Genomic DNA, 115,343 nt, shown 5'->3' with positions numbered 1-115,343 from the left:
GCCTGGCGCGGGATCGCGCGATACCGGCTCGACCCCGAGCTGGCCGGGCAGACGCTGGGGGCGGGCACCGAGGTGGGTCACGTCCCGCTGGGCTCCGACCACACCTATTGGTTCGCCACCGAGCGCACGCCGCACGGCGGATCGGCGCCGGGGCGCGAACTCGACTACCTGAAACGCAAGTACGCCGAGTGGGCGGCGCCGGTGCCCGCGCTGCTGGACGCGACGGACGCCTCGGCCGTCCTGCGCAACGACATCTACGACCGTCGCCAGGCCCGAGTGTGGTCGACAGGACCGATCACGCTGGTCGGTGATGCCGCCCATCCGATGCGCCCACATCTGGGGCAGGGTGGCTGCCAGGGCATCGAGGATGCGGCCGTGTTGGCCCGCTTCGTCGCGGGGTCCCCCGACATTCCGACGGCCTTCGCGCACTACGCCGCGTTTCGCCGCAAGCGCGTGCGAGCCCTGGTCCGCGAGTCCGAGCTGATCGGGCGCGTGGTGAACCTCCGGCCGGCCGTTCTCGGCGCGCTGGCCGGCCGGGCGACGATACTGATTCCCGAGGCCCTGGTCGGCCGGCATCTCGGCGCCATCGCCGCCCGATCGGCGTTCGTGACGCCGGAGGCGGTGTGATCCGGCTCGGCCCGCTGCTGGTAGACGCGATCGACCCGGCACGGCTCGACGCGTTCTGGTCGGCGGCCATCGGCGCCGCCGCCCGCGGGCGACTGCTGAGCTTCCGGCCGCAGGTCGCGCCCAAATCGGTGAAGAACCGGACCCACTTCGATATGCACGTCGACGAGGCCGGCGGCGTCGAGCAGCTGCTGGAGCTCGGCGCCCGGGTGGTCGCCGACCACTCGCCGGGGTGGGTGACGATGGCTGATGTCGAGGGCAACGAGTTCTGCGCCTTCCCTGCCACCGCCGTGAGCGGCGCCGCGCCGGCCCGGCCGTTCGCGGTGTGCACCGACAGTGACCGCCCCGAGGAGCTCGCCGCGTGGTGGGCCGAGCGGGTGGGTGCGCGGATTGGACCCGGTCCGGATCAGACGCCGCGCTGGCTGCAGAACAGCCGGGGCTGGGAAGAGCTGATCTGGAAGTTCGTCCGCGTCGACGATCCCCGCAGCGTTCCGAACCGCTGGCGGTGTTCGGTGACGGGGCCGGTCGACGAACTGATGGCTGCCGGCGCGAGACCGCTGGGCGACGGTGAGTTCGCCGATCCGCAGGGCAACGAGTTCAGCGCTGCAGACCCGCACCGGTCAGCGGGCTGAGCACCGCGGAGCAGAACTGCTTCAGATCGACGAGGCCGAGCACGCTGCCGGGCCGGACTGCGGCGCATCCGGTGGCCGCCGGTCGGACCGGCGCAGCGGCCGGAGCCTGGACCCGGGCGGGGGCCTGGGCCGGGTTGGCCCAGATCGCGGCGCTGGCGGGCGCGACGCCCTTCGGACCGCACTTCGGCCACGCCTTGATGCCCTGCTTGGCGAGGACTCGCTCGGCGACCATGATCTGCTCGCCGCGCGACGCGGCAGCGGGGTTGCCGCGACCGCCGTGCGCGGTCCAGGTGGCCGGCTTGAACTGCAGTCCGCCGTAGAAGCCGTTGCCGGTGTTGGTCGCCCAGTTACCGCCCGACTCGCACTGCGCAACGGCGTCCCAGTTCAGGCTGTCGGCGTTGGCGGTGGCGGTGGACAACAACGTCGGCACGACGGCCAGCGCCGCGCCGATCACGGTGAGCCAAAAGCCTCGGAGCACTGCTTTACGGATGTTGATCATTGCGGTCCTTCCCCGACCGTTTGACACCAGGACCGCTGGAATTTCGAGTGCTCATCCCGGGCGGCTACTCGGTCTGTCGGGTGACCTGCATCACGCGTTATCCACGAGACGAAAGTTTTAGTAGTTACTTATCTGACGTAAGAGGCCGGTGAGAGCGAAGAGGCGGTGCGGGGCTCTCGCCCTGCACCGCCTCTTTCGACGCGCTCGGTCGGTCAGCCGTGGCTGCCGCAGACCGGCCACGCCCCGATGCCCTGCGACTGCAGGACGTTCTCGGCCACGCGGATCTGCTCCTCGCGAGAGGCGTTGTGGGCCGAGCCCGAACCGCCGTTGGAGGACCAGGTGCTCTGGGTGAACTGCAGGCCGCCGTAGTAACCGTTGCCGGTGTTGATCGACCAGTTGCCACCGGACTCACAGGCGGCGACGGCGTCCCAGTTGACGCCGCTGTCCGCATTCGCGGTACCGGCGCCCAACGCCATGGGGGCCACAGCGAAGGCCCCGGCGAGTGCTGCCAGCCCGAACGTCTTGCGGATGCTCTTCAAACTTCTGTCCTTTCGCCAAGCGCGCGCCACCGACGCCCGCTGGTGCGGGCGTGCTCCCTCATCGATGGGAGAACATGGGTGCCGCACCGTCTCGGTCAGGTACGGCAGCAGGGAGCGAAATCGCTCCGCCAGGACGTGTCGCCCGGTCTCCGCCCGGCACTCAAGCCGGTCTGCGGACTGCTCACGCGCAGGTTCTCGGTTGTGGAATTATTTGCTCCTGTTGTGGAGCCGTTTGGGACGCTACAAAGCGAATTCACGGAAGTCATATCGGCGATCGACGGCCTCCCAGCAGATCACGCCAAGATCACGACGGCTTAATCACCATCGAATTACCAGGTCAGGACGAAATTCACGGTGACGGCCGGGGGCGGCGACGCGTCGGCAATACGTGAGCCAACTCACCGCCATTTTGTGGCGTGGACCACTCCGCGGGACGTTTGAAGGTGCCCGATACGGGTCAGAGCAGGGCCGATGCGCCCCACGACGGCATCCTCAGCTTGTCTGCCGTATGCGGTTCGCTGCCGCGCCGGACACCGGCGCGCACCCTGCATCGTCGCGAAACATGCTGTCACACAGGCTTTTCCGCTTGCCGGCGGATCGCTCAGTTTGGCCAGGCGTCCAAACGGAGGTGCCGCGTCGACCCCGTGAGCAGCACTTTCCGGTTCTCGGGAGCCCCCGCGCACGTCAGCCGATCCCCGTCGTCGCGCACCGCGGAATGGACGGCGACACAGTCAACCCAGACGAACGGAATGGCGCAGCTCAGGGCGGAATTCACGGCCGCCTCCCAGGGGGGACGTATATAAGCCGACTTACCTGAAATGTCCGCTGCGCAAGGTGGTTTCGGCGCAGCGTCGGTCGGAGCGGCGCGGAAAAGTGCGGGTTGGGGGCTGTTTCAGTGGTCGCGCGAGAATGTCGTCAATTCGATCGAATTCGACGCCTGATTATCCGCAATTCGCCGCATCACGACCAATATCGCGACGGAAAACAATTTGCTGAGAACGTACCCGTGCGTCAGGTGAGATCGGCGAGAGTGTTGACGTTGGTGAGCGCACGCTGCGGCGGTAGCACGATCCTTTGGGTGTCGACGGTGTCGACGAGGGCACGCATACTGCGTTGGCCGGCCGCCACCAGAGCGGATACCCGCTCGGAAAGATCAGTGCGGTACACGCCCGCGAGGTAGTGGCTGCGGCCGTCCCACGGCAGCACGGCGTCGACGCCGAGGCGCTGGGCGGGGTTGGCCAGTTCGTCGATGAGGTCGGCCGTCAGATAGGGCATGTCGACCGCGCACACGAACGCCCACTCGTGGCCGGCCTCCGCGGCGGCACGCAGTCCACGTCCGGTGGCCAGCAGCGGTCCGACGCCCCGCACCTCGTCCCGCAGCACCTCGGCGGGAAGATCGGGCAGCGGTTGGCCGGGTGCGGCGATGACGAACACCGGCGAGCATCGGGAACCGACGGTGGCGACCGCCTGCTCGACGAGCGTGGAGCCGTTGACGACCAGAGTCGCTTTGTCGCGGCCCATCCGCCGCGACGCCCCGCCCGCCAGCACGACGGCGGCCAGCGGTACGGGGGACGTCACGGACGTGACGTTAGCGCACCTAGTCGACTGTCCAGGTGTCCTTGCCGCGAAGCAGGGACTGCAGGGCGGCCGTGTCGTGCGCCTTGGCCTCACGCGCCGACCGCACCTGGTCGCGGGCCAGGTCGTCGTAGGTGGGCCGGTTCACCTGCCGGAAGATGCCCATGACCATGTGGTCGAGGTTCTGCTCACTCAACCGCGACAGCGCGAAGGCGTAGGCCGGGTCGTCGATCCGGGCGTCGTGAACGATGATCTCGTCGGCCGAGACGTCGGCGGTTTTGGCGACCTCGAGGCCGTACCCGGACTTGACGACGCAGTACTCGCCGTCGGCGCCGAAGGTGATCGGCTCCCCGTGGGTGACGTTGATCAGGCGCTCTTCGGCGCCCTCCTTGCGCAGGGCGTCGAACGAGCCGTCGTTGAAGATCGGGCAGTCCTGCAGGATCTCGACCAGCGCGGCGCCGCGATGCTGGGCCGCGGCCCGCAGCACCTCGGACAGACCCTTACGGTCGGAGTCCAGCGCCCGGCCCACGAATGTGGCCTCCGAGCCCAGCGCGAGCGACACCGGATTGAACGGGTAGTCCAGCGAGCCCATCGGCGTCGACTTGGTGACCTTGCCGACCTCAGAGGTCGGCGAGTACTGCCCCTTGGTCAGGCCGTAGATCCGGTTGTTGAACAGAAGGATCGTGATGTTGACGTTGCGGCGCAGCGCGTGGATCAGGTGGTTGCCGCCGATCGACAGCGAGTCGCCGTCACCGGTGACCACCCAGACCGACAGATCGGGCCGGGCCAGCGCAAGACCGGTCGCGATGGTCGGCGCGCGGCCGTGGATCGAGTGGAAGCCGTAGGTCTCCAGGTAGTACGGGAACCGGCTGGAGCAGCCGATACCGCTGACGAACGCGATGTTCTCGCGGCGCAGACCGAGCTCCGGCAGGAAGTTGCGGATGGTGTTGAGGATGACGTAGTCACCGCACCCCGGGCACCAGCGGACCTCCTGGTCGCTGGTGAAGTCCTTGCCCTTCTGCGGCTGGTCGGTCGTGGGCACACCCGCCGTCTTCGACAGCGGCGTCAGACCCAGGTCGGTCCCGATCACGTCAGTCATGCGTCAACTCCCACCCCAGTCGACACGGTGGCCGCTGCCAACCGCGCGAACGTGGCCTTCTCGTTTTCCTTGTCTGCCAGTGTGCCGTCCAGCGCGGAGTCGATGATGCCCTCCACCTCGTCGGCCAGAAACGCCATGCCCTCGACCTTGGTCACCGACTGCACGTCCACCAGGAAACGCGCCCGCAGCAGCAGTGCCAGCTGGCCCATGTTCATCTCGGGGGCGACCACCTTCGGATACCGCGCGAGCACCTCACCGAGGTTCGCCGGGAAGGGGTTGAGGTGACGCAAATGCGCGTGGGCGACCTTGATGCCCTTGCGGCGGGCACGCCGGCACGCCTCGCCGATCGGACCGTACGAACTCCCCCAGCCGACGAACAGCAGTTCGGCCTCGCCGCTCGGGTCGTCGACCTCGAGGTCGGGCACGTCCACGCCGTCGACCTTGGCCTGGCGCAGCCGCACCATCAGGTCATGGTTCTTGGGCTCGTAGCTGATGTTGCCCGAACCGTTCGCCTTCTCCAGGCCACCGATGCGGTGTTCGAGTCCCGGGGTACCCGGCACGGCGAACTGCCGGGCCAGCGTCTCGGGATCGCGCGCGTACGGCGCGAAGTCCTCGCCAGGCTGGGTGAACGTGTGGTCGATGGCGGGGTAGCTCGCCACGTCCGGGATGCGCCAGGGCTCCGAGCCGTTGGCGATCGCGCCGTCGGACAGGATCATCACCGGGGTGCGGTAAGTCAGCGCGATGCGCGCCGCGTCGACCGCGATGTCGAAGCAGTCCGAGGGCGACCGCGGCGCGAGCACCACGACCGGTGACTCGCCGTTGCGGCCGAACAGCGCCTGCAGCAGGTCGGCCTGCTCGGTCTTGGTAGGCAGGCCCGTGGACGGACCGCCGCGCTGGACGTCGATGACGACGAGCGGCAGTTCGGTGATGACGGCCAGGCCGATGGCCTCGGACTTGAGCGCCACGCCGGGACCGGAGGTGCTGGTGACACCCAGCGCGCCGCCGTAGGAGGCGCCGATGGCCGCGCCGATGCCCGCGATCTCGTCCTCGGCCTGGAAGGTCAGCACGTTGAAGTTCTTGTGCTTGGACAGTTCGTGGAGGATGTCCGACGCGGGGGTGATCGGGTAGGTGCCCAGGACCAGCTGCGTATCGGCCAGCACGCCGGCCGCGACCAGACCGTAGGCCAGGGCGGTGTTCCCCGACACCTGCCGGTATTCACCACTCTTGAGCTTCGCCGGCGACACCTCGTAGGTGGTGGCGAACGCCTCGGTGGTCTCACCGAAGTTCCAGCCGGCCTTCAGCGCCAGCACGTTGGCCTCGGCGACATCGGGCTTGCGGCCGAACTTCTCGCGGATGAACGCCTCGCTCTGGTGCAGCTCGCGGCCGTACATCCACGACAGCAGCCCGAGGGCGAACATGTTCTTCGCGCGCTGGCCGTCCTTCTTGCTTGCGCCGATGGATTCGACGGCACCCAGCGTCAGCGTGGTCATCGGCACGGCCTGCACGACGTAGTCGGACAGCTCGTCGTTCTCCAGCGGGTTGGCCTCGTAGCCGACCTTGGCCAGGTTGCGCTTGGTGAACTCGTCGGAGTTGGCGATGACGAGGCCGCCACGCGGCAGGTCCTTCACGTTGGCCTTCAGCGCGGCGGGGTTCATCGCGACGAGCACGTCGGGGCGGTCACCGGCGGTGAGGATGTCGTAGTCGGCGATCTGGATCTGGAATGACGAGACCCCGGGCAGCGTGCCCTGAGGTGCCCGGATCTCGGCCGGGTAGTTCGGCTGGGTGGCCAGATCGTTGCCGAACAGGGCCGCCTCGGAGGTGAACCTGTCGCCGGTCAGCTGCATACCGTCGCCGGAGTCACCGGCGAAGCGGATGACGACCTTTTCGAGCTTCTGGCGTGGTGCGGCACCGTTGCCCTCGAGACCCATCCGCCTACCTTTCACGTCTGTCTGCGGGCCCACTGAGTCGCGGTCTGTGCGACGCGCCGTCGGGTGGGTTTCACCGCGCAGGTTCCCCGATGAAAATTGATGTCACTCTCAGTACCGATTATTGCACTTCTCTTAGGCGGACCCCTACCACACGTGTTCGGCCACCGCAGTCTGGGGTTCGGGATATGCGCTGCTCAGCGACGTGAAGACGAGGCATTTTGGGCGCGGATGTGGTCTTCGTCACCTTTAGAGAACGGCATTCTCCTAAGAGAATGGTTACCGGCCGGTAGCTAGCTGCTAGCACTCTCCGGTCGGGTCGACCGGCGGTCATGCCACCGGAAGCGCAGCATCAGGATCTGTCGATGCGCGCGCCAGCCCACGGACAGCGGGTCACGCCAGGCGGTGTGCCGCAGCGGTGTGTGCGCGTTCATCCCTCCATTGTGACGAGCTCCGGCCGCGGCGCACCCCGGCGCGCGCCGCGAATGGATGTCGATCCGGTGAACGGCGGGTCGCAGATCAGATCTTGAACCGTCCGGCGAACCCCCGCAGCGGAAGGTCCGCACTGGTCAACAGACCCGGCGGGGCCGCAACCACGGATTTGATCGCGTTGAGCGCGGGCAGTCCTGTGACGGTCATCCCGATCGAGGCGAACGACGCCGGATCCGACAGGTCGACGCCGGGCTTCGGGAAGATCATGTGCTTGTTGTAGATGTGCGGGTCGCCGGTGATCTGCGTGATGTAGCAGCCCTTGATGTCCCAGCTGGGATCGGTGTGCGGCGTCATCTGCCACTCCAGATGCGTCTCGATGCGGGGCACGCCGTCGACCATGCCCTGGTACTTCAGGTAGTTCCCGCCCAGCGAACCCTTGGGCAACCGGTACCAGCCGAGGTCGACGTCCTTGGTGCACGCGCCGAGTTCGTACGAGAAGGTGACCTCGTCGAGTTGCACGTCGAAGCAGTCGGCCATCATCAGCACGCTGTCGGCGAACACCCGCGTGTACTTCTCGAGCTTGCCCGGGATGGACGGGTCGTCGACCGGGAGGCCGTAACCGACCTCGATCCAGGTGTCGCGGCTGTGGTGGCACGACACGTCGACCGATTCGATGGTGGTGACGTTCTCGATCTCGGCGACGTCGGCCGAACACACCACACCCAGGATCTGGTTGACGCCCGGGTTCATCCCGGTCCCGTAGAACGTCGATCCACCCTTCTCACACGCCTCGGCCAGCAGTCGGCTCACCGGCTTTCCGGAGTGGTGCGGATGGTTGTGGTCGCGGTGCCAGCCGGTGATCCAGTCGGCGGTGGTGACGATGTCGATCCCGGCCTCGAGCACCTGCACGTAGAGGTCCTCGTCGGGGAAGACGCCGTGGAATGTCATCACGTCGGGGCGCGCGGCGATGATCTCGTCCACCGATCCGGTGGCCGTCACGCCGATCGGCGGCAGCCCGACGATCTCGCCGGCGTCGCGGCCCACCTTCTCCGGGGTGTAGCAGTGCAGACCGATCAGTTCGAGGTCGGGATGGGCGCTGATGCGCTTGATCATCTCGGTACCGACGTTTCCGGTCGCGACCTGGAATACGCGGATGGGAGCGGGCATGGTTCAGCCTTTCTGCAGGGCGGCGTAGACCTCGGCAGCGCTACCGCCGATTCCGTCCGGGTAGAACTGTCGGGCCCAGTTGCGGATCGCGGTGAAGCCCTCGAACTCGGTGCTGGACAGGGCGGGGGGATCCGAATAGCGCTGGTGACTCCAGATGTGGATGTCCTGGGTGAACTGTCGGATGACCTCCTGGCCGAACATCGCGGCCTTGTCGTGGGCGCGCTGGTCGTCGCGGCCGGGCGTGCGGCCGATGTAGACCATGAACCGCACGTCGGAGGTGGAGTCGTCGACCGGGGTGATCGCCGAGATCGTCCGGTTGTCGACCATGCCCCAGCTCTTGGTCACCGCGATGCCGAGCCCGCCGTTGATCGCCTCGACGCCGCTGCCGACGTCTTCGATCTTCTGTTGATCGTCTCCCTCGAAGGTGATGGTGAAGTCGACGTAGGACACGGGTGCGGCGAAGTCGTGGCGGGTGAACACCGGGACGATCGGGGTCTGGTGGACGAACTTGAAGTGGGCGAAGTCGACACCGTTTTCCAGCACGTACTGCGGGTGCAGTTCGAGGCCTTCGCGGAACAGCCGCTGCTGCGGGTAGTACTGCTCGGCGGTGGCCCCGCCCTCTCCGTCGTCGAACGAGGAAAAGACGTCGGGCGCCTCGAAGTAGGGCTCGCGGCCGTCGACGTCGTGCCAGATGTAGACCGACTCGTTGCGTTCGGTGACGGGATAGGTGCGCATCCGCCGGCCACGATTGGGCCTCGGCTCGTAGGGGATGCAGACGTTGCGGCCCTCGTGGTTCCACTGCCAGCCGTGGAACGGGCACTGGATGACCTCGCCCTCGACGTGACCGCCGTGACCGAGGTGCGCGCCGAGGTGCTCGCAGTAGGCGTCCATCACCGTCAGGCGGCCGGACTCGGCCCGCCACGCCACCATCTCCCGGCCGAAATACTTCATCCGGTGCACATCGCCCACGCCGATCTCGTCGGACCACGCGACCTGGAACCAGCCTGTCGGCTTCATCGATAGCGGCGGCTTCGCCATTGGACGAGAATCACAGAAGCCTCTACGATTCGTCAAGTGGCAGAAACGGCGAGGCGTACGAACCGCCGCGGACAGGCGACCCGCGACGGGATGCTGGACGCCGCGTTGCGCGCCTTGGCCACCGGGGACGTCGCCGCCGCGTCGGCCAACCGCATCGCCAAGGACGCCGGCGCCACCTGGGGTGCGGTGAAGTACCAGTTCGGCGACATCGACGGCCTCTGGGCCGCCGTGCTCGCCCGCACCGCCGAGCGCCGCGGCCAGCTGCCGTCCATGGCGACACCGGAAGCACCCCTGAGGGAACGTGTTTCGGCGATTATCGACCTGCTTTTCGACGGTCTCTCGGCGCCCGACTCGCGGGCCATCGAGACGCTGCGCGCCGCTCTCCCCCGCGACGGCGCCGAGTTGGAACGGCTGTATCCCCAGACCGCCGCGGAACTGCAGTCGTGGGGCCGCAACTGGATCGCCGACTGCCAGACGGCCTTCGCCGACGTAGACGTCGACCCGGAACGGGTGCGCGAGGTCGCCTCGTTCATCCCCGGCGCCATGCGCGGGCTGGTCTCCGAACGCCAACTCGGGTCGTACTACGACCTCGACCTCGCGCGGCGCGGCCTCACGAACGCGATCGTGACGTATCTGCAGCCGTCCGCTCCAAGAATGCGCCAACCATCCGTGGAGGGTGACGACTGAGTCTCATGGTCGAACCGCCACACCGGCGCCGACCAGGAGGACACCATGCGCAGACTCGTCAACATGGCCCGCGCGGCCGTCGTCGCCACCATGATCGGTGCGGCTGCCTTCGGAACGGCCGCCACCGCCGCGGCCAGCGAATCCGGCACTCTGTACGGCGATCCGGCCGGGGCTGCCCAGTACTGGGCGCAGCAGACCGAAGGCGACTGCGTGCTGATGGCCACCGCCGACGTGATCGGGCAGGTCACCGGTGACCTGCCCTCCGAGCAGGACATCATCGCCACCGCCTCCCGGACGCCCAGCGAGTCGCACCCGGGGCCCATCTACACCCCGGACGACCCATCCGACCCCGACGGCGGAGCCGGCACCAACGGCGCCGACGTGCCCGCGCTGCTGCGCGCCTACGGCATCGAATCGGACTACACCGATGCCGACCGGGGCGGCAGGGACGGCAACATCGACGCCGGGATCGACGCGCTCGAGCAGTACCTCGGCCAGGGCCGCAAGGTGATCGCGATCGTCGACGCCTGGAAGATCTGGAATCAGGAGGACGACTCCGACGGGTCAGCGCACGGTCTGGTCGTCACCGGCGTGGACACCGGTACGGGGATGGTCCACCTCAATGACAGCGGTGTCGAGAACGGCGCCGACGAACAGGTGTCCATCGACACGTTCGTTGCGGCGTGGCAAATCTATGACCAGACGATGATCGTCACCCGCACCTGACGCGGTGCCGGGCCACCTCGGCGCTGCGGGAGGATGCAGCCATGACTGACATGACGCGATACGGACCGTGGGCGATCATCGCGGGCGGATCGGAAGGGGTGGGCGCCGAGTTCGCGCGCCAACTGGCCGACGCCGGACTGAATCTGATGCTGGTGGCGCGCAAGCCCGGACCGCTGGATCAGACGGCTGCGGACTGCCGGGCGCGCGGCGTCGAGGTGCGCACCCTCGCGGTGGATCTCGTGGCCCCCGACGCTGTGCCGCGGGTGATCGACACCGTCGCCGACGTCGAGGTCGGGCTGCTGATCTACAACGCGGGCGCCAACACCTGCAGCGAGGACTTCCTCGACGGTGAGCTCGCCGAGTTCCAGCAGGTGCTCGACCTGAACATCACGACCATGCTGGCTTTGGTACAGCATTTCGGCAGGCCCATGCGCGAGCGCAGGCGCGGCGGAATTCTCATGGTCGGATCCATGGCCGGTTATCTCGGATCGGTCCGCCACACCGTCTACGGCGGGGTCAAGGCGTTCGGGCGCATCTTTGCCGAGAGCCTGTGGCTGGAACTGCGCGACCACGACGTCCACGTCTTGGAGTTGGTGCTCGGTGTCACGCGCACCCCCGCGATGGAGCGCGTAGGCCTCAACTTCGACCTGCCGGGCCTGCGGGTCGCCGAACCGGCCGACGTCGCGCGTGAGGGGCTGGCGCATCTGGCCGACGGACCGGTGTACGTGGCCGGCGGCAACGCCGACGACGTGGCCCGCCGCAACGACCCGGACCGGCGCAAGCTGGTGCTGGGCACCCACGAGTTCATGCAGCGGCTCATCGGCGCCGGCGACCCCGGGAAGGCGAACACATGAACGACGACGCGCTGGCACGGCTGGAACGCCGGGTCCAACGCATGGAGGACGAACGCGCCGTCGAGCGGCTGATCGCGTCGTACGGGCCCCTGGTGGACGCCGGGGAGTCCGACGCCGCGGCCGCACTGTGGGCCGCCGACGGCGTCTACGACGTCGAGGGGTGGCAGATGCGCAGCAGCGACGAGGTGGCGGCCATGGTGCGCTCCGACGGCCACCGGGGCCTGATCGCCCGTGGGTGCTGCCACTTCCTCGGGCCTGCCGTCGTGACGGTCGACGGCGACTCCGCGGTCGCGGTGTGCGAATCGATCGTGGTGACCCGGCGCGCGGAGGGTTTCGCGGTGTGGCGCGCCGCGGCGAACCACTTCCGGCTGCGCCGCATCGACGGGCGGTGGCGGATCGCGGTGCGCACCACCCGCGCGCTCGACGGTGGTCCCGAGGCGCCCGCGCTGCTCGCCGACGGCGTGGCCGGCCGCTGAGCGTGCGGGGCGCCGTCTGATCGGCCGCCTATAGGCTTGAGTCATGGGCCGGGTCACTGCGCGCAGGCGCGCGCATCACGTCACCGCGGTCGACAGCGTCGCGCGCCCGGAGACCCTGGTGGTCGAGGAACCCCTCGAGATTCGGCTCAGCGGTGAACCGTTGACGGTCACCATGCGCACACCGGGCGCGGATGTTGAACTCGCCCAAGGCTTCCTGCTCACCGAAGGGGTCATCGGCCACCGCGACGACGTGCTGACCGTGCGCTATTGCCGCGGCGCTGATTCGGACGGGGTCAACTCCTACAACGTCCTCGACGTCGCCCTCGCGCCGCACGTGCCGCCGCCGAGCACCGACATGCGCCGCAACTTCTACACCACCTCGTCCTGCGGAGTGTGCGGAAAGGCGTCCCTGGAGGCGGTGCGTCTGACCAGCAGGCACTGCCCCGGTGACGAGCCGTCGCGGGTGTCGGCCGCCGCGCTGTCGGCGATGCCGGGCCGGCTGCGCAAGTCGCAGAAGGTGTTCGCCAGCACGGGGGGACTTCATGCCGCCGCGCTGTTCACCACCGACGGGGAGATGCTGGTGGTGCGCGAGGACATCGGCAGGCACAACGCCGTCGACAAGGTGATCGGCTGGGCCCTCGAGGCCGGCCGAATCCCGCTGAACGGCACTGTGTTACTGGTCAGCGGCCGGGCATCCTTCGAGCTGACGCAAAAGGCGGTCATGGCGGGTATCCCGATCATGGCCGCGGTGTCCGCGCCGTCGTCACTGGCGGTCGATCTGGCCGCCCAGTCCGGGCTGACCCTGGTCGCGTTTCTGCGCGGCGAGTCGATGAACGTCTACACCCGTCCCGACCGGATCACCCGCTGACGTTCGCCTGATCTCCACCGGATCTCCACAAAACCTCCAAGCTCCACCTACACCGTCTGGCTGACCATCGAATTCCGATGAAACGTCCAGACGGGAGCAGTCCATGCCGCAGATCCTGATCACCTCGATGTCGCCGATCGGCCACATCGGACCCCTGCTCAACCTCGCCCGCGGACTGGTCGACCGCGGTGACCACGTCACCGTGCTGACCGCCGCCGCGCACGCAGCGAAAGTCAGCGCCGCCGGCGCCCGGCACCGGGCTCTGCCACCGCAGACCGACCTCGACGAGGCCCGACTCGACGAGCAGTTCCCCGGCCGCTCCTCGACGACCGGTATCCACCGGGTGGATTTCGACATCACCAACATCTTTGTCAAGCCGATGCCCCATCAGAGCGCTGCGCTCGCAGACCTGTTCTCCCACAACCGATTCGACGCGGTCATCTCCGACGCAATGTTCTTCGGCATCCTGCCGTTCCTGCTCGGTGACCCAGCCGCGCGCCCACCGATCCTGACCTACTCCACCACTCCGCTGTTCATCAGCAGCCGTGACACCGGACCGACTGGCCTCGGGCTGCACCCGTCGTCGTCCCCGTTCGGTCGCCTCCGCAACCGGGCGCTGACGGCACTGACCCAGCGGGTGCTGCTGCGCGGATCGCACGCCGCGGCCAACCACCTGCTCGACCGCCTGAATGCACCCCGCCTGCCGGTGTTCGTCACCGATTCCGGACTGCTCGCAGACCGCTGTATCGCCCCGACCGTCCCAGAATTCGACTATCCACGTTCCGATCTGCCGTCCAACGTGCGCTACGTCGGCGCAGTCCACCCCGCGCCGACGATCGGCTTCCGGCCGCCCTCGTGGTGGCACGTCCTCGACGGCGACAGGCCGGTAGTCCACGTCACCCAGGGCACGATCGACAACGCCGACCTCACCCGCCTGCTGGCCCCGACCATCGAGGCGCTCGCCGACACGGAGGTGACGGTCGTGGCCACCACCGGCGGCAGGCCGGTGTCCGCGCTCGGCGACCGGTTACCTGCCAATGCCTATGTCTCCGAATACCTTCCGCACGACGTACTGCTACCCAAGGTGGACGTCATGGTCACCAACGGCGGCTACGGCGCCGTGCAGCGCGCGCTGGCGGCCGGTGTCCCGATGGTCGTAGCGGGCGACACCGAGGACAAACCCGAGGTCGCCGCCCGCGTCGCCTGGAGCGGTGCGGGGGTGAACCTGAAGACGGGGACGCCGTCGCCGCATGCCGTGCGCGCCGCGGTGCGCACCGTCCTGGATCGCCGGAGCTACCGGGACAACGCGTGCCGCCTGCAGGCGGCGCTGGCCCGCCGGGACGGGGTGGCGGAGATCGCCGCTCTCATCGACGAGGTGATCGCCGAGCGCGGCGCGCGGGTGCGCTGATGTCCCACCGCTCGTGCGCCGACCCGTTCTGCCTACCCCCGATCACAGACCACCGACCGATGAGGAATGACGTCCATGACGCACCGCAGCCCGCTCATCACGCTGGGCGCCGTCGCCGCCGCCGGAGCGGCGGTCTGGCTCGCCAATGGCTCGCACGAGTCCGCACCCGTGCAATCCCCCGCCCTGGCCCCGGTCACCGCAACGGTCCCGGCACCGCCGGTGACACCGCGGCAGGCCCGCTACCGGGCGGAGATCCGCACCGCCGAATCGCCCCTGGTCGTCGACGTCGACATCGACGGTGACCGCGCCCGCGCATACGCCTGCGACAACCGGGGTATCGCAAAATGGTTGCAGGGCCGCACCTCCGCGGCCTCCCTCGACCTCACCGACCCGGGAGGCAGCGGTCGCCTCATCGGCCGGATCACGCCGGCCGGCATCACCGGCACCCTCACCGTCGAGGGCGACAGCTGGAGCTTCTACGCCCGCCCGGTGAGGCCCACCGATGACTGAGGCGACCCAGCCGATCTCGACGACGCACAGAGGCTGGCCGGCGGCTGCCGCCGTCGCCGCCGGGGCGCTGACCGCCGTCGCCCTGGGTGCATTCGCAGTGACGCACGAACCCCGGTTCTTCTCGGTCAACCTGGCCGGCTTCTCGAGCGGCACGGCGGTCAAGTCATGGCTCGCCACTCTCGCCGTCGTTCTCGCCCTGTTTCAGCTGCTGTCGGCGTTCGCGATGTACCGGCTGCTGCCGCGTGCAGGCACCCCGCGCTGGATCGGGCGTGCGCATGTGTGGTCGGGGCGGCTGGCCGTTCTCGCCACCGCTCCGGTTGCCGTGCACTGCCTGTATGCGCTCGGGTTCTCCTCCGCCGACAACCGGGTGCTGTTTCACTCGCTGTTCGGGTGCTTCTTCTACGGGGCGTTCGTGTCGAAAATGCTGTTGTTGACCCATCGCCGGCTGACGCCGTGGATCATCCCTGTCATCGGCGGCCTCGTGTTCTTCAGCCTGGTCTACGTGTGGCTGACCTCGGCCCTGTGGTTCTTCCGCACCAGCGGACTCACGTTCTAGAGAGAGGAGCACTACATGCGGATCCATTCCGTCGGTGCACCCCGCCGCCACGTCGTGCTCGGCGCCGGACTGGGATTGGTCACCGCGGTCCTGGCCGCCTGCACGGCCTACGGCAGGAAGCCGGACGAATCGTCCACTGGAGACGGCGACGCCCCTGCCCCGAACCGGCCACTCACCGCGACCGCAGACGTGCCGGTCGGCTCAGGGGTGATCGTCGACGACATCGTGGTGACCCAACCGACGCCGGGCACCTTCACTGGTCTGTCGTCGACGTGTCCGCTCGCCGGGTGCAAGGTCGCCGCGGTGGAAGAGGCCGAGATCGTGTGCCGCTGTCACGGCAGCCGCTTCCGCTTGGACGGTTCGGTGATACAGGGTCCGGCGGTCCAGCCGCTCGCGTCGCGTCCGGTGACCGTCAGAGACGGTGAGATCTTCGCGGGCTGAGGGTGCGGCGGTCACCGCGTAAGGTGGGCACAGGAGCCGGTCCAGCCTGGATGGTCTTCAGCGTGCGGTGACGTTCGCAACCATCCCACCCGACCCGAGGACCCACTGTGGCAATCAGGCAGGTCGCTGCTTTCGCGCACCTCAGCGAAACCGATCTCGAGGCGCTGACCGTCGAATTGGACGCGATCCGCGCCGACGTCGAGAGCTCGCTCGGCGCGCGCGACACCGCCTACATCCGGCGGACCATCCGTGTCCAACGTCTGCTCGATCTGGCGGCCCGCGTCGTCATCCACCGCAGCCGGTCCCGGCGCGGCTGGTTGCTCGGCACGGTCGCCCTGGCGGCCGCAAAGAGCATCGAGAACATGGAGATCGGCCACAACGTCGGCCACGGTCAATGGGACTGGATGAACGATCCGGAGATTCACTCCAACACCTGGGAGTGGGATATGGCCGGTCTCTCGTCGCAGTGGCGGTACTCCCACAACTACACCCACCACGTCTACAACAACGTCATCGGCGTCGACGACGACCTGGGTTTCGGCGTGCTGCGGGTCTCCCCCGATCAGGAGTGGAAACCGGACTATCTGGCGGCGCCGATACGAAACGTGCTGCTGGCCGCCATCTTCGAGTGGGGTATCGCGCTACACGGCCTGCACGCTGCCCGTGACCGGGCGCTGGAGATCGGCGGATCCAAGGGCGGCCACGAACTGGCGGCCAAAGCCGGGCGCCAGATCGCCAAGGACTACATCGCCATCCCGGCGCTCAGCGGTCGTCGCTGGCGGCGCACACTGGCGGCCAACGCCGCGGCCAATGTGCTGCGGAATCTGTGGGCGTACATGGTGATCTTCTGCGGGCACTTCCCCGACGGCGCCGAGAAATTCGATCCCGAGGTACTCGAGAACGAGACGCGGGGCGAGTGGTATCTGCGGCAGATGCTCGGCAGCGCCAACTTCAACGCCGGGCCCGCGCTGGCGTTCATGAGCGGCAACCTCTGCTACCAGATCGAGCACCACCTGTTTCCGGACCTGCCGAGCAACCGGCTGGCTCAGATCGCGCGACGCGTGCGGGCACTGTGCGAGAAGTACGACCTGCCGTACACCACCGGCCCGCTGCCGCGGCAGTACTGGCAGACGTTCCGCACCATCCACCGGTACGCACTGCCCGACCGCTTTATCCGCTGAGCTCGGCACACCTCCGCCGAGAATGACGTCAGGGCTGTGAATCGCGCGGATTCACAGCCCTGACTGCAGTCTCGACGAGCTACGCGGTCTTTTCGCGGCGCTCGTTGCGCGGCGGCTTACGCGGCACGATCGTCGGAAGGACGTTGTCCTGCACGGTCTCCCGGGTCACGACCACCTTCGCGACGTCGTCGCGGCTGGGGATGTCGTACATCACCGGCAGCAGGACCTCTTCCATGATGGCGCGCAGGCCGCGGGCGCCGGTGCCGCGATGGATGGCCTGGTCGGCGATGGCATCGAGTGCGTCCTCGTTGAACTCCAGCTCGACGCCGTCCATCTCGAACAGCCGGGTGTACTGCTTGACCAGCGCGTTCTTCGGCTCGGACAGGATCTTCACCAACGATTCCTTGTCCAGGTTGGTCACCGACGCGACGACCGGCAACCGGCCGATGAACTCGGGGATCAAACCGAACTTGATCAGGTCCTCGGGCATGACCTCGGCGAAGTGGTCCTGGGTGTCGATCTCGGCCTTGGATCGAACCTCGGCACCGAAGCCCAGACCGCGCTTGCCGACCCGGTCGGAGACGATCCGCTCCAGCCCGGCGAAGGCGCCGGCGACGATGAACAGCACGTTGGTGGTGTCGATCTGGATGAATTCCTGGTGCGGGTGCTTGCGTCCGCCCTGCGGGGGCACCGAGGCCTGCGTGCCCTCGAGGATCTTCAGCAGCGCCTGCTGCACACCCTCGCCGGACACGTCACGGGTGATCGACGGGTTCTCGCTCTTGCGGGCGATCTTGTCGACCTCGTCGATGTAGATGATGCCGGTCTCGGCGCGCTTGACGTCGTAGTCGGCGGCTTGGATGAGCTTGAGCAGGATGTTCTCGACGTCCTCGCCGACGTAGCCGGCTTCGGTCAGCGCGGTGGCGTCCGCGATGGCGAACGGGACGTTGAGCATCTTGGCCAGGGTCTGCGCCAGGTAGGTCTTACCGCAGCCGGTGGGGCCGAGCATCAGGATGTTCGACTTGGTCAGCTCGACCGGCTCGTTGCGCGAATCGCGACTCTTCTCGCCGGCCTGGATGCGCTTGTAGTGGTTGTAGACCGCGACGGCCAGCGTGCGCTTGGCGGTGTCCTGGCCGATGACGTAGCTCTCGAGGAACTCGCGGATCTCGGCGGGCTTGGGCAGCTCGTCGAGTTTGACGTCGTCGGCGTCGGCCAGCTCCTCTTCGATGATCTCGTTGCAGAGGTCGATGCACTCGTCGCAGATGTACACGCCGGGGCCGGCGATGAGCTTCTTCACCTGCTTCTGGCTCTTGCCACAGAACGAGCACTTCAGCAGGTCACCGCCGTCTCCGATACGCGCCATGGTGGTGGGGTCCTACTTCCTGTTCGACGTCCGACTGTCGGATGCGGTGGGTCCCATCGCAGATCCGAGGAATGCCTTGGCTCTCGACGCTACCCGTTATCTCCGGTGCGGTGCGACCGATGATCGAATCGCCCCGGTGGTTTTCAGCTGTTGTCGCGCCAACATAACGCCTGCAAACGCTGCGGCCCCTCCGAACGCGCCGCCGTGTCTCTGGCGTGTCGCAGGCGTTACCCGACCGAGAGTACCCACGCCCGCGCAGAACCTCAGCCGGGCGGCGTCACACCGGCCCGGCTGAGGTCGTGATGCGGTATCGGAGGCTTTCAGTGAGGTCCGTATCCGATCGGTCCCGGCCCCGCAGGGCCCGGTCCGACGGGTCCCGGACCGGCCGGCCCGACGACGCCCCCGACGCCCGCCGGTCCCACCGGACCGATGACCGGATTGGGCGGGTTGACGACCACGGTGACCGGCTCGCACTGCGCCATGGCGGCGTCCCAGTACGTCCCTGCCGGACACGTTTGCGCCGACGCCACCAGAGGCGCCAGCGCCTGCGACAACACTCCGGCGGCCACCGCCGCCGCCGCGATTCCCGCGCCGCCCCGTATGCCCACCGTCGTCACCTCTCGTGCGCCGCCTGACCAGCCATTCCGCTAATTGTCAGAATGGCACGCGGCTCCGAGCTCCGGGCCCGGTTCGGCGGAAGTTCGGGACCCGATCAAGACTTCTGTGCGGAGAGCTTCCGGTATTCGAGGACGGTGTCGACGATGCCGTACTCCTTGGCCTCGGCCGCCGTGAGGATCTTGTCGCGGTCGGTGTCCTTGCGGATGACGCTCGGATCCTTGCCGGTGTGCCGCGCGAGGGTCTCCTCCATCAGCGTGCGCATCCGCTCGATCTCCTTGGCCTGGATCTCGAGGTCGGAGAACTGGCCCTGGATCACACCGGCCAGCGCGGGCTGGTGGATGAGGATGCGCGCGTTGGGCAGCGCGAGGCGCTTACCCGGCGTCCCTGCGGCCAGCAGCACCGCTGCTGCCGACGCGGCCTGACCGAGGCACACGGTCTGGATGTCGGCCCGCACGTACTGCATCGTGTCGTAGATCGCCATCAGCGAGGTGAAGGAGCCACCGGGCGAGTTGATGTACATCGTGATATCGCGATCGGGATCGAGCGACTCGAGGACCAGCAGCTGGGCCATCACGTCGTTGGCGGAGGTGTCGTCGACCTGCACGCCGAGGAAGATGATGCGCTCCTCGAACAGCTTGGCGTAGGGGTTCGATTCCTTGACGCCGAAGCTCGAGTGCTCGATGAACGACGGCAGGATGTAGCGGGCCTGGGGCTGCAGCCGGGGGTCCGCCGCGGAGTTCACGTAGTCGCTCATTTGTCTAGTCCTGCTCCTGGTCCTTCGCCGTTGACGCTGGCGCTGGTGATGATGTGGTCGACGAACCCGTATTCGAGGGCCTCCTGAGCGGTGAACCAGCGGTCCCGGTCGGAATCGGCCTCGATGCGCTCGAGGGTCTGTCCGGTGAACTCGGCGTTCAGCCGGAACATCTCCTTCTTGATGACCGCGAACTGCTCGGCCTGAATCGCGATGTCGGCCGCGCCGCCGGTGATGCCGCCGAGCGGCTGGTGCATCAGGATCCGGGCGTGGGGCAGCGCGTACCGCTTGCCCTTGGTGCCCGCGGCGAGCAGGAACTCACCCATCGAGGCGGCCATCCCCATCGCGTAGGTGGCGACGTCGCACGGCGCGAGCACCATGGTGTCGTAGATCGCCATGCCGGCGCTGATCGAGCCGCCGGGCGAGTTGATGTAGAGGTGGATGTCCTTGGTGGGATCCTCCGCACTCAGCAGCAGGATCTGCGCGCACAGCCGGTTGGCGATGTCGTCGTCCACCTGCGAACCCAGGAAGATGATGCGTTCTGCGAGCAACCGCTCGTAGACCGAGTCCTGGAGCGTGAAACCGCTCGCCCCGCCACGCATGTCCGTCACGACTGAGTACCTGCTTTCTTTACGTCTTGGTCGCCAGTGCGTCGTCGCTGCCGGGGCGGCTCGTCGCCGAGGTCGCCGCCGGCGCGGCTTCGCGATGTCGCTGTCTTGCGTCGGTCTGTCACCGACACTAACCAACCTCGGGCGGCGTGCACTCCCTGACAGCCGCGAGTTCGCTCAGAGCGTGGCCCCGCGTCGCTGCGCTCCTGCCCGCCGGATGCGTCACTAGGACTGTGCGCTCTCCTCCGCGGCATCCTCGTCGGCCGCATCCTCGTCGGCTGCGCCGGCTTCTGCCGCAGCGCCACCGGAGGGGCCGAAGAACTCCGCGGTGTCGATCTCGGTGCCGTCGGTGTCCTTGACGGTGGCTCCGTGCACGACGGCCGCGATGGTCAGCCCGCGACGCACGTCGGCAAAGATCGAGGGCAGCTGGTTGTTCTGCTGGAGCACCTGCAGCAGCTGCTGGGGCTCGATGCCGTACTGGCGCGACATCAGCACCAGCCGCTCGGTGATGTCGTTCTGACCGACCTGGATCTCGAGCTTGTCGGCGACGGCATCCATCAGCAGCTGGGTCTTGACGGCCTTCTCGGCGTTGCTGCGGTTCTCGGCGTCGAACTCCTCGCGGCTGCTGCCCTGCTCGGCGAGCTGCTCGGCGAACTTGTCCTCGTCGTGGTCGAGGGCGTGGATCGCGTTGTGCAGGGTGTCGTCGACCTGGGACTGCACGACCTTCTCGGGCAGGTCGACCTGGGTCTCCTCGAGCAGGAGTTCGAGGGCCTTGTCACGGATCTGCTCGGCCTGCTGCACCCGCTTGGCGCGGCGCACCTGCTCGACGAGGCTCTCGCGCAGCTCGTCCATGGTGTCGAACTCACTGGCCAGCTGGGCGAACTCGTCGTCCGCCTCGGGCAGCTCGCGCTCCTTGATGGACTGGACGGTGACGGTGACCTCGGCCTCCTGGCCGGCGTACTCGCCGGCGACCAGGGTGGTGGTGAACGTCGCGGTCTCGCCTTCGGACAGTCCGATGATCGCGGCGTCGAGGCCGTCGATCAGCTGGCCGGAGCCGATCTCGTGGGACAGCCCCTCGGTCTTGGCCTCCGGGACGTCCTTGCCGTCGACGGTGGCCGACAGGTCGATGGAGACGAAGTCGCCGTCCTGCGCGGGACGCTCGACGCCGGTGAGGGTGCCGAAGCGGGCCCGCAGCGTCTGCAGCTCCGCGTCGACGTCCTCGTCCTCGACGACGATCGGGTCGACGACGATCTCCAGGTCACCCAGGTCGGGCAGGTCGATCTCGGGACGCACGTCGACCTCGGCGGTGAACACGAGGTCCGCGCCGTACTCCTTCTGGGTGATCTCGATCTGCGGCTGACCGATCGGCTGGACGTCCTGCGACGTGATGGCCTCGGTATAGCGGATCGGCACGGCCTCGCCGACGACCTGATCGAGCATGGCCTCACGGCCGACGCGGGCCTCCAGCAGCTTGCGCGGCGCCTTGCCCGGCCGGAAGCCGGGGAGGCGGACCTGCTGGGCCAGCTGCTTGAACGCGCGGTCGAACTCGGGCTCGAGTTCCGTGAAGGGCACCTCCACGTTGATGCGAACCCGGGTCGGGCCCAACTTCTCGACGGTGCTCTTCACGGTGGTTACTCCTCGATCTCGGACTCTGCTGGTCGTTCGGGTGGTGGGCGCGAGTCGGGGTGACAGGATTTGAACCTGCGGCCTTCCGCTCCCAAAGCGGATGCGCTACCAAGCTGCGCTACACCCCGATGTCGTCTCGGTCCGCGGCATGTCACCAGTCGATGCGCTGACCACGCGAGATACTACGGGGTGTCGACGCGAGACCTTCAATTGGATTTGATCCGGTCCGCGCCGGTACAGTCTTCTCTCGCACGCTGCGGGCGTAGCTCAATGGTAGAGCCCTAGTCTTCCAAACTAGCTACGCGGGTTCGATTCCCGTCGCCCGCTCCACAGGAACCGCCTCGGTGGGGGCGGTTTCGGTCGGTCGTGGGGCTATCGGACCGTCCGGTCCGGTACTCCCGCCTCCCGGTCCCCGCCGGTGCGTAGCCAGACCACGGCGAAGAACACCACCGTCAGCGCCAGCGGGGTGAGCCCGATGAGCCAGCTCAGCGCCAGCGGGGGTCCTGGCTGTTCGAGCACCTCGACAGCCAGGTCGCCGGTACCTTCGCCCTGCGGACCGTCGATCGTGAACCGCAGCGTCCACGTCCCCGAGGAGTCGAGCGACTCGACGTCGAGGCCCCACACAGCGCGGTTACGCGGATGGCGGGACAGCCGATCCGCTTCCTCCCGGCCATCGGGGGCGATCGTCGCGATGATGCCGGATTTGTCTGCGATTCCGCCGTCCGGTTGGAACGTGAAATCCAACGATTGCATGGCGCGCAGCGGCCACACGGTGAACCCGACGGTCACCGGGTACGGACCCACCTGGACGTGCTCGGTGTGCACGACATAGTCCAGCGGATCGGCGGCAGCGGCCGGTGCCGCGCCGATCGACAGCGCGGCGACGGCGCACAGCATCGCGACGGTTGCCCGCACCCTCTCGTAGATGGTCATGCTGATGCACCGACCGCAGGTGTCGCGTTCGTTGCGCGCAACGCCCGGCCGAGTCGCCATGTCGCGCCGCCGAGCACTCCCGCGAGCAGCCCCCCGGCGAGGCACGTCAGCAGGACGCTGCCGGCATGTCCGCCGCCGTCCTCGCCACCCAGGTCGACACCCCCGGATCCCATCGAGCTGAGCAGCCAGGCGATCGCAATCAACCCTGCTGCGCCCGAACCCCCCAGCAGCCAGGCGCTCGAACCCCTCCATCGCAGCAGGAGCTCGACGACGACGCCGAACACACAGACGATTGCGGGTATCAGCACCATGTCGATGGGAAAGCCCGACTCGACGAAGTCACGAAGCTCCAAGTGCTGCAGGTCGGCGTACCACCCGACCGCCCAGCCGGCGAACGACCAGGTCGCCAGGTTCAGCACCAGCGTGAGAAGCCCGGTGCCGAGGGCTCCGCCGCGCGGCACGACCTGCGATCCGAGCAGCACGCAGACCAGCGGAATCGCCAGCCAGGTCAGGGTGGCCCAGTCGATCGTCGCACTCAGGTTGATGTCGGCCAGTGCACCACTCTGGATCGAGGCATATTGCCCGAAGGCCGCGAGCGCGACCATGAATCCCCAACGGCCCCAGCGATGTTCGCGGGCCGCGGCAAAGACGATCGCGGTGCCGATCATGGTGACGCAGATCGACGTCAGCCAACCCTGGTGTGGCGGTGACGCGACGGTCACGTCGAATCCGTACAAGCCGTGCCACCACTCGTCCCACAGCCCGTACAGCAGGAACGCGGCAGCCGCGAGGCCCGCGACCAGATAGCCGATCGGCGCGGCGAATACGCCGAGCACCTTGAACGCGCGGCCGCCCACGGTCGGATCGAGATCCCGGCCGCTGCGCTGTGCGGCGGTGGCCCGCAACACCATGACGAGACTGGTCACTCCGGCGATCGCGCCGCCGGAGTAGATCAAGAGGTGCGGCAGCGTGAAGAAGCTGTCCGGCCCGACGTCGAGGTGCCAGTCGATGTCCCAGGTCAATCCCGACAACGAGATCAGGGTGCCTGCGAGCATGACAAGCGCCGGTAGCTTGCCGCGCGATTCCACACTCGTCATGGCGGTGGCCTCTCTACCCGTTGGTGGTGGCGCTCAGAACTGCTTCGTGCACGTGGCCGCCTGCGGCGATGCGGACCGTGATCTCCCATGGCCCGGCCATGGAGAAGTCCACGTCGGCGCGGTACCGGCCGCCGCCCTGGGCTGCAGCGGCCACAGGTGTTGCGGCATGGCCCATTTGGGGCATCGCGGCCTCGAAAGTGACCGAGTCCGGTGTAAGGTCCCCGTTGCCGGTTATCTCGACGGTGACCGGAGTGCGTCCGACCTTCGGCGATTCACCGATCAGCTGCACCAGGTACGGCCCCGCCGTCGCGGCAGCCGAGCCCTCATCCCTCGACTTCGGCCACAACGCCCAGGTTCCGGCGCCGACGATGACGGTGGCGAGCACGGCGACGGCAACGAGGCGCCCGCGGCTCACGGTTGGACCTCGACTTCGGTTGGCGCGGTCAGAATGGCGTAGTCACGTTCGGTCTGCACCCACACCTTGTATCGGCCGGGCAACGCGAACGAATAGGTGAAATCGATCTCGGGTCCGTACCGGGCAACCGACTCGTCGGGCTGCCCGCCCACGGCACCGGGCGCGGGCGGCGCCATGGCATGCGCATGCGACCAGACCGGTGCTGTCAGTGCGTGTTTGCCGACATCAGGGCCGTCGGGTAGTGGTCCGACGACCATCATGTGTCCGACCATCCCGAGCCACGGCTGCAGATCGGGGGTGTCGCCGAACCTGGCCCGGATCGTGCTCGGGCTGCCCGCCGGCGCGACCGTCGCGGTGATTTCGCCATCCGAGGGCGGCGCCACGGTCGGCAGTGCAGCAGGGGATTGCCCGTCGACCGAGCCACGCAGCAGTTGCACCCCGCCACCGCGCCGGGCGAGTTCGGCAGTCATCGCGTAGATACCGCGTTCGGGGGTGTCGAACTTCGCCTCGTAACGTCCCGGTGCGACACGCACGGGATGCACGTGGAACATGGCGCCCGTCGGTGAGACGACGATGAGATGGATCAGCGCGCCGTGGTGGATCAACAGGTCGTCGGCGGGTCGCCCGGTCGAGGAGTCGGTGAGGTTCAAACGCAGCGTGGATTCAGCGGCGGACACCGCCATGGTGATCGGCGGCCGCGAATAGTCCACCGGATTGCGCGAATTGGCCGCAACGCGCGCGTAGGGATCACGAATGTTCTCGAGGGTGGGGTCGAGATCCTGGCCGGGCTGCGGGGGTGGCGGGGAGTACGCCGACAACGTCGCGCCGGTGACTGCCACCGTCAGCGCGATGAGCATGCCGGCAGCCGGGACCAGCGCGATCCAACTGCGGCGCGCGCGCAACGTCGCCCCCAGCGAGATGATCAGCAGCGCGCCCGCGGCGAAGAAGCCGTAGTCACTCGCCTTCTTCCACGGCGGAATCACCTGCGCCGGAACGATGAACGGGATACGTGCCGCGGTGTGGCCGTCGTCGACGATCAGTTCCCACGGTCCGGCCCTGTCGACGTTGAGCGTCGTCGAATAGATGCCGGGCGCGCCGAGCGTCACCTGCCCGCTGCTCGGAGTGGCTCCCGGTGCCGACGCGGTGAGTTGCAATGCGCCTGGAGCGTCGCCGCGATGTGTGGCGACGTCGACGTGCAGAGGCCCGAGGACCGGGCCGACCCGCCGGATCGTGACGGTCAGTTCGCGACCGCCGAGCGACTGGGCGACGTGCACGTCCGCGCCCGCTCCGATGCTGTCAGCGTGCGCCGCGGGCACGCCGGCCAGGGTCATGACCACCAGCGTGCCGCCCAAAAAGGCCAGTAGTACGGGAGATAACGCCCCACGGTGGCGCGCAGTGGTTGTGCAGCTCAACCCGCCAAGCGACGTCATGAAGACCAGCATGGCGCTCGGGGACGCTGTAGTCGCCAAGGTTATCCCCCACGTTGACAGGGGGATAACCTCGCTCAGCCCCCCGCATCAAGACCACGTCAAGATTCCGGCAAGCGTCCGACCAGATTCTCTCCTCACGCCACTCCGGCGACTGAGAGGGAAGACCATGACCAACGCCTTCATCCGCAGTGTGGCCGCCACCATCCTGGTCGCCGCGGCGTCGCTGGGGCTGTCCGGCCTCGCGCACGCCGAGATGTACGGGAATCCGGACGGGATGGCGGGCTGGACAGTGACGCAGAGCTACAACAATTGCGCCATCATGGCCGCTGCCGACGTCATCGGCCAGATGACCGGAACCGAGCCGTCCGAGGACGAGATCGACGAGTTCGCCAAACACACCCCGAGCGTCTCCGAGCCCGGCAACATGATCTACCGCCAAGGCGACCCGGACACCGACCCCGACGTCGGCACGGCCTTCGCCGACCTACCGATCGTGCTGGCCCACTACGGGGTCGACGCCAAGTACGTCGACGGCGCGAGCCTCCATGCCGTCGAAGAGGCGCTCGGCGACGGCAAAGCCGTCATCGTGACCGTCAACAGCGAGATGATCTGGGACGCCGACGGCGACCGCACCTCCAGCGATCACGCCGTGGTGGTCACCGGAGTCGACACCGACGCCGGCATCGTCCACCTCAACGACAGCGGACCCGACGACGGCGCCGACGAACAGGTCAGCCTCGACCTGTTCACCGCCGCCTGGCAGACCGGCGGTAACGAGATGGTGGTGACGACCTGACACCGGGCACTCGAATTCGCCGTCCGACCCGGCCTTCGACGCGTAGTCTCCCGTGCGTTCAGTGCTATTGACGTAGACGAAGGAACACGATGAGCGCAGCACGGTATGTCGGACGGGTCGGCGGTCTGGCGGCCGCGCTGGGCGTCGGCGTGGTCATCTTCCTCGCGTCGGGTGAGGCGTCGGCGGAGACGGCCGACAGCGGCGTCGCGCGCTCGGCGTCCACCTCCGACACCGGGTCTGCATCCGCGTCTACCTCCGCCTCCACCCCGGCCTCCAGCGCCGCTTCACGTACTGGTGTCGTCCGCAGTAACAGCGTCGCCGTCAGCGAAACTGACAGCGCTACAACAACTCCGATCTCGTCACGGGTTTCTGCGCGTGTCTCCGAACGGTCCACGTCAACCACAGACTCCGGCACCGAACGCGGCAGCGACGCACCGACGTCGCGGCGGTCCACCTCGCGCATCGCCGCCGCCACCGCCACCGCCGAAGAATCGGCCACCCCACCGGCCGAGCAATCCCCGAGTTTCACGTCGCCACAGGCGAACACGATCAGCGGCCCGACGCCGTACAAGCCGGTCATCAGCGTCTTCCAGGGCGTCATCACCGGCGACAATGTCGCACCCACCGGCTCCGGCCGGCTGAGCTACACCGTCGTCGGCGGTCCCGTGGGCAACGGCAAGGTCACCCTCGACGCGACCACCGGCGATTTCACGTTCCTGCCGTACTTCGCGGGCATGAGCTCCGCCGGGCCGGACCGGTTCGAGGTCCTGGTCGCCGAGCAGTCACTGCTCGACGCGGTGCTCGACAGTTCGTCGATCGTCAAGCTGATCGCCACTCCGCTCATCCGCGAGCTGCACCAGATCCCGATCGTGAGCGATCTGCTCGCCCCCGTCATCGGACGGTCCCGGGTCTACGAGGTGGAGATCCCGGTCAACGAGTTCACCACCGGCGATCCGATCGCGTTCACCACCACCATCCACTCCTTCGACGGCACGCCGATCAGTACCAACTACTTCCCCGCCCTCGGCTTGCGGACAGGCGAGTCGGCGCCGACGATCCTCAACGGCCCCAGCCTCGGTGCCGCCGGCTACACCGATCCCACCCAGCTGACCACGGTGTCGGGACTGGTGCCCGGACTCGCGCTGCTGCGCCCCGCCGGCTACAACGTCATCACCTGGGATCCGCGCGGCGAAGCTGCGTCCGGCGGACTGCTGCACCTGGATTCCGAGGATTTCGAGGCCCGCGACGTGTCGGCCATCATCGACTGGATGTCGATGCTGTCGAGCACGAAGATGGGACCCGGCCCCAACGGCCTGGATCCCCTCATCGGCATGGTCGGCGGCTCCTACGGCGGCGGGATCCAGCTGACATCGGCGGGCATAGATCAGCGCATCGACGCGATCGCGCCGGGCATCGCCTGGAATTCGCTGACCACCTCGCTGTACCCCAACAGCACGTTCAAGACCTCCTGGGCGACGCTGCTGCTCCTCGACCTGGTGGTCAACGGCGCCCGGCTGGACCCACAGATCTACATCGGGATCCTGACCGGCGTGCTGTTCGGCACGCTCGGCAACGGTCAGGAACAGTTCCTCGCCGAGAACGCGCCCGCCACCGTCGTCCGCAACATCACCGCACCGACGCTCTTCCTGCAGGGCACCGTCGACGACCTGTTCACCCTGCAGCAGGCGATGGACAACGCGATGGCGCTGCGCCCCGAGGTGCCCAGCAAGATGATCTGGTACTGCGGCGGCCACGGGGTGTGCCTCGACCCGGTGAACACCTTCCAGCAGACGAACTTCCTGGTGTCCCAACAGCTGGAGTGGATGGACACCTACGTCAAGAACAAGGGCGTCACCCTGCCGGAGTTCCCCGGCCCGAAGTTCACCTGGGTCGATCAGCTGGGCGACTGGTACACCTCGGATTCGATCCCGTTCGGCTCGGAGGAGCGCACCATCGAGGTGTCCGGCAACGGCGGCCTGCTGCCGGTCATCCCGCTCTTCGGCTCGGGCCCACAGTCCCTGGTTCCGTTCCCGGTCTCGCTGGGGCTGGCGGCGCCCGCCGGCCAGGGGCTCAACATCAAGGTGCCGTCGCAGCCGACGACCACCCACCTGCTGGGCGCACCGCAACTCACGTTCACCTACTCCGGATACGGCAGCGCCCGATCGGTGTTCGCTCAGCTGGTCGACGACCAGACCGGCCGGGTCCTCGGCAATCTCGTCTCCCCCATCCCGGTGGTGCTCGACGGCCGCGAGCACACGGTGTCGGTGCCGATGGAGAACATCGCCTACACGATGACGCCCGGTTCGACGCTCACCCTGCAGATCGTCGGCTCCTCCACGGTCTACGAGACCTTCGTGGGCTTCGGCGGGCTCAACATCAGAGACGTCGGTCTCACGCTGCGCGCCGCCGACCCGGGCACCATCACCCCGCTGGACATCACCACGGCGACCCAGCGCACCAACGCCGGCATCGCGACCCCCACCCCGCCGTCGCCGTTCGGACTGCCCCGCTGAGCCGTTCGCGCACCGCGAAACCCTGCCGTCCGTCGGTAGGCTGAATGGATGAACGGCGTTCTGCTGGTCCTGATCATCGTGGTCGTCGCGGCGCTCGCGTTCGCTGTCTACAGCGCGTCGAAGAGGTCCGGGCAGCGCACCGCCGAGACCCTTGCCGACGCCAAGGCCGACGCCCGGCGGGTGATCGAACGGCTCGGCGGCCAGGTGCTCAACCTCAGCGGCTCCGACGACGCGTCCAAGCAGGCGCTGGCCGACGCGTCCGAGCGGTACACCGCCGCCGCGTCGCAGATCGATCAGGCCACCTCGGTGCGCCAGGCGCAGCTGGCCAAGGAGAGCGCGGTCGAGGGGCTGTACTACGTCCGCGCTGCGCGCACCGCGATGGGGATGGACCCGGGTCCGGAACTGGAATCGCTGTCCGGTCAGCGCTCGGCAGGCGCGGTCACCGAGGACCGTCGCGTGCAGTTCGAGGGCCGCGAGATCGAGGCCTCGCCGACGCCGTCGCAGCGCACCCCGAACTACTACCCCGGCGGACAGGTGGCGGGCAGGCCCGTCCCGGCCGGCTGGTATTCCGAACCGTGGTGGAAGCCGGCGCTCGTCGCCGGCGCGTGGGGCATCGGCTCGGTGTTGCTGTTCGACGCCCTGTTCTCCGGGATGGCCGGCACGGGTTACGACGCGGGCTTCGCGCAAGGTTATGACGCTGGGGTCGACCAGGGTCAGGGCGGCGGAGTCGACGACGGCGGCGGCTGGGATGCCGGCGGTGACGGCGGTTGGGGTGGCGATTTCGGTGGCGGCGACTTCGGCGGGGGCGACTTCGGCGGCTTCTAGGTCGTCATCACCATCTCGTTGCCGCTGGCCTGCCAGGCGGCCAGGAACGTGTCGATCGTGACCTGCTCGTTAGCGCCGTCCTCAGCACCGCTGTCGTTGAGGTGCACGGTTGCGGTATCGGTGTTCACCCCGGTGACCACCAGAGCGTGGTCGGCCTGACTGCGATCCCCCGGCAGATCCCAGATCGTCTCGGCGTTGAGGTTCACGATGACGGCGCCCTGCCGGCCGAGTACGCCTTTGAGCGTCTCGAAGTCCGAGCCGCCGACGTATCGGGACGGCACCCCGTAGTGGTCGAGCACGATCGGCAGATCTTTGAAGATGCTGCCTGCGTTGGGGTCGTCGGGGTCATCGGAGTGCTCGTAGATCATGTCGCCGGGCTCGGACACGCTGGGCTGGTTCTTGGCCCAGGCGGTGATCTCCTCCTCCGCCGGCGCGGTGCCCGTCATCTGGCCGATCACGTCCGCCGCCGACATGATCGCGCAGTCGTCGTAGGACTGCTCGTGCCAGTACTCGGCGGCGCCTTCGGGATCGCCGAACTGCTCGGCGTGCGCGACACCGGCCAGTCCGATGACGGCTGCCGCGAAGACTCCGGCGGCGGCAAGGCGGAAGGCGTGATCGTGCATGGTCGGTCCTTTCCGTCGCGCCCAGGGGCCCGGGCGGTCAGAGCAGCCTCACCGCAGGCGCTTGTCGAGATCTTGGCGAATCCTTGGGGTTTGGCGGCGTGACCGGTGTGCTCACAACCGGCTGTCGAGGCGGGCGGAGATCCCGGCTTCCTGTAGATCGAGTCGTTCGAGCATGGCGCGCACCGTCTCGTCCTCGATGCGCCCGGCGTCACGTTCGGCGATGAGCGCATTGCGCTGTGCGCACAGCACCTCCCGGTAGAGCTTCGAGAACGTCGCGGCGCGCGGGGTCTGCGAATCCGGGTCCGGCAACTCGTCGGAATCCTGGGAGTGCCGGGCGATCGTGGCCCTGATGTTGTCCAGCGTTCCCGGATCCAGACCGGGTGGCGGGTCGGCGGCGAACCGGTTCAGCACCTCGTCGGCCGCGGTCTGCACCACTGCCATCACCTTGTGGCCCTCGCTCTCGTCGGCCTGCCGGTCGGCGTCGAACGACGGGCTGAGCCAACGGATCAGCACCGGCAGCGTCCACCCCTGCAGCAGCAGTGTGCCGACGCTGACGGCGAACGCGATGGCCTGGATCGTGGCGCGCTCCGGGAACGCCTCGCCGGACACCGTCATCAACGGGATGCCCGACGCCGCCGCCAGGGTCACCACCCCGCGCATCCCGGTCCACGACACCACCACGTTCTCCTGCCAGGTCAGCGACCGGCGGTCGGCCAGTGCCGACAGCCGGCGGGGTTTGTCGCGCCGCCTGGTGCCGAGCGTTCCGCGAGCGCGGTGCGGTGCCGGCACGCTCAGCTTGGATTCGACCTTGCGGGACAACACGTTCCGCCCGAACATCAGGAACACACACGCGGGCCGGATCACCAGCACCACCAGCAGGACGACCCCGGATGCCAGCGCCACCTCGACGAGCGACTCGTGCGCCTCGTTGAGGTCCTCGAGCACGAACCGCAACTGCAGACCGATGTAGGCGAACACGAACGCCTCGAGCATCACGTCGACGGAGTTCCACACGTACCGCTCCTGCAGCCGCGTCTGATAGCCGGCGTCCAGCGAGCCGTGACCGACGACGAAACCCGCCACCACGACCGCGAGCACGCCCGAGGCGTGGAAATGTTCGGCGGACATGAACGCCGCGAACGGCACCACCAGACCCTGGATCGTCTCCAGCCCCGGATTGGCCAACCGGCGCCGGATCCACAGTGTGACGAAGCCGAGGACGGCGCCGACCACCGGACCGAGCAGGGCGCTGTAGGTGAACAGCAGCACCGGATTCTCGATGTAGGCGTGACTGCCCGCGACCTGCGCGACCGCGATCGAGAACAGTGCCAGCGCGGCGGCGTCGTTGACGAGGCTCTCGCCGGTCAAAATCGCCATCAATTTCTTCGGCAGTCCCAACCGCCGGCCCACCGCGACCGCGGTCACCGCGTCCGGCGGGGCCACGACGGCGCCGAGGATCAGCGCGGTGCCGAAGGTCAGGGACGGCACCAGCCACGACGCCACACCGGCGACGGCGAAGGTGGTGATCACGACGAGGCCGATGCCGAGGCCGAGGATCGGCCGGATGTTGCGCAGGAACGTCGGGAACGAGAAGTTCAGCGCCGCCGAGTACAGCAGCGGCGGTAACACCACCGACAGCAGCACCTCGGATTCGAGTTCGATGCCCCTGAAGTCGGGGGCGAACGACACCACGAACCCGACCACGACGAGGACCAGTGCGGGTTCGAGCCCGCGGCGGTGCGCGATCGCGGTGATGATGATGGCGCCGACGACGACGAGGATCAATTCCACCGGGCGATTCTCCCCGACCCGTCGGGACGACGCTCAGCGCCCGTGAGCCGGGCGCCTGATCAGCACTGACAGGTGGGGCACCAGAACAGGTTTCGGCCCTCGAGCTCGGCGGTGCTGATCGGCGTCCCGCAGATGCGGCACGGTTCACCGCTGCGCCGGTACACGTATGTGCGCGGTCTGCCCTTGCGGTAAGACGGGGCGCCGTGGTCGTCTTCGGGCCGCAGCGTGACGATCTTGCCGCGGCGCACCCCGACCTTCATCAGCTCCACCAGATCGGTCCACATCGCGTCGAACTCATCGGGCTCCATGTCGGTGCCCAGCCGGTAGGGATCGATGCGGTGCCGGTAGAGCAACTCGCTGCGGTACACGTTGCCGACACCGGCGAGCACCGATTGGTCCATCAGCAGCGCCCCGACGGATCGCTTGGATTTGCTCAATCGCCGCCAGGCCAGGGCGGGGTCGGCGTCGCGGCGCAGCGGATCGGGTCCGAGGCGGGCCAAGATGTCCGACACCTGCGCCTCGTCGACCACCTCGCAGGCGGTGGGTCCGCGCAGATCGGTGCCGAACTCGGCCCCGACGATCCGCATCCGGACCTGGCCGATCGGCTCGGGCGGCGGCTGGTCGGGCGTTACGGGGAACTCGTCGAACCGGCCGTACAGCCCGAGGTGCACGTGCACGATGCGCCCGCCCCGGTAGTGATGGAACAGGTGCTTACCCCACGCGCTGGCGCCGGTGAAGGTGAAGCCGTCGACCATCGCGGCACCTTCGACAAACCGCAGTTGCGGGCTGCTGACGCGCACCCGCTGGCCTTTGAATCGCTTCTGGTGCAACCGGGCCAGCCGGTGCAGCGTGTGCCCTTCGGGCATTCAGACCCGGGTCATGCGCCCGGCACCGGGGGCGCCTCGTGGGTGCGCTCGTACTCGGACAGGATGTCGATCCGGCGTTGGTGGCGGTCGGCCTCCGACCACGGGGTGGTGACGAAGGCGTCGACGATGGCGAGCGCCTCGGCCTCGGAGTGCATCCGCCCACCGATGCCGATCAGCTGCGCGTTGTTGTGTTCGCGCGCCAGGCTGGCCGTCTCGACGCTCCACGCCAGCGCACATCGGGCGCCGGGCACCTTGTTCGCCGCGATCTGCTCGCCGTTGCCGGAGCCGCCCAGCACGATGCCCAGACTCCCGGGATCGGCAACGGTCCGCTGCGCGGCGGCGATGCAGAACGCGGGATAGTCGTCCTGGGCGTCATAGGTGAAGGCGCCGACGTCCACCGGATCGTGCCCGGTGGCGCGGAGATGATCGATGATCACCTGCTTCAGCTCGAAGCCCGCATGGTCGGCCCCCAGATAGACACGCATGGCCGCCATTCAAGCAGACGCCGAAACCCGCGATCGAGTTCAGTCCGCAACTCCGATGTCCTCGTTCCACAGGGCCGGGTGGGTGGCGATGAACTCGGTCATCGTCGCCACGCAGCGGTCGTCGTCGATGACCGTGACGTCGACGCCGAGCTCGGCGAGCCAGTCGTGTCCGCCGGTGAAGGTGCGACTCTCCCCCACCACGAGCGCGCCGATCTTGAACTGCCGCACCAGGCCGCTGCAGTACCAGCACGGCGACAGCGTGGTCACCATGATCGTCGAGCGGTAATCCCGCTGGCGGCCGGCGTTGCGGAACGCGTCGGTCTCGGCGTGCACGGAGGGGTCGTCGTCCTGGACACGGCGGTTGTGGCCGCTGCCGAGGAGTACGCCGGCGCTGCTGAACAAGGCAGCGCCGATCGGAATACCGCCTTCGCTCAGACCTTTTCGCGCCTCCGCATAAGCCACGTCGAGCATCTCGCCCATGCTGGTCACGGGCGATGCGTTACTTGTAGAACGCGTCGAGCACCTGCTTCTGCTGATCCTCGACCACCGAGCGCTTCACCTTCAGAGACGGTGTCAGCTCGCCGTTCTCGATCGAGAGGTCGTGGTCGAGCAGCTCCCACTTCTTGATGGTCTCCCACCGGTTGAGCTGTGCGTTGAGCTTGTCGACGTGCTCGCCGACCATCGCACGTACCTCCTCGGACTTCACCAGCTCGCCGTAGGACTTGCCGCCGAGACCGTTCTCCTGGGCCCAGCCGGCGATCGCGTCGGGATCAAGGGTGATCAGCGCGACGCAGTAGTTACGGGACTCCCCGAACACGAGCATGTGACCGGCGTACGGGCACAGCGCCATGAACTTGCCCTCGATCGCCGGGGGCGCAACGTATTTGCCGCCGGAGGTCTTGAACAGCTCCTTGAGCCGGCCGGTGATCGTCAGGAAGCCCTCGTCGTCGAGCTGGCCGCGGTCACCGGTGCGCAGCCACCCGTCGTCGGTCAGCGTCTCGGCCGTCTTGTCGGGCAGGTTGTGGTAGCCGTCCATCACGCACGGACCCTTGATCTGCACCTCACCGTTGTCGCTGAGCCGCACCTCGGATCCGTCGAAGATCTGCCCGACGGTGCCGAGCTTGTAGTTGTCCAGGCGGTTGATGAACGCGCCCGCCGCGGTCTCGGTGAGTCCGTAGCCCTCGAGGATCAACAGACCGGCGGCGTGGAACCACTCGGCGATCTCGCCGTTGAGCGGCGCCGACCCGGAGATCATGAACCGCACCCGGCCGCCGAAGACGTCGCGGATCTTGCTGAACACCAGACGGTCGAACAGCCCGTGGGCGATCTGCAGTGGCAGCGGCACGGACTCACCGTTGCGGCGGCGCCGGCTGACGTCGCGGCCGACGGCGAACGCGGCGTTGAACAGCTTCTCCTTCACACCCTTCTGCTGGGTGGAGACCTTGGCGTGGGCTTTCTCGAAGATGCGCGGCGCGGCACCCATGAACGTCGGTTTGACGACGCCCATGTTCTCCACGATCTTGTCGACGCGCCCGTCGATCGCGCTGGCGAAGCCACACGCCAGCTGCGCCGAGATGAGCACCTTGCCGAAGGCGTGCGCAAGCGGAAGCCAGAGCAGCTGCAGGTCACTCTCGTCGAGAATGCCGAAACCGGCGACGGTCTCGCCCTCGTACACCCACGCGCGGTGCGGCAGGCGCACGCCCTTGGGCTTACCGGTCGTGCCCGACGTGTAGATCAGGGTGGCCAGCTGGTCGGCGCCGATGGCCGCGGACCGGTCCCGCACATCGGACGGGTGCTCGCGCAGATGGGCGCGGCCGGACTCGATCACCTCGTCGAGGGTGGTGACCCAGTCGCCGTCCCCGCTGCCGGTGAAAAGGATGACCTTCTCCACGCCCGGGAGCTCGTCACGGCGTTCGCGCAGCTTCTCCAGCTGGGCGTCGTCCTCGGCGAAGACGAACCGCGATTCGGAGTCGCCGAGGATGTAGGCGGTGTCCTCGGCGTTGGTCGTCGGGTACACCGTCGTGGTGGCGGCCCCGGCGCACATGATCGCCAGGTCGGCCAGAATCCATTCGTAGCGGGTACTCGAGGCGATCCCGATGCGCTGCTCGGGTTCGATTCCCAGGGCGAGCAGCCCGGCCGCGAGCGCCTCCACCTGCTCGGCAGCCTGCTGCCAGCTCAGCGACGTCCAGCTTCCGCCGTCGAGGTAGCGGAACGCCTCGCGGCGCGCCGATTTCTCGACGCGCTCGAAGAACATGGTCGCGACGTTCGCGGCGGCGGTCTTGGTATCAGCAGACATCTCGTCTCCGGGTCAGAGGGGAACGTGGCCCCCTTTGTACCCGGTGATCGGAGATTCGGCCCCGGTATCGACGACGTTCGGCGCGGTCAGTCGAAGGTCGGGCTCTCCGTGCGGGACCGCTTGAGCTCCCAGAAGTGCGGATACGACGCGAAAATGACCGAGGCGTCCCACAGCTTGCCCGCCTCCTCGCCCCGAGGGATGCGCGACAGCACCGGCCCGAAGAACGCGACCCCGTTGACGTGGATGGTCGGTGTGCCGACGTCCTCCCCGACCGCGTCCATTCCCTCGTGGTGGCTGGCCCGCAGCGCCTCGTCGTACTCGGTCGAGGTGGCGGCCGCGGCGAGTTCGGCCGGCAACCCCACCTCGGCGAGCGACTCGGCGATCACCCGGGAGAAATCCGGATCGGAATCGCGATAGCCCTGGTTGTGGATGCGGGTGCCCATCGCCGTGTAGAGCGGCGCGAGCACCTCGCGGCCCTTGGCCTGCTCGGCGGCGATCGCGACCCGCACCGGACCCCACGCCGTCTTCATCATCTCGAGGTACTCCTCGGGCAGGTCGCGGCCCTCGTTGAGCACCGCGAGGCTCATCACCCGGAAGTTGACGTCGATGTCGCGGACCTTCTCGACCTCGAGGATCCAGCGGGAGGTGATCCAGCACCAGGGGCACAGCGGATCGAACCAGAAATCGGCTCGGGACTTCTCGGCCATTTGCGGGGTCCTTTCGTCGTGACATCGAACGGTGGACAGGAATCCGTGCAGCACAACCGGGCGCAGCCGCCCTATGTTCCCGATGTGCGTCTAGGGTTGACGGGCGTGGCCCTTCCCAATCTGACCCGCGACCAGGCCGTCGAGCGCGCGGCGCTGATCACCGTCGACAACTACGCCATCGAGCTGGATCTCACCGACGGGTCCGGAGGGCCGGGTGAGACGACGTTCCGGTCGGTGACGACCGTCGAGTTCGCCGCGCTGCCCGGTGCGGACAGCTACATCGACATCGCCGCCGACGCCATCCGTGCGGCCACGCTCAACGGCCGCGACATCGACGTCTCGGGGTACGACGAGTCGACCGGTATCCCGCTGCAGGGGCTCGCCGAACGCAACGTGCTCGTTGTCGACGCGGCCTGCCGCTACTCGAACACCGGGGAGGGGCTGCACCGGTTCGAGGATCCGGTCGACGGCGAGGTGTACCTGTACTCGCAGTTCGAGACCGCCGACGCGAAGCGGATGTTCGCCTGCTTCGACCAGCCCGACCTCAAGGCCACCTTCGACGTCACGGTGACCGCCCCCGCGCACTGGGAGGTGGTGTCCAACGGCGCACTCGAGGGCACGCGGGACGAGGGCACGAGCAAGACCCATGTCTTCGTGACCACCCCCAAGATGAGCACGTATCTGGTCGCCTTGATCGCCGGACCGTACGCCCGGTGGGACGACCTGTACCGCGACGAGCACGGCGAGATCCCGCTCGGATTGTTCTGCCGCAAGTCGCTGGCGGAGTTCATGGACGCCGAGCGGTTGTTTACCGAGACCAAGCAGGGATTCGGCTTCTATCACAACAACTTCGGGGTGCCGTACGCGTTCGGCAAGTACGACCAGCTGTTCGTGCCGGAGTTCAACGCGGGCGCGATGGAGAACGCCGGCGCGGTGACGTTCCTCGAGGACTACGTCTTCCGCAGCAAGGTCACCCGTGCCTCCTACGAGCGCCGCGCGGAGACCGTGCTGCACGAGATGGCGCACATGTGGTTCGGTGACCTGGTCACCATGCAGTGGTGGGATGACCTGTGGCTCAACGAGTCCTTCGCGACGTTCGCCTCGGTGCTGTGCCAGGCGGAGGCCACCGAGTACACCGAGGCGTGGACGACGTTCGCCAACGTCGAGAAGTCCTGGGCGTACCGGCAGGATCAGCTGCCGTCTACGCATCCGGTCGCCGCGGACATCCCCGATCTGCACGCGGTCGAGGTGAACTTCGACGGCATCACCTACGCCAAGGGCGCGAGCGTGCTCAAGCAGCTGGTGGCGTACGTCGGCAAGGAACCGTTCCTCGCCGGTCTGCGCGACTACTTCCGCGACCACGCCTATGCGAACGCGACGTTCGGCGATCTGCTCGGCGCGCTCGAGAAGTCTTCGGGCCGTGACCTTTCCGGGTGGGGCCGCCAGTGGCTCAAGACCACAGGGCTCAACACGCTGCGCGCCGATTTCGACGTCGACGGCGACGGGAAGTTCAGCCGGTTCGCGATCACCCAGAGTGGTGCCGCGCCGGGTGCCGGCGAGACGCGGGTGCACCGGCTGGCCGTCGGCGTCTACGACGAGGACGCCACCACCGGCAAGCTCGTCCGGGTACACCGCGAGGAGCTCGACGTCGAGGGCGATGTCACGGAAGTACCTGCCCTGCAGGGTGTTCCGCGCGGCAAGCTGGTGCTCGTCAACGACGACGATCTGACCTACTGCTCGCTGCGGCTGGACCCCGACTCGCTGCAGACGGTGCTCACCCGCATCGCCGACATCGCCGAACCGCTCCCCCGCACGTTGGCGTGGTCGGCGGCCTGGGAGATGACCCGCGAGGCCGAACTCAAGGCCCGCGACTTCGTGGCCCTGGTGATGAGCGGCATCCACGCCGAGACCGAGGTCGGCGTCGCGCAGCGGCTGCTGCTGCAGGCGCAGACCGCGCTGAACTCCTACGCCGAACCGCAGTGGGCGGCCGAGAACGGCTGGCCGGCGTTCGCCGACCGGCTGCTGGAACTGGCCGGCGACGCCGCGCCGGGGTCCGACCATCAGCTCGCGTTCGTCAACGCGCTGTGCAATTCGGTGTTGTCGCGCAACCACGTCGCCGTGCTGTCCACGCTGCTGGACAACGAACCGGCCGAGGCGAATCTGCCGGGTCTTGTCATCGACACCGATCTGCGCTGGCGCATCGTGACCGCGCTGGCCGCCAGCGGTGACATCGACGCCGACGGCCCGGAGACGCCATTCATCGACGCGGAGGCGCAGAACGATCCGACCGCGGCGGGTAGACGGCACGCCGCGGCCGCGTCGGCGGCACGTCCGCAGCAGGCGGTCAAGGACGCCGCCTGGGAGCGGGTGGTCGAGGACGACACGCTGGCCAACATCACCACCCGCGCGATCGTCGGTGGGTTCGTGCAGGCCGGTCAGCAGCCGCTGCTGGCGCCGTTCACCGAGAAGTACTTCTCGTCGATCGCGTCGCTCTGGGAGCGCCGGTCCAGCGAGGTCGCGCAGACAGTCGTGATCGGGCTCTATCCGTCATGGGATATCAGCGCCGAGGGGTTGGCCGCCGCCGGCCGGTTCCTCGACGGTGACGTCCCGCCCGCGTTGCGCCGCCTGGTGCTCGAGGGTCGCGCGGGGGTGGAGCGTTCCCTGCGGGCACGCGAGTTCGACGCCGGGTAGCCGCTCCCCTATTTCCGCGAGCGTGCGGGTCTGCACGCGACACGCCGCTGATCGGCGGCAGTTCGCGCACCCTCGTCGTCAGAGAATTCGACGCTGTTTTGCGAATTTCTCTGCGAGAACGAAATCCGGGCATAACATCCCCTGAAGGTGGTCTCTTCAGTGGAGAGGTATGGCCATGAACGGATTGCGGCGCCGTGCGATTTTCACCGCGACGGCACTTTCGTTCCTGCCCTTGGGCTCGCTATTCGGCGCTCCACAGGCGTCGGCCGATTGCACCGATGCCGGTGGACTGACCATGTGCCAGAGCGAAATCCGGTACGCAGGCTCCGACTCCGACTCCGAATCCGATCCAGGAATCGACATCTGGTACCCGTACCCGTGCGCCGACGACTTCCTCTGCGACGACGGCGTTTCGGTCTTCGACTACGACTCCGACCCCGACGTCGACATTCCGCCGCCGGTCAACCCCGACCGCCCCGACATCGGGCTGCCTGGGCGGCCAGGTGACCGCCCGGATCGCCCCGACCGACCCAACCGGCCGGGCGGCGGAGCGGGCGTAGGCGGCTGACTGCTCGCGTCGACCAGCGACATCCGTCCCGACCTGTTCATAAGGAGTGACATGACCATTCCGAGCGCCCTCCTCGCTGTGGCAGCTGCCGGTGCCGCGATACTCGGTGGCACCGCCACTGCCGCCGCCCAACCGCCGCCACCGCCTCCGCCCAACTGCACAGCCGCGGATCTGTCGGGGGTGGCAACGGGCGTCACCGCGGCCACGTCGGCCTACCTGTTCACCCATCCCGAAGTGAACGCCTTCTTCACCGGGCTGAAGGGTTTGCCCAAAGAGGAGGTGCGGATGCGGGTGACCGAGTACGGGGACGCGCACCCACAGGTTCGAGCCGACCTACAAGGAATTCGGCAGCCGATGGTGGACTTCCGCAATAGGTGCGGTGCGAATAACTGATTTCCGGCACGGGATGCCGAATTCGTGATCGACCGGAAGGCGGAATTCGTCTTCGTGCGCAGATATCGACAATGGCACGCCGGAGCGGCAGTCCTTGCACTGCCGATCATCGTGATAATCTCGACTCCCGTGGCGTCGGCGGAATGCACGGACGCGGGGGGCGTGACCGTATGCGCCCAGGGTGATGTCCGCGGATCGAGCGGCGGATCAACCGGCGGATCGAGCGGTCCGTGGTACCCGTATCCGTGCGAGTACGACTACTACTGCAACGACTACGGCTTGGACATCGTCCTGGGTGTCGACGGTCCGGACGGTGACCTCGGCGGACCGAGCGGCCCGGGTCTGCGACCAGACAATTCGCTGCCCGGCGGCAACCGCGGCGGAGGCGGCAATCGCGGCGGACGTGGCGGCGGTGGCGGTCGTCGCTAGCCGTCGTGTGCTGACGGGTTTTCTCGTCCAGCTCGCTTAGGCTCACGCCATGGCGTCGCCCAACAGCCGCCGGGCCCGAGCCGCCCGCAGACGTAAACGTCGTGTCGCGGCGGTGGTCAACGACCTCACCCCGACGCAGTGGGCGGCGATCAAGGCGGCCTGGCCGGGTTGTGCGTACTGCGGCGCGACGGGTGTTGCATTGCAACGGGACTGTGTGATGGCGATTTCGCGCGGTGGTCGGTACACCCTCGACAACGTGGTGCCGGCGTGCGCGGCGTGCAATGCGAGCAAGTGCAACGACGAGGTCACCGGCTGGCTGCGTCGCAAGAGGCTCGACGAGCGCGCATTCCTCGAGCAGTTCGTGCGGGTGCGCGCGGAACTGCTCACATCCGCGCAAAGCGAGTCAGTGTGAGGCTGTACAGACCGTAGGACGCGAAACCCGCCGCGGCGAAGATCAGCAGGATCAGTCCGGGTTGGGTCGCGCCGACGGCCTTCACCGCCGCGTCGATACCGGTGGCCTTCGACGGATCCACCTCGACGACCGCCACGATCGCCATCAGCCCCGCGATGCTGAGGACGAGTCCCTCGGCGAAGTAGCCGAAGAAGCCTAGGCCGGTGATGATCGGGCCGACGGGGTCGGTCAGGTCGGTGCGAAAACGTCGCGACGCGCCCTTGAAGGCGAAGTAGGCGCCGATGCCGGCGACCGCCGCGCCGCCGAGGATCAGCGCCATGCGGCCCCATCCGTTCTGCATCATCCGGGCGGTGATTCCCGCGGTCTCCTCGCGGCTTTCCGATCCGCTGCCCAGGGCGTAGCGCAGCGCGGTGTAACCGATACCGCAGTAGATGAACATCAGACCCAGCGCCTTGAGGCGGTTGCCTGGGCGATGGTCGTCGTTGAGATGCGGCTGATGGCCCTCAGCCGGATGCAATCCGACCAGCGCCTCGGCCAGCCGCCAGAGCATGAGGGGGACGAGGGCGACCACCACGATCCACAATGCGACGACGCCGCCCCTGGTCTCCGCGACCGTCTCCAGCGCCCCGGACGGATCGGCGTGGGTGCCGCGGGCGCCGAGCGCGATCCGCACGATGAGGTAGGCGACGATCAGGTGCAGGCTGCCGCTGACGGCATAACCCATGCGTGCGGAGAACCGCAGACCGTCATGACGGGTCAGGCGGAGGATGAAATGCGCATGCCGGACCTGCCTCACGCGCTGTGGTTACCCCTCTCGCGAAATAGCATTCCCGGTTGCGAAGCCGCGTGCTTGGCAACCGGGAATGCTGTTTCGCGCCAGCCCGAGCTCATGCGGTGTCGAAGTCGCCACGGTGGAACCTGGCGAGCGCACGCTCATCGGTCAACTCGGCCCGGTGCTCGGGATGCTTCCAGTAGTGCCGGACCATCCAGTAGAGCGCCGCCCCCTTCGGCGTGTAAGAGGTAGCCCCGTCGAGGTGCAGGATCGTGCCGTCGGTCAATTCGATTTGGATCGGGTTCTGACGTCGGTTGCCCCCACCGTCGTCGGAGATCTTGCGAACCTCGGTCCACCGGGCCTCCCGCGTGCGGCGCCGCTCGGTGATCGTCAACACCTTGCGGGTGAGCAGAACGCTGCCTAGACCACCCCGGGTGATGACGGCGCTCAGGATCGTCAGGGCGCCCAGCGCTGCGACGCCCATCAGCGCAGCGATGAATCCTTGCGGGCGGTCGCTCTGCAGAGGCAGGTCCAAGTCACCCATCATGGCAAGGGCAGCGCCAACACCGCAGCTCGGCAAAATGATCATGGCCGCGGCGCAACCGAGCCAGGTGACAGAACGCGCCATCTCGAGCTTGATACCAGCCGCCGAAAACGACGCGCGAGGAGTGATCCAACCGCGCATGGTTATCACCGCCAGCGCGAGTGCGAGCACCATCGCGACGGCGAAGCCCATAAAGACAAGTGCCGAGAGGAAATCGCCTCTGGCGACAAGAGTCAGCCCCCAGAACACAGCGGCGCCGGCGACTGCGACTCCCAAGATGGCGCCCACAGCAACCAGTGCGGGACGCTCCACCCAGTTGGCCGGGGTAGGACAGTGGTCCGAACTCACGCGCACACCGCCTCGCCGATCTTCGTACCCAGCGCCCCGAGAGCCGTCTGACCGAGCAACGCGCCGCCGATCGCGAACAGGGGCACGCCGACCGGGGCGAACGGCCCGGTCGAAATCCCCGCCACGCCGGCGGCCCAGGTTCCTGCGGCACCGCCCCCGACGTCGCCGCCTACCGCGAAGAGTCCGCTGATGCCGCCGACGCAGGCCTGCGTCGCGGTCTCCGCGGCGAAGACGTTGTAGGCCGCCCCCGCCAGACCGAGCGCGGGTCCCGCGAATTTCGCTCCGACGCCGACCTTTTGGATCGCGTCGTCGGTGAGCACCGGTATGCCGCCGCCTCGCCCGACATGAGAATCCAGGCCAGTAAAGGCGCCGCCCAGCACTTGAGGAATCGTGCCGTGGAGAAGCGGATGCTCCGCCGGGAGCGTCCCGTGCCGGCCGTTGGCCGTGGTGATCCCCGCGGTCCGGTAACCGTCGGCGGTTTCGGTGATCGTGAGATTCGAGTTATCCGCCCACGTGACAGAGATGTTCCTGGTTCCCTTCGTCATCGTGCCGTAGAGGGTGGAACTCTCCCAGGACGACGTGCGCGAGACGAAGGTGCCGCTGCTGTCGAGGTGCACGACGCCGAAGCTCCCGGCCAGGGTTTCGTCGCTCACCTCGTAGGTGTCACCGGCACCCCGGACAGCTATGCCCATCTCAGAGACGTTCTTCGCGATGTCGGCCGCCATCCGTCCGATGTGTTGGCCGACCATCCGGACCGCCCACCGCGTCGTCGACCCAGCCAGACCGTCGGCGCTGGTGGCCACCTTCGTCCCGACATCGGCCGCTGCGATCGCCGAAGACGCGTCCTCGACCTGCGCCGCGAACGTGCGCAGCACGTCAGGATCGACAAGCATGGTGTCTCCCACCGTCGTTGACTGTTTTTCAGCCTAAACGAGGCGTGGGTACGCGATCAGCGGCAAACCATGGAGGTCAGCGCGGCGAGACGCCCGCCGACAGCACGCGGATACCGCTGATCAGCCCGTCGATGAGGTTGCCCTCCTTGAACGACGCAGCGGCAGCCGAGACCCCCAGCGGGGCAGCTTCCTCGATGCCGCGGCCCTTGACCTTCGAGCCGTAGACCACCTCGATCGCACGCTGATCCGGCGAGACCGCCAGCAGCACCGCGTTGTCCGGCGTCGGCACCTTCGCCAGCAGGCTGCGTGCGGTCGCCGCGGTATCGGCGCCCAGATCGCCGATGTACACGGCGAAGCGGGCCTTGGCCCCGCGCGAGCCGTACTTGAGCGCGATGTCCAGGGTCACCAGATCCTTGGTGGGGAACGGGTAGTGCAGCGACAGCTCACCGGGTTCGGTGACGCCGGACAGCCGTCCGCTTGACGTCAGCGCCCAGCCGCGGGGCAGGTCGAGATCCTGATTGGCCGCAGTCGCGAGCTCACCACTTGCCACTTGCGCCACCTCCTACTGTCACGTGGTCGTCATGATGTCCAGCCCCGTGTCCGTGATCGGCCGGTTCCTCGGCCGCCCACAGGATCGGCGCATGCGTCCAGGGGTCGGTCATCTTGTACGTCGGGGGATGCAGGGGCTTACCCCGCCAGATGAACAGGGCCAAAATCGCCGTCAGGCCCACCGGCACTGCGACGAGCAAGGTGTGCGTCAGGAGGGTGCTCACGATCAGAAACCGTATCCCACCCGCACCTCAGGCCGCGCCCTCACCCAGGTATCTGACCCACGCGGGGTCGAGTTCCTTGACCGACGACAGCAACCGCCAGTGCTGTCCCTTGGGCGGAAGCGGCGCGCAGCGCAGCGACCAGCCCAGATCGGAGAGCAGGTGGTCGGCCTTGCGGTGGTTACACGTCGCGCAGGCGGCCACGCAGTTCTCCCAGGAGTGGTCACCGCCGCGGCTGCGCGGCACCACGTGGTCGACGGTGTCGGCTTTCGCGCCGCAGTACGCGCAGCGGAACCGGTCGCGGTGCATCAGCGCCGCCCGCGTCATCGGCACCCGCGCCCGGTACGGTACCCGCACGAAGGTGCGCAACCGGATCACCGACGGCACGGTGATGCTGCGGGTCGCGGAGTGGATGACGGGTCCGCCGGGGTCCTCGTGGACGACGTCGGCCTTACCGCACATCACCATGATCACCGCCCGACGCATCGGCAACGCGGTCAGCGGCTCGTAGGTGGAGTTGAGGAGCAGGACCCGCCGCCGCCCCCACAGGGAGCCGTCGTGGCCGGGCGCAGGAGGCTCGACTCCGTGTTTTTCGACACTGTGCAGCACAGTGGTCATCGCCGCGGGGCCCGGATGTCCGGCCGCGGCCGCACGCCTGTGACCAGCTGGTTTCGCCGGGCTTCTCTTGCGATGCGCCATACGTCCTCCGAGGAGACAGTCCACCACGGATCGTCGTCGATCGCACGACAATTCCGGTCGTGTTCGCAGGTCAGTCGGGTGAACTTCCGGTGACACCCCCGCGGGACGGGGTCCACCCGCTCCCTCCGCCCGCCGATGGACCACAATGGATCCGGTGAACCAACCAGCGCGGTCGTTCTACGACGAGGTCGGTGGCCACGACACCTTCACCGCAATCGTGGCGCGGTTCTACGAGTTGGTGCGCGAGGACGAGATCCTGCGCCCCCTCTATCCGGAGGACGAGCTCGACGCCGCCGAGGTGCGGCTGCGGATGTTCCTCGAGCAGTACTGGGGCGGTCCGCGCACCTACTCCGATCAACGCGGACATCCGCGGCTGCGCATGCGCCATGCCCCGTTCCGGATCGGCTATATCGAGCGTGACGCCTGGTTGCGCTGTATGCACACCGCGGTCGCCTCGATCGACTCCCAAACCCTCGACGACGAGCACCGCCGTGAACTGATCGCCTATCTGGAGATGGCCGCCGAGTCGATGGTGAATTCGCCGTTCTGACCCGCGGCGAGGACAATCGGCCGGGATGACTTCAGCCGATTCCGCTTCCGCGCCCTGGTGGGCGAACGCCGTGTTCTACCAGGTCTATCCCCGGTCCTTCCGCGACAGCGACGGTGACGGAATCGGCGACCTCGACGGCGTCACCGCTGGCCTGGACTATCTGCAGACGCTCGGCGTGGACGCGCTGTGGCTGAATCCGGTGACGGTGTCCCCGATGGCCGACCATGGCTACGACGTGGCCGATCCGCGCGACATCGATCCGATGTTCGGCGGCATCGAGGCGCTCGACCGGCTGGTGGCCGAGGCACACGCCCGCGGCATCCGGATCACCATGGATCTGGTCCCCAACCACACCAGTTCCCGGCATCCGTGGTTCCAGGCGGCGCTGGCCGCGGGCCCGGACACCGACCAGCGGGCGCGCTACATCTTCCGCGACGGCTCCGGACCCGACGGCATCCATCCGCCGAACAACTGGATCTCGGTGTTCGGCGGTCCGGCGTGGACGCGCATCGTCGAACCCGACGGTGCGCCGGGCCAGTGGTACCTGCATCTGTTCGACCCCGAGCAGCCGGATCTGAACTGGGACAACCCCGAGGTGTTCACCGATCTCGAGAAGACACTGCGGTTCTGGCTGGACCGCGGGGTGGACGGCTTCCGGATCGACGTCGCCCACGGCATGTCGAAACCGGCCGGCCTGCCGGACATGGAGCTCGCCGCGAACAAAATGCTGGCCGACACCGGCGGCGACCCGCGGTTCGACCACGAGGGGGTCCACGACATCCACCGCGGCATCCGGTCCGTTCTCGACGACTACCCGGGTGCGGTCGCGGTCGGTGAGGTGTGGGTGTACGACAACGAGGCGTTCGCGGCGTACCTGCGTCCCGACGAACTGCACCTGGGCTTCAACTTCCGGCTGGTGCGCGCGGAGTTCGCCGCCACCGAGATCCGCGACGCGATCGAGAACTCGCTGGCCGCCGTCGCGCTGCAGAGCGCGACGCCGACGTGGTGTCTGTCCAACCACGACGTCGAGCGCGAGGTCAGCCGCTACGGCGGCGGGCCGACCGGTGTGGCCCGCGCCCGGGCGATGGCACTGGTGATGCTCGCCCTGCCCGGCGCAGTGTTCGTCTACAACGGCGAGGAACTCGGACTTCCCAACGTCGACCTGCCCGACGAGGTGCTACAGGACCCGGTGTGGGAACGCTCCAACCGCACCGAGCGCGGCCGGGACGGCTGTCGGGTGCCGATGCCGTGGTCCGGCGACGAACCGCCCTTCGGCTTCTCCACGACGTCCGACACCTGGCTGCCGATGCCGCCGGAGTGGTCGGCGCTGACGGTGCAGTGCCAGGACCCGGATCCGGAGTCCACGCTGAACTTCTTCCGGCGCGCTCTGCGCGCACGCGGGGAGCAACCGGAGTTCGACGGCACGGCGCTCGAGGAGCTGGCCGTCGACGGCGACGTGCTCACGCTGCGCGCAAGCGGCGGTCTGACGTGCGTGCTGAACGCCGGCGCCGACTCGGTGCCACTGCCCGCGGGCCGGGTGCTGCTGGCCAGCGCCGCACTCGACGACGGGCGGCTGCCCGCCGACGCCGCGGCCTGGATCGTCTAGCGCAGCACCACCGCGGGATCGCCGCGGCGGCGGTAGACCGACCCGTAGCGCGCGTCGATCCGCAACCACGTCGGCAGCACCCGCACCCGCACGATCTCCTCGCTGCTCAGCATCTCGCCCGTCTGCGGCAGGAAACCCATTGCGGTGAGCGCGAATACACACCGCATCGGGATACCGACGGTCTCTGCGCCGGAACTCACTTCGACCACTTCCTGATCCAGCAGCGACGACGGCGGGCCGTGCGCGCTGCCGTGCTCACGCGCCAGCGCGCTGCCGCGCTGCGCCAGGTCGAGGACCGCCCGGGCGGGAACGTCGTCGAGGTGGACGAATCCGGTGTCGGGGGGCAGCACCCCGCGCCAGGCCGAGTCCATCGGAAAACCGGCGTCGACGTAGCCCGACGTGTCCATCGCGGCGAGCCCGGCGATCAGTGCGTCGGCACCGACGCACACGTCCGCCGGCATCATCCGGCCTGCCACCACACGAGAGGCCAGGACATCGAAACCCGTTGCCACCCAGCAGATCACCGAGCTATCACTGCGTTCACGCAGGCGGACCACCGCGGCGGCATCGAGCCGCAGCGCGCGGTCGGCGAACATCGCGAGGTCGTCGCGGTGACTGCGGTCGGCCAGCCAGACGCCACGTTCGGGCGTCCTCATCGCTGGTAGCGCTGTAGGTATTCGCGTTGCGCCGGCGTGAGCCGCACCAGCCGCTGCTCCTCGATGTGCACGGCGGCCAGCTGGGTCTCGGCGATCACCGACGGCTTGCTGTCCGGATCGGCACCCACCGGCCGCACCTCGTAGCCGATCGTGAAGTCCACCGCCCGAACCCGCTTGGACCACATCGTCACCTGCAGCGGTGAGTCGATCAGCCGCAGTTGCCCCTTGTAGCTGATGTTGACCTCGGCGATCAGCAGACCGATGCTGATGATGTCGTCACCGAAAGGCTCCAGCAGGAACGGGATCCGGGCCTCTTCGAGGATGGTGACCATCGTGGCGTGGTTGATGTGCTGGTACATGTCGATGTCGGACCATCGCACGTGCACCGGCGCCACGAATCCTGTCGTCACCCGGAAGACCCCGTTCCACTCGTTCGTGTCATGCTGCGAATCTGGCGTGCGGCCACCGACAGCGTCGCCAGATCGCGTTCGCCGTCCTCGTAGATCTCGGTCAGCGTGCGGCGGGCCCGCGACGCGCGGGAGCTGTTGGTGTGCTCCCACTCCTGGATCTTCTGCTCGCCGGTCTCGTCCGGTTCGCCGGCCGCCAGCACATCGAAGCACAGTGACCGCAGCGATCCGTAGATGTCGTCGCGAATCGCCAGGCGCGCCAACGAATGCCAGCGGTCGCCGCGCGGCAGCTGCGACACCGCGGTGAGCAAGCTGTCGGTGTTGAGGTGGCCCATCAACGCGAAATAGGTGTCGGCCACCTCGGCCGGATCGCGGTCGTCGATGTCGGCGATGTCGATGATGTCGAGCAGGCTGAACCGGTAGAGCCCGGTGGCCACCATGTACGCCAGGTCTTTGGGCGCACCGTGGTTGGCGAATTCGCCGGCCTCCTTGTCGACGATCGCTTCGTCGTCGCCGCGCAGCCACTCCGCCATTCGCGGGGTCAGCGCGGCGACCTTCTCGGCGAAGCGGTTGATCTCGGCGCCCACGGCCAGCGGCTGCGGACGGTAGTTCAGCAGCCACCGGCTGGCGCGGTCGATGAGCCGGCGCAGGTCGAGCGTCATCCGGTCGCTGATGGCCACGGGGAGTCTGTGCCGCTCGCTGGCGTCGCGGATCTGGCGCCAGATGTCACCGACGCCGAAGATCGCGTTGACAGCGACGAAGCTGCGGACGGCGTCCACCGTCCCCACGCCCACGTCCTCGGTGACCCGGTAGACGAAGGTGATGCCGCTGGTGTCCACGACGTCGTTGACCAGCATCGTGGTGACGATCTCGCGGCGCAGCTGGTGTGAGCGGGTGTCCGCGCCGAACTGGTCGCGCAACTTCGACGGGAAGTACCTGGGCAACCGTGCGGCGAACGCCTCCTGGTCAGGCAGGTCGCTGGCGAGCAGATCGTCCTTGAGCGCGAGCTTCACATGCGCCATCAGCGTCGCGAGTTCCGGTGAGGTGAGCCCGATCCCGGCGTCGAGGCGTCGGCGGATCTCCTTCTCGGCGGGCAAGGCCTCCAGTTCACGGTTGAGCCCGCGCTCGCCGGCGAACTCACGGATCATCCGCGCGTGCACCGGCAGCAGGCTGGCGGCGTTGGCGCGGCTGGTCCCCATCAGGTCGTTCTGATCCCTGTTGTCGGCCAGCACCAGTCGGCCGACCTCGTCGGTCATCGACAGCAGCAGATCGGTGCGTTCGTCGGGGTCCACCTTTCCGGCGGTCACCAGCGAGTCGATGAGGATCTTGATGTTGACCTCGTGGTCGGAACAGTCCACACCCGCGGAGTTGTCGAGGGCGTCGGTGTTGATCCGGCCACCGGCAAGGTTGAACTCGATGCGGCCGCGGGACGTCACTCCGAGGTTGCCGCCCTCCCCGACCACCTTGGCGCGCACCTGGTTTCCGTTGACCCGGATCGGGTCGTTGGCGCGGTCCCCGACGTCGGCGTCGGATTCCGTCTCGGCCTTGATGTAGGTGCCGATGCCACCGTTCCACAGCAGGTCGACCGGGGCGCGCAGAATCGCCTTCATCAGCGCGGGCGGGGTCATCTCGTCCTTGTCGTCGTCCAGACCGAGGGCCGCGCGCACCTGCGGACTGATCGGGATCGACTTGTGTTCGCGGGAGTACACGCCGCCGCCCTCGCTGATCAGCGAGGTGTCGTAGTCCTCCCAGGACGACCGCGGCAGCTCGAACAGCCGTTTGCGTTCCTGGAACGACGACGCCGCATCCGGGTCGGGGTCGAGGAACACATGCCGGTGGTCGAACGCCGCGACCAGGCGGATGTGTTCGGAGAGCAGCATCCCGTTGCCGAAGACGTCGCCGCTCATGTCGCCGATACCGACGACGGTGAAGTCCTCGGACTGGGTGTCGACGCCCATCTCGCGAAAGTGCCGCTTGACCGATTCCCATGCGCCCTTGGCGGTGATGCCCATCGCCTTGTGGTCGTAACCCACCGAACCACCCGAGGCGAACGCGTCGCCGAGCCAGAACCCGTAGGACAGCGCCACCTCGTTGGCGATGTCGGAGAACGTGGCCGTGCCCTTGTCGGCCGCGACCACCAGGTAGGCGTCGTCGTCGTCGCGGCGCACCACGTCGGGCGGCGGGGTGACCTCGCCGGTGACCTTGTCCACGTTGTCGGTGACGTCGAGCAGTCCGCTGATGAACAGCTTGTAGCAGGCCACACCCTCGGCGCGGTGCGCGTCGCGGTCCGCGGCGGAGTCACCGGTGGGGACCGGTGGCTGTTTCACCACGAATCCGCCCTTGGCGCCGACCGGGACGATGACGGCGTTCTTGACCGCCTGCGCCTTGACCAGGCCGAGAATCTCGGTACGGAAGTCCTCGAGGCGGTCCGACCACCGCAGCCCGCCGCGGGCGACGTAACCGAACCGCAGGTGTACGCCCTCGACCCGCGGGGAGTAGACGAAGATCTCGAATCTTGGTCTGGGAAGGGGCAACTCGTCGATCAGCCCCGGGTTCAGTTTGAGCGACAGCACGTTGCGGGCGCGGGCCGACTCCTCGCGCGTGACGAAGTAGTTGGTGCGCAGCGTGGCCTGGATCATCGACGCGAACGCCCGCAGCACGCGGTCGGTGTCGAGACTGACCAGGGCGTCGATGTCGGCGGTGACCGCGGCGGCGGCGTCCTGTGCGCTGCGGCGCTCGGTGTTCTCCGACGGATCGAACAGCGCCTCGAAGAGCTCGACCAGCGAGGCCGCCGTGCCGGGGTTGCCGTTGAGGACGGATTCGATGTGGGACTGGCTGTACGGGAAACCGGCCTGGCGCAGGTATTTGGCGTAGGCCCGCAGGACGGTGACCTGCGGCCATGTCAGGCCGGCCCGCAGCACAAGTTCGTTGAACCGGTCGATCTCCATGCGCCCGTGCCAGATCGCCGTCACGGCGTCGGCGAACCGCTCGGCGCTGGCCGCGCGCGCGGACTCGTCGTCGGAGCCCACGGGCATGGTGCGGTGCGGTGAGATGTTGAACCGGTAGATCCACACCGGCAGGCCGTCCGGACGGGTCACCGTGAAGGGGCGTTCCTCGAGTACGACCACGCCCATCGACTGCAGCATCGGCAGCAGCTCGCTCAGCGATGCCGACCGGCCGCCCAGGTACCAGGCGAGCTGCCCGGGCCGGTCGTCACGGCCTTCGGTGAACACCAGCTTGACCGAATCGTCCTGCAACGCTTCGACGATCGAAATGTCGGCGATGGCGTCGAGCGGTGAGATCGCCTGCTTGTAGTCGTCGGGGAACGCGGCGGCGTAGTGGTCGGCGACGCCCTGGCCGAGCGCTTCGGCCTCGACCGCGCCGAGCAGCCGATCGCCCCAGGTGCGAGCCGCCTCGGTGAGCAGCCGCTGGATGCGGTCCTCGTTGTCCTGCGAGACGTCCACGCCACCAGGCTGTGACCCCATGGGCAGCCGGACGGTGAAATGCACCACGGCCCAGGGTGATTCACTGACCCGAGCGGAGTAGTCGATGCTCTCGCCGCCGAGTTCTCGGACCAGGATGTCCTGCATCTCCAACCGCACCGCGGTGGTGTACCGGTCGCGGGGCAGATACACCAGACAGGAGACGAAGTGGGCCAGGCTGTCGGCCCGCATGAACAACAGTGCGCGCCTGCGTGTTCCGAGATCGACGACGGCCATCGCCATCTCGAGCACGTCCTCGGCACGCAGCGCGAACAACTCCGGACGCGGAATGGTCTGGATGATGTCGAGGAGCAGCTGTTCGGGGTGACTGGGATCGCGCTGGGCCATCTGCAGTGCGTCGTGCACACGGCCGCAGATCAGCGGGATGTCGAGCACGTTGGCGTTCATTGCGGCGACGGTGAACAGGCCGACGAAGCGGTGCTCGACGACGGTCCCCTCGCCGGACTGCTCGCGGATGACCACGATGTACGGATAGGTGCCGTAGCGCAGGTAGCTCGGAATGGTCGCCTGCGCCAGTGTCAGCAGCTCACCGTCACGGGTCAGCGGCGGCAGCACGTCTTCCCGCAGCCGCAGCGCGCCGAGGCGGCTCTCCGGCTCCACCGACGAGATTCCGTCGGTCACCGGGCAGCGCTGACAGCCCAGCAGGACGAAGTGCCCGTCGGCCAGCCAGCGCAGCAGTGCCGCCACGTCCTTGCGGTCGGGGGCGGAGAAGCGCTGTTCGTCGGTGTCGAGAGCGTCGGCCAGCGACTGCACCGCGGCGACCATCGCGTCCCCGTCGCGGACGATCTGGCGGGCATCGGCCAGGATCGGCGCCAGCAGCCGCTCGACCTCGTCGATGGCGTGCCGATCGGCCGTCCGGGCCAGCTCGACGTGGATCCACGCCTCCCCCGCACCGTCGCCGCCACCGGGGCGGACGTCCTGCAGCTCCCCGGCCTCGTCGCGGCGCACCTGGAACACCGGGTTCATGATCGCGCGGTACGCGACGCCGAGCCGGTGCAGCAGCACGGTGATCGAGTCGAGCAGTATCGGCCCATGGTCGGTGACGATCTGCAGCGCCGGACCGAAGCCGCCCGGGTCGTCGGCGTCGTAGCGCTGGACGAGCGTCTCACCGTCGCGCCTGCGCTGCGCCAACCGCCGGTGCGCCTCGATCAGTTCCTCCGGCACCGTTGCCTCGCCGGACGACTCCGTCTGCTCGACGGCGCCATCGGGGGTCGGCCCGCCACCATGCGATCCGCGGTAGGTCGCGCGGTAGGCCCGGGCCATCTCGTCGGTGCCGGCGCTTGTTGCCGTCATGGCGACCACTCCTGACTCACACCCGCAGGCGCCCGTCGTTGGACGCCGGCAGGAGCGACCTTAGTCGCGCGTCAGGCGGCGGTGGGTGACCCTGTGCGGGCGAGCGGCATCGACACCGAGTCGTTGCACTTTGTTCTCTTCGTAGGCCCCGAAGTTGCCTTCGAACCAGAACCACTTCGCCTCGTTGGTCTCGTCGCCCTCCCACGCCAGGATGTGCGTACAGGTGCGGTCGAGGAACCACCGGTCGTGGGAGATGACCACCGCGCAGCCCGGGAACTGTTCGAGCGCGTTCTCCAGCGACGACAGCGTCTCCACGTCCAGATCGTTGGTCGGCTCGTCGAGCAGGATCAGGTTGCCGCCCTCTTTGAGCGTCAGCGCGAGGTTGAGCCGGTTGCGCTCACCGCCGGAGAGCACGCCCGCCGGCTTCTGCTGATCGGGTCCCTTGAAGCCGAACGCCGACACGTACGCCCGCGACGGGATCTCGTTCTGGCCGACCTCGATGTAGTCCAGGCCGTCGGAGACGACCTCCCAGACGTTCTTCTTGGGATCGATGCCCGCCCGGTTCTGGTCGACGTAGCTGAGCTTGACCGTGTCGCCGACCCGCACGGTGCCGCTGTCCGGCTGTTCGAGACCGACGATGGTCTTGAACAGCGTCGTCTTACCGACACCGTTGGGGCCGATCACGCCGACGATGCCGTTCCGAGGCAGCGTGAACGAGAGGTCCTTGATCAGGGTGCGCCCCTCGAAGCCCTTGTCGAGGTGCTCGACCTCGACCACCACGTTGCCCAGCCGGGGCGGGGTGGGGATCTGGATCTCCTCGAAGTCGAGCTTGCGGGACTTCTCGGCCTCCGCGACCATCTCCTCGTAGCGGCCGAGGCGGGCCTTGTTCTTGGCCTGCCGCGCCTTCGCGCCCGACCGCACCCAGGCGAGCTCCTCCTGCAGCCGCTTGTGCAGCTTGGCGTCCTTGCGGCCCTGCACCGCGATGCGGTCCGCCTTCTTCTCCAGATAGGTGGAGTAGTTGCCCTCGTAGGGGTAGGCGCGACCGCGGTCGAGCTCGAGGATCCACTCCGCGACGTTGTCGAGGAAGTACCGGTCGTGGGTGACGGCCAGGATGGCGCCCTTGTAGGCGGCGAGGTGGTTCTCCAGCCACAGCACGCTCTCGGCGTCGAGGTGGTTGGTCGGCTCGTCGAGCAGCAGCAGATCAGGCTTGCTCAGCAGCAGCTTGCACAGGGCGACGCGACGCTTCTCACCACCGGAGAGGTGGGTGACCGGCTCGTCGGGCGGCGGGCAGCGCAGCGCGTCCATCGCCTGTTCGAGCTGCGAGTCGATGTCCCATGCGTCGGCCGCGTCGAGCTCCTCCTGCAGCGCGCCCATCTCCTCCATGAGCTCGTCGGAGTAGTCGGTGGCCATCAGCTCGGCGACCTCGTTGTACCGGTTGAGCTTGCCCTTGATCGGTACGCCGTCCTCGACGTTCTCCCGGACGGTCTTGGTCTCGTCGAGTTTCGGCTCCTGCATGAGGATGCCGACCGACGCACCGGGCGCCAGGTAGGCGTCGCCGTTATTGGGCTGGTCCAGGCCGGCCATGATCCGCAGGACGCTCGACTTACCCGCCCCGTTGGGGCCGACCACGCCGATCTTCGCGCCCGGAAGGAAGTTCAGATTGACGTCGTCGAGGATGACCTTGTCGCCGTGCGCCTTGCGGACCTTGCGCATCGTGTAGATGAATTCGGCCATTGCCGTGGTGTTGCCTTTCTCAAATGCGTACTTGTCGTGCCGCGGGCCCCATCCTAGGCGCGGCCGGTTGACGCTAGGCGCTCAGTGGCAGCGCCTCGGCGTCCTCAGCGGTGTCGGACGGGGTTTCGTCGTCGATGACCGTCGCCTGGCCCGGTGCCTGCTGCTCGGCCTGCTGGCGTCGATCGAGACGTGCGTTGCACCGTGCCAGATCGGGTCCGACGGCGGTGGCGCGGACCTCGACCGACGAGCGGCGGTTGCCGTCGCGGTCGTCGTACTCGCTGGTGTGGATGTGTCCGACGACGATGACGGGATCGCCTTTGACCAGCGCTGCGCTCGCACCGGCGACCACCCTGCCCCAGCAGGTCACCGTGACGAACAACGAGTTGCCGGGCTCCCAGGTTCCGTCGCCGGTACGCCGCCGCGAATTGCTGGCCACGCGGAACCGGACCATCTCCTGGTCCCCCACCCGGCGGTGGACGGGGTCGGTGACGATGTTGCCGACGACGGTGAACGGTGTCTCGAACATGGTGTCTTCCTCTCGCTCTTCTCGGATGCGGCCGTTTCTCGACGGCGCCGCTGGGCTCCATTCACCCGGAGCGCGCCGACGGGAGAGGGGCCGCGGCGCGGCAGAAGGGGCCACCTGTGGATGAACGAGGCGCTGGGGACAACCCCGGGTCAGTCGCCGTCGCGGCGCGCGAGTTCGGCGAGCATCGCGTTGTAGGCGTTGAGCTCGGCGTCCTCGTCGCGGTCCGCGGCGCGGTCCAGCCGCTTGGCAGTGCGCTGGTCGCTGCGCCGCCACTGGATGAGCAGCGCGATGAGCACCAGGACCAGCGGCACCTCACCGGCCGCCCAGGCGATGGCACCGCCGAGTTTCTGATCGGCCAGTAGATCGTCGTGCCAGGGCAGCTGCAGCGACCGGTAGAACGGCTCACCGAGCACCGACTGGGTGCCCATCAGCACCACGCCGAAGAACGCGTGCAGCGGCAGCGAGGCGAACACGATCCCGAGCTTGGCGAGCTGCGGAACCGGCCGCGGCGTGGGATCGACGCCGATGACGACCCAGTAGAAGAGGTAGCCGCTGAGCAGGAAGTGCACGTTCATCAACACGTGCGCGGCGTGGTCGTTGACCGCGGCGTCGAAGATGCCGCCGAAGTAGAGCCCGTAGAACCCGGCGACGAACAGCACCAGCGCCACGATCGGGTGCGTCAGGACTTTCGAGACCCGGGAGTGCAGGGCGGCCAGCAGCCATTCCCGAGGTCCGGGGGGCTGGCCGCGTCCAGCGGTCGGCAACGCGCGCAGCGCGAGAGTGACCGGCGCGCCGAGGACCAGGAGCACCGGCACGAGCATGGACAGCAGCATGTGGGCGACCATGTGCACGCTGAACATGGCGGGCATGTAGCGCCCGAGCCCGGAGGACGTGGTGATCAACAGCGCCGCGCAGCCGAGCAGCCAGGCCAACGTCCGCCCCGCGGGCCAGGCGTCGCCCCGGCGCCGCAGCCGCCGCACCCCGAACAGGTAGACCAGCGCCAGCACGATTGCCGCCGTGCCCAGGATCAGATCGAATCGCCAGTCGAACATCAGCCGGGACACCGTCGGTGGGCCGTCGAATCCGTATCCGACGGCGACCTCGGCCGGGCTCGGCTCTCGGTTGGGCGGTGGCGGCGGGGTGCGGCCGAGGCCGACGGCGACACCGAACGTCACGCCGAACAGCACGGCCTCCATCAGCGCCAGCCGCATCAGCGGCCCCCGCGCCTCGGGATCGGCCTGCAGCGCGGCCACCCCGCGGCGGCGCTGCTGCCAGCCCAGTGCGCCGAGCAGCACGAGCGCGACGACCTTCGCGACCACGAGTCGGCCGTACGTCGTCTGCACCAGCTCGGCGGGCGTGATCCGCACCAGCGCGTTGATCAGGCCACTGAGCGCCATGGCCACGAAGCACCACAGCGCAACCGCCGAGAAGCGCCGCGCCGCCACGTCGGCGTGTGCGCCTCGGCGCAGCGTGAGCGCGAGCAGGGCCAGCAGCCCGCCGGCCCACAGCGCGCCGGCGACCAGGTGGACGACCAGGCTGTTGGTGGCCAGATCGTGGTCTCCGCCGGAAGACGAATGGCCGGTCAGGGCGAGCGGCATGAGCGTCAGGAGCGATCCGGCCAGCAGCGGGGGCGTCCACGCCCAGCGCAGCACCGGCATGCTGACCAGCGTCACGACCGCGGCGAGCAGGGCGGTCCACCGCCACGCCCCGGCGATGTCGACCAGGCCGGCGATCGACCAGATCTGCAGTGGGTCGAGGTGGTCGCGCAGCGGCTGACCGGAGACGTCGGAGACGGTCAGCGGCACGAGGAGGACCGCGCAGACGGTCCACACCGCGGATGCGGCGGTGCCCAGCCGCAGCGCCCGGTACCCCGAGGCGTCGAGGACGCCGGTGGACTGCGGCGGCACCAGGAAGGCCGCGCACAGGAACGCCCCGACGGCGACGACGGCGGCGATCTCGCCCGCCGCGCGCACGAACGGCAGGCCGTACGTGGTGACCGGGCCGGGATTCGGCAACCCGGTCGCGGTCAGCGCGTCGGCCAGCGACAGTGCCCCGATGCCCGCGGCGGTCGCGCCGGCCAGCACGGCGACACCGAACAGCACCGGCCACACCGGAGTGGTTCGGCGGCTGGTGCGCGCCTTCTCGGCGACCGTGCTCATGTCTCCAGCGTATGGCGTGTTCGCCGCCACACCGCAGAGCGGTTCACGCCGTCGTCAGGCCGCGGCGCAGCTTCTCCCGTTCGAAGAACTGCTCGCGCGAATACCGTTCGACCTTGTCCATGTCCGCGAGGACCCCACGCAGCTCGTCATGGAACGCCGACCGGCGCGCGCCCAGCTGGGGTGAATCCTCGAGCAGTCCCTGATCGGCGGCCACCTGACGGGCGGTGGTGAACAACAGGGCCGATACCGACTCGGCGCTGCGGACCCGGTCCTGAGCCACATACTGGCGTCCGATGCCCATCGCCCGATCGATCAGGTCCTTCTCGTCGATCTGCGCGGGCGCATCGCAGAGTGCGTCGGCGACGATCTCGTAGGCCTCGAAGAAGGGCCGCAGCATCGCACCCGCGATCAACGGGCGCTTGGCGCGCAGGAGCGCGTCGATCTGTTCTCCGCCGGCCGCGACGTGCGACTCCCAGTCCTCGTGCCAGGACATCTCCTGGGCCAGGCGTTCGCGGAACGTCGCGGAGTCGGCGAAGTAGAAGTCGAATTTGAGCAGATCACGCAGTCGCGCGGCCTGCGTCCAGAACGCCTCCAGCCGGTCACCGTCGGCGCGGGCGGCGTACGCCAGCGCCAGTTCGACGATGGACGTCTCGAGGAATGCGTGAATGAGGGTGTTGCGGTAGAACGCGGCCTGGTGCTCGTCCTCGGCGGCGATGTACCACACCGGTTCTCGGCCGCTGTCCACCCGCGTGACCGGATGGCCGTTCGACAGGGCGTCGACGGCGGCCTGCACGCCTTCGAGGGTGCGCAGCCGCAACGCGCTGTTGGTCAGCGGCCAACCCATGCGCATCAGGTAGTCCAGCGAGTCCTGCAGCGGGTGGTGCAGCTGCTCGAGGGTGAGTGCCACCCTGCGGGTCGCCAGCAGCAGCGTCGACACCAGTGCGGTGGCGTTGATCGGGGTCACCTGCAGGATGCGCCAGGCCACCTCGAACGCCATCTTCTGCATCGCCAGGCGTTTGGCGGCCTCGTCGGTGGCGATCGGGCCGCCCGGCTCGCCGAGGTACTGACGCATCGACACCGCCTCCGGGAAGCGGACGTAGATCTTGCCGTAGCTGCGCTCCCCCTGCGCCTTGATGTAGTTGTACAGCCAGCTCAGACCCTCAGGCGTCTTCTCGCCGCCGCGCGCATACGCGGCGTACTCGGCGATCTCGTGCAGCTGGTCGAAGCTGATCGACACCGGCTGCAGCAGGATGTCGTCGCTGCGCCCGGCCAGGTAGGCATCGGCGACGTAGGCGAGCAGCCCGAGCTTGGGCGGCAACATCTTTCCGGTGCGCGACCGGGTGCCCTCGATGGACCAGCTGAGGTTGAACCGCTTTTCGACGACGTAGCCGACATACTCTTTGAGGACGTACTTGTACAGCGGGTCACCGGTCACGTTGCGGCGGATGAAGATGACCCCTGATCGCCGCAGCAGCGGGCCCATGAAGCCGAAGGACAGGTTGATACCGGCGAACATGTGCACCGGTGGCAACCGGTTCTCCTGCATCGCCGCCGGCACCACCGCGCCGTCGAGATAGGACCGGTGTGAGAACAGCAGTACGGCGGGATGGGTCTCGAGATCGTGCCGCAGCCGGGCGATCTCGGGCTGGTCGTAGTCGAAGTTCGGGTCGAACCCGCGCCGGGTGATGAGCCGGCTCAGGTTCGGGATCAGATCGACCGAGACCCGGCTCCAGCCGGTTGCCAGCTCGTCGAGCATCTTGCCCGCTTCTTCGACGGTGGCGCCGGGGATCTTCTCGAGTCCGGCCCGGAACCGGTTCGACGCCAGGATCTCGGGTTTGACCAGTCGGGGTGATTTGTATTCGGGTCCGAGCAGCCGGTACTCGACGCGCTCGATCGCCAGGGTCGCCCGGCGCACGACGAAATGCGCGAATTCCCGGGGGTTTTCGGCGACGGTGTGTTCGCTCCACTGCTGGCGCAGCTCGGAGACCTTCGCTGGTTCGCCCGCGATCACGCGCGCCCGCGACCGGTCCCGTCTGAGGATGCGCCGTTGCAGCATCTCGGGCGGCCGGTAGGTGTCCCGGCCGGAGATCAGAGCCACCACCTTGGATCGGGTGGGCAGGCCGGCGGGCACCCAGAAGACCCGGACCGGAACCACCGTACGGCCCTCGTCGGCCTCGAGCTCCTCGACGAGCGCGGCCAGCACGGTCGGCGACGGGTCGTCGTCGACGGGTAGCTGCACCACATCGACTTTCGCGCCGGGGTTTTGGCGGCGCTGCGCCTCCAGCCATTCGTCGAGCAGTTTCACCTCGGCCGGTGACGAGGCGGCAGCCAGCACCAAGGTGTCGTCGGTCGTACTGAAGCTCGCGTAGTAGTCCTCGGGCATTCTCACGGGCGGCCTTCCGCGGCGGACTTCGTGTCCCCGGCCTTCTTCTGGGCCTTCTTGGGCGTCTTCCTCGGGCTCTTGGCCGGAGTCTTACCAGGGGGCGCCTTCTTCTCCCGCGCCTCCTTGTACAGCGCGGGTTCGGGCAGCGTGCCGTGCGGCCAGGCCTTGAGGGTGTCGAGGTAGATCTTGCGAACTTCCTCGATGCGCTCGGGCAGTTCCTCGAGGGTCCAGTCCTCGGTCGGGATCGGTGGATACACCGCCACGTCGACGGTGCCGGGATTGAACGTGCTGGAGTCGCGGGCGGCGACCACCTCCGCGTTGCGGATGACGATCGGCACGATCGGTATGCCGGCCGCCATGGCGATACGGAACGGGCCCTTCTTGAACTCCCCCACCTCGTAGGTGTCGAGCCGGGTGCCCTCGGGAGCGATGAGGATCGAAATACCCTTGCGCGCCAGGTCTTCCACCTTGCGCAGGCTCTCGATCGCGGCCTGCGGGTCGTCGCGGTCGATGAACGCCGCGTCCATCACCTTGCCGATGGTGCCGATCAGCGGATCGTTCTCGAGTTCCTTCTTGCCGACCGACGTGAAGTCGGTCTCGACCAGCCGGCCTGCGATGAGTGGGTCGGCCTGGTTGCGGTGGTTGAACAAGAACACGGCGGGCCGCTGTGCCGTCAGGTTCTCTTGGCCGAGCACGTTGAGGTTGATCCCCGCGGTGGCCAGTAACAGCCTGCTCCAGTTCGACGTGAAGAAGTTGACACCGAGGCGCCGATTGCGGGTCAGCACGCCCAGACCGATCGCGGTGGCGGCGACCGGCATCAGCGAGGCGACGCCCGCCACCGTCCGCAGCTGCGAAATCGGGCTGCTGCCACTGCGACTGGTGAACCGCAGCACCGGCCACCCGCGCTTGGCGGCGACCGCGGCCAACTTACCGGCCGGGTTGGTGGGACGCGGATTGCCCACCAGATACATCAGCGCGACGTCCTCGTCACCGTCGGCGTAGAAGTAACTCTTCGACAGGTCGACACCGTTGCGGGCGGCGAAGGCCTGCACCGCATTCGCCTTACCGGGTCCCCACAGGATGGGCCGGAGCACCTCGCCGGTGATGAGCCCGTCGTCGTCGGTCTCGAACTTGTTGCTCAGCACGTTCTCGATACCGAGGAACTTCGCGACCGGCTCGACCTGCACCGTCAGCGCCGACGAACTGAGCACCACGGTGTGTCCGCGGGCCATGTGGGCGCGCACCAGTTCCCGCATCTCCGGATAGATCCGGTTGCGTACGTGCTGCATGAACAACCGCTCGGCCAGCTCGTCGATGTCGCTGAGCGAGCTGCCGCGCAACATCCGCGCGCCCTTGCCGATGAGGTCCTCGAACTCCGAGCGGCCGAGTTGGTGGTTGAGCCCGGCCTGCACCATGCCGATGAACTCGCCGACGCTCATCTGGCGGCGGCGCAGCCGGTCCTGGGTCATGATCACGCCGGTGAAGCCCGCCACCAGGGTGCCGTCGAGGTCGAAGAAGGCGCCGACCTCGGGCCCCTCAGGGGCGGCCATGATCTCGGCGACCGATCCGGGCAGCCGGAGGCTGCGGGGATCGGACTGCCGGTCGTCGTCCGGACTCATTGCGGCGCACTCCCATTCGATGAAGTGGTGGGTAGGTCGGCAATGGCCGCCGGGGCGGCGCGGCCGGGTCCGCCCAGCGCCAGCACCTCGTCGAAACCGTCGAGCAGGCAGCGGGCGAACAGGTCGGGGTCGGTGATCGAGGCGCGGTCGTAGCGGGCGGTGACGGTGCAGTACCCCGAGCGCGACACCAGCACCACCATCATGGCAACCCCGGGCAGCGGCCCGATCCCGTACTGGCGCAGCACTTTCGCCCCGGCGATGTAGGTGTCGCCCGCGTAGACGGGCACGTTGCTGGCCTGCACGTCGGAGTTGACGACCGAACCGGCCATAGTCTCCAGGATCTGGTCGGGCAGCAGACTCGCGATCGGCGCGACCGCGCCGATCATGTCGAGCGCACGCTCTTCGCGTTTGCGGGTCATCTGGGCCCGCACCTTCGCGACGCGCTGCTTGGGGTCGGTCACCCCGATCGGTGCGGCGAGGTTGATGCCGACGAAGCGGTTGCCGCCCGCGGGGTCGGCGTCCGAGCGCAGACTCACCGGTACCGCCATCGGCAGGCGCGCCACCGGCACGCCGAGCGCCTCGTGGTACAGCCGCAACGCCCCGCACAGACCGGCGAGATAGGCGTCGTTGATGGACCCGCCGGCCGCCTTGGCCGCCTTGTGCAGGTCGCTCAGCGCCATGTCGATCGCCTCGCTGCGCGTCGAGAGGCTGCGTCTGCGCAGCAACGGGGACGGTTCGCCGACGGAGCCCATCACCCGCGCGCTCGACCGGGCGTAGTCGACGACACCGCCGACGCTGGACACCGGGTCGCGCACCACTCGGCCCAGGGCGCCGACCGCGCCGCCGACGGCGCCGCGGGCCACGCCGAAGAGCGTCAGCGGGAGCCGGTTGATGCCCTGGCGCATCAGATCGTTGGGCGAGAGGTCCTGCGGGATGGGCAGTGGGGGCACCGGCTGGCTGGGCGGGTCCCGCTCGAGGTCGTAGACGCTGGCGAACATCTCCACACCGCCGACGCCGTCGGTCACCGCGTGGCTGAAGTGCAGCAATGTGGCGGCTCGGCCGCCTTCGAGCCCCTCGACCAGGGTGGCCGTCCACAGCGGCCGGCTGATGTCCAGTGGCGACTGCAGCGCGATCTCGGCGAGATCGATCAGCTGGCGCATGTTGCCGGGGTCGGGGACGCGTACGCGGCGGACGTGGAAGTCCAGGTTGAAGTCGGGGTCGACGACCCAGCGGGACGCGACCGTCGGCAACGTCGGCATGACGACTTTCTGGCGCAGTCGCAGCACCTTACGGGAGGCGAACTCGAAGCGGTCGCGGAAGCGGTCCCAGTCAGGCGTGGTGTCGAGGATCTCGACGGTCAGGATGCCGGAGCGGGTACGCGGGTTGGCCTCGCCGCGATGCAGGATCTGATCGAATGGGCTGAGCTCCTCCGGAAGCCCCGCCGCGTCGAGTTCCGGCACATCGCTCGTCGCCACCCTGTGTCCTCCTCGTCTTGCCGTGACCGCTGCCCACACGCTAGTCCGCGGTCCTGTGACGGGGGCAGCGTTTGCGTTGCGGGTGTCAGCGGCGGACCGTCGCGGGCGGCAGCTCCGCCCATCACGCAGTCGACGGTGCATTGGCTAGAGTGGCTGCGCTGCCTCCGTAGCTCAGCGGATAGAGCAGCCGCCTTCTAAGCGGTTGGTCGCAGGTTCGATCCCTGCCGGGGGCGCTTTCCCGGGTGTGGTCTCGGCCGACTTCTCCGTTTCTACGCCGGCGTTCGCACGCTTGGGCCGAGATTCGTCCTGGTCAGGCGGCGTCACATCTGCTTCGACTTCCCGCTCGGCCGCCCGCCGAGCCTCGCGGTCTTCCCGGAACGGCACGTCGGGCTTGCCCGCCGCGACTTCCGGCTTCGGCGCCCTCGCTGGCCCACCGACCCCGTACATACCCGCCGACGTCGTCCGCAGGGGGCGACCCATCCCCGAGGCCTCCAGACCGTCGTCGATACCGACCGGAATCGCCTTCAGAACGTCAGCCAAGCCCCCAATCGGGTCTGGGAGACGCAGAGCCGCCGGCGTCATCGCGCCCGGCGGCTTCTCGCGGTCGTAGCCCTTCTCGACGATCACCCGCAGCGGGGCGTCCAGCGCCAGCAGCAGCGGACGCGGCACCCCCAAATCCTGCAGAGGACGCAGCAGCGGCAGAAGGTCGGTGCCGAACGTGTAGTACACGGTGTCGCCATACCGCGTGACGTCGGTGTCGGGGGCGCCTTCCGCCAGTGCGTCGGCCGGCACCTCGTACTCGTAGCTTCCGTGTAGATACACCATGCCGGCGATGGCGTTCAGACTCGCCAGGACATTCTGGGGATACACCGGGAAGTCGGACCATCCGTCGTACTGCCGGGTCAGATCGTAGGTGGTGATCTCCTCGCCGCCCCAGCCCGCATTCGTCGTCGGCGTCGGACCCGACAGCGGGATGTCCAGGCCCGGGATGGTGAAACCCTGGAAGCGAGAGAGGATTCCACCGTTCGGTCGGCTCGGATTCGACAGCAACACGTACCCGATGTCCGGATGGACACCAGCCGCCTTGTACTGACTGACGACGACGGCGCCCTGCGAATACCCGTACACGACGATGGTGTCGTCATTCGGGGCGATCCCTTTGGCGGGATCACCGCGTCGTTCCCTTTCGATACGCGCGTCCAACTTTGCGAGACCGCCCGCCACCGAGGCGCCGTAGGTCAGATCGCCGAACCCGCCGTGGGAGAACGGCCAGAAGTCGCCGTCGTATTCGACCTCATCGCCGGTGGCCGGATCGTCGTCGTCATCAACGGTCAAGCGGGTGCCGCCGAAGGTGTTCGCGAGCACGACATTCGCGAATGCGACGAACGTGTTGTCGTCATCGGTGTAGTAGCCGATCTTGGTGCCGCGCAGGTAAAGCGCCTGCGCCGCCAGGTCCACGGGCGCCGACATCACCGACAGCGGCACCGGTTTCACCGGCGATACGACCATGACGATCGCCCCCAGGGGGATCGCCACGGAGACCCCCATCGCCTGCCACATCCTGCGCATCAGCGGCTCCTCCGCTACCGATGGTCCTCTCCTTCCCGGCTCCGCGGGGGCGAATGGTGAAGGCCTACCCGACCGGGATGCGCGGTGACCGGCGATACTGCACGGATGCCGGATTCAAGCGGGGCCGAGTCGTTCGAGGCGCTGGTCGCCCTCCTGGACTATCCGATGTTCGTGGCGACGACGCGGGCCGGGGACGATATGGCCGGATGCCTGGTCGGGTTCGCCAGCCAGACGAGCATCGACCCGCCTCGCTTCCTCGTCGGCCTGTCCAAGCGCAACCGGACGTTCCGAGTGGCCGAGGCGGCGACCCACCTCGCCGTGCACGTGGTGTCCCGGGACCGGCTCGAGCTGGCCCGCCTCTTCGGCGGTGAGACCGGCGACGAGACCGACAAGTTCGCGCGGTGCGCCTGGCACAGCGGCCCGGAGGGTCTGCCGATCCTCGACGACGCGGGGGCATGGTTCGTCGGCGCGATCGGCCGCCGCTTCGACCTCGGCGACCACGTCGGCCATCTGCTCGATCCGGTGGCCGGAGAGTCGCCTCACGACTTCGGAAACTGGGTAACCTTCGCCGATGTGCGGGATCTGACACCGGGACACGACGCATGAGCAGTCCGCAACTCGCCTTCGTCGGCGGCCTCGACGAGTTGATGCCGTACTACGCCGACGCCCCGAAGGGCCTGCGTGCCAACATGATCTTCAGCGCAGACGGCGCGGCTGCCTTTACCGGGCGCGCCGGACCGCTGTCCGATCCGGTGGATCAGGCGCTGGTGCGCGAGCTCCGCGGCTTCGCCGACGTGGTGCTGGTCGGGGCCGGGACCGCCCGCGCCGAAAGCTACGGCCCGGTGCGGCTCAGCGCGATGCCGATGAACCGTGTCCTTCCGCCCATCGCGGTAGTCAGCCAGTCGGGCAGACTGCCCGAATCGCTGTTCGCCGACCCCGCGCAACGTCCCATCCTGGTGACCAGCGCCCGGGCAGCACGCGAGCACGGACTGGAGGACGACGAACGCCGCGACGTCCTGATCGCCGGTGATGACACCGTGGACGTGGTTGCGGTCGTCGATCAATTGCACGCGCGCGGCAGGCACCGCATCCTCTGCGAGGGCGGTCCGACGCTGCTCGACGCGCTCACCGCTGCCGATCTGATCGATGAGATGTGCGTGACGATCGCGCCGCGGCTGGCGGGGGTCCAGGACATCGGGCATGGGGCCGGTGCGCTGACCGCCCCGACGGCGATGAGTCTGAATCACGTGCTCACGCATGCGGACTATCTGTTCCTCAAATACTCCCGGGTGTGATGCCGGCTCCCTCCGCGCCGCGAGCGTGCGTGTCTGCACGCGACACGCCGCGAATAGTGGGCATTTTGCGCACGCTCGCGGGCGGTCGCCCACCGTCGACCCGAAGTGTCGGTGGTTCGCACTAGTGTTCGAATCATGGACAGGGAAGCTCTGCAGTCGGCGCTCGGGCGGTGGGACGCCGCTCGCGCCGAGCTGGCCGCCTTCCCCTACGAATCACTGACCACCACCGAACGACTCGCGCTGGTCGAACGCCTCGAACGGTCACAGCGCCACGATTTGGCGCTGAGCCACACCGTGCTCGCGGCCTTCGCCGACGACGCCGACCCGCGGATGTTCGGGGAACGCTCGCTGCGCAAAGTCGTCGCCACCCGGCTGCATCTGACGGAGAAGGACGCCGGGAACCGGTTGCGCGACGCCGCCCAACTCGGTCCGCGGCGGACACTCACTGGCGAGCCATTGACGCCGGAACTGGAACACACCGCCGCAGCCCTGGCCGGCGGAGACATCGGTGCTGCGCACGTGGGCGTGATCCAGAAATTTCTCGACTCCCTGCCCGGCTGGGTCGACGCGGTCGCCCGCGCCGAGGCCGAGCAGACCCTCGCCCGCGTCGCCGTGGGGTTGGACGCCGAACAACTCGGTAAAGCCGCCGACCAGCTCTACGCGCTGATCGATCCCGACGGGGCCGAACCCAACGAAGAGCTGCAGCAGCGCAAGAGGTATCTGCGTAAAGGCAAGCAGCAGCGTGACGGCATGACCCCCATCCACGGGCTACTCGACCCCGAAACCGCCGCCCTGCTCGACGTCACCATCGCCACCCACGGTGGCCCCAGCACCGACGCGAACGGCCTGGCCGACACCCGCACCGAAGGCCAACGCCACCACGACGCCCTCACCACCACCCTGCGCGACGCTGTCGCCGCCGGGCAGGGCGGCACGGTCAACGGCCTGCCCGCCACCATCGTGGCCACCACCACCCTCGACGCGCTCGAGAAGGCAACCGGCTACGCCGCCACCGCCGGCGGCACCCGCCTCCCGATCCGCGACCTCATCCAGATGGCCGGCCATGCCCGCCACTACCTCGCCGTCTTCGACAACCACCACAAAGAAGTCCTCTACTTGGGTAGGGCGAAACGCTGCGCCACCACCGCCCAACGACTGGCCCTGTTCGCCCGCGACATCGGCTGCACCCGACCCGGCTGCACCAAAGCCGCCTTCGACTGCCAAGCCCACCACGGCGTCAAGCCCTGGGCCGCAGGCGGAAAGACCAACATCGACGAACTCACCCTGGCCTGCACCCCCGACCACGCAACGCTCGAGGACACGGGTTGGACCACCCGCCGCCGCAACGGCCACACCGAATGGACCCCACCACCCAAACTCGACACCGGACAAACCCGCATCAACCACTACCACCACCCCCAGCGCTACCTCGAAACCGAGGACGGCGACGACGACGAGCCTGACTAGGCTGGGCCGCGTGTCTGATTCGGTTCTGGTGCAGGTCGACGAACACGTCGCTCTGATCACCGTCAATGACCCCGACCGTCGCAACGCGGTCACCTTCGAGATGTCTGCTGCATTGCGGGCGGCGGTCGAGGGGGCGGAGGCCGACCCCGACGTGCACGCGGTGATCGTCACCGGCGCGGGTAAGGCGTTCTGCGCCGGAGCCGATCTGACTGCCCTGGGCGAGGCGACCGCTGACGGGCTGCGGCGGATCTACGACGGGTTCCTGGCCGTCGCGCACTGCACACTGCCGACGATCGCCGCGGTGAACGGCGCCGCGGTCGGCGCCGGCCTCAACCTGGCCCTGGCCGCCGATGTACGGATCGCCGGCCCGCACGCCCTGTTCGATCCCCGATTCCAAAAACTGGGTATCCATCCCGGCGGCGGCGCGACATGGATGCTGCAGCGCGCGGTCGGCCCAGAGGTGGCGCGAGCGGCACTGCTGTTCGGTAAGCGATTCGACGCGGAATCAGCTGTGCGACACGGACTCGCGCTGCAGATCGCCGACGATCCGGTCGCTACTGCGCGGGAACTCGCCGCCGGACCCGCGGCGGCGCCACGCGAGGTCGTGCTGGCCACGAAGGAGTCGATGCGGGCGACAGCCAACCCGGGCGCGATCGACATCGACCAGCATCGCATCGCGGTCGACACCGAGCTCGGGCCGCAGGCGCAATCCATCGAGTCGCCGGAATTCGCCCGTCGCCTGGCCGCCGCGAAACGCAAGTAGCCGATGGACACGGACGCCGTCGACCGTCGGCTGGCTCGGCTGCCCGATACCGGCTACGTGTATCGCACGGCATGGCGGGTCGCGACCGGTGACATCGGCAGCGACCTGACGCTGCGGCTCGACGGCGTGGCGCGTTACATCCAGGAGGTCGGCGCCGAGAACCTCGTCGACGCAGGGGAAGCCGAGGCACACCCGCACTGGCTCGTGCAGCGCACCGTCATCGATGTCGTCTCACCCATCGAATTCCCCAACGAGGTGGCCTTCAGCCGGTGGTGTTCGGCGCTGTCGACACGCTGGTGCACGATGCGCGTCGACCTCGTCGGCAGTGACGGCGGCCGCATCGAGACCGAGGGGTTCTGGATCGCAATCAACGCCAAGACGTTGACACCTCAGCGTGCGACGGACTCGCTGATCGAACGCTTCTCCACCACCACGTCCGAGCATCGGCTGAAGTGGCGGCCCTGGCTCGACGATCCGACCGTCGCCGGGCAGACACGTCCATTCGCTTTGCGCCGCACCGACATCGACCTGTTCGAGCACGTCACGAACACCGCCTACTGGCACGCCATCCACGAGGTGATGGCCCTCGTACCCGAGGTCTGCGTGCCGCCCTACCGGGCTGTCATCGAATACCGCAGGCCCATCAGGTACGGCGAGCAGGTGACCATCGAGTGGCTGCGCAGCGGCGACTCGCCCGTTCAGGACGTGCATATCCTGTTGTCGGTCGACGGTGGGGTGCGGGCGGTGGCGCTGCTTCGCAAGCTGTAGCTCAGCCGCCAGGCGTCAGCGCGACGATCCGCTCGGCCCGCCGCAACACCGGCATGTCGACCATGAGCCCCTCGAACTGGAACACCCCGCGCTGATCCCGCGCGGCCGCCAGCACCCGACGCGCCCAGTCGGCCTGTTCTGCCGTCGGCGCGTACCCCTCGCGGATGACGGCGACCTGCGTGGGATGGATGGCCACCTTGGCGTCGAACCCGACCGCCACGGCGTCGTCCACCTCCGCCCGCAGCCCGTCGAGGTTCCTGATGTCCAGGTACACCGAGTCCAGCGCAAGCCGCCCATACGCCTTGGCGGCCAGAAGCGTCTGCGAGCGAACGTGTTTCGCGACGTCCCGGTACGAGTCGTCCGGCCACCGGTTGTTGGTGCCACCGGTGGCCGCGAACAGATCCTCCGCCCCCCACATCACCGCGACCGCATTGTCGACGCGGGTCGACTCGACGACGTTGAGCGCTCCGATCGGTGTCTCTATCAGCACCACCACCTCGAGTGGGGCCAGCGAGGCGACCTGCTCTGGCGAATCCGTTTTGGCCAGCATCACCGTCGTGTACTCGGTCTGCCGTACCGCCTCGAGGTCGGGTTCGTGATCAGGGGTACCGACCGGATTCACGCGGATCACCGTGCGGGACGGGTCGAGTCGCGTCTCGAGGACCGCCGCGCGGGCGGCCTCCCGGTCCTTGGCCGCCACGCCGTCCTCGAGATCGAGGATCACCACATCGGCTGCCGCAGCGGCCTTCTCGAACCGTTCCGGGCGGTCGGCCGGGCAGAAGAGCCAGCCGGGTCCATTCGCGCCCAGTGTCATGACTCCTCCGCAGGACGCTTGCGCACCATCGTCTTTCGCGACGCGGTGGCCACGATGTCACCGTGCTGGTTGCGTCCGGTGTGGGCGATGGTGACGATCCCCTCCCCCGGCCGGCTCTTGGACTCCCGCTTCTCCAGCACCTCGCTCTCGGCGTACAGCGTGTCGCCGTGGAACAGCGGCTTGGGGAAGGCGACGTCACTGAAGCCGAGATTCCCGACGATCGTGCCCTGCGTCAGCTGCGTCACCGACAATCCGACGAGCGTGGACAGCGTGAACATCGAGTTCACCAGCCGCTGGTTGAACGGCGGCAGCGCGTCGGAGAACGCCGCATCCAGGTGCAGCGCCTGCGTATTCATGGTCAGCGTGGTGAACAGCACGTTGTCGGCCTCGGTGATGGTGCGGCCGGGCCGGTGCTGGTAGAGCACCCCGGTCTCGAACTCCTCGTACCACAGGCCACGCTGGACGACGATCCTCTTCGACCCCGCATCCCCCGTCACAGGCCGGCCTGCCGCGCGATCAGCATCAGCTGCACTTCCGTTGTCCCCTCGCCGATCTCGAGGATCTTGCTGTCGCGGTAGTGCCGGGCCACGCTGTACTCGTTCATGAAGCCGTAGCCGCCGAAGATCTGCGTGGCGTCGCGTGCGTTGTCCATCGCCGCCTCACTGGCGACCAGCTTGGCGATCGACGCCTCCTTCTTGAACGGCTTACCGGACAGCATCAGCGCCGCGGCGTCGTAGTACGCAGTGCGGGCGACGTGTGCCCGGGTCTCCATGCGGGCGATCTTGAAGGCGATCGCCTGGTTGCTTCCGATGCTGCGGCCGAACGCCTCCCGCTCCTTGGCGTACTTGACGCTCTCGTCCACGCAGCCCTGCGCCGCGCCGACCGAAAGCGCCGCGATCGCGATCCGGCCCTCGTCGAGGATCCGCAGGAAGTTCGCATAGCCGCGGCCCCGCTCCCCGAGGAGGTTCTCCTCCGGCACCCGCACATCGTCGAAGCTCAGCGGATGGGTGTCGGAGGCGTTCCAGCCGACCTTGTTGTACGCCGGTTCGGCGGTGAAACCCTCGGTGGGCACCGGCACCAGGATCGCCGAGATCTCCTTCTTGCCGTTGTTCTCGCCAGTGCCACTCCCCGAGTCGCTTCGCTCCTGCCCGCCGGTGACCGCGGTGACGGTGACGAGCTTGGTGATGTCGGTGCCTGAGTTTGTGATGAACTGCTTGCTGCCGTTGATCACCCAGTGGCCGTCGTCGAGGCGCGCCGTCGTCCTGGTCGCGCCGGCGTCGCTGCCGCCGCCCGCCTCGGTGAGCCCGAAGGCGCCGAGCGCCTTGCCGGAAGCCAAGAGCGGCAGCCACTCCTGCTTCTGCGCCTCGTTGCCGAACCGGTACACCGGCATGGCTCCGAGCGAGACGCCGGCCTCCAGGGTGATCGCGACGCTCTGGTCGACCTTGCCGAGTTCCTCCAGCGCCAGGCACAGGGCGAAGTAGTCGCCGCCCATACCGCCGTACTCCTCGGGGAACGGCAGCCCGAACAGCCCCATGTCGGCCATCCCGCGCACCACTGCGTACGGGAACGAGTGCTCCTCGTCGTGTTTGGCGGCGACGGGCGCAACCACCGACTGCGCGAAGTCACGCACCGTCTTGGCCAGTTGCGCATAGTGATCCGGCAACGTGCCGGTGGACAGAAAGTCAGTCATCCTGCGGACTCCTCGATTGCTGCAATGATCCGGGCCAGCGGCTGGCCCACCTTGACCTGGTCGCCGACGGCGACGAGCAGTTCCACCACCCCGTCGACCGGTGCGGTCAGCGCGTGTTCCATCTTCATGGCCTCCACCGTGACGACGACGTCACCGGACGCGACCGTCGCACCATCGTCGGCACTGACGGCGACCACCGAACCCGGCATGGGGCTCGTCAGTTCCGCGTCACCGGCGTGCGAGTCGTCGGCGCGCACCGGCTCCTCCCGGACCTCGGCGACGCGTGCGGTGCGGCCGCCACCGGACAGCCACACCTCGTGGCCGGAGGCGGCGACGACGTATTCGGTTCGTATCCCACCGATCTCGACGGCGAGCCGGTCACCGTCGAGCGCAGCGACGAGCACCCGGGCCTCCCCGTCCTCGACGGCGGCGGTCGCACGCTCCGGTGTGCCGATCAGGTGCACGTGATCGGTGCGGACGCCCGCGCTCAGCCGGTGGGTGGTCGGCGCGGGCTCACCGATCCGCCACCCTGTCGGCACCGCCCACAGATCCGCACCGGGCGCGGGCCAGCTGCGCAGCCACTGGTAGGCGGCCGCGGCGATGAGCTGATCGTCACCGATAGGCACCGGCGCGAATTCCGGTGTGCGTCGGTCCAGCAGTCCGGTGTCGAGTCGGCCGGCCCGCACGTCCGGGTCATCGAGCAGGAAACGAAGGAACTCGATGTTGGTCGCGACGCCGAGCACCGCCGTATCGGCCAACGCGCGGTCCAGACCCCGCAGGGCGGCGGCGCGATCGTCACCGTGGGCGATGACCTTGGCCAGCATCGGGTCGTAGTCGCTGCCGACCGTCATCCCCGCGGCGAGGCCCGAGTCGACGCGCACGCCGGACCGATTGGGCTCGACGAGGCCGAGTACCGGTCCCCCGGTCGGCAGGAACCCGGCGGCCGGGTCCTCGGCGTACACCCGCGCCTCGATGGCATGCCCGCGCATCCGGACGTCGTCCTGGGCGATGGACAGACGTTCCCCGGCGGCGATGCGCACCTGCTGTTCGACGAGGTCGACGCCGGTCACCATCTCGGTCACCGGATGCTCCACCTGCAGCCGGGTGTTCATCTCCATGAAGAAGAACTCGTCGGGCCGGTCGGCCGACACGATGAACTCGACTGTTCCGGCGCCCGCATAGTCCACGCTGCGCGCGGTGTCGCAGGCCGCGGCACCGATCCGGGCGCGCGTCTCGGGGTCGAGCAGCGGCGACGGCGCCTCCTCGATGACCTTTTGGTGGCGGCGCTGCAGGCTGCACTCGCGCTCGCCGAGATGGATGACGTTGCCGTGCCCGTCGGCGAGCACCTGCACCTCGATGTGGCGCGGGTTGAGCACGAACCGCTCGATGAACAGCGTGTCGTCGCCGAAGGCGGCCGCCGCCTCGCGGCGCGCGGAAACGAGGGCAGCACCCAGCTCACTGGCCTCGTGCACCACCCGCATCCCTTTGCCCCCGCCGCCGGCCGATGGTTTGACCAGCACCGGGAAGCCGACCTCGGGTGCGCCGGCAATGAGGTCATCGTCGGTCAGGCCGGGCCGCGACAGCCCCGGCACCACCGGCACACCGAACGCGGACACCGCCGCCTTGGCCGTGATCTTGTCGCCCATGGTTTCGATCGCCGACACCGGAGGGCCGATGAACGCGATGCCCGCCTCCTGCAGCGCCGCGGCGAATCGTGCGTTCTCCGAGAGGAATCCGTATCCGGGGTGGACGGCCTGGGCGCCGGTGCGCCGAGCCGCGTCGACCACCACCTCGATGTCGAGGTAGCTCTGCCGCGCCGGCGCCGGTCCGATGTGCACGGCGACGTCGGCCTCGGTGACGTGGCGGGCGCCCGCGTCGGCGTCGCTGTAGACCGCGACGGACCGGATGCCCATCGACCGCAGGGTGCGGATGACGCGGACGGCGATCTCCCCGCGGTTGGCGACCAGCACGGTGGTGAAACTGTCAGTCACGTGATCACATCCGGAAGACGCCGTAGGAGACAGGCTCGAGCGGGGCCTGTCCGACAATGGAAAGAGCCAGCCCCACAACGGTTCTGGTATCAGCGGGGTCGATCACGCCGTCGTCCCAGAGCCGTGCCGTCGAATAGTAGGCGTTGCCCTGACGTTCGTACTGCTCGCGAATGGGCGCCTTGAACGCCTCGGCCTCCTCGGCCGACATGTCCCCGCGCACCGTCGCCAGCACCGACGCGGCCTGCTCACCGCCCATCACCGAGATTTTGGCGTTCGGCCACATCCACAGGAAGCGCGGTGAATACGCGCGCCCACACATCGAGTAGTTGCCCGCGCCGTAGGAACCGCCGATGACGACGGTCAGCTTCGGCACCCGGGCACACGCGACCGCGGTGACCATCTTCGCGCCGTGTTTGGCGATGCCGCCGGCCTCGTAGTCGCGGCCCACCATGAAGCCGGCGATGTTCTGCAGGAACAGCAGCGGGGTCTTGCGCTTGTCGCACAGCTCGATGAAATGCGCTCCCTTGACCGCGGATTCGCCGAACAGCACCCCGTTGTTGGCGATGATGCCGACGGGGTGGCCGTGGATGCGCGCGAACCCAGTCACCAGGGTGGTGCCGTACTCGGCTTTGAACTCGGCGAAGTCTCCACCGTCGACGATGCGGGTGATCACCTCGTGGACGTCGTAGGGCACGCGCGAGTCGACGGGCACCACGTCGTACAACTCGGTTTGGGCGGCGACCGGGTCGACCGCGGGCAGCACATCCCACGGCGGCGCCTCGCGCGGCCCCAGCGTCGCCACGATGCGGCGCACGATGCGCAGGGCGTCGCGGTCGTCGTGGGCCAGGTGGTCGGTGACGCCGGAGGTCTTGGAGTGCAGGTCTCCACCGCCGAGTTCCTCGGCCGTCACGACCTCGCCGGTAGCCGCCTTCACCAGCGGCGGGCCGCCGAGGAAGATCGTGCCCTGATTGCGCACGATCACGGCCTCGTCGCTCATCGCCGGCACGTATGCTCCTCCGGCCGTGCAGGATCCGAGGACCGCGGCGATCTGCGGGATGCCCTGGGCGCTCAGCGTCGCCTGGTTGTAGAAGATGCGGCCGAAGTGGTCGCGGTCCGGGAACACCTCGTCTTGGCGCGGCAGGAAGGCCCCGCCCGAATCGACGAGGTACACGCACGGCAACCGGTTCTGGCCGGCGACCTCCTGGGCGCGCAGATGCTTCTTCACCGTGACCGGGTAGTAGGTGCCGCCCTTCACCGTCGCGTCGTTCGCGACGATCATGCACTCCCGGCCGGACACCCGGCCGATGCCGGTGATCATCCCCGCGCCCGGACACTCGTCGTCGTACATGCCGTCGGCGGCCAACGGCGAGATCTCCAGGAACGGGCTGCCTGGATCGAGCAGCCCGTCGACCCGCTCGCGCGGGAGCAGCTTGCCGCGGCTCACATGCCGCTCGCGGGATCTGGCCGGGCCGCCGAGCGCCGCGGTAGCCAGTTTCGCGCGCAGCGTCGCGACCAGGGGCAGGTGCTCGTCGCGGTGTGAAGCGCGCGGTGACATCGATGTCCTCGTTTCAGTTAACGATGACTAACTCGTGGTATGTTAATCACGCTTAACTCAGATTGTCCACCGCCTGACCGAGGATTCCGCGATGACTTCTCCGGCGCCGGGCACCCGCCGCCGTCAGGCGAAGTCGGATCGCCGTAGCCAGCTCATCAACGCCGCCGAGCGTCTGGTGGCCGAGAAGGGCTATCTGGCGGTGCGGTTGGAGGACATCGGCGCGGCGGTCGGCATCAGCGGGCCCGCCATCTACCGCCACTTCCCCAACAAAGAGGCCCTGCTCGTCGAACTGCTCGTGGGGATCAGCACCCGGCTTCTCGCCGGCGCCCGCGCGGTGATCGCCGACGCCGAGGACGCCGCGGCCGCGCTCGACGGCCTCATCGACTTCCACCTCGACTTCGCCCTCGGAGAATCGGATCTGATCCGCATCCAGGACCGCGATCTAAGCCACCTACCCGACCCGGCGAAACGTCAGGTGCGCCGCGCGCAGCGACTCTATGTGGAGATCTGGGTCGATGTCCTGCGCCGGTTGCACACCGGACTCGGTGAGCCCGAGGCGCGGATGATGGCCCACGCCGTATTCGGGTTGCTCAACTCCACCCCGCACAGCGTGCGGCCCGGTACCAACAAAACGGCCGAGGCCAGTTCGCGCACTGTCCTGCGAGCTATGACAGTGGCGGCACTGGCCTCGGCCGGTCGACTAGAGGGCTAATACCAGACTTTGCGTCCCCCGACGGCGCGACCGGTCGCACCGAGGATCCAGAACACCGCTCCGATCACGATGAGCACGGCGCCGATGGTTGTCAGGATGTTCATGCCCAGCACGAATCCCAGCACCACCAAGATGATTCCGAGGATAATCACTGTCTACTCCATCTCCCTGTTATCTGTAAGCGCCAGCAATTACTGGCTGGGCTGGGGAATCTGCACCTCTGCGCAGTTCACCTTCGGGTTGACGCCCGCATAGTTCAGCGGACCCGCCACCACCGTCAACGCCACATTGGCTGCGGTGGCGCAATTGGCGTCACCTTGTTGGAAGTAGCCGCGCTGGTAGGCAGCGACGACGCCGATCACCAACCAGACGAGGACAACTATGCCGATAAGGCCTCTCATGCCGCGCCTCCATCCATCATTTGCGCCAACGTGACGCGCAGCACGGTTTACCCGGTGGTCATTTTCGCCAAACCTCTGCCGGCCGCGGTGAAGTCAGACCACGCTCGCCTGGCTGAACGCCTTCACCAACCAGTCCGACATGGCCGCCGCCAGGGCGGCGCGGTTGTCCTGCTTGACGATCTCGTGGCCGTCGTCGTCGAAGATCAGCATCTCGACGGTGCGGTCGAGGGCACGCAGGGCGTCGTACATCTGCTGGGACTCACTCGGCGGCACGTTGGTGTCGTTACCGCCGTGGACCAGAAGTAGCGGCGCGGTGAGTGCGGACGCGCGCAGCAGCGGCGACAATCGCTCCAGCAGCTCGCGATCGCCGACCGGGTGGCCGTACTTCGGATAGGCCGCGGTCGCGATCCAGGTCTCCGTGTTGCGGTACCAGGTACTCAGATCGCTCATCCCGCAGATACTGATACCCGCGGCGAACAATTCGGGGTGAAATGCCAACGCCGCCTGCGTCAGATAGCCGCCGTAGGACCAGCCGCAGCAGGCGATGCGATCGGCCGGCACCGCTTCGTGTTCGATCAGGAACTGCACACAGTCGGCCACGTCGTCGATGGCGGCGAAGCGCAGTTCCTTGTCGTCGGCGTGCATGAAAGAGCGGCCGAAACCGCCGGAGCCGCGCACGTTCGGGGTGAACACCGTGATCCCGGCGGCCAGCAGGATCGGGTAGTACTCGTTGTAGCCCGGCCGGGCCTGCCCTTCCGGTCCGCCGTGCAGGAAGATCATGGCACCGATGGGTTCGACGGGAGCCGGCGGCCGGTACAGCCAACCGGTGATCTCCAAACCGTCTCTGGTGGTGATGATTTCGAGCGTGGGGTCCGCCGTGAGCGGACCCTCGCTGGGTTCGCGGTCCACCCGCTGCCATTCCCGCGACCGGGGGTCGACCAGTTCGACGGTCGGCGGCAGCGACGGACTCTCCACCGTCATTGCGACCATGGACCCGCCCGCGCTGATACTGAGTTCGGTGGCGACGAGACCCGGTAGCGGGATCGGCTCTGACAGCGTGTTGTCAATGTACTCGAGGATCTGTAATTCGCTGCAGCCGTTGATGTTCCACAGCAGCGCCACGGTCGACAGATCATCGCTGACCACGAACTCGTCGAGATCGAAGCCGGGTTTCTCGGCCACCACGTGGTAGGACACGCCCTCGGCGGTCTGGGTGACCTCGAGCAGCCGCGCGTGGCTGCCGCCGTTGTCGCTGCGGATCAGCGCCCGCACGTAACCGTCTGTGCTGTTCAATCCGAAGGTCTTGGCCGGCTGATACAGATCGAAGGTGTCGCCGATGATGCCCGACCGCAGCCGCCGGGGGCTGTGGTCGTCGAGGATGTACCCCATGTCGGTCGTCGACCCGGGGTCGTAGGGCAGCAGCGCCGTCTCGGTCAGACCACGCAGCAGGATGAGGTCCCGGTAACCGCGGGGACCCACCCGCACCAGCGCCGCGCCCGCCCAGGCGTCGACCAGCCGGCCCGCGGTGCGGCGGTCCAGGACAACCGCGCTGCCGTCGGCCGGTTCGATGAGGCAGGAGGTGCCGACCCCGTCCTCACCGGTCAGAATCGCGGCCACCTGGGTGCCGTCCCAGCCGATCAGCTCCGCACTGCCTTCGGGGTGACCTTCGGGCCAGAAGTCGACCCGGTGCGCGTCGCGGTCATCGGGATCGGTTGTCACGACCCAGATCTGGAATCGGTCGCTACCCGCGGGGGCGACCTGGCAGGCCAGCCAGTGTCCGTCGGCCGAATGCATCACCCGCACGACGGGACCCTCGACGGGCAGCTCGACGTCACGCGAGGAGCTCGCGCGCCAGCCGAGCAGGAAGCGCTGGACCGCCGACGGGAAGCCGCCGTCGTCGACGAGGTGGGCGAAAGCGGTCGCGTCCGGAGACAGCGACGCACCGTAATTCGCGCGCACCCGACGTATCACGGGTCCGATTGTCCATCGTGCCGTCAGCCGCCGCCGGGCAGCCCCGCCAAGATCATTCGTGACGGCCGAATACCCGACACCACGGTGGCCCGACGGGGTACGCGGGTACCCTGCCAGCATGAGGTGGATATGACGGATTCACCACGTCGGGAGGGCGCGGACCCGAATTCGCCGTACGGCAACGGGTATCCCCGTCAGCCCGATCCGGCGTATGCGGACCAGACACCGTACGGGTCTGGATATCAGCGACCGACCGGGCAGCAACCCACCGAGCGGATGAACCCGTATCAGCAGTACGGATACGACGCGTACGCCACGGGCGCCTACGGTCCTGGCTACGACCAGGGGTTCGGACAGGGCTATCCGCCCGGCGAGCAGCCACCACCGCCCGGCGGGCCTCGGTCGCCGATGTGGTTGTGGATTCTGGCGGCCGCAGTGGTGCTGCTTGTCGTCGCGCTGGTGATCGCACTCGTCATCGCCAACAGCTCGCGTCAGGAGACCGTCCTGGCGCCCGCGCCGACGGGCCAGACCGGGCAGTCCGGTCAGGATGGCCAGGATGGTCAGGACGGGCGGGACGGTCTCTTTCCCGGCACGTCGACGCCGCGCCCGACCACCCCGTCGCGCACGTCGACCCCGGTGGCGCCGCCGGGCACGACGGCGCCGTCTCCGACCGCACCCACCACCGGCGCCCCGTCCGGGGCCACGCAGACGGTGGAATACAGCGTGGTCGGCGAGGGCCGGGTCATCAACATCACCTACACCGACACCGGCGGGGTGCCCCAGACCGAGTTCAACGTCATGCTGCCGTGGAGCAAGCAGGTCGAGCTGCCGTCGCCGGCGAAGAGCGCAGCGCGGATCAGCATCATCAACGTCGGACGCGACGTCACCTGCGCGGTGGCGATCGACGGCGTCAAGGTCGAGCAGAGCACCGGCTCAGGGCTGACCTACTGTGTCGGCACCGGCTGACGCCGGCTTCTCCCGCTGCGGTACGCGGACCGCAAGCATCGCCAGCAGCCCGGCCGTCATCACCACACACAGACCACCCATGCCCGCCCGGTCCGTACCGAACACGTCGATGAACGTGAAGAACAGCCAAGGGGCGAGGAACGACACCGCCCGACCGGTCGTCGTGTAGAGGCCGAACGCCACCCCCTCCTTGCCCTCCGCCGCCATCTGGAGCATGAGTGTGCGGGCCGCGGACTGGGTCGGCCCGATGAACAAACACAGCAGCAGCCCGCACGCCCAGAACGCCCCCGGACCCGAGAGACTCAGCATCACCAGACCGATCGCAATCAACGCGATCAGCGATCCGACGATCACCCGCTTCGATCCGATCCGATCGTCGAGCAGCCCACCGGCGACCGCGCCGATGGCGGCGACGACGCACGCGCTCACCCCGAACAGCAGCACGTCGGATGCGGAGATGCCGTAGACGCTGACACCGAGCACGGCGCCGAAGGCGAACACCCCGGCCAACCCGTCGCGGAAGATCGCGCTGGCCAGCAGGTAGTAGATGATGTTGCGGTCGCGCTGCCATTCGCCCTTGATGTCGGTCCACAGTTTCCGATAGGCGCTCAGGATTCCCGCCGGCCGGTCGGCGGGGTCGTCGTCGGCCGGCGTGGGAGCCGTGAGCAGCAACGGCAGCGCGAAGAGCAGGAACCACGCTGCAGACAGCAGCATCGCCGCGCGCACGTTCTGACCGTCGGCTGCGGGGACGCCGAGCAGACCGCGGGTGTCGCCATCGCCGGAGATCAGGGCCAGATAGACGATCAGCAACAGCAGGACGGTGCCCGAATAGCCCATCGCCCACCCGAAACCCGAGATCCGGCCCGAGTTCTGCGGTGTGGACAGCTGCCGCAGCATCGCGTTGTAGGGCACGCTCGCCAGATCGCTGCAGGCCGCCGTCACGGCCATCAGGATCAGCCCCGCCCACAGATAGCGGTGGTCGTCCCGGATCAGGCTCATCGCCGACGTCAGCAGGACCGTGGCCCCCGTCAGAAGGGTGAGCACGGCCCGCCTGCGGCGCGGGGCCTCGACCCAGACGCCGGTCACCGGTGCGAGCACCGCGACCAGCAGGCCGGCGGCGGTCATCGCGCGGCCCAGCCAGCTCGTCGGGGTGGTGTCTCCCGGGAGATCGGAGCCGACGGCGCCGGTCAGATACACCGAGAACACGAATGTCACGACGACGGCGTTCATCCCCGTCGAGCCGCAGTCCCACAGGGCCCAGGCGATCACTCTCCACCGCCCGGCCGTCGGCGCGGGCGGGACCTGCGGCGAGGCGGGGCGCACGGTTGCTCACGATATGCTCCCGCCCATGCCCGTACCCGCTCCCCGTCCCGACGCGCGCGCGGTCGTCACCGGCGCGTCGCAGAACATCGGCGAGGCGCTGGCCACCGAACTGGCAGCGCGCGGCCACCATCTGATCATCACCGCCCGTCGGGCCGACGTGCTCGAGGCGCTGGCGCAGCGGCTCACCGAGCGGTACGGCGTGACCGTCGAGGTGCGGCCCGTCGACCTGGCCGACCCGACCGCGCGCACCGCGCTGTGCGACGAGCTGGCGACGCGGGAGATCTCGATCCTGTGCGCCAACGCCGGCACCGCGACGTTCGGTCCGGTGTCCCGGCTGGATCCGGCCGACGAAAAGGCGCAGGTGCAGCTCAACGTGCTCGGCGTGCACGACCTCGTCCTCGCGGTGGTGCCGGGCATGGTGGCCCGCCGGTCCGGCGGCATCCTGATCTCGGGTTCGGCAGCGGGCAACTCCCCCATCCCGAACAACGCCACCTACGCGGCGACCAAGGCATTCGTGAACACCTTCAGCGAGTCACTGCGCGGCGAGCTCAAGCACGACGGTGTGCACGTCACGCTGCTGGCGCCCGGCCCGGTGCGCGAGACGCTGCCCGACAGCTCCGAGCAGTCGCTGGTGGAGCGGTTGATCCCGGACTTCCTCTGGATCTCGACCGAGTACACCGCCAAGCTGTCCCTCGACGGGCTCGAGCGCAACAAGATGCGGGTGGTGCCCGGGGTGACGTCCAAGGGCATGTCGGTGGCCAGCGGTTATGTGCCGCGCGCGATCGTCACGCCGATCGTCGGAGCGGTGTACAAGAAACTCGGCGGCGACTGAAACCACACCGTCGGCGTGCGCGATCGCGGTGGGCGCATACGCTTGAGCCCCGTGCGCGAAGAATTGGTGTGGATCGACTGCGAGATGACCGGCCTGGACCTCAAGAACGACAGGCTGATCGAGATCGCGGTACTGGTCACCGATGCCGACCTGAACATCCTCGGCGACGGTCTGGACGTGGTGATCCACGCGCCGGACGAAGCGCTGGACAACATGGTCCCGGTGGTGACCGATATGCACACCCGCTCGGGGCTGATCAACGAGGTGCGGGCGTCGACGGTCGACCTGGCCACCGCCGAGGACATGGTGCTCGACTACATCCGCGGCCACGTCAAACAGGCCAAGACCGCCCCACTGGCCGGGAACTCGATCGCCACCGACCGCGGCTTCATCGCCCGGGACATGGTCAAACTCGACGACTACCTGCACTACCGGATGATCGACGTCAGCTCGATCAAGGAGTTGTGCCGGCGCTGGTATCCGCGGATCTATTTCGGTCAGCCGGAGAAGGGGCTGGCGCATCGTGCGCTGGCCGACATCCACGAGTCCATCCGCGAGCTGAAGTACTACCGGCGGACGGCGTTCGTCGCCCCGCCCGGCCCCGCCACCAGCGACATCGCGGCCATCGCGGCCGAGCTCGGACCGCCCGGGCGCAACGGTGACGGCACCGATTCGGCTCCGGAGCCTGCAAGCGGTTAAGATCGACGACGCCGCATGCACCACTCGCGGCAATGGTGGCTGTAGTTCAGTTGGTAGAGCACCAGGTTGTGATCCTGGCTGTCGCGGGTTCGAGTCCCGTCAGCCACCCGAGTACGAAAGAAGCGCCTCACCTTCGCGGTGAGGCGCTTCTCTCGTCTACGGGGGTCAGACGCCGGCGTTACCGGACTTCCACTGCTCCCACGGGATGTTCCAGTCGCCCAGACCGTCGACGCCCGACAGTGTCGGACCCACGGTGTTGACGACCTCGACGATGTCGCCGCGCTTGGTGTTGTCGAAGAACCACTTCGCGTTCGACGGGCTCACGTTGAGGCAGCCGTGGCTGACGTTGCTGTAGCCCTGGCTACCCACCGACCACGGCGCAGAGTGGACGTAGATGCCGCTGTAGGACATCTGGGTGGCCCAATCCACCTCGGTGCGGTACCCGTTCGGGGAGTTCACCGGAACGCCGTACGTCGACGAATCCATCACCAGATGCGAGTACCGGTCGCCGACGATGTAGGTGCCGTTGTCGGTCGGCGTGCTGTTCTTGCCCATCGAGATCGGCATGGTCTTGACGACCTCACCGTTGCGCCGGACGGTCAGCGTCTTGGTGGAGTCGTCGGCCGTGGCGACGACGGAGTCGCCGATGGTGAAGTGCGTCGACACGTTCTCTTGGCCGAACAGGCCGTCGCCCAGGTCCACCCCGTAGGTGTTCACGTCAACGGAGACCTTGGTGCCGGGCTGCCAGTATTCGGCGGGTCGCCAACGGACCTCGCGGTTGCTCAGCCAGTAGAAGGCTCCCTCGACCGGCGGCTCGGTCTTCACCTTGATGGCCTGCTGGGCCGCCAGCCGGTTGGTGATGCTCTCGTCGAAGCGGATGGCCACCGGCTGCCCGATCCCGACGACCTCACCCTCATTGGGCATGACGTAGGGCATCGTCAGGTTCGCCGGCGAATGCGTCTCGAACGTCATCTGCCGCTTGGTCACCCCGCCCAGACCCATCGACGACGCGCTCAGCGTGTAGCGCTCGTTGTAGCCCAGCGGATCGGTGGTCTCCCACTTCAGACCGTCTGCGCTGAGCTTGCCCTCGACCTGCTCGCCGTCCTCGTCGACCATCGACACGGACCCGAGGACACCGCCCTCGGCGGAGACCGTGACAGGCGAGTCGACAGAAACGCCCACGGCGCCGTCGGTGACCGTCGTGGTGACCTCGGGCACCAGCAGATCGCCGAACGGAGTCCCCTTGTCGGAGATCACCTGCGGCGCATCCGGTGCGGACTCAGTTGAGCAGGAGGTGAGCCCCAGCACGACTGCGGGAACCACCACCATGCCCGCCCACCAGGTTCGTTGACTGCGCGGACGGGTCGCTGATCGGACCTGCCACATTGCTCGTTCTCCTCTTATCCACCGCATGCCGGTTTCGTACGGAAAGTTTGGAATCAGTCTACGGGCTACGCCGACAAGCACGCCGGACTCGAACGCGGCACGGACGGCGATTTCACGCAGCGCCGCGTGGCCTGTTATCGTCTCATGCGCGCGCCGTTAGCTCAGTTGGTAGAGCAGCTGACTCTTAATCAGCGGGTCCGGGGTTCGAAACCCTGACGGCGCACCACCCGAAAACCCCGCCCCGGCGGGGTTTTCGCCGTTTCCGGGCAGAGCGGTTGGAAAGGGTGTGTCAGCGCGAGCGACGAACCGCGATCACCACGACCACCAGCGTCACGCCGGCCAGCGAGGCGGCAACCGCGGGCTGGGTCACGAACTGGATTAGGCGGGCCTTGACGTCATCGGCCAGCCGGCGCGGATTGGCGCGTTCGGCCAGGGTGTCGACGGTCAGCGCCAGCTGATCACGCGCCGCGTCGATGTCCTTCTTGATCGAATCGGGATCCCGGTCCGCCACGTCAGTTCCTCCAAGTCCCGTACAGGGTCCTCAAGTTCGGTCAAGCCTTCGCAACTACCCTAGAGCAGCCGGTACCCCGGCCGAGAAGAAGGGACGACACAGGCATGCCGCAGACCCCGCGCCTCGAGGTGGGCGACACCGCACCCGGCTTCAGCCTCCCCGACGCCGACGGCAACACCGTCAGCCTGTCGGACTTCGGTGGCCGCAAGGTGATCGTGTACTTCTATCCGGCCGCCTCGACGCCCGGCTGCACGAAACAGGCGTGTGACTTCCGCGACAACCTCGCCGAACTCGACGGCGCCGGACTCGCCGTGGTGGGGATCTCCCCCGACAAGCCGGCCAAGCTCGCCAAGTTCCGCGACGCCGAGGGCCTGACGTTCCCGCTGCTGTCCGATCCCGACAGGGAGGTCCTCACCGCGTGGGGCGCCTTCGGCGAGAAGAAGATGTACGGCAAGACCGTGCAGGGCGTCATCCGCTCCACGTTCGTTGTCGACGAGGACGGCAAGATCGCCGAGGCGCAGTACAACGTCCGCGCCACCGGTCACGTCGCCAAACTGCGCCGCGACCTTTCGGTCTAGGCCGTATTAAGCCCGGCCCAGCTTCTCCAGCAGCAGCGCCTCCGCGGTCGCCGCACGCTCCAGCACCCCCAGATGCAGGCTCTCGTTGACGCTGTGGGCCTGCGTACCCGGATCCTCGACGCCGGTCACCAGGATCGCGGCGTCCGGGAACGCCTCGGCGAACTCGGCGATGAACGGGATCGACCCGCCCATCCCCATGTCCACCGGCTCGGCACCCCAGGCCTGCTCGAAGGCAGCGCGCGCGGCGTCGAACACCGGTCCGCCCGCATCGATCGCGTAGGGCTGGCCGACGTCGCCGGGCGTGACGGTCAGGTGCGCCCCCCACGGCACGTGCGCTTCGAGGTGCCGGGTCAGCGCGTCGAGATGCGCCCGCGCGTCGCCACCCGGCGCGACCCGCATGCTGATCTTCGCCCTGGCCTTGGGGATCAACGTGTTCGACGACCGGTCGATCGGCGTCGTGTCGATGCCGATCACCGTGATCGCGGGTTTGGCCCACAGCCGCTGCACCACCGACCCGGTACCGACCTCCTGTACGCCGTCCAGCATTCCGGACTCCTCGCGCACCCAGTCGGGCCCACGATCCACGTCGGCCGCGCCGGTTTCGTGCAGGCCCGCGACCGCGACGCTGCCGTCATCGTCGTGCAGGCTCGCCAACAGTCGCACCAGCACGCTCAGCGCGTCGGGCACGACCCCGCCCCACAGCCCGGAGTGCAGGCCGTGGTCGAGCGTCGCCACCTCGACGACGCAGTCGGCCAGTCCGCGCAGGGACACCGTGAGCGCGGGCCGCTCGGTGCTCCAGTTGTCCGAGTCGGCGATGACGATGACGTCCGCGGCGAGCAATTCCTTGTGCGCGGCGAGCAGGGCGCCCAGCGACGGGGATCCCGACTCCTCCTCGCCTTCGACGAACACCGTGACCCCGACCGGAGGTCGTCCACCGTGGGCACGGAACGCCGCGAGATGGGTGGCGATGCCGGCCTTGTCATCGGCGGTACCGCGGCCGTAGAGCCGTCCGTCGCGTTCGGTCGGTTCGAACGGCGGCGACGACCACTGCGCGGGATCGCCTTCGGGCTGGACATCGTGGTGGGCGTACAGCAGCACCGTCGGCGCACCGAGCGGCGCGGGATGCCGCGCGATCACCGCCGGGGCGCCGCCCTCGGCGACGATGCGGACGTCGTCGAATCCGGCCGCGCTCAACAGGTCTGCGACGGCCTGCGCGCTGCGCTGCACCTCGGGGCGGCGCGCGGGATCGGCCCACACCGATTCGATGCGGACGAGATCCTCCAGATCCGACCGCACCGACGGTAAGACCTGCTGCACCCGCGCCACGACGTCACTCATGGCACCGAGGTTAATGCTCAGTCCTTTTCGGCTTCGTTGCGCTCCTGCTCCAGGCGGTCCTTGCTCCGCAACAACCGCAGCAGGGTCACCAAGACCAGCCCGCCGACGACGTTGAGGACAGCGGTGTAGCTGAACCAGGCCAACCAGTCCCAGTAGCCGAACGCGGCCTGGCCGGTGATCAGCGCGCCGAAGATCAGCAGCGAATCCAGGATGGAGTGGAACATCTGCAGGCCGGCCAGCAGGAAGCCCCCGGCGACCGCGGCGGCGATCTTCCCGATCACCGCGTCGGTGCCGTGCTGCATGCGCGTCATCAACGTGATCACCATGCCGCCCAGCAGCGCCAACGCCACCGACTCGAGGTTCAGCGGGGCGAATACGTAGTGGCTCGCCGACTCGACCGTCTTCTCGTGCAGCTTCGGGTACGCCGCCATGATCAGCCACATGAGGACCCAGCCGCCCACGAGGTTGGCGACGAGTGTGCCGCCCCAGAGTTTCAGCAGCTGGCCGAAATGCGCGCGTTTGGCGACGACCGTGGTCACCGGGACCAGGAAGCCCTCGGTGAACAACTCGCTGCGGCCGAGCAGCAGCGCCAGGAAACCGATCGAGAACGCCAGACCAGCGAGCAGCGGGTTTCCGGTGGCATGCAGCACGGACAGATAGGCGAGGACGCCGACGGCGATCTCGGTACCGCCGAAGAAGCCGGTGACCAGGACCTCGCGCCAGCCACGGTGCAGGCGCTGGGTGCCTTCGTCGACCATCCGCTCGAAGGCGTGCTCGAGCGCGTCCTCGATGGGGCTGTCGGAATCACCGAGCTCGCGTTGGCTGGCTTCGGCCACAGTGTGTCCTCACGGTCGGGCGACAGGGCGATGCCCGAGTACCCGGATGCCGGGCGACCATGCGGAAACGAGGGCTACGGCTCTTCGATGATCGCGACCGCGGCCGCGGTGTCCCCGTCGTGGGTCAGCGACACGTGGATGGTCGCCTCGCGCAGGTGGTCGGCGATGTCGCCGCTCAGGCGCACCTTCGGCCTGCCCCACATGTCGGTCACCACCTCGATGTCGCGGTGGATGCCCTCGGGCAGCACCGGACGCTTGGAGAACCGTGAACCCGACCAGGCCTTGATCACCGCTTCCTTCGCCGCCCAGCGGGCTGCCAGGTGCCGCGCCGCCGACGAACTCTTGTCGGCGGCGTCGCGGCGCTCCCCCGGCGTGAACGTCTCCGCGAACACTGTGCCCGGCTGGTCCACCTGCTCGGCGAAGTCCGGAATGGAGACCAGGTCGATCCCCACCCCGACTATCGCCATGCGCGCAAACTACCGCACATACACGCCGTCCTCACCGAGGCGGGCGGTCGCGTCGAGCAACATCGCTGCCTCCTGACGCTTCTCCGACGAATCGTCGTCGAAGCGGCGTCCGGCGGGCCGCTCGTACATCGGCCTGCCGCCGGCGATCGCCGACGCCAGCCTGCGCTGACCGGCCAGCGTGCGCTGTTCGGCCCGGCGAAGGTAGTCCGCGCGCTGCTCCGCATCGAGCGAGGCGAGGAACGCCTGCGGATGCACCAGCGCGATCAGACCCGACACGTGCCCGAAGCCGAGGCTGGTGACCAGACCGGCCTTGAGCGGGAACTTCTCTCCGAGCCGCAGCGTCTCGCGCGGCCAGACGAAGTGCCCGGACGTGGCCATCTCGTCGTCCACGCAGTCCAGGCTGCGGTTGGGCGGGATCACCCCGTCGCGCAAGACCTGGCACAGCCCCATCATCTGGAACACCGCGGCACCGCCCTTGGCGTGGCCGGTCAGCGTCTTCTGGCTGACGATGAACAGCGGGTTGCCCGGCGATCGGCCCATCGAATCGGCAAGCCGCTCATGCAGTTCCGTCTCGTTGGGATCGTTGGCCAGCGTGGAGGTGTCGTGCTTGTAGACCACCGCGACGTCGTCGGCGCCCACCCCCAGCTTCGCCAGCGACCGCGCCAGCACCGAATCCCTACCGCCCCGACCGGCGCCCAGCGCACCGAGACCCGGCGCCGGAATCGATGTGTGCACACCGTCGGCGAAGCTCTGCGCGTACCCGACGACCGCTAGCACCGGCAGACCCATCTTGACCGCGAGATCGCCGCGGGCCAGCAGGATCGTGCCGCCGCCCTGCGCCTCGACGAAGCCGAGACGACGACGGTCGTTGGCACGGGAGAACTTCGAGTCGCTGATGCCCTTGGCGCGCATCATCTGGGTGTCGGCGGTGGCCGCCATGTCGCCGAAGCCGATGATCGCCTCGAGCGTCAGGTCGTCGAAGCCCCCGGCCACGACGAGTTCGGCCTTGCCCAAGCGGATCTTGTCCACACCCTCTTCGACGGACACCGCCGCGGTCGCACATGCGCCGACCGGGTGGATCATCGCGCCGTAGCTACCGATGTAGGACTGAACCACGTGCGCAGCAACGACGTTCGGCAAGACCTCCTGCAAGATGTCGTTCGGCTTGTTCCGACCGAGCAGGTTGCCGTGGTACATCGTCTGCATCGATGTCATACCGCCCATACCGGTGCCCTGCGTCGAGGCAACCAGGCTGGGATGCACCCAGCGCATGAGTTCGGTCGGCGTGAATCCCGAGGACAGGAATGCATCGACCGTCGCAACGATGTTCCACAGCGCCACCCGGTCGATCGAGTTCGCCATGTCGGGCGTGATGCCCCACACCGTCGGATCGAAGCCGGTGGGGATCTGCGCGCCGACCGTGCGGGACAGCTTCGTCTTGCGCGGCACGCGGATCTCGGTGCCCGCCTTGCGGATCACCTGCCAGTCACCGGAATCCGGGACCGGACGGACCACCGTGTGCTCCGGGTCGTACTCGACGAACTGGCGCGCCTCCTCCTCGGAGGACACCACGAACGAGAAGTCCTTGTCCAGGAAGACACTGACCAACAGCGGTGAGGCGTGATCGGGATCGATCGCACCGTCATCAACGAACTCGCGAATTCCGCATCTTTCGACGACCGCGTCGTGGTAGCGCTCGACCAGCTCCTCCTCGGGCACGAGCTCACCGCTGGCCGTGTCGTACCAACCCGGCTTCGGATCGTCCTCCCACGTGAGAAGACCTGTGGTCCACGCCAACTCGAGCACACCGGCCGCCGACAACTCGTTGTCGACCTCCATCTCGTAGCGCGTCCGCGACGAACCGTAGGGCCCGAGCTCCGCGCCACCGACGATGACCACCAGGTCCGCGGGGTCGACGTCGATGTCGGCCCACTCGGGTGCGGGTGCGGGCGAATGCGTGCGCGGCGGCGACGGCAGCGCGGCGATGGTGCCCACCGCGGATCCGTCCACCTCGTCGTCGGTGGGAGCGCCGCCGGCCATGTCCTCGCGGGCCTTGGCGGCCAGCGCGGCCATGTCGAGCTCGACGTCGCCGAGGCCGCCGGTCAGATCGGCCTCGATGGGCGCGCGTGCCGCGGCGACCTTCGATTCGATATCGCACAGCGACAACAGCATCGAAGCCATCTCCGCGGTGGTGTACGTCCGCACACCGGCCTCTTCGACAGCGCCGACGATGGCGTCGTTGTGCCCCATCAGGCCGGTGCCCTTGGTCCAGCCGATCAGCGCGTGAGCGAGCGAAACACGCTGCGCCCAGGACGATTCGGCGTTCCATCGGGTCACCAGCGCGTCGAGCGCGGCTTTGGCCTCGCCGTAGGCGCCGTCACCGCCGAACATGCCGCGGTTCGGTGAACCCGGGAGCACGACGTGCAATCGGGAGGCGATGTCGCGCTCCGCGCCGATCGACGAGAGTCCGCCGATGAGCCGCTGCACGGCCCACAGGAGCACCTTCATCTCCATCTCCGAGCGCGAACCGGCCTCGGACATGTCGCCGGCGACCCGGGGTGCGGCGAACGGGAACAGCAGCGTCGGGGTCTGCGCGTCCTTGAGGTGGATCGACTTCGGGCCCAGGTTCTCGGCCTGTTCGGAACCGACCCACGACACCAGCGCGTCGATATCGGAGTAGGACGCCATGTTGGCCGGCACCACCCACAGCGTCGCGCCGAACCGGGCGTGGTCGCGGTAGAGCTTCTTGTAGAAGTCCAGCCGGGCGTCGTCGAGGCGCGACGTGGTCGCGACGACCGTGGCGCCGCCGTCGAGCAACTGTCCCACCACGGCCGAGGCGATCGAACCCTTCGACGCACCGGTCACCACGGCGACCTCGTCGCTGTAGCGACCCCGGCCGGGGTTCTCGGCGCCCGCGGCGATCCTGCCGAACAGCGACGCGTGAATCTGACGGCCGGCCGCAAGGGCACGCCCCTGCCACCACGTCGCCTGGGTGGCGACCACATGGCCCGCGCCTTCGAAGCGCTCGGACAGGTGCTGCCAGTCGGCGTCGACATCGTCCTCGTCGGCGAGCCAGATCTTGACGAGATCCTCACGCGCACTGGCCCAGCGGTCGTCGAACACCACGGCTTTGCGCGCGTCGAACGCCGGTGCCACCAGACGCGGCCAGTCCGAACCGAGTTCGGCGGTGACCAGATCGATCAGGTCGGCGTCGGTCGCGGACTCCGGTGCGCTGACGGCGTTCTCGAGGCCGAGCTGACCGAGCACCAGGCGGGCGGCCGAGGCCAGCACACCATCGGGACCGGTGACCGTCTCGGCGAACTCGGCCAGCGCGGCCGAGTCGACCACGCCACCCGCGGCACCACCGGCCGACGGCAGCGACACCGACACGCCCCTGCGGGCACCGACCGCGGCGACCGCGGCATCGATGGTCTTGTCGACCGCAGCCACGTCGGCCAGCGCACCCTCGTGCAGACCGCCCAGTGCGCCGCCGCGGACACTGCTGCCCTCGCGGGTACCCAGCGCCACCTCGGCGGTGACGTGCTTGGCCCAGCCGGGGCCGAGTTCCCAGGTCTTGGTGACGCGTTCGGCGATGTAGGCCGGGCGCTTGCCCGACGGTCCGAACACCGTGCGGAGCTGATCGTTGATCGCGTCCGTCAGAACCGGCCCGAACGGCTTGTAGGTGCGGGCCAGCTTGGTGACCTGACCCTTGAGCGCACCCAGATCGGCTTCCGCCGCACCGTCGATGGCGCCCAGGTTGAGCTCGGAGCCGAGGTCGACGAGCAGCTGGTTGCGCCGCGACGACGCACCGTCGGTGATCGTCTCGATCGAATCGAGCCCTTCGATCTGGTCCAGCCGCATCTTCGCCGACAGCGCGATCAGCGCGACGGTGGCATCGGCGGCGTCGAACACCAGATCCTCGGGGCGGGGCCCGCCCGACGGCGCGGCCGCCGGTGCGGGAGCGGCGGATTCCGCGGCGGGTGCGGCAGGTGCCGCGGCCTCCGGCTCGGCAGCGGGCAGATCGATCGGATCCTCCGCCGGATCCTCATCACTGGCGAACAGCACCGCGGCGTCCCGCTCACTGTTGAGCACCTCGACCGTGCTGTGCGAGTACTCCGGCAGCTTCAGCGTGTTGGTGGCCAGGCCCGCGACGGTCGGCGCGGACTTCACGCCGATCTCGACGAACCGCTCCACACCGAGTCCGCCAGCGGCCTCCTCGATGAACAGCAGATCCTGGGTCTCGATCCACCGGACCGGGCTGGCGAACTGCCAGGCCAGCAGCTCGATCACAACCTTGCGGCACAGTTCGCGCGGCTTCTCCTCGCGCCAGGTGTCGTAATCGGCGAGGATCTCGTCGAGCGGTTCGGCCGGCACCAGGTCCCGGATTTCCTGGATGAAGTCGCGGTCCAGCGTGAACGGCCGGGGCACCAGGTTCGGGATGTACTTGCCGATCAGCAGTTCGGGATCGGCGTCGCGCGGCATGACGCGCTCCAGCGAGCGGCGGAAGTCGGCGACACCGACCCGCAGCACCGAGGAGTGGAACGGCACGTCGATGCCGGGCACCAGGATGAAGGACCGCTTGCCGCCGCTGAGCTCGCGGCGCCGTTCGATCTCCTCCTCCAGCGCCTCGAGTCCGCGCACCGTGCCGGCGATCGCGTACTGCGAGCCACGCAGGTTGAAGTTCACGATTTCCAGGAATTCACCGGTATTCCGGGACACCTCAGCCACGAACTGTTTGACGTCGTCGTCGTCGAGGTCGATCTGACTCGGCCGGATCGCGGCCAGCCGATAGTTCGACCGGCCCAGCTCGTCGCGCGGCACGATGTCGTGCATCTTGCTGCCGCGATGGAACACCACCTCGAGCAGCGCCTCGAGCGGGTAGACGCCCGACACGCACGCGAGTGCGGTGTACTCGCCGACGGAGTGACCGCACGCGATGGCGCCTTCGACGAACGCGCCCTGCTCCCGCATCTCGGCGACCTGTGCGGCCGCGACGGTGGCCATGGCGACCTGGGTGAACTGCGTCAGGTACAGCACGCCCTCGGGATGCTGGTAGTGCACGCCGGAGGCGATGAGGCTGGTCGGGTTGTCGCGCACGACGTGCAGCACCGAGAAGCCGAGTGTCTCGCGGGTGAACTTGTCAGCCGAGTCCCACACCTTGCGGGCGGCCTTGGAGCGCGAGCGCACCTCCATGCCCATGCCCTTGTGCTGGATGCCCTGGCCGGGGAAGGCGTAGACAGTCTTGGGCGCCGCGAGCCGCGCGGTCGCGGACATCACCAGATCCGTGCCGACCTTGGCGGTCACCTCGAGCACCTCGGCGCCGAGGTCGACGCCGACGCGGTCGACCCGGAAGTCGATTTCGTCGCCGGGCAGCACCATGCCGAGGAAGCGAGCGGTCCAGCCGATGAGCCGGGCCGGCGGCACGGCCTTGCCGTCGGTCGCGGTGACGACGTGCTGGGCGGCGGCCGAGAGCCACATGCCGTGCACGATCGGCGATTCGAGGCCGGCCAGCAGGGCGGCGGCCCGATCGGTGTGGATCGGGTTGTGGTCACCGGAGACGACCGCGAACGGCCGCATGTCGACCGGCGCACCGATCGTGACGTCGCGGCGGCGACGGCGCGGGGTGTCGGTGGCGTTCGCCGAGATGGCGCCGCCGGCCCGCAGCGGATCGGTCAGTTCGGCGGCACCGTTGCGGCCGCGGATCGCGAACCGCTCCTGCAGGGTGGCCAGCGCGGTGCCGTCGGGTCCGGTGACGGTGACCGATACCGGGACGACCCGGCCGACCTCGGTGTCGGTGGCCGTCGCGGCCGTCGCGGTGACCGTCAGTTCGGCCGGTTCGGCGGGCAGCGCCGCGAGCAGATGGGCGGCATGGTCGAGGTGGACCAGGCTGAGCAGACCCTCGATGACGGGGAACCCGGCGTCGGTGGCCGCGGAGCCGATGGCGGCGAACACGGCGGGCCAGCAGCGGCCGACCAGCGCGTCGGGCACGACGGTCAGCGTCGGCGCGAGCGGCGCGCCGAAGGTCGCGGTGACGCCGGTGTGGTCGGCGACCAGCTCCGGATCCCACGCGACGGTCGCCGTGGCGGTGCCGTCCTGAACGGGAGGCAAATCGGCAGGCCCGCCCGAGCTTTCAATGCCGGCGGCGATCGCGAGCACGGCGCGCATCGCGGCCGCGGCGTCCTCGGTCGTCACCAGCGGCGCGCCGCCGCTGCGGATCACGTCGGTCAGGGTGAAGCGGATCTCGATCCAGGTGCCCGACAGCGGGACGCTCAGCACGACGTGCTGATCCCCGGGTCGCTCCGCTCCTGCCCGCAGGACCTGATCACCGGCGACCTCGAGCCGCGCTCCGGTCGACGCATGGGTGGCGGTGCGGCCCCCGTCGCGTACCTGCCAGTCCTTGGCCGCGGCGATGCGGTGGACGGGGTTGACCGCGGTGCGGCCGGCCCACAACACGTCGGGGGCGTCGAGCAGCACGGCCAGCGGGCCGTCGACGTCGACGCGGCCCTGCCGCCGGCTGATCACCGGCCGGGGGGCAGACCCGTCTTGCGGTGCGTGGCTCATTACCTCGTCCACGGCGGCCTGTTCGAACCGGTCCAGCAGATCACCGACGGGTTCGTCGACGCGGGTGATGCCGGCGACGGCCTGCGTGCCGGGGATGATGCACACCTGATCGGCGCTGTAGCGCGCGTCATGGGCCTGCCACAGCGAGTCCGACCGCCACCAGCGGCGCACGTCCTTGTCGATGACGGGCACGAAGTTGACCGGCTTGCCGAGCATCTTGCACAGCTGGATGAAGAACGGCACATCGGCCGGGTGCAGCTGCACGTGCTCGGCGTCGGGATAGCGGCTCAGCAACTCTGTGAGCGCCGCTTCGGGATCCTCGAGCAGCTCCTCGGAGGCGAACAGCGTGTCGATCGGACCGTGGTCCTGCTGATGCAGCCGGGCCTCGGCGCGCTGCAGCATCTGCTGGAAGCGGTCGCGCCAGGTGATGTCGAGCCACAGGGACCCGGCTTTGCTGGTGTCGGCGGTGCTGCTGCCGTCGCCGATCGAGAGTTCGACGTAGCGGCGCAGCCACTGCAGATAGGTCATGTCCGCCACGTCGCCGAAGTACGGCTTGGCGGTCCCGGCCATCGCGGCGATGATCTCGTCGCGGCGCTCGGCGACCGCGTCGGCGTCGCCGGCGACGTCGTCGAGCAGGCGTCCGCACCGCGAGGCGGCGTTGTCGATCTCGTGGATGTCGGCGCCGAGCTGGCTGCGCCCGGAGGCCATCCCGCCCTGCGCCTTGCCGGCGCCGACCCAGTGCTCGGTGCCCTTGGTGTCCACCAGCATCTGCTTGACCTGCGGCGAGGTGGTGGCCTCGAGGGTGGCCATCGCGGCGGTGCCGACGAGAATGCCGTCGACAGGCATGGCCGGGAAGCCGTAGACCTGCGACCAGCGGCCGGCCAGGTACTCGGCCGCGCGCTCGGGTGTGCCGATACCGCCGCCGACGCAGATCGTGATGTTGGACCTCGACCGCAGCTCGGAGTACGTCGCGAGCAACAGGTCGTCGAGGTCCTCCCACGAGTGGTGGCCACCGGCGCGGCCGCCTTCGATGTGGACGATGACGGGTGTGGCCGACACCTCTGCGGCGATGCGGATGACCGAGCGAATCTGCTCGACGGTGCCGGGCTTGAACACCACGTGGCTGATGCCCAGGGTGTTGAGCTCGTCGATCAGCGCGACGGCCTCTTCGAGGTCCGGGATGCCCGCGGTGACGACGACGCCGTCGATCGGGGCACCGGCCTGGCGGGCCTTCTGCACCAGACGCTTGCCACCGAGCTGCAGCTTCCACAGGTACGGATCGAGGAACAGCGAGTTGAACTGGATCGCCCGGCCGGGCTCGAGGAGCTCGACCAGCTCGTCGACGCGGTCGTTGAAGATCTGCTCTGTGACCTGGCCACCACCGGCCAACTCGGCCCAGTGGCCGGCGTTCGCGGCGGCGGCGACGATCTTGGCGTCGACCGTGGTGGGGGTCATCCCCGCCAGCAGGATCGGCGACCGTCCGGTCAGCCGGGTGAACTTCGTCGACAGTTTGATCGAACCGTCAGGCAGTCGCACGGTGGTCGGCGCGTAGCTCGACCAGGGGCGGGCGACCTCGGGGACGGCGCCGACGGTGAACAGGTTGCGCTGTCCGCCGCGGGTGGCCGCCGGCACGATGCCGACACCGAGTCCACGGATGACGGGCGCGGTGAGGCGCGTCAGGATGTCCCCGGGACCCAGGTCGAGAATCCAGCGTGCGCCGGCGTCATGCAGAGCAGTGACCTCGTCGACCCAGTCGACCTGCTTGACGAGGATGGCCTCGGTCATGTGCCGGGCGAGCGCGACGTCGATGCCGACGGCTTCGGCCCAGCGGCCGACGATGTCGATGCCGTCACTCAGGCGGGGGGTGTGGAAGCCGACCTCGACCTGCACGGGCTCGAACACCGGCGCGAAGACGGCGCCGCCGCGGATCTTGTTCTTGCGCTCGGCCTCTTCCTTCTCCGCGATCTGGTTGCAGTACAGCTCGAAGCGGGACAGCTGCTCCGGGGTTCCGGTGATGACGACGGAGCGGCGGCCGTTGCGGATCGAGAGCACCGGCGGCAGGACGGTCCGCACATCGGTGGAGAACTCCTCGAGGAGCTCGTAGATGCGCTCGGGGTCGGCGTTGGTGACCGAGACCATCGGCGGTCGGTCACCGAGCACGGTGATGCCGCGGCGGCGTGCGACCAGCGTGCCCGCGGCGCCGATCAGCTGCGCCAATGCGAGGAGCTCGACGTCCCTGGCGCCGGAGGCACGCAGTGCCTCGACGGCCAGCACGCCCTGGGAGTGTCCGGCGATCGCGACGGGTGGCGTCTCGTGCAGGTCCATGCCCTGGCGCGCGAGCGCGCGCACCGCGGCGATCTGGGTGAGCAGCACCCCGGGCACCGAGACCGCGGCCGACGTCAGCTGCTTGGCCGACGGCGTGGCCTCCTCGGCGGCGAGCGCGCGGACCCACTGCAGCGGCTCGAAGCCGATGGGGCGGACGACGACCAGTTCCCGGGCGACGGGCTCGAGCAGCAGCTGCGCCTCGCCGGCGAGCGTGGCGAGTTCGGATTCGATACCGGTCGAGGACACCAGTTCCTCGAGCGTCTCCAGCCACGCACTGCCCTGGCCGCCGAACGCGACCGCGTAGGGCTCGCCGGCGGACAGCCGATCCACAAGTGCGTGGGTGGACGTGGCTCCGGACTCTCCGTCCCGGCCGGTGGACACCCTGTCGTGCTCGTAGATCGTCACGTCTTTCCCATCTCCTCAGTACTGCTTCACATCGTTCGTCGAACGTGCGCGGTTGGTCATCGCGGTGGTGGCCGGGCTCCCCTGCCCGGGACCGACGGCGATTCGGCGTCGAATCCGGCCGGTCGTGATGCACCCGCGATGTCCGCTGTGGCGCACCGCCCAGCCCTAGTAAGAGTGTCATAAGAAGAGGGGGTGAAATTGGGCCCGAAATGGTTACTGACGAGTTCTACGCTCGGGTAACCGTCCGTTGGATAACACGCTGTCGGACCGGCGGATCCGGGCTGTGGAACAAACGTCCTGCATGTGGGTGGTTACGGTCGAGTAGCCCCAACGCCGCAGATCACGGCAGCATCGTTACCAAATCGTTATCTGTGATTTCGGTGGCGCGAACGGTGAGGTCAGCGCGATTGCCGGGTCGACAGCCGAGCGCCGAGTGTCTACCCGAGCCGGAAAAATGGACCGACACGTTTGCTGTCGCTACTTACTGATCGGTAAGGTTTCCGACCCCTGCGCCATATCGGGGTTTCGGTTGGGTAGACGGTCACCCCCGAGGTACGCCGCTTCGCACATGTCGACGTCGGATCCGAGGCAGAAGCTCCGCCGGATGCGCGACCCACCCCGGCGAACCCCGGCGACCCCGCCTGTCGAGTGCGCCGACTGTGGCGGGAGGGCGGCCGATCGCGCCGGCCCGTGAGTGAGCTCACCCGAAACCAGTTGGTTTGAGGCCCTATGCATGGGACACCATGGAAGGCATCCCATCTTCCGTCGAAGGGTTTCCTCGAGTGCGCCCCTGGATCGTGTGGGCCACCGGACTGCTGGCCTACATCGTGGCCGTCATGGACCGTACGACGCTCGGCGTGTCCGGCCTCGAGGCCGCCGAGCGCTTCTCGGCGACCCCGAGCATTCTGGCCACGTTCGTCGTCCTGCAGCTCGTGGTCTACGCCGGAGCCCAGGTGCCGGCGGGGGTCCTCCTCGACCGCTTCGGGTCCAAGGCGTTGATCGTGGCCGGGGCCGCGCTGATGGCCTGCGGCCAGCTGACGCTGGCGGTGAGCGAATCGCTGCCCGCGGCCATCGCGGCGCGGGCGGTGCTCGGCATGGGCGACGCGCTGACGTTCATCTCGGTGCTGCGCCTGGTTCCGCACTGGTTCAGCCCGAAGCGGATTCCCCTCGTCACCCAGCTGACCGGTATCTGCGGACAGCTCGGGCAGGTCCTGTCGGCCGTGCCGTTCCTGGCGATCCTGGGCGTGGCCGGCTGGACGACGGCGTACACGTCGGTGGCGGCTCTCGGCGTGGTCTCGCTCGTCCTCACCCTCGCCCTGGTCCGGGACACCCCGTCGGGCCGGCACGTGCCCGAGTCCACCGGCAGCCCCGCCGACACCCTGCGCAACGTCAAGACGGTGTGGCTACGCCCCGGCACGCGGCTCGGTTTCTTCACCCACATGGGGACGCAGTTCTCCGTCACCGCTTTCGCGCTGATGTGGGGCGTGCCGTACCTGACCGTTGCGCAGGGTCTGTCGACGTCGACGGCCGGCACCCTGCTGTCGGTGTCGGTGCTGTCGGCGATCGTGTCGGGTGTCGTGCTCGGCATCCTCACCGGCAGGCACCCCCACCGCCGGTCCTGGCTGGTACTGGGCATCATCGGGTCGAATGCGCTGGTCTGGACGGTTGTCCTCGCGCTACCCGGTCCGGCGCCGCTGTGGCTGCTGGTGACGCTCGTGGTGATCATCTCGGTCGGCGGGCCGGGCTCGATGGTCGGGTTCGACTTCGCGCGCACCTTCAACCCGAGCGCGACGCTGGGAACCGCTCAGGGCATGGTCAACATGGGCGGATTCCTGGCCTCGCTTCTCGTCATCCAGGTGATGGGCCAGATCCTCGACGCGACCGGCGGCTACTCGTTCGATTCGTTCCGCTGGGCGTGGGCGGCGCAGTACGCGATCTGGGCGCTGGCCACCGTCGGCATCCTCATCACCCGCGGCAAGGCCCGGCGGGAGATGCGGCGTCAGAACGACCGCATCCTGCTCGAGAACTTCGACGCCGGGGCGGCGCAGCGCGATTCGCGCTAGCGGCTGCGCGCGGATTCGCGCCGGTTGGCCTTCTTGATGGCCGTGACCAGCTCGTCCTTGGACATGGTCGAGCGCCCGGAGATGTCGAGTCGGCGTGCCACCTCGACCAGATGTTTCTTGGACGCGTTGGCGTCCACACCTTCGGCCGACTCACCCTTGGGATTCGGACCGCCGCTCTTGGCCCGCTTGTCCGACGGGCCCTTCTTGCCCTTGCGCTCCCAGTGGTCGCCGACCTTCTCGTAGCTGTGCTTGAGCGCGCTGTAGGCGACGCGGTGGGCCCGCTCGCCCTCGCCGTACTCCTCGGCCGCGGAGTCATGGGCCTTGGCGAACGTCCGCTGCGCCTTGGCTTCGGACTTCTTCAAGGTGCTCGGCAGTTCGTCCTTCTTCGCCTTACCGCTCTTCGCCGTCTTCGGCATCGTGGACTCCTGTCCTCGAACTCGATCAGCTCTGTGCGTCGTTGGCTACCCGCCTGCTCACCGGACAAACCGCCGGCAGCGCGCTACCGGGTCAGACGGGATCGAAGGACGAGATCAGCCAGTCGTCGCCGACCTTGGTCAGCCCGACCTTGATGCTGCTGGAGGCGAAGGCGCCGTCCGGATTCTCCTGGCTGGTCGTCGCCTGGTTGATGAACAGCAGCGCGACGGCAGATTCCGGATTCATCTCCGACATCGCCGCCTGGGCCACGGTCGCCGTGGTCTTGACGGATTTCTGGCGGGCCGCCGGGGCGACCACCTTGTCGGTGAAGTCGGTGTAGTAGCTCAGGAAGTCTCCGGTGAGGCGGGTCTTCGCGGTGGCGAGGTCGTCGTCGAGCGTCTCCGGTGCATAGGACAGCAGTGCGATCGTGCCGTCCTTGGCCGCGTCGAGCGCCGCTTGCGTCGCCGCCGGATCGACCGCCTGATCAGCCCGGTACTGGAAGAAGTAGAGGTATCCGGCGGTCGACAGCGAAGCGATCGTGACGACGGCGGCGGCGATGGGCGCGAGCAGCCTCTTCGCCCCGCGGCTCCGCCGGGCGACGGGCGCCGTCGGCTCAGTCGGGTCCTCGGTGGGATCAGCCTCGACCTCCGAGTCCGCTTCGGTCTCGGTTACCTCGACCTCGACCTCGGAATCGGGGTCGGCGTTCGTGTTGTCGTCCTTCGTCACGGCGCGAACTCCACATTCGACAGTTTGATCCGGTCGCCCTCACGGACCACGTTCACGATCAGCCGCCAGGTGCGCGGATCCTGTTCGGCGCCGGTCTCGTTGGTGATCCGCGATGTGGCCGCGACCAGCACCACCGCGGAGTCGTCGGTCATCGACTGGACGGCGGTGGCGTTGACGTTGGCTTCGGTGATCACCTTCGACCGCTCCGCGACCGTGGTGAAGTCCTCCGCGCTGGCCTCGAAGTCCTCGCGGAACTTGCCGGCTGCGTTGTCGATGATGCGCTGCACGTCGTCTTTGGCGGTATTGAAATTCAACGACATCAGTGTGACGACGCCCTGGCGCGCGGCGGCGGCGTATTCATTGGCGCGCTGCTGCTCGGCCTGGACCTCGCGATGGTTCAGCACCATCAGCACGCTGACCACCACCGAGGCGATCGTCAGCACTGCGGCGACGCCGTACCCGATCGCCTTCCACGGCACCCGGCGACCGGACCGGCGGGTGGGCGCGTCAGCCGCGACGGGGTGGACCTCCGGCGCCTCGGCGCCCGGGGTGTCGTCCGCGTCGATGTCGTCGTCTTCGACGTGTTCGGCCTCGGCCGCATCCGCTTCAGTCAGCGCGTCACCATCGGCCGGCGTCTCCGACTCCGGCTTACCGGCGATCGCAGCCTGCGCCTCCCGACGCAACCGGATCGCCCGGGCCCGAGCCCGTGCGGCCGAGGCGATGGCCTCCGCCTCGGCGGCTTCGGCTTCCGCCTCCTCCGCGCGGGCCAGTGCGTCGTCGATGTCGGCGATATCGGGCTCGTGGGCCGGGGTTTCCGCCCCGGCACCGTCAAGGACCGATGAGGTTCGCTTGCGAAGAGGCACGCGACCTCCTTGTCGGGTGGATCGTTTCGAGAATGAGAATGCCATTACCTTTTCAGGGTATCGCCGCGACGATACCTCATGTCCAGATCGATCGAAAACTGCCGTTTTCCTGCGGAAATGTCATTTCCGAGCTGGGCGGCCGCTCAGCGCAACTGATCCTTCATCACCTTCCCGGTGGCGTTGAGCGGGAGCGAGTCGCGGAACTCGACGTAGCGCGGGACTTTGAACCCGGCCATCCTCTCACGGGACCAGCCGATCAGATCCTCTGCCGTGGGACCGGCCTCGGCGTCCTGCGGAACCACGAACGCCTTACCCACCTGCCCCATCCGCTCGTCCGGCACGCCCACCACGGCGACCTGGGCGACGGCGGGATGCTCGAGCAGGAACCCCTCGATCTCGGCGGGGTAGGCGTTGAACCCACCGACGATGAACATGTCTTTCTTTCGCCCGACGATCCGCAGCCGGCCGGCGTCGTCGAGCGTGCCGAGGTCGCCGGTGTGCAACCACCCGTCGGGGTCGATGGCCTCGGCCGTCGCCGCCGGATCGTCCAGGTATCCCTGCATGACGCTGTAACCCCGGACCAGCACCTCACCGTCGTCGGCGATGCGGACCTCGACGCCGTCGCAGGCCGTGCCCACGGTGGTGGCGATGTCGGTGAACGAATCCCCCGGACGCGACAGCGTGGCCGTACCCGCCTCGGTGAGGCCGTAGCCGGTGGCCAGCGTCTGGAACGGCAACTCCTCGAGGACCCGCCGTACGAGTTCGACCGGGATGTCGGCGGCGCCGGTCACGCCCGCGCGCAACGTCGACAGTTTCGACTTGTCGGGCACCGACAGCAGTGAGTGGTACAGCGTGGGCGGCCCGGGCAGCATCGTGATGCGTTCGGTGGCGATCAACTCGACGACACGGTCGACGTCGAACACCGGAACCGGCACCATTGTCGCTCCGCGAATGAACGAGGCGATCAGGCCGGCCTTGTAACCGAAAGTGTGGAAGTACGGGTTGACCATCAGGTAGCGGTCACCCTGCCGCAGGTCGGCGAGGTCGCACCATTCCTCGTAGAGCCGGAGGTTCTGCCGATGGTTCATCATCACGCCCTTGGGACGCCCCGTCGTGCCCGAGGTGAAGATGATGTCGGAGATGTCGTCGCCGTCGACGGTGCGGCTGAACGGTTTCCCGCTGCCGAGGAAGTCTGATTTCACGTCGATCGCCGGTACACCGGGCGGGACGCTGTAATCCTGGCCGAGGAAGTTCTGCTGTACCAGAACGGCTTTCGCGCCGCTGCGGCGAATCACGTCGGCCGCCTCATCGGCCTTGAAGCGGGTGTTGACCGGCACGAGTACACCGCCGGCGGTCAGCAGGCCGAACGCCGCGATCATCCATTCGGCGGAGTTCGGCGCCCAGATCGCGGCACGGTCACCGTGTTCGATCCCGAGATCGGCGAAAGCGCCTGCCGCACAGCGGATCCGTTCGACAACCTCGACGAAGGACAAGCGCAGCGGACCGTCGACGATCGCTTCCGCGTCGCCGAACCGGTCCGCTGCACTCAACACCATCTCGGGGATGGTGTTCCAGCGATTCACGTACGTCACGTCGTGACGAGACGTCCCAGGTTGCCGCCCATGATCTTGGCCTGATCCTCGACCGAGAGATGCTCGAGCGCGGTGATGTAGTGGGTCGGCTCGGCAAGGCCCTCCGGGTGCGGCCAGTCCGAGCCGTAGAGCACCTGGTCCACACCGACCAGGTTGATCAGGTCGTCGATGCCCTCCTCGTAGAAGGGACTGACGTAGATGCGGTTCTTGATCTCCTCCATCGGGTTCCCCAGGAATGCCTCCGGCGCCTTCTTGTACACCTCGGCCATCGAATCCAGCAGCGGGAACATCCACTTCGAGCCGGCCTCGACGATGCCGACCTTCAGCGTCGGGAAGCGGAACAGGGCGCCGTGGATGACCCACGAGGCCACTGCGTCCTGGATCGGGCGCCACTCGTTGAGGATGCCCATCGCGTTGGTCTGGAACGGCAGCATCTCCTGCTGGGCACCGTCCCACTCCGAGGTGTAGCGCGAGTAGCCGCTGTCAGAGGAGTGCATCCCGACGAAGATGTCGTGGTGCACGACCCGCTCCCAGAAGGGGTCGAACTCGGGCAGCGCGAACGAGCGGGGGCCACGGAAACCGGGCACCGGCGCCGGCCGGATCAGGATGGCGCGGGCGCCGCGCTTGACGGCCCACTCCAGCTCCTCGATCGCCTTCTCGACGATCGGCAGCGTGATCACCGGGGTGGTGAAGATGCGGTTCTGGTAGTTGAAGCCCCACACCTCGTGCAGCCACTCGTTGAGGGCGTGGACGATTACGTGGATCGCCACCGGATCGTCGGACAGCCGCTCCTCGATGAGGCTGGCCAGCGTCGGGAACATCAGGCTGCGGTCGATGCCGAGCTCATCCATGACCTTGATGCGCGGCTCGGGCTCGAAGAACGCCGGGATGGCCTTCATCGGCTCGCCGAACAGTTCGCGCTTGCTCTTACCGTCCGGGTTGCCGAACTTGAAGTACTCCTCCCACGCACCCGGCTTCGCGACCACCGAGAACGTCGGGTTCGGGATGTAGTTGCTGATCTGGCCCTTCAGCGCGATCTTGGTGCGGCCGTTGACCTCGACGTACTGAACGACGTCCTTGTACTCCTTGGGGAGGTACTTGGTCATCGCCTCCGGCGGCTCGTACAGGTGGTTGTCCGCGTCGAAGAGCGGAAAGGGGATGTCGACCCGGTGGGAAAGTTGACCCATGGAATGCTCCTTTGCTTATCGAGAGAATCGTATTCTCATTTGGTGAGTGCTGCAATGTCCTGCATCGTGCTACGGCGCACCAGTTCGCGGACGCGAACCTTCTGCACCTTCCCGCTCGCGGTCCGCGGGTAGTCCTCGCCGTCGGGAATCTCCAGCAACTGCTCCGGCCATTTCTGGCGGGCGACACCGGCGCCGTCGAAGTGCGCGCGCACCTCGCTCATGGTGGGCATGCGGTGGCCGGTCTTGACGCGCACGACGGCCGCGGCGTGCTCCCCCAGCCGCGCGTCCGGGGCGGACACCACGACCGCCTCGGCGACGGCGGGCATCGCCAGCAGCACCTCCTCGACCTCCAGTGCGCTGATGTTCTCGCCGCCGCGGATGATGATGTCGGCCTTGCGGTCGGTGATCGTCAGGTATCCGTCGGCGTCGAGCGTGCCGATGTCGCCGGTGTGGTACCACCCCTCGTCGTCGAACGCCTTCGCCGTCAACGCATCGTCGGTGTAGCCGAGGCACAGATCCGGTCCGCGGGAAAGGATCTCGCCCTCCTCGGTGAGCTTGATCTCCACGCCCGGCCGGGGATCGCCGTCGGTGTAGAGCCGCTTGTCCTCCGGCGCGCTCGGCCGGGAGCCGGTGATCGAGGGGTGCTCGGTGCTGCCGTAGGAACGGAAGACGAACAGCCCGAGGTCGGCAAGGCGACGGGTGACGGTCGCGGGCACGGTCGATCCCCCGAGGCCGACAGTGGAGAAGCGCTCCACGTGCTCGGGCCGGCAGTTCGGATGGTCGAGCAGGCTGGTGACGAAGTACGGTGGGCCGCCGCCGATCGACAGGCCCTCGTGCTCGATGAGATCCAGCACTCTGCCCGGATCCCATACGTCGCACAGGTCGATCGGAGCGCCCTCCAACACCGGGATCAGGAATGCGCCGAGCATCCCGATGAAGTGCCCGACGGGCGTCGCGGTGAGCTGGCGGCCGCGGTCGGGCGGATAGTTCATCAGGAGCTGACGGGTCTCGAAGACCAGCGTCTGGTGGCTGTGCACCACACCTTTCGGCGCGCGGGTGGTCCCGGAGGTGAACGCGATCAGCGCCCGGCCGGCGGGATCGGTGTCCAGCGTTCCGACCAGTGGCTCGTCGGCGAGCAGGTCGCCGAACCGCAGAATGCCCTCGCGCGAGTGCTCGTCGGACGTGGTGCCGACCAGGGCGACGACCGGGATGTTCGCGCACAGGTCCGGCTGAAACCGCATCCGGCCGAACTCCTCGGCCGTGATGAACACCTTCGGCCGCGCCGCCTCCACGATGTGGTTCAGTTCGCGGCGGCCGTAGAAGTGCACGACCGGAACGGTCACCGCACCCAGGAACGCCGATGCCCAGAACGCCGCCGCGGCCTCCATCCAGTTCGGCAGCTGCAGCGCCACCACGTCACCGGGTCCGACGCCGCGAGCCCGCAGGCCTGCGGCCAGCCGGCGCGCGGTCAGCTCCACCTCGGCGAACGTTCCGTGAAACGGCCGCACCGCGGAGTGCACGTGAAAAGGCACGTCCGGGCCGTCAGCCAGGCCGCGGGCCAGCAACTCGCCGAGGGTCTCCCGTGTCCACCACCCCTCGGCTTCGTAGCGTTTCGTCAGCTCATCGGGGATGTTTCGCATGTGCGCGCAGCTCCTCCAGTTCCCTGGCGATGCTATTCTCCGCAACCGAGAATGCCAATACCGCGAGCGGAGAATGACAAGTGGTCGAACTCGAGTGGGACGACGGATTGGCCATCATCACCATCAACCGGCCGCAGGCGCGCAACGCGATCTCGCTGGACACGATGGGCGAACTCGAGGGAGCACTGGACCGCGTCGGCGACGCGCGTGCCCTGGTGATCACCGGCGCCGGCGATCGCGCGTTCGTCTCCGGCGGGGACCTCAAGGAGCTCAGCGCGCTGCGGACGCTGGAAGAGGCCGCCGCAATGGCGCGTCGGATGCGGGCCATCTGCGATCGACTGGCGAGCTTTCCCGGACCTGTCGTCGCCGCGCTGAACGGGCACGCGCTCGGTGGCGGCGCGGAATTCGCCGTGGCCGCGGATATCCGCCTTGCAGCGGAGGACATCCGGATCGGCTTCAACCAGGTGACGCTCGAGATCATGCCGGCGTGGGGCGGCGCCGAGCGGTTGGCGGCGCTGGTCGGCAAGGGCCGGGCGCTGCTGCTCGCAGGCACCGGACGGATTCTCGACGCGGCGGCCGCCGAGCGGATCGGCCTCATCGACATGGTGCTGCCGCGCCCCACCTTCGACCAGGAGTGGCGGGCGATCGCCCGACAACTCGCCGGCCGACCGGCCGGGGAGATCAAGCGGGTGATCGGCGGCGCCACACCGGACGAGGCGGTCGACGCGTTCGCGCGGCTGTGGGTGTCCGACGCCCACTGGGACGCCGCCGACAAAGTGATTAAACGGGCGCGCTGACAGAACGCGTTCTCTCTAGACGAGAATTGGATTCTCAGATATCGTCGACTCGTGTCGAGCACGCAGAAGGCCCTCGCGCCCGAAATCTCCACCTGGCCGGATGAGAACCCTCAGCTGATCGGAAGTCGTTGCGGCGCCTGCTCAGCCACGGCGTTCCCCGTTCAGCAGTACTGCCCGCGGTGCAGCAGCCCGGAGATGTCCGAGCTGCGGCTGCCCCGGCGCGGCACCCTGATCGCCTGGACCACGCAGGGCTTCCCGCCCGGTGCGCCGTACATGGGCCCCACCGGCAAGGACTTCGTCCCGTTCGGTGTCGGACTCGTCCAGCTCGACGACGGCGGCGACCCCGTCATCCGCGTGGAGGGCCGGCTCACCGAGAACGATCCGGCCAAACTGCAGTTCGGCATGGACGTCGAGCTGACCATGATCCCGTTCACCACGGACGAGGAGGGCAACGAGATCATCACGTTCGCCTTCCAGCCCGTCTAGACGAAGGTTTCGCGATATGACGAACGACGTCGCCATCATCGGAGTCGGCCTCCATCCGTTCGGCCGGTTCGACAAGACCGCGATGCAGATGGGCGCCGACGCGATCCAGCTGGCGCTGCAGGACGCCGGAATCTCCTGGAAGGACATCCAGTTCGGCTTCGGCGGCAGCTACGAGGTGTCCAACCCCGACGCCGTCACCCGGCTCGTAGGCCTGACCGGCATCACGTTCACGAACGTCTTCAACGCCTGCGCCACCGCGGCGTCGGCCATTCAGCAGACCGCGGACACCATCCGACTCGGCAAGTACGACATCGGAATCGCCATCGGACTCGACAAGCATCCCCGCGGCGCGTTCACCGATGATCCGGCCAAACTGGCGCTGCCGCAGTGGTATGCCAACAACGGCCAGTTCGTCACCACCAAATTCTTCGGCATGAAGGCCAACCACTACATCCACACGCACAACATCTCCGAGGAGACGCTGGCGCGGGTGGCCAACAAGAACTTCCGCAACGGCATGCTCAACCCGAATGCGTTCCGGCGCAAGGAGATCTCCGTCGAGGAGATCATGGCCTCGCCGGTGCTGAACTACCCGCTGCGCCAGTACATGTTCTGCGCGCCGGACGAGGGCGCCGCCGCGGTGATCATGTGCCGCGCCGACATCGCCCACAAGTTCACCGACAAGCCGGTCTACGTCAAAGCCAGCGAGATCCGGACCCGCACCTTCGGCGCCTACGAGGTGCACGCGACCTCGGCACCGCTCGACGAGGATCCGTCTCCCACGGTGTTCGCGGCGAAGGCCGCCTACGAGGCGGCCGGTATCGGGCCCGAGGACGTCGACATCGCGCAGCTGCAGGACACCGACGCCGGCGCGGAGGTGATCCACATGGCCGAGACGGGTCTGTGCGCCGACGGCGAGCAGGAGAAGCTGCTTGCCGACGGGGCCACTGAGATCCACGGGTCGATCCCGGTCAACACCGACGGCGGCCTGATCGCCAACGGTGAGCCGATCGGCGCCTCCGGTCTGCGCCAGGTGCACGAGCTGGTGCGTCAGCTGCGCGGCGAGGCGGGCGAACGGCAGGTCCCCGGCAACCCGCGCGTCGGGCTGGCGCAGGTCTACGGGGCGCCCGGCACCGCTTCGGCGACCATCCTGTCGCTGTAGCCCCCGGTGGACCGGGAACGCTTCGAGCGGGGTCGCGAGATCCGGGCCGAGGTGCTCGGCGACGCCTACGTCCGGCGCGCCACCGAGGGCGCCGATGAGTTCACCGGACCCTTCCAGGAGTTGGTGACCGAGTTCTGCTGGGGTGCGGTCTGGGGACGGGAAGAACTCCCCCGCAAGACCCGCAGCATGCTCAACCTGGCGATGCTCGCGGTGCTCAACCGGCCCCATGAACTGCGTACCCACATCATGGGCGCGCTGACCAACGGAGTGACCCGCGACGAGATCCGAGAGGTCTTCATGCAGGTCGCCGTCTATGCCGGCGTTCCCGCGGGGGTCGACAGCTTCCGCATCGCCCGCGAGGCGTTCGCCGAACTCGACGGACAGTGATGGACCTCGGCTTCGTCGGCCTCGGCAACATGGGCGCCCCGATCGCGGCCCGCTTGATCGCGGCGGGACACCGCCTGACGGTCTTCGACATCGACGCCGCGGCGGTCGCGCGGACGGTCGGCCAGGGCGCCGTCGCGGCCGGCTCCCCGACCGAGGTCGCCGAGCGCGCAGCCACCGTCCTGATGAGCCTGCCGACGCCGAAGACGTCCGAAGAGGTGGTCGCTGCAGTGGCGGCGGGGAGTCGCGTCGAACGGCTGATCGACCTGTCCACCACCGGAAGTGCTGCGGCAGTGCGCAATCGCGAGCGTCTGGACGCGCGAGGCGCCGGGATGCTGGACTGTCCGGTCAGCGGCGGCGTCGCCGGCGCAACCAACGGCGCCCTCACGGTGATGGTCTCGGGTCCACGGGCGCTGTTCGACAGTGCCCGCGATGTGCTGGAGACGCTCGGCCGCCCCCTTTTCGTCGGCGAGAAACCCGGTGCCGCCCAGACCATGAAGCTGGTCAACAACCTGATGGCGGCGTGCAGTCTGGCAGCTACCGCGGAGGTGGCGGTGATGGGCGTCAAATCCGGCCTCGACCCGACGGTGATGATCGAGGTCCTCAACGCCGGCTCCGGCGCCACGCACGCCAGCCGGGACAAGTTTCCCCGGTCGATCCTGCCCCGCACGTTCGACTACGGCTTCGCAACCGGCCTCATGGTGAAAGATCTCCGCCTGTATCTCGAGGAGGCCCAGGCGCTTTCGCTGCCCACGGCGCTGGCGTCGACGGTTCTCCAGGTGTGGGAGACGGTCCTGACCCAGCAGGGCCCGGACTCGGATTTCACCTCGGTCGTCAAACCCTACGAGGCCGCGGCGGGCGTCGTCGTCGACGGGAGGCCGAGGTGAGCGCCGAGACCTCAGTGCGAGCCGGTGCCGTCCTCGAGCGGCGGCGGTTCGCCTTCGAGTTGCCGCAACCAGGATTCGATGAACGCCAGCGTCTCGGCGTGGCCGGTCGACATTCCGAGCGCCTGCTCCATGACCAGCACCCGGGACAGGCTCGTGGCGAACACCGCCCAGACCACCGGCGGCACCGCACCGACGTCCACCCCGTACCGCCCCAAGGCCTCGGTCAGCGCTGCCCGTTCCGCCTCCCGGTAGCGCTCGCCGTAGCGAGCCACCTCGGCCCGCAGTTCGGGTCGATGGCTGGCCAGCGCGGCGAACTCCACGCTGAACGTCGCGGTCCCCGGATCCGCGTCGTAGCGCCACAGCGCCCACAGCGGCTGCGGGGACTGCAACGCACGCTCCAGTGTTTCGAGCCCCTCGTCGGCGCGCCGCCGGAACACCGCGAGGTACAACTCGTCCATGGTGCGGAAGTAGTAGTGCACCAATTGGGGTTTGAGCTCCGCGCGCTCGGCCACCCGTCGCGAGGTCACCGCCGCGTAACCGTCCTCGAGCATCAACCGCTCGGCGGCGTCGAGGAGCACCGTCCGGTTCTTCGCGTCCGGCGCCCCGATCCGTCGCGCAGTCGTCATACCGTTCCAACACCTTTCCCGCAGCGCCGAATCCACTTCGGACCCGCGCCGACCCGACGCGCCGATCGTAACGGCGCATCCTTGACCCCGACCTCAGCACCATGCTAAGCAGGTGCTCAGCATATTCGGTCGCTCAGTCCTGAATGACCAATCATCTACAGCCGCCGCACATACGCGCCGACATTGGAGGGCATGCGGATCATGACCACGGATTCCACGGATTTCGATTCGATCGACTACTTCACCGATCCGTCGCTGGTGCCCGACCCTCATCCGTACTTCGACTACCTGCGCACCAAGAACCCGACGTGCTGTCCGATCAACAACAACGTCCTGGCCGTCACCGGCTGGGAGGAGTCGAACACCGTCTACAAGGACTCCGAGAACTACTCGTCGTGCGTCGCGGTCGCGGGCCCGTTCACCCCGCTGCCGTTCGTGCCCGAGGGCGACGACATCTGCGCGAAGCTCGAGGAGCATCGCACCGAGATCCCGATGTACGAGCACATGGTCACGATGGATCCGCCCAACCACACCGACGCCCGGTCCCTGCTGAGCCGTCTGCTGACGCCCAAGCGCCTCAAGGAGAACGAGGACTTCATGTGGCGGCTGGCCGACCGCCACATCGACGAATTCATCGCGCAGGGCCGCTGCGAGTTCCTGGCCTCCTACGGGCGACCGTTCTCGTTGCTCGCGGTCGCCGATCTGCTCGGGGTCCCCGAGGAGGACCACGAGGAGTTCCGCAACGCGTTCGGCGCCCAGCGGCCCGGCACCAATATCGGCGGTCTCGATCATGAGCCGATCGCCGACAACCCGCTGGAGTGGGCCGACGAGAAGTTCAGCCACTACATCGAGGATCGCCGCAAGAACCCGCGCGAAGACGTACTCACCGGTCTGGCCACGGCGCTGTACCCCGACGGATCAACCCCGGCCGTCGTCGACGTGGTCCGCACGGCGACCTTCCTGTTCGGCGCCGGCCAGGAGACCACCGCCAAGCTGCTCTCCGCGGCCCTGCGCGTCCTCGGTGACCGACCGGACATCCAGCAGCAGTTGCGCGACGACCGCAGCCGTATCCCGACCTTCATCGAGGAGTGCCTGCGGTTGGACGCTCCGGTGAAGAGCGTGTTCCGGATGGCCCGCAAGTCCACCACACTCGGCGACACCCCCGTGCCCGCGGGCACCACGGTGATGGTGAGTCCCGGTGCGGCGAACCGGGACCCGCGCCGCTTCGACAATCCGCACGAGTTCCAGCTCGACCGCAAGAACGTCCGTGAGCACATCGCGTTCAGCCGGGGCATCCACTCCTGCCCCGGCGCTCCGCTGGCGCGCGTCGAGGGCCGGGTGTCCATCGAGCGCCTCCTCGACCGGCTCGGCGACATCCGGATCGACGAGGAGAAGCACGGTCCGATCGGCGACCGGCGCTACACCTACGAGCCCACGTTCATCCTGCGCGGCCTCACCGAACTCAACATCGAGTTCACGGCGCTGTAGCGGCGTCGCGCATCTGCGGTTCCGACCTCGGACCGCCGTTGAGGTTGCTATTCTCCGATTGCGAGAATGGCAATCTCGTTACAGCTCAAACGGTCCGGAGGTAGCGGGTGAGGTCTGTTCTGGTCGGCGTCGCGCTGTTGGTGGCGGCGATGGTCGGCGCCCCACAGGCGTCGGCGATGTCCCTCGGTAACTACAACCTGCACATCCCCGACCGCAGGGACTTTCACACCTGGGTGCTGTCCCTGGTCTCACCGTGCCGCAATGACGACAACTCCAAGCGGACCGACTGCATCGACGCGATGATGATGCCGCAGCCCATCGCCAAGGCCCTCTACACCAAGGCCGAGGCATGGTTGGTCGACGGCCGCTACACCATGATCATCGACGACCCCTTCGGGCTGCGTTGCGGCGACATCTATTACGGTCCGACCATTCCGACCCACGACGTGTACACCTGGGACGCAACGACTTTGGTCGGTGAGATGGTGTCGACGTTTAACGCCGGCTGTGACGGCGCACCGGGCGGCCAGCGCGTGTACCCCATCTCTCTGACAAGGATGTGACGATGCGGTCCACAGTGGCACTCACCGCCGCGATGGTGATGGCGGGCAGTGCGATCGGCACGGCAGTCCCGGCAACGGCGCAGCCGATGATGCACGCGATCAAGTACGTCGTGACGGCGGACGCACCGTTCTACGCTGACATCTACTACCGCGAGGTCGACCCGCCGACGTTCTCCGATTACAGCCACAACCCTTACGTCTTCAGCCCGAAGGCCGAGGCCAACGTCGGCCCGGATCAGCCCTGGGTGTTCGAGACCAGGCTCGCCGATCCGGGCCGGTGGGCGATGGTGGTGGTCACCAGCGGTGAATCCCCGGAACTGCAGGCACCGAAGCTCAAATGTGAACTGTCCGTGGACGGCGTCGTCGTCAAGACCGCGGAAGGCACCCGCGGCGCGCTGTGCTCACTGCGGGACTGGTAACCGACCGCTTCTCAGGCGTCCCCGCGCAACCAGCGATGCTGGTCGTCCTTGGCGACACAGGCCAGGAAAAGCCCGTCCGGCGCCTGGGCCACGTAGTCCAGGTAGTTGGTGCAGTCGCTGCCCTCGGTCCGGATCCCGGCCATCGGCGGCGAACGGAACCAACGCGGTTCGTACCGGCGGGGTGAACCGCAGAACAGCAGCCGGCCCGCACGCGTCGAGGCTCCGGCGACCGCGGTGCCGAACACGTAGTAGCTCGTGTTCGAGCAGTAGGACCCCTGGACCACGTTCGGGGTGATACCCGGGACGCAGAACGGGTCGTTGCAGGTTTGCGGTTGGGCATTCGCCTGCGGCGCACTGAACATCCCGGCCACGATCGTCGCGGCGGCCGCCACCATGGTCATACGCACCCTCCTACTTTGCCACATTGGAGAACGGAACTCTCCTATTCTGAGAAGATCGGGGCGGGCATCTGGCGGCGCTTGACCGCCCCTGCCGCCGACGCGAATCCGGTTGATGCGCAATGGCGTTTCGCCTGGACTGATATTCTCACTATTCGGAAATTGCACTTCCGCTGGACAGAGGAGTCACACCAATGTCGGCCAAGATGAGAGTCGGCGCCGCCATCGCCGGAGTCACCGCACTGGTCGGTCTGACGACCGCGGCGCCCGCGGGTGCGGACAATGACTGGGGTATCAACGGGACGTACGAGATCTCGTCGAACGGTCAGCTGGCGAAGATCAATGAACGCTTCCAACCTCAACCGGGAGAACGCAGTACGTGGACAATCACCACGGTCTGCAGCTCCCCGAGTGACTGTGCAGGCACCGTGAACAGCGACGCGGGCTGGAGCGCGCCGATCTACACCAGCAACGGTCTGTGGTACGTCAAGCGCGTGGTGCCGGAGTGGCGGTTCTGCGCCGACGGCCAGCCGGTCGAGGGTCTGCGGGTCTACAAAATCTACCCGGTCGGCTTCGACGGCCACTACAACGCCGCCTCCACCGAATACACCGGCGAGAACCAGACACTCGGGCCCAGCGGATCGTGTGGCCGCAACCAGTGGCCGCAGATCAGAATGCCCTTCTACATGAAGAAGGTCTGAGCCAAGCGCAGAAGACAGGCCCGGGACTTGTTGTCCCGGGCCTGTTTTCGTCTCACACCACCGTCAGGTCGGCATCAGATCCTGCCACGACTTGGGTGAGGACACCAGATCGGACTGGCGGTACATCTTGCCGTCCCCGCCCATGTACTCACCGGTGCGCGGGTTGTACTTCGCGATGGCGACCGACGGTGCACCGGACGGCGTCTTTCCTTCGAACGCCGCGGGCGCGGGAACGGGGGCCGGCGACGGCACCGCCACGGCGCCGGGCGGCAGCGGCACGTCCTCGGGTGCCAGACCGGGCGGCACCGGCACCTCGGTGGCCTCCGGACGGTCGGCGGGCGCCAGCGGAACGGCATCGGGATCCGTCACCTGAGCCGGCCCCGGCGGACTCACCGGCGGTTCCAGGTAGAGCGGCTGTCCGGGCAGGAGCGCCCCGGGTCCGGTGCCCGCGAAGTTCGGTGGCGGAGACGGCAGCGGCGGAATGTCCGGTGGCCGTTGGGTCACCCCGGGTGGCAGCGGAGTGCCCTCGATGGGACCGAAGGTGTTGGAATCGACCAGCGCCCGACTGTCCGGCGGCACACCCTGCGCCACGAGGTTCGGATCGAAGGGGTACGGACCGAGCACGTGCTGCCGCTGCGCGAGCGGCTGATATCCGTTGGGGTCGTTGCACAATTCGACGGTCGGTGCGCGCTTGCCCGGATGCTCCATACAGGGATAGTTGCGCGCACCGCGGACCGCGACCGGTGAGTCCTGCGGCAGCTTGCAGTACAGATCGTCCGGGGTGTCGATGACCGACGTATCGGCCGGATTTCGCCACGACGACGGCGGCAGGAAGCCGACCGTACAGGCTGCGGGATCGCCGAGGCCGAGCGAGAAGTCACCGTTGGGCAGCCCGCCCGGGTTGTTCGTCGGCGCGTAGGTCTGAATCTGCGCGACGAACGGCGGGACGAGTACCAGCAGCTGTTCCAGCGACGGGTTGTAGGTGACCCCGATCTTGCCGAACGTGGTGAGATTGGCCAACATCACCGGGAGCGTCGGTTTGATGTCCGCCAGCAACCGCGAAGTCTCCTGGGCGAACCCCGGCCCGTTGCGCAGGATCGAGCGCACCTGGGGATCGTTGTTCGCGAGCTGATCGGTGATACCGGCGAGGCTCCTGCCCCAGGTGCGGATCGAATCGCTGGTCTGCGCCTGCGCATCGAGGAACGGCACCGCGTCATCGGTCAGGGTGCGCAACTGATCGGCGACGCCGCGTGCGTCGCGGGTGATGGTCGACGAGGAGTCCAGCAGCGACCCGAAGTCGAAATCGGTTCCGCGGAAGGCGTTGTACGACTCGTCGAGCAGCTGGCTGAGGGTGTCCTTGGGGATCGTGCTCACCAGCGCGTTCACCTGGTCGAGCATCGGACCCACCGCCTGGGGGATCTTGGTGTCGGCCATGGCGATCACCGAACCGTCTTCGAGATACGGCGGCTGGTCGGTGCGCGGTAGCAGTTCGACATACTGTTCGCCGACCGCGGACACGCTGCGGACCTCGGCCTCGAGATCGGCCGGGATCCTGGCGGAACCGTCCAGCGACAGCGTGGCCTCGGCGCCGTTCTCGGTCAGGGTCACCGCGGTGACCTTTCCGACCTGTGATCCGCGATAGGTGACGTTGCTGAACTGGTACAGCCCCCCGGAGGACGGCAACTCCACCTTGACGATCATCCGGCCGATTCCCAGCAGTGTGGGTACCTGCATGTAGACGAACGCCATCACGCCGACACCGACGATCGAGGCGATCGTGAAGATGATCAGCTGGGTCCGAACGAACCGTGTCAGCATCAGCGACCCCCTGCAGGCGGCGGAGCCGCACCGGGCGGCGGTGGTGTGTTCGGATACGGACCCGCGAAGATCGGCGTGGTCGTGCCGGGGGCGGGCGCCGGAACCGGAGCGGGCGCCCCGAACGCCGTCATCGCCGGTGGTGGCGTGATCGGAAGGATCGGCCCCACCTCGGCGGTCACCGGTGGCGGAGGCAGCGGCGGCGCGGCCGCCTCGGCGGTGGCCGTATCCAGCGGTGCCGCCGGGAACGCGTCGGACGGCGGCGGATCGATCCCGAGCTTGAGCGGATCGACGGTGTACTGCAGGTAGTTCGGATCACCCGGGGCGGGAACGACTTCGGCGCCCTCCTGCTCCCACCGCGTCCCGAGGAACAGCGTCCGCTTCAACCGCGGAATGGTGAAGTCCACGGTCGCGAACAGGTTGTAGTAGTCGCCCCGGATGGCGCGGTCGATGAAGCTCTGCGTGAACGGGAAGTGCGCCGCGTACTCCAGGATCTTGTTCA

Annotated in this window: 104 protein-coding genes, 5 tRNA genes and 2 pseudogenes (2 of these 111 cut by a window edge); 46 read left to right on the top strand and 65 right to left on the bottom strand. The window is 68.1% G+C overall.

The features are described 5' to 3' along the window. On the top strand, window positions 1-627 hold the 3' portion of the coding sequence (locus A5757_RS21240; RefSeq protein WP_066838325.1) for an FAD-dependent oxidoreductase. 528 nt of this gene lie to the left of the window's left edge; 627 of the gene's 1,155 nt are visible here — the last part of the coding sequence; its start codon lies beyond the left edge, outside the window; the stop codon is at window positions 625-627. Continuing rightward, window positions 624-1,256: a VOC family protein gene (locus A5757_RS21235; RefSeq protein ID WP_066838323.1), complete on the top strand. Its 633-nt coding sequence runs from the start codon at window positions 624-626 to the stop codon at window positions 1,254-1,256. Before A5757_RS21240 ends, A5757_RS21235 begins: the two co-directional genes overlap by 4 nt. Here A5757_RS21235 and A5757_RS21230 read toward each other — a convergent pair. From A5757_RS21230 to A5757_RS21200, 7 genes and pseudogenes are all read right to left on the bottom strand, one after another. Then, window positions 1,222-1,755 (bottom strand): transglycosylase family protein, encoded by a 534-nt coding sequence (locus tag A5757_RS21230; protein WP_066838319.1) that lies wholly within the window; start codon window positions 1,753-1,755, stop codon window positions 1,222-1,224. The genes A5757_RS21235 and A5757_RS21230 overlap by 35 nt on opposite strands. Before the next feature lie 212 nt (window positions 1,756-1,967). Next, window positions 1,968-2,195 (bottom strand): annotated as a pseudogene (locus A5757_RS21225) (transglycosylase family protein); the annotation flags it as partial. 1,110 nt (window positions 2,196-3,305) lie between these two features. After that, window positions 3,306-3,872, bottom strand: a complete 567-nt coding sequence (gene mobA / locus A5757_RS21220; RefSeq protein ID WP_082929613.1) for a molybdenum cofactor guanylyltransferase — start codon at window positions 3,870-3,872, stop codon at window positions 3,306-3,308. Between the two features lie 19 nt (window positions 3,873-3,891). Then, complete coding sequence (locus tag A5757_RS21215) at window positions 3,892-4,968, bottom strand: 2-oxoacid:ferredoxin oxidoreductase subunit beta (protein ID WP_066838314.1); 1,077 nt, start codon at window positions 4,966-4,968, stop codon at window positions 3,892-3,894. Continuing rightward, window positions 4,965-6,896, bottom strand: a complete 1,932-nt coding sequence (locus A5757_RS21210; RefSeq protein WP_066838306.1) for a 2-oxoacid:acceptor oxidoreductase subunit alpha — start codon at window positions 6,894-6,896, stop codon at window positions 4,965-4,967. Before A5757_RS21210 ends, A5757_RS21215 begins: the two co-directional genes overlap by 4 nt. A 516-nt stretch (window positions 6,897-7,412) precedes the next feature. After that, the gene (locus A5757_RS21205) at window positions 7,413-8,492 is read right to left on the bottom strand and encodes a dihydrodipicolinate reductase (RefSeq protein ID WP_066838303.1); all 1,080 of its coding nucleotides are present in this window, start codon (window positions 8,490-8,492) and stop codon (window positions 7,413-7,415) included. 3 nt (window positions 8,493-8,495) lie between these two features. After that, window positions 8,496-9,530 carry a Rieske 2Fe-2S domain-containing protein gene (locus A5757_RS21200; protein ID WP_066838300.1) on the bottom strand — a complete coding sequence of 345 codons (1,035 nt, stop codon included), beginning with the start codon at window positions 9,528-9,530 and terminating at the stop codon, window positions 8,496-8,498. A 90-nt stretch (window positions 9,531-9,620) separates the two neighbouring features. Here A5757_RS21200 and A5757_RS21195 point away from each other — a divergent pair, with 90 nt between their 5' ends. The 10 genes from A5757_RS21195 (at window position 9,621) to A5757_RS21150 (ending at window position 17,237) form a co-directional block, all read left to right on the top strand. Further along, window positions 9,621-10,217, top strand: a complete 597-nt coding sequence (locus tag A5757_RS21195; protein ID WP_066838297.1) for a TetR/AcrR family transcriptional regulator — start codon at window positions 9,621-9,623, stop codon at window positions 10,215-10,217. Between the two features lie 45 nt (window positions 10,218-10,262). After that, on the top strand, window positions 10,263-10,943 hold the full coding sequence (locus A5757_RS21190) for a hypothetical protein (protein WP_066838295.1): 681 nt from the start codon (window positions 10,263-10,265) through the stop codon (window positions 10,941-10,943). Between the two features lie 41 nt (window positions 10,944-10,984). Further along, complete coding sequence (locus tag A5757_RS21185; protein WP_066838293.1) at window positions 10,985-11,797, top strand: SDR family oxidoreductase; 813 nt, start codon at window positions 10,985-10,987, stop codon at window positions 11,795-11,797. Continuing rightward, entirely contained in the window at window positions 11,794-12,273 is a 480-nt protein-coding gene (locus A5757_RS21180) for a nuclear transport factor 2 family protein (protein ID WP_066838291.1), read from the top strand. The genes A5757_RS21185 and A5757_RS21180 overlap by 4 nt, the downstream gene beginning before the upstream one ends. A 43-nt stretch (window positions 12,274-12,316) precedes the next feature. Then, complete coding sequence (gene fdhD, locus A5757_RS21175; RefSeq protein ID WP_066838288.1) at window positions 12,317-13,141, top strand: formate dehydrogenase accessory sulfurtransferase FdhD; 825 nt, start codon at window positions 12,317-12,319, stop codon at window positions 13,139-13,141. 103 nt (window positions 13,142-13,244) lie between these two features. Beyond that, window positions 13,245-14,549 (top strand): glycosyltransferase, encoded by a 1,305-nt coding sequence (locus A5757_RS21170; RefSeq protein WP_066838286.1) that lies wholly within the window; start codon window positions 13,245-13,247, stop codon window positions 14,547-14,549. A 75-nt stretch (window positions 14,550-14,624) separates the two neighbouring features. Beyond that, window positions 14,625-15,059 carry a hypothetical protein gene (locus A5757_RS21165; protein WP_066838284.1) on the top strand — a complete coding sequence of 145 codons (435 nt, stop codon included), beginning with the start codon at window positions 14,625-14,627 and terminating at the stop codon, window positions 15,057-15,059. Next, the gene (locus tag A5757_RS21160) at window positions 15,052-15,615 is read left to right on the top strand and encodes a DUF6529 family protein (RefSeq protein ID WP_156618609.1); all 564 of its coding nucleotides are present in this window, start codon (window positions 15,052-15,054) and stop codon (window positions 15,613-15,615) included. The genes A5757_RS21165 and A5757_RS21160 overlap by 8 nt, the downstream gene beginning before the upstream one ends. A gap of 15 nt (window positions 15,616-15,630) precedes the next feature. After that, window positions 15,631-16,056, top strand: coding sequence for a Rieske (2Fe-2S) protein (locus A5757_RS21155; RefSeq protein ID WP_197497406.1), 426 nt, complete (start codon window positions 15,631-15,633; stop codon window positions 16,054-16,056). Between the two features lie 107 nt (window positions 16,057-16,163). Beyond that, window positions 16,164-17,237 (top strand): fatty acid desaturase, encoded by a 1,074-nt coding sequence (locus tag A5757_RS21150; RefSeq protein ID WP_066838281.1) that lies wholly within the window; start codon window positions 16,164-16,166, stop codon window positions 17,235-17,237. Between the two features lie 79 nt (window positions 17,238-17,316). Here the strand turns inward: A5757_RS21150 and clpX are convergent, their stop codons facing one another. The 6 genes from clpX to A5757_RS21120 form a co-directional block, all read right to left on the bottom strand. Next, complete coding sequence (clpX, locus tag A5757_RS21145) at window positions 17,317-18,597, bottom strand: ATP-dependent Clp protease ATP-binding subunit ClpX (RefSeq protein WP_066838279.1); 1,281 nt, start codon at window positions 18,595-18,597, stop codon at window positions 17,317-17,319. 320 nt (window positions 18,598-18,917) lie between these two features. After that, on the bottom strand, window positions 18,918-19,205 hold the full coding sequence (locus A5757_RS23340) for a hypothetical protein (protein WP_156618606.1): 288 nt from the start codon (window positions 19,203-19,205) through the stop codon (window positions 18,918-18,920). A gap of 104 nt (window positions 19,206-19,309) precedes the next feature. After that, window positions 19,310-19,969, bottom strand: coding sequence for an ATP-dependent Clp protease proteolytic subunit (locus tag A5757_RS21135; RefSeq protein WP_066838274.1), 660 nt, complete (start codon window positions 19,967-19,969; stop codon window positions 19,310-19,312). Beyond that, complete coding sequence (locus tag A5757_RS21130) at window positions 19,966-20,568, bottom strand: ATP-dependent Clp protease proteolytic subunit (protein ID WP_066838755.1); 603 nt, start codon at window positions 20,566-20,568, stop codon at window positions 19,966-19,968. The genes A5757_RS21135 and A5757_RS21130 overlap by 4 nt, the downstream gene beginning before the upstream one ends. Before the next feature lie 231 nt (window positions 20,569-20,799). Then, window positions 20,800-22,200 (bottom strand): trigger factor, encoded by a 1,401-nt coding sequence (gene tig, locus A5757_RS21125; RefSeq protein ID WP_066838272.1) that lies wholly within the window; start codon window positions 22,198-22,200, stop codon window positions 20,800-20,802. A gap of 54 nt (window positions 22,201-22,254) precedes the next feature. Next, window positions 22,255-22,328: transfer RNA gene (locus A5757_RS21120), tRNA-Pro, on the bottom strand. 128 nt (window positions 22,329-22,456) lie between these two features. On the opposite strand from A5757_RS21120, the gene A5757_RS21115 reads away from it, so the two are divergent. Then, window positions 22,457-22,530 (top strand) — tRNA-Gly (locus A5757_RS21115). Between the two features lie 42 nt (window positions 22,531-22,572). Here the strand turns inward: A5757_RS21115 and A5757_RS21110 are convergent. From A5757_RS21110 to A5757_RS21095, 4 genes are read right to left on the bottom strand one after another with little or no spacing between them, the layout of a single operon-like run. Continuing rightward, entirely contained in the window at window positions 22,573-23,133 is a 561-nt protein-coding gene (locus A5757_RS21110; protein WP_156618604.1) for a hypothetical protein, read from the bottom strand. Continuing rightward, the gene (locus A5757_RS21105) at window positions 23,130-24,188 is read right to left on the bottom strand and encodes a hypothetical protein (RefSeq protein ID WP_231984072.1); all 1,059 of its coding nucleotides are present in this window, start codon (window positions 24,186-24,188) and stop codon (window positions 23,130-23,132) included. The genes A5757_RS21110 and A5757_RS21105 overlap by 4 nt, the downstream gene beginning before the upstream one ends. Before the next feature lie 55 nt (window positions 24,189-24,243). Further along, window positions 24,244-24,645: a FixH family protein gene (locus tag A5757_RS21100; RefSeq protein ID WP_066838266.1), complete on the bottom strand. Its 402-nt coding sequence runs from the start codon at window positions 24,643-24,645 to the stop codon at window positions 24,244-24,246. Next, complete coding sequence (locus tag A5757_RS21095) at window positions 24,642-25,976, bottom strand: hypothetical protein (protein WP_066838749.1); 1,335 nt, start codon at window positions 25,974-25,976, stop codon at window positions 24,642-24,644. Before A5757_RS21095 ends, A5757_RS21100 begins: the two co-directional genes overlap by 4 nt. Before the next feature lie 265 nt (window positions 25,977-26,241). Here A5757_RS21095 and A5757_RS21090 point away from each other — a divergent pair, with 265 nt between their 5' ends. From A5757_RS21090 to A5757_RS21080, 3 genes are all read left to right on the top strand, one after another. Continuing rightward, window positions 26,242-26,871, top strand: a complete 630-nt coding sequence (locus tag A5757_RS21090) for a C39 family peptidase (RefSeq protein WP_066838263.1) — start codon at window positions 26,242-26,244, stop codon at window positions 26,869-26,871. Window positions 26,872-26,960: 89 nt separating this feature from the next. Beyond that, window positions 26,961-29,384 carry a CocE/NonD family hydrolase gene (locus tag A5757_RS21085; protein WP_066838260.1) on the top strand — a complete coding sequence of 808 codons (2,424 nt, stop codon included), beginning with the start codon at window positions 26,961-26,963 and terminating at the stop codon, window positions 29,382-29,384. Between the two features lie 48 nt (window positions 29,385-29,432). After that, entirely contained in the window at window positions 29,433-30,209 is a 777-nt protein-coding gene (locus tag A5757_RS21080) for a hypothetical protein (RefSeq protein ID WP_066838257.1), read from the top strand. Here the strand turns inward: A5757_RS21080 and A5757_RS21075 are convergent. The 7 genes from A5757_RS21075 to A5757_RS21045 all read right to left on the bottom strand — a co-directional run bounded on the left by A5757_RS21075 (window position 30,206) and on the right by A5757_RS21045 (window position 36,977). Beyond that, window positions 30,206-30,832, bottom strand: coding sequence for a C39 family peptidase (locus A5757_RS21075; RefSeq protein WP_066838254.1), 627 nt, complete (start codon window positions 30,830-30,832; stop codon window positions 30,206-30,208). The genes A5757_RS21080 and A5757_RS21075 overlap by 4 nt on opposite strands. A gap of 111 nt (window positions 30,833-30,943) precedes the next feature. Next, window positions 30,944-32,623: a sodium:proton antiporter gene (locus A5757_RS21070; RefSeq protein WP_066838251.1), complete on the bottom strand. Its 1,680-nt coding sequence runs from the start codon at window positions 32,621-32,623 to the stop codon at window positions 30,944-30,946. Window positions 32,624-32,682: 59 nt separating this feature from the next. Next, window positions 32,683-33,489 carry an Fpg/Nei family DNA glycosylase gene (locus A5757_RS21065; RefSeq protein WP_066838249.1) on the bottom strand — a complete coding sequence of 269 codons (807 nt, stop codon included), beginning with the start codon at window positions 33,487-33,489 and terminating at the stop codon, window positions 32,683-32,685. 11 nt (window positions 33,490-33,500) lie between these two features. Then, window positions 33,501-33,974, bottom strand: a complete 474-nt coding sequence (locus A5757_RS21060) for a ribose-5-phosphate isomerase (protein ID WP_197497405.1) — start codon at window positions 33,972-33,974, stop codon at window positions 33,501-33,503. Between the two features lie 39 nt (window positions 33,975-34,013). Continuing rightward, window positions 34,014-34,454, bottom strand: a complete 441-nt coding sequence (locus A5757_RS21055; protein WP_066838739.1) for a nucleoside deaminase — start codon at window positions 34,452-34,454, stop codon at window positions 34,014-34,016. A 19-nt stretch (window positions 34,455-34,473) separates the two neighbouring features. Beyond that, window positions 34,474-36,270 carry a long-chain fatty acid--CoA ligase gene (locus tag A5757_RS21050; RefSeq protein ID WP_066838229.1) on the bottom strand — a complete coding sequence of 599 codons (1,797 nt, stop codon included), beginning with the start codon at window positions 36,268-36,270 and terminating at the stop codon, window positions 34,474-34,476. Between the two features lie 86 nt (window positions 36,271-36,356). Next, on the bottom strand, window positions 36,357-36,977 hold the full coding sequence (locus A5757_RS21045; RefSeq protein WP_066838225.1) for a DsbA family protein: 621 nt from the start codon (window positions 36,975-36,977) through the stop codon (window positions 36,357-36,359). 105 nt (window positions 36,978-37,082) lie between these two features. Between A5757_RS21045 and pepN the strand changes: the two genes are divergently transcribed. The 5 genes from pepN (at window position 37,083) to A5757_RS21020 (ending at window position 41,470) form a co-directional block, all read left to right on the top strand. Continuing rightward, complete coding sequence (gene pepN / locus A5757_RS21040) at window positions 37,083-39,668, top strand: aminopeptidase N (RefSeq protein WP_066838222.1); 2,586 nt, start codon at window positions 37,083-37,085, stop codon at window positions 39,666-39,668. A 295-nt stretch (window positions 39,669-39,963) separates the two neighbouring features. After that, window positions 39,964-40,236, top strand: coding sequence for a hypothetical protein (locus A5757_RS21035; RefSeq protein ID WP_231984071.1), 273 nt, complete (start codon window positions 39,964-39,966; stop codon window positions 40,234-40,236). A 51-nt stretch (window positions 40,237-40,287) separates the two neighbouring features. Continuing rightward, window positions 40,288-40,629 (top strand): heme-binding protein, encoded by a 342-nt coding sequence (locus tag A5757_RS21030; protein ID WP_066838220.1) that lies wholly within the window; start codon window positions 40,288-40,290, stop codon window positions 40,627-40,629. Between the two features lie 162 nt (window positions 40,630-40,791). Next, window positions 40,792-41,058 (top strand): hypothetical protein, encoded by a 267-nt coding sequence (locus A5757_RS21025; RefSeq protein ID WP_231984070.1) that lies wholly within the window; start codon window positions 40,792-40,794, stop codon window positions 41,056-41,058. Between the two features lie 49 nt (window positions 41,059-41,107). Further along, entirely contained in the window at window positions 41,108-41,470 is a 363-nt protein-coding gene (locus A5757_RS21020; RefSeq protein ID WP_066838216.1) for an HNH endonuclease, read from the top strand. Here the strand turns inward: A5757_RS21020 and A5757_RS21015 are convergent. The 6 genes from A5757_RS21015 to A5757_RS20995 all read right to left on the bottom strand — a co-directional run bounded on the left by A5757_RS21015 (window position 41,442) and on the right by A5757_RS20995 (window position 45,496). Next, entirely contained in the window at window positions 41,442-42,266 is an 825-nt protein-coding gene (locus tag A5757_RS21015) for a DUF1206 domain-containing protein (RefSeq protein WP_066838213.1), read from the bottom strand. The genes A5757_RS21020 and A5757_RS21015 overlap by 29 nt on opposite strands. A 91-nt stretch (window positions 42,267-42,357) precedes the next feature. Continuing rightward, window positions 42,358-43,074 (bottom strand): hypothetical protein, encoded by a 717-nt coding sequence (locus A5757_RS21010; protein ID WP_066838210.1) that lies wholly within the window; start codon window positions 43,072-43,074, stop codon window positions 42,358-42,360. Between the two features lie 56 nt (window positions 43,075-43,130). After that, window positions 43,131-44,027, bottom strand: a complete 897-nt coding sequence (locus A5757_RS24080) for a type VII secretion target (RefSeq protein WP_066838207.1) — start codon at window positions 44,025-44,027, stop codon at window positions 43,131-43,133. Window positions 44,028-44,103: 76 nt separating this feature from the next. Continuing rightward, window positions 44,104-44,577 (bottom strand): DUF5130 domain-containing protein, encoded by a 474-nt coding sequence (locus A5757_RS21000; protein WP_066838204.1) that lies wholly within the window; start codon window positions 44,575-44,577, stop codon window positions 44,104-44,106. After that, window positions 44,564-44,800: a hypothetical protein gene (locus tag A5757_RS23025; RefSeq protein WP_082929609.1), complete on the bottom strand. Its 237-nt coding sequence runs from the start codon at window positions 44,798-44,800 to the stop codon at window positions 44,564-44,566. Before A5757_RS23025 ends, A5757_RS21000 begins: the two co-directional genes overlap by 14 nt. A gap of 27 nt (window positions 44,801-44,827) precedes the next feature. Next, window positions 44,828-45,496 carry an HNH endonuclease gene (locus A5757_RS20995; protein ID WP_066838201.1) on the bottom strand — a complete coding sequence of 223 codons (669 nt, stop codon included), beginning with the start codon at window positions 45,494-45,496 and terminating at the stop codon, window positions 44,828-44,830. Between the two features lie 145 nt (window positions 45,497-45,641). On the opposite strand from A5757_RS20995, the gene A5757_RS20990 reads away from it, so the two are divergent. Further along, a complete protein-coding gene (locus A5757_RS20990; RefSeq protein WP_197497404.1) occupies window positions 45,642-46,046 on the top strand; it encodes a globin in 405 nt (134 codons plus the stop codon). Window positions 46,047-46,071: 25 nt separating this feature from the next. Next, window positions 46,072-47,652: an alpha-amylase family glycosyl hydrolase gene (locus A5757_RS20985; protein WP_066838198.1), complete on the top strand. Its 1,581-nt coding sequence runs from the start codon at window positions 46,072-46,074 to the stop codon at window positions 47,650-47,652. Here A5757_RS20985 and A5757_RS20980 read toward each other — a convergent pair. From A5757_RS20980 to A5757_RS20940, 9 genes are all read right to left on the bottom strand, one after another. After that, window positions 47,649-48,308, bottom strand: a complete 660-nt coding sequence (locus A5757_RS20980) for a hypothetical protein (RefSeq protein WP_066838195.1) — start codon at window positions 48,306-48,308, stop codon at window positions 47,649-47,651. The genes A5757_RS20985 and A5757_RS20980 overlap by 4 nt on opposite strands. Next, window positions 48,305-48,718 carry a thioesterase family protein gene (locus A5757_RS20975; protein ID WP_066838192.1) on the bottom strand — a complete coding sequence of 138 codons (414 nt, stop codon included), beginning with the start codon at window positions 48,716-48,718 and terminating at the stop codon, window positions 48,305-48,307. Before A5757_RS20975 ends, A5757_RS20980 begins: the two co-directional genes overlap by 4 nt. Beyond that, window positions 48,715-53,511, bottom strand: a complete 4,797-nt coding sequence (locus tag A5757_RS20970) for an NAD-glutamate dehydrogenase (protein WP_066838725.1) — start codon at window positions 53,509-53,511, stop codon at window positions 48,715-48,717. Before A5757_RS20970 ends, A5757_RS20975 begins: the two co-directional genes overlap by 4 nt. Before the next feature lie 60 nt (window positions 53,512-53,571). Beyond that, window positions 53,572-55,245, bottom strand: a complete 1,674-nt coding sequence (ettA, locus tag A5757_RS20965) for an energy-dependent translational throttle protein EttA (protein ID WP_066838189.1) — start codon at window positions 55,243-55,245, stop codon at window positions 53,572-53,574. Between the two features lie 73 nt (window positions 55,246-55,318). Beyond that, on the bottom strand, window positions 55,319-55,771 hold the full coding sequence (gene ssb, locus A5757_RS20960) for a single-stranded DNA-binding protein (RefSeq protein WP_066838186.1): 453 nt from the start codon (window positions 55,769-55,771) through the stop codon (window positions 55,319-55,321). A gap of 149 nt (window positions 55,772-55,920) precedes the next feature. Next, complete coding sequence (locus tag A5757_RS20955; protein WP_066838183.1) at window positions 55,921-57,930, bottom strand: cytochrome c oxidase assembly protein; 2,010 nt, start codon at window positions 57,928-57,930, stop codon at window positions 55,921-55,923. Window positions 57,931-57,973: 43 nt separating this feature from the next. Next, window positions 57,974-60,313, bottom strand: a complete 2,340-nt coding sequence (locus A5757_RS20950) for a glycerol-3-phosphate 1-O-acyltransferase (protein WP_156618638.1) — start codon at window positions 60,311-60,313, stop codon at window positions 57,974-57,976. Window positions 60,314-60,315: 2 nt separating this feature from the next. Further along, a complete protein-coding gene (locus tag A5757_RS20945) occupies window positions 60,316-61,932 on the bottom strand; it encodes an HAD-IB family hydrolase/lysophospholipid acyltransferase family protein (protein WP_066838177.1) in 1,617 nt (538 codons plus the stop codon). After that, window positions 61,929-63,407 (bottom strand): wax ester/triacylglycerol synthase family O-acyltransferase, encoded by a 1,479-nt coding sequence (locus A5757_RS20940; RefSeq protein ID WP_066838174.1) that lies wholly within the window; start codon window positions 63,405-63,407, stop codon window positions 61,929-61,931. Before A5757_RS20940 ends, A5757_RS20945 begins: the two co-directional genes overlap by 4 nt. 160 nt (window positions 63,408-63,567) lie before the next feature. Between A5757_RS20940 and A5757_RS20935 the strand changes: the two genes are divergently transcribed. Continuing rightward, window positions 63,568-63,640, top strand: a tRNA-Arg gene (locus A5757_RS20935). A 430-nt stretch (window positions 63,641-64,070) separates the two neighbouring features. Here the strand turns inward: A5757_RS20935 and A5757_RS24075 are convergent. Then, window positions 64,071-64,877, bottom strand: a pseudogene (locus tag A5757_RS24075) (PE-PPE domain-containing protein); the annotation flags it as partial. A 204-nt stretch (window positions 64,878-65,081) separates the two neighbouring features. Between A5757_RS24075 and A5757_RS20930 the strand changes: the two are divergent. From A5757_RS20930 to A5757_RS20910, 5 genes are all read left to right on the top strand, one after another. Then, window positions 65,082-65,582 carry a flavin reductase family protein gene (locus A5757_RS20930; RefSeq protein WP_066838172.1) on the top strand — a complete coding sequence of 167 codons (501 nt, stop codon included), beginning with the start codon at window positions 65,082-65,084 and terminating at the stop codon, window positions 65,580-65,582. Next, window positions 65,579-66,271 (top strand): pyrimidine reductase family protein, encoded by a 693-nt coding sequence (locus tag A5757_RS20925; RefSeq protein ID WP_066838170.1) that lies wholly within the window; start codon window positions 65,579-65,581, stop codon window positions 66,269-66,271. Before A5757_RS20930 ends, A5757_RS20925 begins: the two co-directional genes overlap by 4 nt. A 135-nt stretch (window positions 66,272-66,406) precedes the next feature. Beyond that, entirely contained in the window at window positions 66,407-67,738 is a 1,332-nt protein-coding gene (locus tag A5757_RS20920) for an HNH endonuclease signature motif containing protein (RefSeq protein ID WP_066838167.1), read from the top strand. A 10-nt stretch (window positions 67,739-67,748) separates the two neighbouring features. Further along, window positions 67,749-68,501 carry an enoyl-CoA hydratase gene (locus tag A5757_RS20915; RefSeq protein ID WP_066838164.1) on the top strand — a complete coding sequence of 251 codons (753 nt, stop codon included), beginning with the start codon at window positions 67,749-67,751 and terminating at the stop codon, window positions 68,499-68,501. Between the two features lie 3 nt (window positions 68,502-68,504). Then, window positions 68,505-69,269, top strand: a complete 765-nt coding sequence (locus A5757_RS20910) for an acyl-[acyl-carrier-protein] thioesterase (RefSeq protein ID WP_066838161.1) — start codon at window positions 68,505-68,507, stop codon at window positions 69,267-69,269. A gap of 1 nt (window position 69,270) precedes the next feature. On the opposite strand, the gene A5757_RS20905 is transcribed toward A5757_RS20910, so the two are convergent. From A5757_RS20905 to A5757_RS20885, 5 genes are read right to left on the bottom strand one after another with little or no spacing between them, the layout of a single operon-like run. Then, entirely contained in the window at window positions 69,271-70,083 is an 813-nt protein-coding gene (locus tag A5757_RS20905; protein WP_066838158.1) for a CoA ester lyase, read from the bottom strand. Further along, complete coding sequence (locus A5757_RS20900) at window positions 70,080-70,580, bottom strand: MaoC family dehydratase (RefSeq protein WP_066838154.1); 501 nt, start codon at window positions 70,578-70,580, stop codon at window positions 70,080-70,082. The genes A5757_RS20905 and A5757_RS20900 overlap by 4 nt, the downstream gene beginning before the upstream one ends. Next, window positions 70,577-71,773, bottom strand: coding sequence for an acyl-CoA dehydrogenase family protein (locus A5757_RS20895; RefSeq protein WP_066838152.1), 1,197 nt, complete (start codon window positions 71,771-71,773; stop codon window positions 70,577-70,579). The genes A5757_RS20900 and A5757_RS20895 overlap by 4 nt, the downstream gene beginning before the upstream one ends. Continuing rightward, the gene (locus A5757_RS20890) at window positions 71,770-73,764 is read right to left on the bottom strand and encodes an acetyl/propionyl/methylcrotonyl-CoA carboxylase subunit alpha (RefSeq protein ID WP_066838150.1); all 1,995 of its coding nucleotides are present in this window, start codon (window positions 73,762-73,764) and stop codon (window positions 71,770-71,772) included. Before A5757_RS20890 ends, A5757_RS20895 begins: the two co-directional genes overlap by 4 nt. A 4-nt stretch (window positions 73,765-73,768) precedes the next feature. Beyond that, window positions 73,769-75,319, bottom strand: a complete 1,551-nt coding sequence (locus A5757_RS20885; RefSeq protein ID WP_066838148.1) for a carboxyl transferase domain-containing protein — start codon at window positions 75,317-75,319, stop codon at window positions 73,769-73,771. Between the two features lie 91 nt (window positions 75,320-75,410). Between A5757_RS20885 and A5757_RS20880 the strand changes: the two genes are divergently transcribed. Continuing rightward, window positions 75,411-76,031: a TetR/AcrR family transcriptional regulator gene (locus tag A5757_RS20880; protein WP_066838145.1), complete on the top strand. Its 621-nt coding sequence runs from the start codon at window positions 75,411-75,413 to the stop codon at window positions 76,029-76,031. Here the strand turns inward: A5757_RS20880 and A5757_RS23495 are convergent. The 3 genes from A5757_RS23495 to A5757_RS20870 form a co-directional block, all read right to left on the bottom strand. Then, window positions 76,028-76,183, bottom strand: coding sequence for a DUF6131 family protein (locus A5757_RS23495; protein WP_011768318.1), 156 nt, complete (start codon window positions 76,181-76,183; stop codon window positions 76,028-76,030). The two genes, A5757_RS20880 and A5757_RS23495, sit on opposite strands and share 4 nt — an antisense overlap. A gap of 39 nt (window positions 76,184-76,222) precedes the next feature. Next, window positions 76,223-76,432 (bottom strand): hypothetical protein, encoded by a 210-nt coding sequence (locus A5757_RS20875; protein WP_066838142.1) that lies wholly within the window; start codon window positions 76,430-76,432, stop codon window positions 76,223-76,225. A gap of 93 nt (window positions 76,433-76,525) precedes the next feature. Then, window positions 76,526-78,403, bottom strand: a complete 1,878-nt coding sequence (locus A5757_RS20870) for a S9 family peptidase (protein WP_231984068.1) — start codon at window positions 78,401-78,403, stop codon at window positions 76,526-76,528. 129 nt (window positions 78,404-78,532) lie between these two features. Between A5757_RS20870 and A5757_RS20865 the strand changes: the two genes are divergently transcribed. After that, entirely contained in the window at window positions 78,533-79,369 is an 837-nt protein-coding gene (locus A5757_RS20865) for an MmpS family transport accessory protein (RefSeq protein WP_066838719.1), read from the top strand. On the opposite strand, the gene A5757_RS20860 is transcribed toward A5757_RS20865, so the two are convergent. Next, window positions 79,337-80,692, bottom strand: coding sequence for an MFS transporter (locus A5757_RS20860; RefSeq protein ID WP_066838139.1), 1,356 nt, complete (start codon window positions 80,690-80,692; stop codon window positions 79,337-79,339). The genes A5757_RS20865 and A5757_RS20860 overlap by 33 nt on opposite strands. A 25-nt stretch (window positions 80,693-80,717) precedes the next feature. On the opposite strand from A5757_RS20860, the gene cmrA reads away from it, so the two are divergent. From cmrA to A5757_RS20845, 3 genes are all read left to right on the top strand, one after another. Next, complete coding sequence (cmrA, locus tag A5757_RS20855) at window positions 80,718-81,524, top strand: mycolate reductase (protein WP_066838137.1); 807 nt, start codon at window positions 80,718-80,720, stop codon at window positions 81,522-81,524. A gap of 51 nt (window positions 81,525-81,575) precedes the next feature. Next, entirely contained in the window at window positions 81,576-82,223 is a 648-nt protein-coding gene (orn, locus tag A5757_RS20850; RefSeq protein ID WP_066838134.1) for an oligoribonuclease, read from the top strand. 35 nt (window positions 82,224-82,258) lie between these two features. Continuing rightward, window positions 82,259-82,331: transfer RNA gene (locus tag A5757_RS20845), tRNA-His, on the top strand. Between the two features lie 57 nt (window positions 82,332-82,388). Here A5757_RS20845 and A5757_RS20840 read toward each other — a convergent pair. After that, window positions 82,389-83,609 carry an Ig-like domain-containing protein gene (locus A5757_RS20840; RefSeq protein WP_066838130.1) on the bottom strand — a complete coding sequence of 407 codons (1,221 nt, stop codon included), beginning with the start codon at window positions 83,607-83,609 and terminating at the stop codon, window positions 82,389-82,391. A 150-nt stretch (window positions 83,610-83,759) separates the two neighbouring features. On the opposite strand from A5757_RS20840, the gene A5757_RS20835 reads away from it, so the two are divergent. Continuing rightward, window positions 83,760-83,835: transfer RNA gene (locus tag A5757_RS20835), tRNA-Lys, on the top strand. 63 nt (window positions 83,836-83,898) lie between these two features. Here A5757_RS20835 and A5757_RS20830 read toward each other — a convergent pair. Further along, window positions 83,899-84,120, bottom strand: a complete 222-nt coding sequence (locus A5757_RS20830; RefSeq protein WP_066838127.1) for a DUF3618 domain-containing protein — start codon at window positions 84,118-84,120, stop codon at window positions 83,899-83,901. A gap of 104 nt (window positions 84,121-84,224) precedes the next feature. Here A5757_RS20830 and bcp point away from each other — a divergent pair, with 104 nt between their 5' ends. Beyond that, window positions 84,225-84,698 carry a thioredoxin-dependent thiol peroxidase gene (gene bcp, locus A5757_RS20825; RefSeq protein WP_066838124.1) on the top strand — a complete coding sequence of 158 codons (474 nt, stop codon included), beginning with the start codon at window positions 84,225-84,227 and terminating at the stop codon, window positions 84,696-84,698. A gap of 6 nt (window positions 84,699-84,704) precedes the next feature. On the opposite strand, the gene A5757_RS20820 is transcribed toward bcp, so the two are convergent. The 4 genes from A5757_RS20820 to A5757_RS20805 form a co-directional block, all read right to left on the bottom strand. Next, window positions 84,705-86,036, bottom strand: coding sequence for a dipeptidase (locus A5757_RS20820; protein ID WP_066838108.1), 1,332 nt, complete (start codon window positions 86,034-86,036; stop codon window positions 84,705-84,707). A gap of 17 nt (window positions 86,037-86,053) precedes the next feature. Continuing rightward, window positions 86,054-86,872 carry a formate/nitrite transporter family protein gene (locus A5757_RS20815; protein WP_066838105.1) on the bottom strand — a complete coding sequence of 273 codons (819 nt, stop codon included), beginning with the start codon at window positions 86,870-86,872 and terminating at the stop codon, window positions 86,054-86,056. 74 nt (window positions 86,873-86,946) lie between these two features. Beyond that, entirely contained in the window at window positions 86,947-87,339 is a 393-nt protein-coding gene (locus A5757_RS20810; RefSeq protein ID WP_066838104.1) for a holo-ACP synthase, read from the bottom strand. 9 nt (window positions 87,340-87,348) lie between these two features. Next, window positions 87,349-96,630, bottom strand: coding sequence for a type I polyketide synthase (locus A5757_RS20805; RefSeq protein ID WP_066838102.1), 9,282 nt, complete (start codon window positions 96,628-96,630; stop codon window positions 87,349-87,351). Window positions 96,631-97,412: 782 nt separating this feature from the next. Between A5757_RS20805 and A5757_RS20800 the strand changes: the two genes are divergently transcribed. After that, on the top strand, window positions 97,413-98,693 hold the full coding sequence (locus A5757_RS20800; protein WP_066838100.1) for a nitrate/nitrite transporter: 1,281 nt from the start codon (window positions 97,413-97,415) through the stop codon (window positions 98,691-98,693). Here the strand turns inward: A5757_RS20800 and A5757_RS20795 are convergent. The 6 genes from A5757_RS20795 to A5757_RS20770 all read right to left on the bottom strand — a co-directional run bounded on the left by A5757_RS20795 (window position 98,690) and on the right by A5757_RS20770 (window position 105,115). Beyond that, window positions 98,690-99,109: a ChaB family protein gene (locus A5757_RS20795; protein ID WP_066838097.1), complete on the bottom strand. Its 420-nt coding sequence runs from the start codon at window positions 99,107-99,109 to the stop codon at window positions 98,690-98,692. The genes A5757_RS20800 and A5757_RS20795 overlap by 4 nt on opposite strands. 91 nt (window positions 99,110-99,200) lie before the next feature. Continuing rightward, window positions 99,201-99,833, bottom strand: a complete 633-nt coding sequence (locus A5757_RS20790) for a twin-arginine translocation pathway signal (protein ID WP_066838094.1) — start codon at window positions 99,831-99,833, stop codon at window positions 99,201-99,203. Then, on the bottom strand, window positions 99,830-100,696 hold the full coding sequence (locus A5757_RS20785; protein WP_066838092.1) for a hypothetical protein: 867 nt from the start codon (window positions 100,694-100,696) through the stop codon (window positions 99,830-99,832). Before A5757_RS20785 ends, A5757_RS20790 begins: the two co-directional genes overlap by 4 nt. Before the next feature lie 143 nt (window positions 100,697-100,839). Continuing rightward, window positions 100,840-102,288 carry a FadD3 family acyl-CoA ligase gene (locus A5757_RS20780; protein ID WP_066838089.1) on the bottom strand — a complete coding sequence of 483 codons (1,449 nt, stop codon included), beginning with the start codon at window positions 102,286-102,288 and terminating at the stop codon, window positions 100,840-100,842. Beyond that, window positions 102,285-103,475 carry an amidohydrolase family protein gene (locus A5757_RS20775; protein WP_066838085.1) on the bottom strand — a complete coding sequence of 397 codons (1,191 nt, stop codon included), beginning with the start codon at window positions 103,473-103,475 and terminating at the stop codon, window positions 102,285-102,287. Before A5757_RS20775 ends, A5757_RS20780 begins: the two co-directional genes overlap by 4 nt. Window positions 103,476-103,510: 35 nt before the next feature. After that, window positions 103,511-105,115, bottom strand: coding sequence for an AMP-binding protein (locus A5757_RS20770; protein WP_066838078.1), 1,605 nt, complete (start codon window positions 105,113-105,115; stop codon window positions 103,511-103,513). An 80-nt stretch (window positions 105,116-105,195) separates the two neighbouring features. Between A5757_RS20770 and A5757_RS20765 the strand changes: the two genes are divergently transcribed. The 5 genes from A5757_RS20765 to A5757_RS20745 are packed head-to-tail and all read left to right on the top strand — an operon-like array spanning window position 105,196 to window position 108,831. Continuing rightward, the gene (locus A5757_RS20765) at window positions 105,196-105,912 is read left to right on the top strand and encodes an enoyl-CoA hydratase/isomerase family protein (RefSeq protein WP_066838075.1); all 717 of its coding nucleotides are present in this window, start codon (window positions 105,196-105,198) and stop codon (window positions 105,910-105,912) included. 51 nt (window positions 105,913-105,963) lie between these two features. Next, window positions 105,964-106,398 carry a Zn-ribbon domain-containing OB-fold protein gene (locus A5757_RS20760; RefSeq protein ID WP_066838072.1) on the top strand — a complete coding sequence of 145 codons (435 nt, stop codon included), beginning with the start codon at window positions 105,964-105,966 and terminating at the stop codon, window positions 106,396-106,398. Window positions 106,399-106,414: 16 nt separating this feature from the next. Next, a complete protein-coding gene (locus tag A5757_RS20755; protein WP_066838069.1) occupies window positions 106,415-107,560 on the top strand; it encodes a thiolase family protein in 1,146 nt (381 codons plus the stop codon). 6 nt (window positions 107,561-107,566) lie between these two features. Then, window positions 107,567-107,947: a carboxymuconolactone decarboxylase family protein gene (locus A5757_RS20750; RefSeq protein ID WP_066838066.1), complete on the top strand. Its 381-nt coding sequence runs from the start codon at window positions 107,567-107,569 to the stop codon at window positions 107,945-107,947. Continuing rightward, window positions 107,947-108,831 carry an NAD(P)-dependent oxidoreductase gene (locus tag A5757_RS20745; protein ID WP_066838063.1) on the top strand — a complete coding sequence of 295 codons (885 nt, stop codon included), beginning with the start codon at window positions 107,947-107,949 and terminating at the stop codon, window positions 108,829-108,831. Before A5757_RS20750 ends, A5757_RS20745 begins: the two co-directional genes overlap by 1 nt. 11 nt (window positions 108,832-108,842) lie before the next feature. On the opposite strand, the gene A5757_RS20740 is transcribed toward A5757_RS20745, so the two are convergent. Further along, window positions 108,843-109,457 (bottom strand): TetR/AcrR family transcriptional regulator, encoded by a 615-nt coding sequence (locus tag A5757_RS20740; RefSeq protein WP_066838060.1) that lies wholly within the window; start codon window positions 109,455-109,457, stop codon window positions 108,843-108,845. Window positions 109,458-109,658: 201 nt separating this feature from the next. Here A5757_RS20740 and A5757_RS20735 point away from each other — a divergent pair, with 201 nt between their 5' ends. The 3 genes from A5757_RS20735 to A5757_RS20725 all read left to right on the top strand — a co-directional run bounded on the left by A5757_RS20735 (window position 109,659) and on the right by A5757_RS20725 (window position 111,927). Continuing rightward, window positions 109,659-110,945 carry a cytochrome P450 gene (locus A5757_RS20735; protein WP_066838714.1) on the top strand — a complete coding sequence of 429 codons (1,287 nt, stop codon included), beginning with the start codon at window positions 109,659-109,661 and terminating at the stop codon, window positions 110,943-110,945. A gap of 107 nt (window positions 110,946-111,052) precedes the next feature. After that, complete coding sequence (locus A5757_RS20730; RefSeq protein ID WP_066838057.1) at window positions 111,053-111,508, top strand: hypothetical protein; 456 nt, start codon at window positions 111,053-111,055, stop codon at window positions 111,506-111,508. 2 nt (window positions 111,509-111,510) lie between these two features. Further along, a complete protein-coding gene (locus A5757_RS20725; protein WP_066838052.1) occupies window positions 111,511-111,927 on the top strand; it encodes a hypothetical protein in 417 nt (138 codons plus the stop codon). 11 nt (window positions 111,928-111,938) lie between these two features. Here the strand turns inward: A5757_RS20725 and A5757_RS20720 are convergent, their stop codons facing one another. Next, window positions 111,939-112,322, bottom strand: coding sequence for a hypothetical protein (locus A5757_RS20720; RefSeq protein ID WP_066838710.1), 384 nt, complete (start codon window positions 112,320-112,322; stop codon window positions 111,939-111,941). 197 nt (window positions 112,323-112,519) lie between these two features. Between A5757_RS20720 and A5757_RS20715 the strand changes: the two genes are divergently transcribed. After that, on the top strand, window positions 112,520-113,026 hold the full coding sequence (locus A5757_RS20715; protein ID WP_066838049.1) for a hypothetical protein: 507 nt from the start codon (window positions 112,520-112,522) through the stop codon (window positions 113,024-113,026). A gap of 63 nt (window positions 113,027-113,089) precedes the next feature. Here A5757_RS20715 and A5757_RS20710 read toward each other — a convergent pair whose 3' ends face one another. Continuing rightward, the gene (locus A5757_RS20710; protein ID WP_066838046.1) at window positions 113,090-114,844 is read right to left on the bottom strand and encodes an MCE family protein; all 1,755 of its coding nucleotides are present in this window, start codon (window positions 114,842-114,844) and stop codon (window positions 113,090-113,092) included. Further along, window positions 114,844-115,343: the end of an MCE family protein gene (locus tag A5757_RS20705; RefSeq protein ID WP_066838043.1), read on the bottom strand. Its footprint extends 871 nt past the window's final position; the window shows 500 of its 1,371 coding nt (coding positions 872-1,371); the start codon falls outside the window, past its right edge; it ends in the stop codon at window positions 114,844-114,846. Before A5757_RS20705 ends, A5757_RS20710 begins: the two co-directional genes overlap by 1 nt.

Origin of the sequence: Mycobacterium sp. 852013-51886_SCH5428379 (genome assembly GCF_001665575.1) — a bacterium.
Lineage (GTDB): Bacteria > Actinomycetota > Actinomycetes > Mycobacteriales > Mycobacteriaceae > Mycobacterium.
This window is presented reverse-complemented; position numbering and strand designations above follow the sequence as displayed.

Coding starts and splice junctions, on each gene's coding strand:
- A5757_RS21230 (WP_066838319.1), bottom strand. CDS start 1,755: ATGATCAACATCCGTAAAGCAGTGCTCCGAGGCTTTTGGCTCACCGTG.
- A5757_RS21215 (WP_066838314.1), bottom strand. CDS start 4,968: ATGACTGACGTGATCGGGACCGACCTGGGTCTGACGCCGCTGTCGAAG.
- A5757_RS21210 (WP_066838306.1), bottom strand. CDS start 6,896: ATGGGTCTCGAGGGCAACGGTGCCGCACCACGCCAGAAGCTCGAAAAG.
- A5757_RS21205 (WP_066838303.1), bottom strand. CDS start 8,492: ATGCCCGCTCCCATCCGCGTATTCCAGGTCGCGACCGGAAACGTCGGT.
- A5757_RS21200 (WP_066838300.1), bottom strand. CDS start 9,530: ATGGCGAAGCCGCCGCTATCGATGAAGCCGACAGGCTGGTTCCAGGTC.
- A5757_RS21195 (WP_066838297.1), top strand. CDS start 9,621: ATGCTGGACGCCGCGTTGCGCGCCTTGGCCACCGGGGACGTCGCCGCC.
- A5757_RS21190 (WP_066838295.1), top strand. CDS start 10,263: ATGCGCAGACTCGTCAACATGGCCCGCGCGGCCGTCGTCGCCACCATG.
- A5757_RS21185 (WP_066838293.1), top strand. CDS start 10,985: ATGACTGACATGACGCGATACGGACCGTGGGCGATCATCGCGGGCGGA.
- A5757_RS21180 (WP_066838291.1), top strand. CDS start 11,794: ATGAACGACGACGCGCTGGCACGGCTGGAACGCCGGGTCCAACGCATG.
- fdhD (WP_066838288.1), top strand. CDS start 12,317: ATGGGCCGGGTCACTGCGCGCAGGCGCGCGCATCACGTCACCGCGGTC.
- A5757_RS21170 (WP_066838286.1), top strand. CDS start 13,245: ATGCCGCAGATCCTGATCACCTCGATGTCGCCGATCGGCCACATCGGA.
- A5757_RS21165 (WP_066838284.1), top strand. CDS start 14,625: ATGACGCACCGCAGCCCGCTCATCACGCTGGGCGCCGTCGCCGCCGCC.
- A5757_RS21160 (WP_156618609.1), top strand. CDS start 15,052: ATGACTGAGGCGACCCAGCCGATCTCGACGACGCACAGAGGCTGGCCG.
- A5757_RS21155 (WP_197497406.1), top strand. CDS start 15,631: ATGCGGATCCATTCCGTCGGTGCACCCCGCCGCCACGTCGTGCTCGGC.
- clpX (WP_066838279.1), bottom strand. CDS start 18,597: ATGGCGCGTATCGGAGACGGCGGTGACCTGCTGAAGTGCTCGTTCTGT.
- A5757_RS21135 (WP_066838274.1), bottom strand. CDS start 19,969: ATGAGCGACTACGTGAACTCCGCGGCGGACCCCCGGCTGCAGCCCCAG.
- A5757_RS21130 (WP_066838755.1), bottom strand. CDS start 20,568: ATGCGTGGCGGGGCGAGCGGTTTCACGCTCCAGGACTCGGTCTACGAG.
- A5757_RS21110 (WP_156618604.1), bottom strand. CDS start 23,133: ATGACCATCTACGAGAGGGTGCGGGCAACCGTCGCGATGCTGTGCGCC.
- A5757_RS21105 (WP_231984072.1), bottom strand. CDS start 24,188: ATGCTCGCAGGCACCCTGATCTCGTTGTCGGGATTGACCTGGGACATC.
- A5757_RS21095 (WP_066838749.1), bottom strand. CDS start 25,976: ATGACCCTGGCCGGCGTGCCCGCGGCGCACGCTGACAGCATCGGAGCG.
- A5757_RS21090 (WP_066838263.1), top strand. CDS start 26,242: ATGACCAACGCCTTCATCCGCAGTGTGGCCGCCACCATCCTGGTCGCC.
- A5757_RS21085 (WP_066838260.1), top strand. CDS start 26,961: ATGAGCGCAGCACGGTATGTCGGACGGGTCGGCGGTCTGGCGGCCGCG.
- A5757_RS21080 (WP_066838257.1), top strand. CDS start 29,433: ATGAACGGCGTTCTGCTGGTCCTGATCATCGTGGTCGTCGCGGCGCTC.
- A5757_RS21075 (WP_066838254.1), bottom strand. CDS start 30,832: ATGCACGATCACGCCTTCCGCCTTGCCGCCGCCGGAGTCTTCGCGGCA.
- A5757_RS21065 (WP_066838249.1), bottom strand. CDS start 33,489: ATGCCCGAAGGGCACACGCTGCACCGGCTGGCCCGGTTGCACCAGAAG.
- A5757_RS21060 (WP_197497405.1), bottom strand. CDS start 33,974: ATGCGTGTCTATCTGGGGGCCGACCATGCGGGCTTCGAGCTGAAGCAG.
- A5757_RS21055 (WP_066838739.1), bottom strand. CDS start 34,454: ATGGGCGAGATGCTCGACGTGGCTTATGCGGAGGCGCGAAAAGGTCTG.
- A5757_RS21050 (WP_066838229.1), bottom strand. CDS start 36,270: ATGTCTGCTGATACCAAGACCGCCGCCGCGAACGTCGCGACCATGTTC.
- A5757_RS21045 (WP_066838225.1), bottom strand. CDS start 36,977: ATGGCCGAGAAGTCCCGAGCCGATTTCTGGTTCGATCCGCTGTGCCCC.
- A5757_RS21035 (WP_231984071.1), top strand. CDS start 39,964: ATGTGCCAGAGCGAAATCCGGTACGCAGGCTCCGACTCCGACTCCGAA.
- A5757_RS21030 (WP_066838220.1), top strand. CDS start 40,288: ATGACCATTCCGAGCGCCCTCCTCGCTGTGGCAGCTGCCGGTGCCGCG.
- A5757_RS21020 (WP_066838216.1), top strand. CDS start 41,108: ATGGCGTCGCCCAACAGCCGCCGGGCCCGAGCCGCCCGCAGACGTAAA.
- A5757_RS24080 (WP_066838207.1), bottom strand. CDS start 44,027: ATGCTTGTCGATCCTGACGTGCTGCGCACGTTCGCGGCGCAGGTCGAG.
- A5757_RS20995 (WP_066838201.1), bottom strand. CDS start 45,496: ATGGCGCATCGCAAGAGAAGCCCGGCGAAACCAGCTGGTCACAGGCGT.
- A5757_RS20990 (WP_197497404.1), top strand. CDS start 45,642: ATGGATCCGGTGAACCAACCAGCGCGGTCGTTCTACGACGAGGTCGGT.
- A5757_RS20985 (WP_066838198.1), top strand. CDS start 46,072: ATGACTTCAGCCGATTCCGCTTCCGCGCCCTGGTGGGCGAACGCCGTG.
- A5757_RS20980 (WP_066838195.1), bottom strand. CDS start 48,308: ATGAGGACGCCCGAACGTGGCGTCTGGCTGGCCGACCGCAGTCACCGC.
- A5757_RS20970 (WP_066838725.1), bottom strand. CDS start 53,511: ATGACGGCAACAAGCGCCGGCACCGACGAGATGGCCCGGGCCTACCGC.
- ettA (WP_066838189.1), bottom strand. CDS start 55,245: ATGGCCGAATTCATCTACACGATGCGCAAGGTCCGCAAGGCGCACGGC.
- ssb (WP_066838186.1), bottom strand. CDS start 55,771: ATGTTCGAGACACCGTTCACCGTCGTCGGCAACATCGTCACCGACCCC.
- A5757_RS20955 (WP_066838183.1), bottom strand. CDS start 57,930: ATGAGCACGGTCGCCGAGAAGGCGCGCACCAGCCGCCGAACCACTCCG.
- A5757_RS20950 (WP_156618638.1), bottom strand. CDS start 60,313: ATGCCCGAGGACTACTACGCGAGCTTCAGTACGACCGACGACACCTTG.
- A5757_RS20945 (WP_066838177.1), bottom strand. CDS start 61,932: ATGAGTCCGGACGACGACCGGCAGTCCGATCCCCGCAGCCTCCGGCTG.
- A5757_RS20930 (WP_066838172.1), top strand. CDS start 65,082: ATGCCGGATTCAAGCGGGGCCGAGTCGTTCGAGGCGCTGGTCGCCCTC.
- A5757_RS20925 (WP_066838170.1), top strand. CDS start 65,579: ATGAGCAGTCCGCAACTCGCCTTCGTCGGCGGCCTCGACGAGTTGATG.
- A5757_RS20920 (WP_066838167.1), top strand. CDS start 66,407: ATGGACAGGGAAGCTCTGCAGTCGGCGCTCGGGCGGTGGGACGCCGCT.
- A5757_RS20910 (WP_066838161.1), top strand. CDS start 68,505: ATGGACACGGACGCCGTCGACCGTCGGCTGGCTCGGCTGCCCGATACC.
- A5757_RS20905 (WP_066838158.1), bottom strand. CDS start 70,083: ATGACACTGGGCGCGAATGGACCCGGCTGGCTCTTCTGCCCGGCCGAC.
- A5757_RS20895 (WP_066838152.1), bottom strand. CDS start 71,773: ATGACTGACTTTCTGTCCACCGGCACGTTGCCGGATCACTATGCGCAA.
- A5757_RS20885 (WP_066838148.1), bottom strand. CDS start 75,319: ATGTCACCGCGCGCTTCACACCGCGACGAGCACCTGCCCCTGGTCGCG.
- A5757_RS20880 (WP_066838145.1), top strand. CDS start 75,411: ATGACTTCTCCGGCGCCGGGCACCCGCCGCCGTCAGGCGAAGTCGGAT.
- A5757_RS20875 (WP_066838142.1), bottom strand. CDS start 76,432: ATGAGAGGCCTTATCGGCATAGTTGTCCTCGTCTGGTTGGTGATCGGC.
- A5757_RS20865 (WP_066838719.1), top strand. CDS start 78,533: ATGACGGATTCACCACGTCGGGAGGGCGCGGACCCGAATTCGCCGTAC.
- cmrA (WP_066838137.1), top strand. CDS start 80,718: ATGCCCGTACCCGCTCCCCGTCCCGACGCGCGCGCGGTCGTCACCGGC.
- A5757_RS20840 (WP_066838130.1), bottom strand. CDS start 83,609: ATGTGGCAGGTCCGATCAGCGACCCGTCCGCGCAGTCAACGAACCTGG.
- bcp (WP_066838124.1), top strand. CDS start 84,225: ATGCCGCAGACCCCGCGCCTCGAGGTGGGCGACACCGCACCCGGCTTC.
- A5757_RS20820 (WP_066838108.1), bottom strand. CDS start 86,036: ATGAGTGACGTCGTGGCGCGGGTGCAGCAGGTCTTACCGTCGGTGCGG.
- A5757_RS20810 (WP_066838104.1), bottom strand. CDS start 87,339: ATGGCGATAGTCGGGGTGGGGATCGACCTGGTCTCCATTCCGGACTTC.
- A5757_RS20795 (WP_066838097.1), bottom strand. CDS start 99,109: ATGCCGAAGACGGCGAAGAGCGGTAAGGCGAAGAAGGACGAACTGCCG.
- A5757_RS20775 (WP_066838085.1), bottom strand. CDS start 103,475: ATGGGTCAACTTTCCCACCGGGTCGACATCCCCTTTCCGCTCTTCGAC.
- A5757_RS20770 (WP_066838078.1), bottom strand. CDS start 105,115: ATGCGAAACATCCCCGATGAGCTGACGAAACGCTACGAAGCCGAGGGG.
- A5757_RS20755 (WP_066838069.1), top strand. CDS start 106,415: ATGACGAACGACGTCGCCATCATCGGAGTCGGCCTCCATCCGTTCGGC.
- A5757_RS20745 (WP_066838063.1), top strand. CDS start 107,947: ATGGACCTCGGCTTCGTCGGCCTCGGCAACATGGGCGCCCCGATCGCG.
- A5757_RS20740 (WP_066838060.1), bottom strand. CDS start 109,457: ATGACGACTGCGCGACGGATCGGGGCGCCGGACGCGAAGAACCGGACG.
- A5757_RS20735 (WP_066838714.1), top strand. CDS start 109,659: ATGACCACGGATTCCACGGATTTCGATTCGATCGACTACTTCACCGAT.
- A5757_RS20725 (WP_066838052.1), top strand. CDS start 111,511: ATGCGGTCCACAGTGGCACTCACCGCCGCGATGGTGATGGCGGGCAGT.
- A5757_RS20720 (WP_066838710.1), bottom strand. CDS start 112,322: ATGGTGGCGGCCGCCGCGACGATCGTGGCCGGGATGTTCAGTGCGCCG.
- A5757_RS20715 (WP_066838049.1), top strand. CDS start 112,520: ATGTCGGCCAAGATGAGAGTCGGCGCCGCCATCGCCGGAGTCACCGCA.
- A5757_RS20710 (WP_066838046.1), bottom strand. CDS start 114,844: ATGCTGACACGGTTCGTTCGGACCCAGCTGATCATCTTCACGATCGCC.